Annotated in this window: 99 protein-coding genes, 1 tRNA gene and 1 pseudogene (1 of these 101 running past the window's edge); 58 read left to right on the top strand and 43 right to left on the bottom strand. The window is 41.1% G+C overall.

Annotated elements, in window-relative coordinates; translation table 11 throughout:
* Window positions 1-69 (top strand): annotated as a pseudogene (locus ACNOGP_RS00505) (DNA adenine methylase); it begins 678 nt to the left of the window's first position.
* Window positions 70-231, top strand: a complete 162-nt coding sequence (locus ACNOGP_RS00500; RefSeq protein WP_162832120.1) for a hypothetical protein — start codon at window positions 70-72, stop codon at window positions 229-231.
* A 112-nt stretch (window positions 232-343) separates the two neighbouring features.
* Here ACNOGP_RS00500 and ACNOGP_RS00495 read toward each other — a convergent pair whose 3' ends face one another.
* From ACNOGP_RS00495 to ACNOGP_RS00485, 3 genes are all read right to left on the bottom strand, one after another.
* The gene (locus ACNOGP_RS00495) at window positions 344-1069 is read right to left on the bottom strand and encodes a toprim domain-containing protein (protein WP_418213797.1); all 726 of its coding nucleotides are present in this window, start codon (window positions 1067-1069) and stop codon (window positions 344-346) included.
* A gap of 220 nt (window positions 1070-1289) precedes the next feature.
* A complete protein-coding gene (locus ACNOGP_RS00490; protein WP_418213796.1) occupies window positions 1290-1742 on the bottom strand; it encodes a M23 family metallopeptidase in 453 nt (150 codons plus the stop codon).
* Between the two features lie 24 nt (window positions 1743-1766).
* Window positions 1767-1898: a hypothetical protein gene (locus tag ACNOGP_RS00485; RefSeq protein ID WP_418213795.1), complete on the bottom strand. Its 132-nt coding sequence runs from the start codon at window positions 1896-1898 to the stop codon at window positions 1767-1769.
* Window positions 1899-1972: 74 nt separating this feature from the next.
* Here ACNOGP_RS00485 and ACNOGP_RS00480 point away from each other — a divergent pair, with 74 nt between their 5' ends.
* The 10 genes from ACNOGP_RS00480 (at window position 1973) to ACNOGP_RS00435 (ending at window position 14252) form a co-directional block, all read left to right on the top strand.
* On the top strand, window positions 1973-3115 hold the full coding sequence (locus tag ACNOGP_RS00480) for a DUF4099 domain-containing protein (RefSeq protein ID WP_418213794.1): 1143 nt from the start codon (window positions 1973-1975) through the stop codon (window positions 3113-3115).
* A gap of 4 nt (window positions 3116-3119) precedes the next feature.
* Window positions 3120-4544 carry a DUF6047 family protein gene (locus ACNOGP_RS00475; RefSeq protein ID WP_418213793.1) on the top strand — a complete coding sequence of 475 codons (1425 nt, stop codon included), beginning with the start codon at window positions 3120-3122 and terminating at the stop codon, window positions 4542-4544.
* A gap of 4 nt (window positions 4545-4548) precedes the next feature.
* Window positions 4549-5364, top strand: coding sequence for a DUF6047 family protein (locus ACNOGP_RS00470; protein ID WP_418213792.1), 816 nt, complete (start codon window positions 4549-4551; stop codon window positions 5362-5364).
* A 4-nt stretch (window positions 5365-5368) separates the two neighbouring features.
* A complete protein-coding gene (locus tag ACNOGP_RS00465; RefSeq protein WP_418213791.1) occupies window positions 5369-6832 on the top strand; it encodes a DUF6047 family protein in 1464 nt (487 codons plus the stop codon).
* A gap of 11 nt (window positions 6833-6843) precedes the next feature.
* On the top strand, window positions 6844-7062 hold the full coding sequence (locus tag ACNOGP_RS00460; RefSeq protein ID WP_418213790.1) for a hypothetical protein: 219 nt from the start codon (window positions 6844-6846) through the stop codon (window positions 7060-7062).
* 116 nt (window positions 7063-7178) lie between these two features.
* The gene (locus ACNOGP_RS00455) at window positions 7179-8273 is read left to right on the top strand and encodes a DUF6047 family protein (RefSeq protein WP_211737716.1); all 1095 of its coding nucleotides are present in this window, start codon (window positions 7179-7181) and stop codon (window positions 8271-8273) included.
* Between the two features lie 21 nt (window positions 8274-8294).
* Window positions 8295-10061 (top strand): DUF6047 family protein, encoded by a 1767-nt coding sequence (locus tag ACNOGP_RS00450; protein WP_418213789.1) that lies wholly within the window; start codon window positions 8295-8297, stop codon window positions 10059-10061.
* 11 nt (window positions 10062-10072) lie between these two features.
* Entirely contained in the window at window positions 10073-11278 is a 1206-nt protein-coding gene (locus ACNOGP_RS00445) for a DUF6047 family protein (RefSeq protein WP_418213788.1), read from the top strand.
* On the top strand, window positions 11278-12150 hold the full coding sequence (locus ACNOGP_RS00440) for a hypothetical protein (RefSeq protein ID WP_418213787.1): 873 nt from the start codon (window positions 11278-11280) through the stop codon (window positions 12148-12150). The genes ACNOGP_RS00445 and ACNOGP_RS00440 overlap by 1 nt, the downstream gene beginning before the upstream one ends.
* 209 nt (window positions 12151-12359) lie before the next feature.
* Window positions 12360-14252: a DNA topoisomerase gene (locus ACNOGP_RS00435; RefSeq protein WP_418214791.1), complete on the top strand. Its 1893-nt coding sequence runs from the start codon at window positions 12360-12362 to the stop codon at window positions 14250-14252.
* A gap of 146 nt (window positions 14253-14398) precedes the next feature.
* Here the strand turns inward: ACNOGP_RS00435 and ACNOGP_RS00430 are convergent, their stop codons facing one another.
* The 4 genes from ACNOGP_RS00430 to ACNOGP_RS00415 all read right to left on the bottom strand — a co-directional run bounded on the left by ACNOGP_RS00430 (window position 14399) and on the right by ACNOGP_RS00415 (window position 17783).
* Window positions 14399-15619: a site-specific integrase gene (locus tag ACNOGP_RS00430; RefSeq protein WP_211737711.1), complete on the bottom strand. Its 1221-nt coding sequence runs from the start codon at window positions 15617-15619 to the stop codon at window positions 14399-14401.
* Window positions 15620-15861: 242 nt separating this feature from the next.
* Window positions 15862-15934, bottom strand: a tRNA-Lys gene (locus ACNOGP_RS00425).
* 93 nt (window positions 15935-16027) lie between these two features.
* Window positions 16028-17161, bottom strand: coding sequence for an AI-2E family transporter (locus tag ACNOGP_RS00420; RefSeq protein WP_418213786.1), 1134 nt, complete (start codon window positions 17159-17161; stop codon window positions 16028-16030).
* Between the two features lie 22 nt (window positions 17162-17183).
* The gene (locus ACNOGP_RS00415) at window positions 17184-17783 is read right to left on the bottom strand and encodes a thymidine kinase (RefSeq protein WP_143865256.1); all 600 of its coding nucleotides are present in this window, start codon (window positions 17781-17783) and stop codon (window positions 17184-17186) included.
* Window positions 17784-17922: 139 nt separating this feature from the next.
* Between ACNOGP_RS00415 and ACNOGP_RS00410 the strand changes: the two genes are divergently transcribed.
* The 4 genes from ACNOGP_RS00410 to ACNOGP_RS00395 all read left to right on the top strand — a co-directional run bounded on the left by ACNOGP_RS00410 (window position 17923) and on the right by ACNOGP_RS00395 (window position 20827).
* Window positions 17923-18459, top strand: a complete 537-nt coding sequence (locus ACNOGP_RS00410; protein ID WP_007767219.1) for a hypothetical protein — start codon at window positions 17923-17925, stop codon at window positions 18457-18459.
* Between the two features lie 7 nt (window positions 18460-18466).
* Entirely contained in the window at window positions 18467-19141 is a 675-nt protein-coding gene (rsmI, locus tag ACNOGP_RS00405; protein ID WP_007757915.1) for a 16S rRNA (cytidine(1402)-2'-O)-methyltransferase, read from the top strand.
* A 36-nt stretch (window positions 19142-19177) separates the two neighbouring features.
* The gene (locus tag ACNOGP_RS00400) at window positions 19178-20035 is read left to right on the top strand and encodes a hypothetical protein (RefSeq protein WP_007767213.1); all 858 of its coding nucleotides are present in this window, start codon (window positions 19178-19180) and stop codon (window positions 20033-20035) included.
* A gap of 99 nt (window positions 20036-20134) precedes the next feature.
* Complete coding sequence (locus ACNOGP_RS00395; protein ID WP_418213785.1) at window positions 20135-20827, top strand: YjjG family noncanonical pyrimidine nucleotidase; 693 nt, start codon at window positions 20135-20137, stop codon at window positions 20825-20827.
* Window positions 20828-21002: 175 nt separating this feature from the next.
* Here ACNOGP_RS00395 and ACNOGP_RS00390 read toward each other — a convergent pair whose 3' ends face one another.
* Window positions 21003-22178, bottom strand: a complete 1176-nt coding sequence (locus ACNOGP_RS00390) for a site-specific integrase (RefSeq protein ID WP_418213784.1) — start codon at window positions 22176-22178, stop codon at window positions 21003-21005.
* Window positions 22179-22315: 137 nt separating this feature from the next.
* Between ACNOGP_RS00390 and hflX the strand changes: the two genes are divergently transcribed.
* The 4 genes from hflX to ACNOGP_RS00370 all read left to right on the top strand — a co-directional run bounded on the left by hflX (window position 22316) and on the right by ACNOGP_RS00370 (window position 28595).
* Window positions 22316-23572 (top strand): GTPase HflX, encoded by a 1257-nt coding sequence (gene hflX, locus ACNOGP_RS00385; protein ID WP_143865250.1) that lies wholly within the window; start codon window positions 22316-22318, stop codon window positions 23570-23572.
* 16 nt (window positions 23573-23588) lie between these two features.
* The gene (locus tag ACNOGP_RS00380; RefSeq protein WP_007767198.1) at window positions 23589-25580 is read left to right on the top strand and encodes a DUF4954 family protein; all 1992 of its coding nucleotides are present in this window, start codon (window positions 23589-23591) and stop codon (window positions 25578-25580) included.
* 114 nt (window positions 25581-25694) lie between these two features.
* Window positions 25695-27332, top strand: a complete 1638-nt coding sequence (locus ACNOGP_RS00375; RefSeq protein ID WP_418213783.1) for a fumarate hydratase — start codon at window positions 25695-25697, stop codon at window positions 27330-27332.
* A gap of 102 nt (window positions 27333-27434) precedes the next feature.
* Complete coding sequence (locus ACNOGP_RS00370; protein ID WP_418213782.1) at window positions 27435-28595, top strand: acyltransferase; 1161 nt, start codon at window positions 27435-27437, stop codon at window positions 28593-28595.
* Window positions 28596-28604: 9 nt separating this feature from the next.
* On the opposite strand, the gene ACNOGP_RS00365 is transcribed toward ACNOGP_RS00370, so the two are convergent.
* From ACNOGP_RS00365 to ACNOGP_RS00330, 8 genes are all read right to left on the bottom strand, one after another.
* The gene (locus tag ACNOGP_RS00365) at window positions 28605-29948 is read right to left on the bottom strand and encodes a TolC family protein (protein WP_186967487.1); all 1344 of its coding nucleotides are present in this window, start codon (window positions 29946-29948) and stop codon (window positions 28605-28607) included.
* A complete protein-coding gene (locus tag ACNOGP_RS00360) occupies window positions 29945-32977 on the bottom strand; it encodes an efflux RND transporter permease subunit (protein WP_418213781.1) in 3033 nt (1010 codons plus the stop codon). Before ACNOGP_RS00360 ends, ACNOGP_RS00365 begins: the two co-directional genes overlap by 4 nt.
* A 12-nt stretch (window positions 32978-32989) precedes the next feature.
* Window positions 32990-34075: an efflux RND transporter periplasmic adaptor subunit gene (locus ACNOGP_RS00355; protein WP_007767191.1), complete on the bottom strand. Its 1086-nt coding sequence runs from the start codon at window positions 34073-34075 to the stop codon at window positions 32990-32992.
* 137 nt (window positions 34076-34212) lie between these two features.
* Window positions 34213-35145, bottom strand: a complete 933-nt coding sequence (gene rsgA / locus ACNOGP_RS00350) for a ribosome small subunit-dependent GTPase A (protein ID WP_418213780.1) — start codon at window positions 35143-35145, stop codon at window positions 34213-34215.
* 91 nt (window positions 35146-35236) lie between these two features.
* Complete coding sequence (frr, locus tag ACNOGP_RS00345; protein ID WP_007757891.1) at window positions 35237-35797, bottom strand: ribosome recycling factor; 561 nt, start codon at window positions 35795-35797, stop codon at window positions 35237-35239.
* Between the two features lie 51 nt (window positions 35798-35848).
* Window positions 35849-36760, bottom strand: a complete 912-nt coding sequence (locus ACNOGP_RS00340) for an EamA family transporter (protein ID WP_418213779.1) — start codon at window positions 36758-36760, stop codon at window positions 35849-35851.
* Between the two features lie 264 nt (window positions 36761-37024).
* On the bottom strand, window positions 37025-37735 hold the full coding sequence (pyrH, locus tag ACNOGP_RS00335) for a UMP kinase (RefSeq protein WP_007767185.1): 711 nt from the start codon (window positions 37733-37735) through the stop codon (window positions 37025-37027).
* Between the two features lie 57 nt (window positions 37736-37792).
* Window positions 37793-39118, bottom strand: coding sequence for an MATE family efflux transporter (locus ACNOGP_RS00330; RefSeq protein ID WP_418213778.1), 1326 nt, complete (start codon window positions 39116-39118; stop codon window positions 37793-37795).
* Between the two features lie 111 nt (window positions 39119-39229).
* On the opposite strand from ACNOGP_RS00330, the gene ACNOGP_RS00325 reads away from it, so the two are divergent.
* A complete protein-coding gene (locus ACNOGP_RS00325) occupies window positions 39230-39913 on the top strand; it encodes a tetratricopeptide repeat protein (RefSeq protein WP_272720400.1) in 684 nt (227 codons plus the stop codon).
* Window positions 39914-39947: 34 nt separating this feature from the next.
* On the opposite strand, the gene ACNOGP_RS00320 is transcribed toward ACNOGP_RS00325, so the two are convergent.
* The 4 genes from ACNOGP_RS00320 to ACNOGP_RS00305 form a co-directional block, all read right to left on the bottom strand.
* Complete coding sequence (locus ACNOGP_RS00320; RefSeq protein ID WP_418213777.1) at window positions 39948-41243, bottom strand: zinc-dependent metalloproteinase lipoprotein; 1296 nt, start codon at window positions 41241-41243, stop codon at window positions 39948-39950.
* 69 nt (window positions 41244-41312) lie between these two features.
* Window positions 41313-42071, bottom strand: a complete 759-nt coding sequence (locus ACNOGP_RS00315) for a biotin--[acetyl-CoA-carboxylase] ligase (RefSeq protein ID WP_143865239.1) — start codon at window positions 42069-42071, stop codon at window positions 41313-41315.
* Window positions 42055-42411, bottom strand: a complete 357-nt coding sequence (locus ACNOGP_RS00310) for an MmcQ/YjbR family DNA-binding protein (RefSeq protein ID WP_272720397.1) — start codon at window positions 42409-42411, stop codon at window positions 42055-42057. Before ACNOGP_RS00310 ends, ACNOGP_RS00315 begins: the two co-directional genes overlap by 17 nt.
* Before the next feature lie 45 nt (window positions 42412-42456).
* Window positions 42457-42822 (bottom strand): YraN family protein, encoded by a 366-nt coding sequence (locus ACNOGP_RS00305; RefSeq protein ID WP_272720396.1) that lies wholly within the window; start codon window positions 42820-42822, stop codon window positions 42457-42459.
* Between the two features lie 67 nt (window positions 42823-42889).
* Here ACNOGP_RS00305 and ACNOGP_RS00300 point away from each other — a divergent pair, with 67 nt between their 5' ends.
* Window positions 42890-43123: a hypothetical protein gene (locus tag ACNOGP_RS00300; protein ID WP_004299215.1), complete on the top strand. Its 234-nt coding sequence runs from the start codon at window positions 42890-42892 to the stop codon at window positions 43121-43123.
* 41 nt (window positions 43124-43164) lie between these two features.
* The gene (locus ACNOGP_RS00295; RefSeq protein ID WP_418213776.1) at window positions 43165-43602 is read left to right on the top strand and encodes a nucleoside deaminase; all 438 of its coding nucleotides are present in this window, start codon (window positions 43165-43167) and stop codon (window positions 43600-43602) included.
* Between the two features lie 47 nt (window positions 43603-43649).
* Here ACNOGP_RS00295 and ACNOGP_RS00290 read toward each other — a convergent pair whose 3' ends face one another.
* From ACNOGP_RS00290 to ACNOGP_RS00280, 3 genes are all read right to left on the bottom strand, one after another.
* Window positions 43650-43949 carry a DUF4834 family protein gene (locus ACNOGP_RS00290; RefSeq protein ID WP_143865236.1) on the bottom strand — a complete coding sequence of 100 codons (300 nt, stop codon included), beginning with the start codon at window positions 43947-43949 and terminating at the stop codon, window positions 43650-43652.
* Between the two features lie 67 nt (window positions 43950-44016).
* The gene (pssA, locus tag ACNOGP_RS00285; protein WP_143865235.1) at window positions 44017-44724 is read right to left on the bottom strand and encodes a CDP-diacylglycerol--serine O-phosphatidyltransferase; all 708 of its coding nucleotides are present in this window, start codon (window positions 44722-44724) and stop codon (window positions 44017-44019) included.
* Window positions 44725-44734: 10 nt separating this feature from the next.
* Window positions 44735-45421, bottom strand: coding sequence for a phosphatidylserine decarboxylase family protein (locus ACNOGP_RS00280; protein ID WP_007767159.1), 687 nt, complete (start codon window positions 45419-45421; stop codon window positions 44735-44737).
* A gap of 161 nt (window positions 45422-45582) precedes the next feature.
* Here ACNOGP_RS00280 and dnaE point away from each other — a divergent pair, with 161 nt between their 5' ends.
* From dnaE to ACNOGP_RS00265, 3 genes are read left to right on the top strand one after another with little or no spacing between them, the layout of a single operon-like run.
* Complete coding sequence (gene dnaE / locus ACNOGP_RS00275; protein WP_272720395.1) at window positions 45583-49389, top strand: DNA polymerase III subunit alpha; 3807 nt, start codon at window positions 45583-45585, stop codon at window positions 49387-49389.
* Between the two features lie 55 nt (window positions 49390-49444).
* A complete protein-coding gene (gene trxA, locus ACNOGP_RS00270; protein WP_394368267.1) occupies window positions 49445-49771 on the top strand; it encodes a thioredoxin in 327 nt (108 codons plus the stop codon).
* Between the two features lie 40 nt (window positions 49772-49811).
* Window positions 49812-50147 carry a hypothetical protein gene (locus tag ACNOGP_RS00265; RefSeq protein WP_007767155.1) on the top strand — a complete coding sequence of 112 codons (336 nt, stop codon included), beginning with the start codon at window positions 49812-49814 and terminating at the stop codon, window positions 50145-50147.
* A gap of 446 nt (window positions 50148-50593) precedes the next feature.
* Here the strand turns inward: ACNOGP_RS00265 and ACNOGP_RS00260 are convergent, their stop codons facing one another.
* Complete coding sequence (locus ACNOGP_RS00260) at window positions 50594-51319, bottom strand: RDD family protein (protein ID WP_186967478.1); 726 nt, start codon at window positions 51317-51319, stop codon at window positions 50594-50596.
* Between the two features lie 101 nt (window positions 51320-51420).
* Here ACNOGP_RS00260 and ACNOGP_RS00255 point away from each other — a divergent pair, with 101 nt between their 5' ends.
* Genes ACNOGP_RS00255 through ACNOGP_RS00230 form a run of 6 tightly spaced genes read left to right on the top strand, consistent with a single transcriptional unit; the run spans window position 51421 to window position 57505 of the window.
* Window positions 51421-52383, top strand: a complete 963-nt coding sequence (locus ACNOGP_RS00255; RefSeq protein WP_007767105.1) for a stage II sporulation protein M — start codon at window positions 51421-51423, stop codon at window positions 52381-52383.
* Window positions 52364-53302, top strand: a complete 939-nt coding sequence (locus tag ACNOGP_RS00250) for a hypothetical protein (protein WP_418213775.1) — start codon at window positions 52364-52366, stop codon at window positions 53300-53302. The genes ACNOGP_RS00255 and ACNOGP_RS00250 overlap by 20 nt, the downstream gene beginning before the upstream one ends.
* A 17-nt stretch (window positions 53303-53319) precedes the next feature.
* Window positions 53320-53937: a DUF4129 domain-containing protein gene (locus tag ACNOGP_RS00245; RefSeq protein ID WP_418213774.1), complete on the top strand. Its 618-nt coding sequence runs from the start codon at window positions 53320-53322 to the stop codon at window positions 53935-53937.
* Window positions 53934-55208 carry a DUF4350 domain-containing protein gene (locus ACNOGP_RS00240; protein ID WP_143865230.1) on the top strand — a complete coding sequence of 425 codons (1275 nt, stop codon included), beginning with the start codon at window positions 53934-53936 and terminating at the stop codon, window positions 55206-55208. Before ACNOGP_RS00245 ends, ACNOGP_RS00240 begins: the two co-directional genes overlap by 4 nt.
* A gap of 11 nt (window positions 55209-55219) precedes the next feature.
* A complete protein-coding gene (locus ACNOGP_RS00235) occupies window positions 55220-56194 on the top strand; it encodes an AAA family ATPase (protein WP_418213773.1) in 975 nt (324 codons plus the stop codon).
* Entirely contained in the window at window positions 56195-57505 is a 1311-nt protein-coding gene (locus ACNOGP_RS00230) for a DUF58 domain-containing protein (RefSeq protein ID WP_418213772.1), read from the top strand.
* Window positions 57506-57551: 46 nt separating this feature from the next.
* Here the strand turns inward: ACNOGP_RS00230 and ACNOGP_RS00225 are convergent, their stop codons facing one another.
* From ACNOGP_RS00225 to ACNOGP_RS00210, 4 genes are all read right to left on the bottom strand, one after another.
* Window positions 57552-57779 carry an immunity 17 family protein gene (locus ACNOGP_RS00225; RefSeq protein ID WP_195630115.1) on the bottom strand — a complete coding sequence of 76 codons (228 nt, stop codon included), beginning with the start codon at window positions 57777-57779 and terminating at the stop codon, window positions 57552-57554.
* Window positions 57776-58189: a tRNA (adenosine(37)-N6)-threonylcarbamoyltransferase complex ATPase subunit type 1 TsaE gene (tsaE, locus tag ACNOGP_RS00220; protein ID WP_418213771.1), complete on the bottom strand. Its 414-nt coding sequence runs from the start codon at window positions 58187-58189 to the stop codon at window positions 57776-57778. Before tsaE ends, ACNOGP_RS00225 begins: the two co-directional genes overlap by 4 nt.
* Window positions 58190-58201: 12 nt before the next feature.
* On the bottom strand, window positions 58202-59014 hold the full coding sequence (locus tag ACNOGP_RS00215) for a metal ABC transporter permease (protein WP_007757858.1): 813 nt from the start codon (window positions 59012-59014) through the stop codon (window positions 58202-58204).
* Between the two features lie 81 nt (window positions 59015-59095).
* Complete coding sequence (locus ACNOGP_RS00210) at window positions 59096-59521, bottom strand: phospholipase (RefSeq protein ID WP_418213770.1); 426 nt, start codon at window positions 59519-59521, stop codon at window positions 59096-59098.
* A 114-nt stretch (window positions 59522-59635) separates the two neighbouring features.
* On the opposite strand from ACNOGP_RS00210, the gene ACNOGP_RS00205 reads away from it, so the two are divergent.
* On the top strand, window positions 59636-60763 hold the full coding sequence (locus ACNOGP_RS00205; RefSeq protein ID WP_418213769.1) for a leucine-rich repeat domain-containing protein: 1128 nt from the start codon (window positions 59636-59638) through the stop codon (window positions 60761-60763).
* A gap of 94 nt (window positions 60764-60857) precedes the next feature.
* Here the strand turns inward: ACNOGP_RS00205 and ACNOGP_RS00200 are convergent, their stop codons facing one another.
* Window positions 60858-62087, bottom strand: a complete 1230-nt coding sequence (locus ACNOGP_RS00200; protein ID WP_418213768.1) for a 3-phosphoshikimate 1-carboxyvinyltransferase — start codon at window positions 62085-62087, stop codon at window positions 60858-60860.
* A gap of 293 nt (window positions 62088-62380) precedes the next feature.
* On the opposite strand from ACNOGP_RS00200, the gene ACNOGP_RS00195 reads away from it, so the two are divergent.
* The 13 genes from ACNOGP_RS00195 to ACNOGP_RS00135 all read left to right on the top strand — a co-directional run bounded on the left by ACNOGP_RS00195 (window position 62381) and on the right by ACNOGP_RS00135 (window position 88129).
* Window positions 62381-65422, top strand: coding sequence for a SusC/RagA family TonB-linked outer membrane protein (locus tag ACNOGP_RS00195; RefSeq protein WP_418213767.1), 3042 nt, complete (start codon window positions 62381-62383; stop codon window positions 65420-65422).
* A 21-nt stretch (window positions 65423-65443) separates the two neighbouring features.
* A complete protein-coding gene (locus tag ACNOGP_RS00190) occupies window positions 65444-66952 on the top strand; it encodes a RagB/SusD family nutrient uptake outer membrane protein (protein WP_418213766.1) in 1509 nt (502 codons plus the stop codon).
* A 112-nt stretch (window positions 66953-67064) separates the two neighbouring features.
* The gene (locus ACNOGP_RS00185; protein ID WP_418213765.1) at window positions 67065-69464 is read left to right on the top strand and encodes a sugar-binding domain-containing protein; all 2400 of its coding nucleotides are present in this window, start codon (window positions 67065-67067) and stop codon (window positions 69462-69464) included.
* Window positions 69465-69501: 37 nt separating this feature from the next.
* A complete protein-coding gene (locus tag ACNOGP_RS00180; RefSeq protein WP_418213764.1) occupies window positions 69502-71892 on the top strand; it encodes a glycoside hydrolase family 2 TIM barrel-domain containing protein in 2391 nt (796 codons plus the stop codon).
* A 98-nt stretch (window positions 71893-71990) separates the two neighbouring features.
* Window positions 71991-73388: a glycoside hydrolase family 28 protein gene (locus ACNOGP_RS00175; protein WP_418213763.1), complete on the top strand. Its 1398-nt coding sequence runs from the start codon at window positions 71991-71993 to the stop codon at window positions 73386-73388.
* A gap of 21 nt (window positions 73389-73409) precedes the next feature.
* Window positions 73410-74441 carry a glycoside hydrolase family 43 protein gene (locus ACNOGP_RS00170; protein ID WP_418213762.1) on the top strand — a complete coding sequence of 344 codons (1032 nt, stop codon included), beginning with the start codon at window positions 73410-73412 and terminating at the stop codon, window positions 74439-74441.
* A gap of 13 nt (window positions 74442-74454) precedes the next feature.
* Entirely contained in the window at window positions 74455-76236 is a 1782-nt protein-coding gene (locus ACNOGP_RS00165; RefSeq protein ID WP_418213761.1) for a hypothetical protein, read from the top strand.
* A gap of 10 nt (window positions 76237-76246) precedes the next feature.
* Window positions 76247-77686, top strand: a complete 1440-nt coding sequence (locus tag ACNOGP_RS00160) for a sialate O-acetylesterase (protein ID WP_418213760.1) — start codon at window positions 76247-76249, stop codon at window positions 77684-77686.
* A 31-nt stretch (window positions 77687-77717) separates the two neighbouring features.
* Window positions 77718-79265 carry a right-handed parallel beta-helix repeat-containing protein gene (locus ACNOGP_RS00155; protein ID WP_418213759.1) on the top strand — a complete coding sequence of 516 codons (1548 nt, stop codon included), beginning with the start codon at window positions 77718-77720 and terminating at the stop codon, window positions 79263-79265.
* Between the two features lie 8 nt (window positions 79266-79273).
* Complete coding sequence (locus ACNOGP_RS00150; RefSeq protein ID WP_418213758.1) at window positions 79274-80722, top strand: hypothetical protein; 1449 nt, start codon at window positions 79274-79276, stop codon at window positions 80720-80722.
* An 85-nt stretch (window positions 80723-80807) separates the two neighbouring features.
* Window positions 80808-84719, top strand: a complete 3912-nt coding sequence (locus ACNOGP_RS00145; RefSeq protein ID WP_418213757.1) for a two-component regulator propeller domain-containing protein — start codon at window positions 80808-80810, stop codon at window positions 84717-84719.
* A 22-nt stretch (window positions 84720-84741) separates the two neighbouring features.
* Window positions 84742-86997, top strand: a complete 2256-nt coding sequence (gene bglX, locus ACNOGP_RS00140; protein WP_418213756.1) for a beta-glucosidase BglX — start codon at window positions 84742-84744, stop codon at window positions 86995-86997.
* Window positions 86998-87073: 76 nt separating this feature from the next.
* A complete protein-coding gene (locus ACNOGP_RS00135) occupies window positions 87074-88129 on the top strand; it encodes a winged helix DNA-binding domain-containing protein (protein WP_418213755.1) in 1056 nt (351 codons plus the stop codon).
* Here the strand turns inward: ACNOGP_RS00135 and ACNOGP_RS00130 are convergent.
* A complete protein-coding gene (locus tag ACNOGP_RS00130; RefSeq protein WP_418213754.1) occupies window positions 88126-88842 on the bottom strand; it encodes an HAD family hydrolase in 717 nt (238 codons plus the stop codon). The genes ACNOGP_RS00135 and ACNOGP_RS00130 overlap by 4 nt on opposite strands.
* Window positions 88843-89007: 165 nt before the next feature.
* On the opposite strand from ACNOGP_RS00130, the gene ACNOGP_RS00125 reads away from it, so the two are divergent.
* A complete protein-coding gene (locus tag ACNOGP_RS00125; RefSeq protein WP_418213753.1) occupies window positions 89008-90066 on the top strand; it encodes a DUF2027 domain-containing protein in 1059 nt (352 codons plus the stop codon).
* 69 nt (window positions 90067-90135) lie between these two features.
* On the opposite strand, the gene ACNOGP_RS00120 is transcribed toward ACNOGP_RS00125, so the two are convergent.
* The 4 genes from ACNOGP_RS00120 to hemW all read right to left on the bottom strand — a co-directional run bounded on the left by ACNOGP_RS00120 (window position 90136) and on the right by hemW (window position 92847).
* Window positions 90136-90492, bottom strand: coding sequence for a hypothetical protein (locus ACNOGP_RS00120; RefSeq protein ID WP_418213752.1), 357 nt, complete (start codon window positions 90490-90492; stop codon window positions 90136-90138).
* 292 nt (window positions 90493-90784) lie between these two features.
* Window positions 90785-91393: a lysine exporter LysO family protein gene (locus tag ACNOGP_RS00115; RefSeq protein WP_287663839.1), complete on the bottom strand. Its 609-nt coding sequence runs from the start codon at window positions 91391-91393 to the stop codon at window positions 90785-90787.
* A complete protein-coding gene (locus ACNOGP_RS00110) occupies window positions 91390-91677 on the bottom strand; it encodes a LysO family transporter (RefSeq protein ID WP_287663840.1) in 288 nt (95 codons plus the stop codon). Before ACNOGP_RS00110 ends, ACNOGP_RS00115 begins: the two co-directional genes overlap by 4 nt.
* Window positions 91678-91713: 36 nt before the next feature.
* Window positions 91714-92847, bottom strand: a complete 1134-nt coding sequence (hemW, locus tag ACNOGP_RS00105) for a radical SAM family heme chaperone HemW (protein WP_418213751.1) — start codon at window positions 92845-92847, stop codon at window positions 91714-91716.
* Window positions 92848-93107: 260 nt separating this feature from the next.
* On the opposite strand from hemW, the gene ACNOGP_RS00100 reads away from it, so the two are divergent.
* From ACNOGP_RS00100 to ACNOGP_RS00090, 3 genes are all read left to right on the top strand, one after another.
* A complete protein-coding gene (locus ACNOGP_RS00100; protein ID WP_143865210.1) occupies window positions 93108-95264 on the top strand; it encodes an elongation factor G in 2157 nt (718 codons plus the stop codon).
* 265 nt (window positions 95265-95529) lie between these two features.
* Window positions 95530-97086 carry a sensor histidine kinase gene (locus tag ACNOGP_RS00095; RefSeq protein WP_418213750.1) on the top strand — a complete coding sequence of 519 codons (1557 nt, stop codon included), beginning with the start codon at window positions 95530-95532 and terminating at the stop codon, window positions 97084-97086.
* 1 nt (window position 97087) lies between these two features.
* Window positions 97088-97789: a response regulator transcription factor gene (locus ACNOGP_RS00090; protein WP_007757824.1), complete on the top strand. Its 702-nt coding sequence runs from the start codon at window positions 97088-97090 to the stop codon at window positions 97787-97789.
* Window positions 97790-97868: 79 nt separating this feature from the next.
* Here the strand turns inward: ACNOGP_RS00090 and ACNOGP_RS00085 are convergent, their stop codons facing one another.
* Together ACNOGP_RS00085 and ACNOGP_RS00080 are read right to left on the bottom strand one after the other, a co-directional pair.
* Complete coding sequence (locus tag ACNOGP_RS00085; protein WP_007767078.1) at window positions 97869-98045, bottom strand: hypothetical protein; 177 nt, start codon at window positions 98043-98045, stop codon at window positions 97869-97871.
* A 140-nt stretch (window positions 98046-98185) separates the two neighbouring features.
* Entirely contained in the window at window positions 98186-98632 is a 447-nt protein-coding gene (locus tag ACNOGP_RS00080) for a MarR family winged helix-turn-helix transcriptional regulator (protein WP_007751940.1), read from the bottom strand.
* A gap of 157 nt (window positions 98633-98789) precedes the next feature.
* Here ACNOGP_RS00080 and rpsF point away from each other — a divergent pair, with 157 nt between their 5' ends.
* Genes rpsF through rplI form a run of 3 tightly spaced genes read left to right on the top strand, consistent with a single transcriptional unit; the run spans window position 98790 to window position 99867 of the window.
* Window positions 98790-99134 carry a 30S ribosomal protein S6 gene (rpsF, locus tag ACNOGP_RS00075; RefSeq protein ID WP_005678718.1) on the top strand — a complete coding sequence of 115 codons (345 nt, stop codon included), beginning with the start codon at window positions 98790-98792 and terminating at the stop codon, window positions 99132-99134.
* Between the two features lie 2 nt (window positions 99135-99136).
* Window positions 99137-99409 (top strand): 30S ribosomal protein S18, encoded by a 273-nt coding sequence (gene rpsR, locus ACNOGP_RS00070; protein WP_004307964.1) that lies wholly within the window; start codon window positions 99137-99139, stop codon window positions 99407-99409.
* A gap of 14 nt (window positions 99410-99423) precedes the next feature.
* Entirely contained in the window at window positions 99424-99867 is a 444-nt protein-coding gene (gene rplI, locus ACNOGP_RS00065; RefSeq protein WP_186967456.1) for a 50S ribosomal protein L9, read from the top strand.
* Window positions 99868-100028: 161 nt separating this feature from the next.
* On the opposite strand, the gene ACNOGP_RS00060 is transcribed toward rplI, so the two are convergent.
* Window positions 100029-100250 carry a hypothetical protein gene (locus ACNOGP_RS00060; RefSeq protein ID WP_007767056.1) on the bottom strand — a complete coding sequence of 74 codons (222 nt, stop codon included), beginning with the start codon at window positions 100248-100250 and terminating at the stop codon, window positions 100029-100031.
* Window positions 100251-100409: 159 nt separating this feature from the next.
* Window positions 100410-102083 carry a long-chain fatty acid--CoA ligase gene (locus ACNOGP_RS00055; protein WP_186967455.1) on the bottom strand — a complete coding sequence of 558 codons (1674 nt, stop codon included), beginning with the start codon at window positions 102081-102083 and terminating at the stop codon, window positions 100410-100412.
* Window positions 102084-102193: 110 nt separating this feature from the next.
* On the opposite strand from ACNOGP_RS00055, the gene mtaB reads away from it, so the two are divergent.
* From mtaB to ACNOGP_RS00035, 4 genes are read left to right on the top strand one after another with little or no spacing between them, the layout of a single operon-like run.
* Window positions 102194-103513 carry a tRNA (N(6)-L-threonylcarbamoyladenosine(37)-C(2))-methylthiotransferase MtaB gene (gene mtaB, locus ACNOGP_RS00050; RefSeq protein WP_143864937.1) on the top strand — a complete coding sequence of 440 codons (1320 nt, stop codon included), beginning with the start codon at window positions 102194-102196 and terminating at the stop codon, window positions 103511-103513.
* 2 nt (window positions 103514-103515) lie between these two features.
* On the top strand, window positions 103516-104442 hold the full coding sequence (locus ACNOGP_RS00045) for a lysophospholipid acyltransferase family protein (RefSeq protein WP_418213749.1): 927 nt from the start codon (window positions 103516-103518) through the stop codon (window positions 104440-104442).
* Window positions 104439-105467: a glycosyltransferase family 2 protein gene (locus tag ACNOGP_RS00040; RefSeq protein WP_418213748.1), complete on the top strand. Its 1029-nt coding sequence runs from the start codon at window positions 104439-104441 to the stop codon at window positions 105465-105467. Before ACNOGP_RS00045 ends, ACNOGP_RS00040 begins: the two co-directional genes overlap by 4 nt.
* A 4-nt stretch (window positions 105468-105471) precedes the next feature.
* On the top strand, window positions 105472-105996 hold the full coding sequence (locus ACNOGP_RS00035) for a methylglyoxal synthase (protein ID WP_143864940.1): 525 nt from the start codon (window positions 105472-105474) through the stop codon (window positions 105994-105996).
* 79 nt (window positions 105997-106075) lie between these two features.
* On the opposite strand, the gene folB is transcribed toward ACNOGP_RS00035, so the two are convergent.
* From folB to ACNOGP_RS00015, 4 genes are all read right to left on the bottom strand, one after another.
* On the bottom strand, window positions 106076-106447 hold the full coding sequence (folB, locus tag ACNOGP_RS00030) for a dihydroneopterin aldolase (RefSeq protein ID WP_007767047.1): 372 nt from the start codon (window positions 106445-106447) through the stop codon (window positions 106076-106078).
* Between the two features lie 10 nt (window positions 106448-106457).
* A complete protein-coding gene (locus ACNOGP_RS00025; protein WP_418213747.1) occupies window positions 106458-107486 on the bottom strand; it encodes an acyltransferase family protein in 1029 nt (342 codons plus the stop codon).
* A gap of 83 nt (window positions 107487-107569) precedes the next feature.
* Window positions 107570-110251 (bottom strand): 4-alpha-glucanotransferase, encoded by a 2682-nt coding sequence (locus ACNOGP_RS00020; RefSeq protein WP_418213746.1) that lies wholly within the window; start codon window positions 110249-110251, stop codon window positions 107570-107572.
* A gap of 14 nt (window positions 110252-110265) precedes the next feature.
* Entirely contained in the window at window positions 110266-112809 is a 2544-nt protein-coding gene (locus ACNOGP_RS00015; RefSeq protein ID WP_007767037.1) for an adenosylcobalamin-dependent ribonucleoside-diphosphate reductase, read from the bottom strand.
* A 285-nt stretch (window positions 112810-113094) separates the two neighbouring features.
* On the opposite strand from ACNOGP_RS00015, the gene ACNOGP_RS00010 reads away from it, so the two are divergent.
* Window positions 113095-113838 (top strand): NADPH-dependent oxidoreductase, encoded by a 744-nt coding sequence (locus tag ACNOGP_RS00010; RefSeq protein ID WP_418213745.1) that lies wholly within the window; start codon window positions 113095-113097, stop codon window positions 113836-113838.
* Between the two features lie 80 nt (window positions 113839-113918).
* Here the strand turns inward: ACNOGP_RS00010 and dnaA are convergent, their stop codons facing one another.
* Window positions 113919-115343, bottom strand: coding sequence for a chromosomal replication initiator protein DnaA (dnaA, locus tag ACNOGP_RS00005; RefSeq protein ID WP_186967447.1), 1425 nt, complete (start codon window positions 115341-115343; stop codon window positions 113919-113921).

The raw sequence follows: 115343 nt of genomic DNA, 5'->3' as shown, positions 1-115343 counted from the left end.
TTCGGGGACGAAGAGCAGGTCGCCCTGGCAGATTTCTGTAAGGAAATAGACGAAGCGGGTGGCAAATGAATGCTTTCCAACTCCGATCCCCGGCAGAAGAATCCGGAGAATACCTTCTTCGACGACCTCTATGCCGGTTTCCATATCCAGCGGATCAGTATCTTCCGTTCCATTTGCTCCATTGCCGAGAAGAGGGAAACGGTCAACGAGCTGCTGATTAGAAATTACTAAAAACAGCTATCCGGAAGTTAACCGGAGGCTGAAATAATAAAGAGAGCCAAATCTGTCTAACCGGATTTGGCCCTCTTTTTATGCTTAAGCGGTGACAGCTTTGTTATAATTTTCAACCGTGCTGTTTCGTTTGCGACCTTTCCTTGGTGGAAGTGTTTCCGGCATGGCGTTGCCGGTTCTCCGGAACCATCTTCTTTCCCAGCAGGTAATCATTCAGGTCATTATATTCCGCATAACAGTCCGACTTGTCCTTAACCGGACATCCGGCTTCTGTCATTTGGCAGAATGCTTGCTTTCCTGCAGGATCATTATCCAGCAGACAGAAAGCACTCTTATATTCTTTTAATATCGGGATAGCCTTGCCTACATTGCTGACCGAATTTAATACGATATAATCGGCAGGCTGCCCGCTGCCGGGTCGCATTGATTTGAGTGTGAGGTATGACAGGTAGTCCATGAAACCTTCGACTACGATACAATGGTCGCCGCCGTTTTTAATATGTGTAATCTCCTTGGGAGAGATGCTCCCTTTCAGGTATTTGTTGCGGATCTCATACCCGCCGCTCCGGTTGGCAAAGGCCACGGCGAAATACCATTTGCCCTTGTTCTCGAAATGCACTTCCTTGCAAGTCTTCCGGGCAATTTCGGCTAAGATACCTCTTTCCTTGAGATAATCCAGCAAGACCGGGTTCGTCAGCGGATCAACGCGTACCTGCCGGTAACCGGCAGCCTGCGGCTCCGGCTTCCTGACAGAGGCGGCAGGCCGGAAAGCAGCCGGGAAATGTCCCTCTATCGCTTTTAACGCATAAGAGATATCCTTCGTCTTTTGCAGCTCCATCGCCAGGGTGATGATGTCCCCTCCCTGTCCGATACCGAAATCATATCATAGGTTGCGGGATGTGCTCACCTTGAAAGAAGGTGTCTTCTCCTCACGGAAAGGAGAACAATACCAGATACTGTCCCCGTGTTGTCTGACCGGGGAAAATCCCATGCGCCGGAGATAATCCTCCAACGGAATGCGTTTAGCTTCTTCAATATTCATTGTATAACGGATTGGATTAATGGCTCTTTTTATAACGTGAATCCCTTAGTATCACCCATTGCAGGGGATTCTGCGGCTTCCCGTTTTTTCTCAGTTCAAAATGCAAGTGGTTGCCGGTCGCGATACCGGTATGCCCGACATTGCCGATACGCCGGCCCATGCGGACAACGTTTCCCTTTTTCACGTACAATTTACTTAAGTGCGCATACAGCGTGGAAAAGCCACCCGCATGCCGGATTTCGACGTACCAGCCGTAACTGCTGCTGTACCGGGCTTCAACGACCTTCCCGTTTCCTGAAGCATAGACCGACGTGCCATAAGGTGCGGCTATATCCACTCCGGCATGGAGTACCCTTTTCTTTCTCACCGGATGCATCCTTATTCCGAAACCGGAAGAGAGGGCAAACCTCCTCCGGCTCTCATTCAAGGGGAATATAATAGGATAATCAGCCAGTACGGTTACCGGCAACCGGCTGTTTCATACGAAAGATTTTCACTGCCGGGCGGAATGGATACGGCCGATGATTGAACTGAGTCCGCTTCTGAACTCCTTTGACGGGGATTGTGTAAAAGCCGGACATGACAATAAGTGACAGAACATGACAATCAATGACAACTTCTTCATAATCAATTTATTTAATGGCAAAGATAGTAATTTTACCCTTGCAAATGATTCATTAATCTTTAAAATTAACGTATATGGACAATGTAAACTTAGCCCCTGAAAACAACGGGGCAACCCAGGAACACGGGTATCTGATGGCGTATGACAAGAAAGAGCAGAAAGCCAAAGGAGTAAAAGGAATCGCGGCAAACGGCGAGCTGGAAACGCTCGAAGCTGGTGAAGCGGACAAAGGCCAGTTCATCAAGGTGGACCAGAGAGGTAACTTCTTCACCAACTTCGGAAAGAACTTTCTCTACCATTACAACAATCCGGGACGTTACTCCTTGTACAACATCCCGAAAGAAACACCTGTAGAGCAGGCCAAAGAAAAAATAGAGGCAGCGCAGCTACCACAGAACGAAGCAGTAAGAAAAGAGCTGGCTTCGACCAGGGTGTATAACAACCACCGTTTCAATGAACGGGAAGTGAATTGGGAACAGGCAGCCCGCTACGGCATTACCCCGGACGGTCTGAAGAACGCAAAGGACAGCCTCGAAAGGATGCTGCAAGGAAAAACCTCCGCCGTGGCTTTCCGCGTGGCAAAAGACTCCGAACTGGGACGTGAGAACGGCGATGCCAAACTCTCCCTGTTCCGTGATGAGAACGGTGCTGTCAAGTTTGACATCCACTATATCCGCCAGGCCCCCAAAGTAGGTGAAGATTACAGGGGACATACGCTGACGGAGGATGACCTCAAGACACTGGACCGTACCGGCAACCTGGGCCGAACGGTCGACATGGTCATCGATTACCGTACCAAGGAAACCAAACCCTGCTACCTTTCCAAAGACCCGGTGACGAATGAATTGTTTCATATGCCCGTAGAACAGGTACGCGTTCCCCGCAAGGTAAAAGATTATACGCTTTCCCCATCAGAATATGAAGCCGCCTTACGTGGAGAGGAAGTGCCTATCCGTTTCAAATCCAATAACGGGAACTATTATACCACATCCATTCAGATGAGCGCCGCCGAGCGGGGTGTTGAATTCCTTTGGGAAAGAAGCACCAAAAAGATGGAAGAGGGGCAGAAACAGGAGCAGCAGCAAAACAGTAACGGAGAACAGCAGGTTAACGGGCCGGTACAAACAGCCGGAAAGTCTTTGAAAAAGGAAGAGGCCTCTCGGCAAGCGGAAAAGAAAACGCGCACCCGCAAGCCGTCCATAACCCCTAAAATGTAATAATATGGCAGCCTATCTTTCTGATGACCCCAAGTCATTGGACGAGCTTTTCAGGAAAGAGGGTGAAGGCTATCTTCTTGTCGGTTATGAAACCGGCAAGGAGAAACCCCATGCGGAATCCTCCTATATACTCTATTCTGCCGATCCCGACAGGCAAGACCCTGTTTATACGTTCATGGCTCTGTTCAGCCGGGAAACGATAAAAGCCAAATATGCCGCTTTTGTACCGGATACCCGTCTGGAAATCTATTCATTCCCGAAAATGACGGATGTGCCTGTCCTTACAGGGGATATTGCCAAGAAAGAATATATCAACCGGTTCTTTCTGCCCTATGTCCGGGAGAAGGGACTGGTTCCCCTGATAAGCACCAATCTGAGGAATGTACTGTTTGCACAGTCACGCAGCGACATCCTCATGGAATCCGGCGAGCTACCCAAGTTGACGGCAGAGCAATTGGACGGACTGCTCCATTTTCACAGGAAACAGGACGAACTGGCTGTCCGATATGACTATAACCCGGTTTATAAATTACCCTTGCATGCGGTGGAGACTTCCAAAGGAATCCTGTTCTTCAGTGATACCCAAATTGGACGGGACGGATTAAAATGTTTTTACCAGCAACTATCCGGCAACTATTTCCGGGTTCATGGCGAACCCGGTCCCGTCAGGCAATACCAGGTCAACAGGCTGTCCGACGATATCTGTCCCTTGGTGGATGCCTGTTACCGGAAGAACCCTCAAAACGGGAAAGGGAAATATGACTTTGATGAAACCATCTTCTCAAAAGATACGTTCCGTGACCGGAACCTGTGGAAGCAGACGTTTGAAACGAATATGGAGCCGACCGCTTCTGAATTCCTTCGCCTGACAGAATTTTCAGGATGCCCTGCAAACCGTAACAATGCGGATATCAGCAAACTGCTGTATTTGATAGAAAACGGATTCAAGCGTGACCTTGTGGTTGATCCGGCTTTCGGATACCGGAATGTATTTCAAGAGTATGTCACCCGGATAGACAACTGCATCAACGGACAATCCTCCGGTCTGAATTTGGTCGATGTGCTGGATGAAATGCGCCAAAAAGCGGAGAATATTCTCCAAACGGAATTCGATGTAAGGGGACACCGTACATTGGAAAGAGCACTGAATGACAAAAGCGTTCCGTTTCTCATTGGGGGAGCCGATGCCAGCCAGGCCATGAGACAAGCCCTTCTGGAAGGCAAATGGATCTACTCTTCCAAAATCTCCGAATCAATGCCCGGTTTGCACTTTCTCCATGCCGACAAGAAATGTAACAGGGTAATGGCATACTCCAAATCTCCGGCAGGTAAAGCTGTGTATCAAGAGAAAAACGGCAGAATCATCCCATATACCGCCGCTTTGAAAAAAGAAACAAAAACGAAAAAGAACAATTCCCCTAAATTATAAAATTATGAAGCAACCCGAACAATCCTATACAGCCATAGAAACCGCTGACGGCTTTTTGTTCTTCACCCATACGGCGGAAGGGCAGGCAAATATGCAGAAATTCCTGCAGCTTGTGGCGGATCATTACTTTGATCCCCATTTCAACCTCGGTCCCGTCCATGTTTACAGGGCGGAAGGCATCCTCCGACAGGGGCCGTCTGTCAATCCGGGCGGGAACCTGTTCACTGAATATCCTTACCTGAAGATGGACAGACTCCCAAAGATGGAGCTGGCATACCGTAATGAGATGAAGCCTACCCCGGAAGATTTCCGCAGTTTCTGCCACAATGCGCACTGTGACATCAGCCACCGCAACTGTAATATTATTGATGCGTTGGATGCGATGGCGGACAAGGAACGCACAGTTACCGAACTCTCCCGTCGACCCGCGACACCGGAAATACGTGAACAGATAGAGGAAAACAGCCGTGATAAGGACGAGCTGGATAAACTCCTCAAGCGGTTCTACGACGTACGCGGACACCGGACGGTCGAAAGGATTCTCAGTGACCCGATGGACAGTGTCATGGTAGACGGTGTTCGCCTCTTTACCCCTCACCGGCAGGTATTGCAGGCGGGACATGTGCTCTTTCTGCCCGCAGAGGCAAGGGACAACCCGTCCCATTCCTATGCATGGGTGAACGGGGATTTCTCCCGGATCGTATTCTCTAAAGAACCGCCTGCAAACAAGCAGGTATTCAAGGTGAAAGCGGTTATCGAAAAGGCTTTGGATAAAAAGCGGGACGTGAAAAAGAAAAAACACACCCATCCTAAACTGTAGAAACATGGACAAGAGAGACCAAATGGAAAATTCATTTTTCGACCCCGAAAGACCGGGCTGTATATTCATTGCGATAGACCGGTATCACCATTATACACCGTTACCGGGCAACTCACTCAGGTTCGTCGAAGGAAACCAAAGGGAGATAACGGATGCCGCCTTTCATAAGTTCCTGTCGGACAATGTCAACGAAGTCAAAAGCTGTACGTATGTGCCGGATGTGGAGATGGTACGGTATGACCTGAATTGGATGAGGGATGTGCCGTCACCGGATACACACATGCCTTTGGACAAGTATATCCGGCAGGAGCTGTTGCCTTACTTGCAGCGGAGCTTTCAGTACCCTTCCCGTCAGATCTCACTCTCGGACGCTGTCTACTGCTCCAGATATAAAGGAGATACCGATTGCAGCATCCTGAAAAAGTATTTCGTGCAGGAAGCCGATTATATGAGTTTCCGCAGATCCCAGGACGAAAGGCAGAAAATCTACCGGGGAGAGGCGAATTTCCGGACACCGCTGAAAGTGGTGGAGAATGACTTCGGGTATCTGATATTCTCCGGCAATGAAATCGGAAAAGAAGGATTCAGGGAATGTTTGCAGCATATCATCGACCATTACTTCGATCCGCATTACGACATCGGCCATCTGGGTGTCTATGAATATCCGTATGTAACGGAAGAGCTGGCAGCCCATATTGACGCATCCTACCGGATCGACCATGCCCGGCAGCTGAATAATTCTTTTGAATTCCAGCGTGAGAACCACGTGCCCCAATCCAAATTGCCGGACAAGTTTATTAATGGGCTGACTCCTCTATTTTACAGCCCGATGGAAACGACGGCTGACGGATTTATGGAACTGGCTGACAAATTCCATTTCGATCCGGACGTACGCGCGCAAATCATCCCTTCCAACCGGGACATTTACCGGCTGCTGACCGTGATGAAGAACGGTTATATGAATATTCATGAGCAGTCGTTTACCTACTTTAAGGAGTTATTGCCAGTTGCCCGGAAACTCGAAAGAATAACGCAGGTACGATCAGCGGCTGATTTCGATAGGAAGGAATTCAAACAAGCCTCCATGGAAATCCGGGAGGCCGCCGACAGTATTCTGAAAAGGGATTTCGATGTGAGGGGGCACCGTTCCCTCAAGAACATGCTGGATGATCCGATGGTAGAATTTACCGTGGGGAACCGGAGACTGAATGACGTGCAGAAATCAGTATTGTCTTCCGGTTATGCGCTTTATATCCCGGAGAACAACCGGGAAGCGGTCAGACACCTGCAATACTGCATGGCGGACTTCGAACGGAACCGGATGAAGAACTCATCCGAGCCTTTCCCCGTCAAGACCTATACCTTGAAAGAGGGACTTCTCCATCCGCTACCCACGGATATAAATAAAAAGCCGAGGGCCGTCAAAAAGCCGGAGAACCAAAAACGAAAGACCAACCGTTTAAAATAATAACAGGAAATATGATACCCAAAAGTCAGATTTATATCGGGGCATGGATTGTAGAGAACGATCCGGAAGAACAGGCCCCCGTTCCCTATAAAGGGAAAGGCATCGCCATCAAGGAAACCGGAAAAGGGGAGATGGATTACTTTGTCCGCATCCGGCTGGATGGCGAATCCATGAAGCAAAAAAGAATCTCCCTTTGCTGTCCGGACAAGATAATGGTCTGTTTTCCATGAGCCATAGACTTGGAGAAAAAGCAGAATGTGGAGCATAAGATGAAAAATGAAAAAGCTCCCGGCCCGTCGAAAGGGCGTAAACTCTCTTAATCATTCACTTTATAAATCAGAAGAATATGAATACAAACGATACCATTCTTTTTAATGTAAACGACGAGCTGGGTAAAGTGGTTGATTACAGCCATATATCCGGAGAGAACCAGGATATGCTGTGCGGCAATTACCTGAGGGAGCAGGCGGAACTCGCACTGGGCGGGACCTATATCCCGGAAGAAACCATCTATTGTCTCCAAATGGACAAAGACATCGATATGGATACTCCTTCCGTCATACATGAAGTCATGTATAACGGGGAATTGGAGGAACTCCCTTCCATTTCGCTCAGAAGTCTTGTTTTCGCCCATGAAATCTCTGCAAGGGGATTACCCATACACATGTTTGATACGGTTGCTCTGCTGGAAAGGATAAATGACAGTGCCGACACGGCAAAAGTACTGGAGGCATACATACACTATCATTCGGAAAAGATGGACAATACCCGGGAGAGAACGGTTACCGCCATACAAAGCGGGAACGGTGTGCTTTTATTCGATGATACCGGAAGGGGAATCCACTGCATGGAACGGTATCTGCAATATCTGGCAGACAATTATTTCTCATCAGCATTGAGAGGTGTTGACTCCCTTGAGATCTATTATTTCAGCACCGCCAACAATATCATAGTGGAAGATTCCAGACAATGCGCTGCCATGTTCACACCGGAGATGCCACACTGTTTCATCCCCTCGGAAGCTGTCTATTATCCAAAGGATCTCATGAAAGACCATTCTCCATCCGTCCGGTGTTCCATGAAACCCGACAAAAGCGATTATGATAATTTCTTAAGCAGGTTCAATCTGGATAGAAGCGAACTCATGACAGATATTGCCCGTCTGGATGAAATCTACAAGAATGGCATTGACATCTCCAAACCCGGCTACGGGTTTATCCATGAAAATAGCTTTGAGAAGATACTGGAGAAACTGACGCACTCCTACTTGAAAAAATCAGAGCATTCGCCACTTTCCGAAGCCCTCCAAAAAACAGCAAAGGATGTGGCCGGAAGAATCCTGCAAACAGAATACAATGTCCGGGGATACGAACCTTCCAAACCGGAAAAGAAGGAGGCGAAAAAAGAAGCAAGAAAGAAATCCGGATTAATCAAATTATAATCATTAATAAAAAGAAAAAACATGAAACAGAAAAATCCCGAACTTATCCTTCATTTTTTTGTTGCTCAGGACTCCAAAGGAAAACCCCGGCAACTGGAAATACACCTGATACCGGAGAAAGAAGTATCGATGGCAAATCAAAGATTTACCGAATATTTACGGCGGCAAAGGGAAATGTACAAACTATCCCTCGTTCAAAGCCACCTGCCTGATCTTGATTTGTGTCGTTACCAGTTTCCCTCAGGAGTAACCTGCCCGGATATCCGTCCCTTTGACAAGGATAACAGCCTGGTACCTAAATTTATCAGTGAGAACGGAGGAAGCATGCAAAACAATGTCCCACTCAGAGGATTGGAATACCTTTATTCACGCGATGCAGAAAAAAGCCTGCCCATGCTGGTATCCAGCGGGCTTGCGGACTACCTGCTTGTACAGCCGGAAGCCAAACGTTTCGCATTGGCACAGAATACCCTCCATGATGATCCGTCAGAAACCCTGACCGCTGTAGAAACCGCAAAAGGAGTGCTTTTGTTTGAATATTCCGGTTACGGAAAGATGTGCTGCCATTCCTATATGCAACATCTGGCCGACCATTTTTTTATTACGGACGAAGATAAACCGGAGTTTGTCAACCAGTACAAACTGGCTAATCCGAATGTAGAGGCTATAAAGGCGTTTCAGACATCCACCAATCCCTTCTCATTATATACAAACGATTTTATACCGGATAAAGCGCAATATCTGGATGCGGCTATCCTGAGAAATGCACGACTGGACAGGAGCCATCGCATAGAACCGACGTTTGACGCTTATGACAAATTCGCGTCCTCCTATGGAACAGTTACAAGTATCGCAAATGCCCAGATACTCCGGCTGCTGTCTTTACAAGAAACAGCCGGAATTTATAGAATAGATTATATAACCGGACAAATTCCGTTCATGCATAAGAACTCTTTTAACTCACAGTTTAATGCGTTACAGAATATTCCGGCAGAAAACAAGGGTGAACAGGAGAAGGTAAAAGCATTGATCCGTGATCAGGCAGCCTACATTTTAAAACGTGATTATGGAATTTCACCGGATAACCGGCAGAATAGAGAGATAGAGCCCGTCATCTCCATACAGACTCCCAAAGGTGCCGTTTACCTGCCTGCCACGGATGAAGGAGCTGTCTACAAACAATGCTATTTGCAATATCTGGCTGACCGGTTCTTCACTCTGGAAGTACAGGCTCTGGAACGGATCAGGGAATTCTACATTTCCAATCCGAACCATAGCACGGAACATTATATGCAGAAGCATCTGAGCTTTTTCCAATCCAATCCTTTCTATGGGGAATTGGCGAAAATGCCATTGTATCCCATAGAGCAATCCGAACTGCTGAAAAAAGGCGGCTATCCCATAGAACCGACTTATCATGCCTTCAAACAGTTCACGGAAGATTACCATTTATCGATAACGCCGAAGAATGCAGAGATATTCAATCTGCTCTTCATACGGGAATACGGTCTGCCGGCAGATTTCAATTCCAATGAGAGTTATAGAGAATTCGCCTACAAAGGTGATTTCAAACCACTGGATCAGGAAATGTCCGAACTGCAATCCCAAAAAGGATATAGTGAGAAAGCATTCTATAATATCCAAAACAGACAGCAGCAACTTGCCGACAGGATACTTGGTCTGGCATATAAACTGACCTGTCCGCCATTGCAGCTGACCGGATCGGCGGCATCGGAAAAGCAAAAGGCTGTTCTCCGCCGTAACAAGTCACATAATCCCCGTATCTAAAACTGATTGTCATGCCTGCATGGATGGAAAAAATAAAAGACAGACTAACCGAAAAAAAAGATTTGAAAAGCCTGTTTATAGAGTTGCTGCCCGATAAGCGGGTATCGACTGTCATGGTCGTAGCATATGTCCCGACGGATAAAGACTCTTTTCCGGTATTTATGGATCTTGTCGCCCGGATAGCCATGGAACAGAAAACGGTGCCGGATAACCTTTTGCTGCATTTTGAGGGAATACCCGCCAAGGACATTCCTTTCACCAGCAAACTGCCGGTAAAAGACAGTGAGAAAGCCCTTCGTTTCATCGTTTCTCACGGAGGTATCACAGAAAACAATTCTGTTCCTCTACGGAAAGCGGCCTACCTGAGAGCATGCCAAAAGGAACTGGCGGCAGAGAATTTTCAGGCACTGGACCACTCACCTGGCTATAAGCGTTTTGTTACTTATGAGGATGCAATGGAAAAGGTCGCATCAGGGAAACAGGCCAAACAATTCTATACCATCGTTGAAACGGAACAAGGTATCCGGGTATTCAATGACGGATTATCCGGAACGAGGAAGTTTCGGGATTACCTGCAATCAACGGCGGATAATTTCTACTCAGGCTCTCTACAGGATGTGGAATCGTTGAATATCTACCGGATAGAAACCGTATCACGCCGGATGCTGGAACTCTCCAACGGGAATCAAACCTCCATGCCGCAAGCGGCAATGGAAATTCTGGCGAATTACAAGCCGTCCGTCACTTTCGACATGCATCCTACAGGGGAAAACCTCGACCGGTTTATTACGGCTAACGCACTGGAACTCTCCGCCCGAAACTGGAATATCATGACTCTTCAGGATATAGCTGACAGAGGATATGCCCATTTACCGGCGGACGAATCGTTTGCCTATAAAAAGGATTTCTTACCCGTGGAGAAAAGTATCCGTGAGATTATCCGGCAAAAGGATCTGCGCCGGGATTATCCTTTTCAACAGAAGATGGGTGAACTGCAAAACGCAGCCAAGTCATTGGCCGGGACACTGTTAAACCGGGGTGGGGTGCGGAAGGATTATCAACGGACAATCCAGTCTGTTGGAGTCTCGAAGGATACTATACAGGTCCGGGCAGCCGTGAAACTGCATAACAAACCCGAATCTCCACGTGACAATGAAAAGAAAAAAGTCAAGACAAAAAACGCTTCTCCCCAAAAGCAGGCGAAGCCAAAATTATAGTGCTTATGGAATTGATAAATAACACATTCATTCCCGAAAACGAGATACCACGCAGCCGTAGGGATGCCGGAAGAAAAGCATTCCTGCAGACTTTCAGGAACCTGTTCACAAACCGGAACCCTTTCAGGAAATTCATGGACGCCTATCGTTTCAATACGATCCGCTGGAGCGCATCCAACCTTCACGAACCCTCATGGGGAAAACGGATCGGATTGTTCCTCCAGACGAGGAATTTGGTTGCCATCCTCCGGGATGAGTACCTGAACAACCGCAGTAGCCTGTTGAATAAATGGGAAGTATCCAACCTGAACCGCATCCAGACGGAGCTGGTTCGGATTGGCAGGATGCCTCTTCAGGATAGGGACAGGAATGCTTTCAAGAGCCTTGGCAGTATTGCAAAAAAGATAAGGCAACTGCAGGGATACGAAGGATGCCCCGATATGAGCCACGAAAAACAGCTCCTGGTGACATACAGATATATCCTATCTTCTCCCTTTGACCGGAAGTTCGGGGGATTGCCGCCCGATGAGATTTGTGGGATGCTCCGTCAGAACGGCCTGTCCGAATCGAACCTCCCTTACCAGAATTATGAAGGAATCCTGCAAGGGCGTGAAACGGTCATGTATGAGCTGGCAGCCAGAAAGAACGGGGAGAAATACCTCCAACCGTCAGACCTGGTAAAACTGGATGCCGGGATGACCGGATTCTCAATGGATTTAATCAGCCGTTTCCCAGCAAAGAAGACTTCCGTACCGAATCTGGCGGAAGGCATACAGGCATCGGAGAAAAAAGAGAAACTCTCCGTACCCAAAGAACCAAAGAAGAAGGTGAGGAAGGGAAAGACAAAAGCCAAGAGTGTAAAAATAAAATAGTCATTCAACATTAAAAGATAACTAAGATGAAAACGATTTGCATCTGTGAAAAGCCGTCCGTGGCACGCAGTATCGCCCGGGTTTTGGGCGCAACGGAGAAACAGGAAGGGTATTTGAGTGGAAACGGTTATGCCGTTACATGAACTTACGGCCACCTGCTGGCATTGGCCCTGCCTCAAGACTACGGTATCGTCCGTGCAGAAAAGGAGATGTTGCCGATTATTCCCCATCCGTTCAAACTGGTTGTCCGCCAAGTAAAGACGGAAGATGGTTATAGGGCTGATCCGTCGGCATTGAAACAATTGGACGTGATCCGTAAACTGTTGAATCAGGCGGGTAGTGTGATCATTTGTACGGATGCGGCCCGCGAAGGGGAACTTATAGCCAGGTACGTCCTTGACTATCTGGGGTACACCAAAGAAACCAAACGCCTGTGGATATCCTCGCTCACGGAAAAATCAATACGGGAAGGGTTCAATAACCTTAAATCAAGCAGGGAGTTTGACAACCTGTACCGTGCTGCCAAAGCCCGGAGAGAAGCAGATTGGGTAGTCGGTATGAATGCCAGTTTGTCTTTGAGCATGGCTGCCGGAAAGAGCAATTATTCTTTGGGCAGGGTACAGACACCGACGCTTGCCATGATTTGCCGCCGCTATCTGGATAACAGGGATTTTGTAGCCAAACTCTATTACCTGTTACAACTACGGACAACGAAGGCAGGAGAAGAACTCATTATGACCTGCGCCGAAAAGTATGATACACCGCAAAGCCTCGACATAGCCCGTAAAAAAGTCTATGAAGAGAAAACTGCCAAAGTAGTGCAGGTGAGAAAAAAAGAAGTTTCAGAAGAAGCTCCGTTACTATATGACCTGACCGCCCTGCAACGAAGTGCCAACACCAAACTGGGACTGACCGCAGAGCAGACGCTGAACATTGCCCAAAAGTTGTATGAATCGGGTTACATCTCGTATCCACGTACCGGATGTAACTATATTACAGAGGACATCTTCGAGCAGGTTCCTTCCCTCATCGCCTTGCTGAAGCAGCATCCCCGTTTTGCACGCCATGCGGAGAATCTCTGTAGCCGGATTTTGAACCGCCACTGTGTGAACGATAGCAAGATGACAGACCACCACGGATTAATCATTACGGAGAACTTTCCTCAGAACCTTTCCCTTGACGAGCAGAATATCTACTCTATGATTGCAGGACGTATGCTGGAGGCTTTCTCCGGCAAATGCCTGAAAGAAACGTTATTTGTACAGGCTGATTGTAACGGAGCCTCTTTCGGAATTAAAGGGTGCCAAATCAAGGTTCCGGGATGGAGAGGCATTTATAATGAACCGGATGAAAAAGAAGAAGGAAGCCTCCTGCTCGAATTTAAGGAGGGTGAAACTTTGCCCGTTCTTGGCATTGATATGTTAGCTAGGAAAACCAAGCCACAGCCGATATTCACCGAGGCAAGTCTGCTTGCGGCAATGGAAGGGTGTGGTCGGAATTTGAGCGATGAAAAAGAGAAAGAAGCGATGAAAGACTCCGGACTAGGGACACCGGCTACACGGGCTGGAATTATCGAACTGCTTATCACCAGACACTATGTGGAAAGAAGTGGACGATCACTAATACCCACTCCTAAAGGACTGGAAGTATATGGTATTGTAAAAGAGAAGATGATTGCCAATGTGAGCATGACCGGAAGATGGGAATGTGAGTTACATGAGATAGAAACCGGAGAAGTTTCCACCGAAACATTCACGGAAAATATCAACTCCTACGCTCGGCAAATCACGTCTGAACTGCTTACTCTTAAACTCGACCATCTGGACTTGCTGCACTGTAAATGCCCTAAGTGCGGGGCAGAAACAATTACTGTTTTCAATAAGGTGGCCAAATGCGGCGATCCCGATTGCGCTTTTCTTTTGTTCCGGACCTTCAACGGCAGGGAACTGACGGATAACCAGATGCTCCTGCTGTTACAGGGAAAGCGCACTGGATATCTCAAGTTCACCAGTAAGAAAGGGAAAAAGTATGAAGCTTCGCTGGAATTGGATGACAACTACAAGATTGATATTACATTCAAGGATAATAAACCTAGGAAATAGTCCATTGGCTTATGAAAAAAGAAATAGATGAGATACTACTAGGAGCTAACACTCAATAAAGAGACGTGTGTTTGTTTAGATTCAGAGAGATATAACTTTCGAACAAAGGGGATGTCGTTTTTTGCGACATCCCCTTTGTTCGAAAGTTATATGGCAAATTTATGCTTCATCACTTCCATTTCTTTGGAAACAGTAGTGTCTAAAACTTTTGCATAAATTTTCGTGGTTCGTATGTCTGAGTGTCCTAACATTCTAGCGATTGTTTCCATTGACACTTTATTTGCTAGAGCTATGCATGCAAACGTATGGCGGCCGACATGGGTCGTTAACTTTTTAGTAATTCCACACATATCGGCAATTTCTTTCAAATAACTGTTCATCAGTTGATTACAAGGTACAGGAAGCACCATGTTCTTTTGTACACAGATCGGATTGTTCTTATATTTTTCAACTATTAATGCGGGAATGTCAAGAAGCGGTATGTGACACATGTTATTTGTCTTTTCACGAGGCTTTCGAATCCAATTTTCCCCATTAGGACCTTTTGTAATATGCTCGGGACGTAAATGTTTTATATCTGTGAATGCTAATCCGGACAGGCAGCAAAAAACAAATATGTCGCGTACTATTTCTAAACGAGGTATCTTAAATTTTTTTTCCATAATAATATGTAGTTCCTCTTCGCTGAGAAACTCCCGGTTAGATTGGGTTTGTTTGAACCTGATTCCGGAGAATGGATTATCCGTCATCCATTTATTTGTAAGTGCCAATATGATAATTTTCTTTAGATTCTTTAAATATTTAACAGTTGCATTCTGTGCGCAATTTTTTTCTGTTTTGATAAAGAATTCGAAATTGGATATGAACTCATGGTTGATATTGTAAAGAGGAATATCGTTTAATTGATATTCTTTTTTCAAGAACTCCTCAAGATATCGTACGGTTCTCTCATAACGGAGCACTGTAGCTTTCACCACATCTTTCCCTATTAACTCACGATACTTTGTGTTGTGTTCTTTGAAAACTTCCAATAACATCTTGGGAGTTTGGCTCTCACCATAGAATAAATTCTTCAGAATTTCAGCAGTGATAGGTTTATCATCCTGCTCTAACTCACGATGAATACGAAGTACGCGGGTACGTACTGTTTCCAGATAGTGATTAAGTTCCAGATGCTTTCTGTCCTTACCAATCGCACATTCCCTTTGGGCATTCCACTTACCAATCTCCACACTACGCTTGATTTGAATTTCCGCGCGTTTCCCATTTACAGTTATTCTCAGACAGATAGGAGCCTCTCCGTTTTTCAATAATTTGGCCTTCTTGATGTAGAAAAGGACCGAAAAATAATTTCTTTTCATACTCATACACTTTAAAAGTTTAATGGTTCAAAGTTACTTTTAGAAGCGATGAATAGTATCACGTAAAATGCAGACAATCAGCGAATAAAACACCAATTCGGAGGACTAAAATTTGGAGGAATTTAAGTCCTCCGATTTCACCTGTATTAGGTGTTCCAATTTGCGGTAAAATGCAGGTTTGATATAAAAGAAAAAGCTCTGATAAGTTTGATTATCAGAGCTTTATGCATTTTTGCTGCTTTAAAAAGTGATCCGCCTGGGGCTCGAACCCAGGACCCCAACATTAAAAGTGTTGTGCTCTACCTGCTGAGCTAGCGAATCAATCCTTATTGCAAATCAGTTATTTCCTGATTGCGGGTGCAAAGGTAGCTACTTTTATTTAATTTGCAAGCGTTCTGTAGAAAAAAGTTTTAATTATTTTATCTCTTTATGGTTTGTTTCTTGATTATCAGTTATTTCTGCTTCGTCATATTTTATCTTTTCTTTATTGATAATAAAACGTTGGTAATAGGAAAGCATTAAAGTCGTTAACGGCAGAGCGATAATCATGCCGAGCATTCCCATCAATGAACCCCAGATAGAGAGAGACAAGAGAATGATGGCAGGGTTTAGGCCGGTGATCTTTCCCATGATTTTGGGGACGAGGAAAGTATCTTGTATGATTTGAACAACAGCGAAGACAGCCAATGCACATGCGATGATGATCCAGAAATTCTCTCCGGTATCTGCAGCTTTGAGAATAGCTAGTAGGACGGTAGGAAAGAAACCGATGATCTGCAAGTAGGGAACCATATTCAGAGCGCCGATGAAGAGTCCCAAAGCGATAGCCATCGGGAAGTCGATAATCAAGAAACCTATGCTAAAAAGAATACCTACGCAAAAAGCAACTAGCGCCTGACCACGGAAATACTTATTCATGCCATCCTGTACGTCACGTACCAGATTGGATGCAAATGTACGGTACTTATTCGGTAACAGATGCAACCATCCTTCGGCTATTGCTTCATAATCCAACAATATAAAGACTACATATAATAATATGATAAAGGAGGTAAAGATACTGAATAAGATATTGAGGGATTCTGCAAGCAATGTCCACAGTCTGGGTACGGTATCCTTGATTGCCGCTAGGATATTCTCCTCACTTAATATACGGTTCAATGCTTGAAGATCAACATATTCGTGAATGAACTCGGAGAGATTCTTAGGTACATTATTTCCGGCTCCATTGCTGAGATAAGTCACTAATAAATCGTTCATTCTGCTCATTTCGGAAATCATAGGCGGTACTAGCAAATAAAATACGGTGATTCCGATAGCGCTAATCAGAAACAAAGCACAGAAAATGGAAAGGATACGGCTTTTCAACCGTAGCTTATATTGGAAGAGCTTGACTAGCGGATAAATCATATAAGCAATCAGCCAGGCAATGAAGAAAGGCAATAACACTCCGCTGAGACGTTCTACAAGCATCAATATTCCTACTACTAATACACATCCGATAGAGCCGCGTATGAAACTGTCGAATGTTATCTTCTTTCTTTCCATAATCTGTTTTTATTTATAGAGTTTATATTTGCTTTTCGTCTTCTTCGCGCGCACGGAGATAACATTCCCTGCACAAAGGCTCGTATTCGGACGTTTCGCCCAAAAGAACCTGTTTTTCATTCTTCACTGTACGATGAGAGAAAGAAGCCAACTGTCCGCATTTTACACAGATTGCATGAACTTTGGAAACTTCGTCGGCTATGGCACATAATTGAGGCATAGGTCCGAACGGATTACCTTTGAAGTCCATATCCAGTCCGGCTACAATGACGCGTATACCGTTATTGGCAAGCTGATTGCATACGTCGACCAGCCCACTGTCGAAAAATTGTGCTTCATCGATACCTACTACATCTATCTCGGAAGTAAACAGCAGGATACTGGCTGATGAATCAATAGGAGTGGAGGCGATGGAATGACTGTCGTGAGAGACTACGTCTTCTTCCGAGTAACGTGTATCGATGGCCGGTTTGAATATCTCTACACGTTGTTTGGCAAACTTTGCCCTTTTCATTCTGCGGATTAACTCCTCTGTCTTTCCGGAGAACATGGAGCCGCAGATAACTTCGATTCTACCTCTTCTTCTTGTCTCCTGTATGTGGTCTTCTGAAAATAATACCATGTGATTTTGTGTTTTCTTGATTAAATAATATGCGGACAAAGGTAAGCAATTCAATGTGCAAGAACTGTTAAATTATCCATTATTTTAAGTTATTGCATAATTTATTCCTACATTCGCATCATATTAACAATAGACTAGTATGAAACAGAAGTTGTTAACAGATATTGAGTTGGATGTTCATGGGTTGAAGTATCTGATGGATTTATATTCTAAAGAACCGACTAAGGCTGTGTTTGAACTGTTGAAACAGAATATTCTTCATATGCAGGGATGTTTGGATGAGGTATTGCAGGAACTGGAACCTGTTCGGGAAAATGCTTCTGTTCCTTGCGAGAATGCTTCTGAACCTGTGGCGGAAGAGGTGATAGTAGAGACAAAAGTGTCGGCCGATACTGAGACGGAGGAAGTCAAGCCTTCTTCTGTATTGGGCGAAAGTATAAAGACCTCTGCCGGTTTGCGTCATTCTATCAGTCTGAATGACTCTTTTCGTTTCTCACGTGAATTATTCGGAGGGGATGTTGAGTTGATGAATCGTGTTGTGGAGCAACTATCGGCTATGAGCTCTTATAAAACAGCCGTTGCGTTCCTTTCTTCAAAAGTTAATTTCAACGAGGAAAACGAAACATTAAGTGACTTCCTTGAGTTATTAAAGAAGTATTTTAACCAATCAGCATGAGAGAAGAATGGGAAAGCTATATGTAGTGCCAACGCCGGTAGGGAATCTGGAAGACATGACATTTCGGGCTGTCAAAGTCTTGAAAGAAGTCGATCTGATTTTGGCGGAAGACACACGCACTTCTGGAATCTTGCTGAAACATTTTGAAATAAAGAACGCAATGCAATCCCACCATAAATTTAATGAACATAAAACGGTGGAAAGTGTTGTTAATAGAATAAAGGCAGGTGAAACGGTGGCATTAATTTCGGACGCCGGAACACCCGGAATCTCAGATCCCGGATTTTTGGTTGTTCGTGAATGCGTGCGCAACGGCATTGAAGTGCAGTGCCTGCCGGGAGCGACCGCTTTTGTTCCGGCGCTTGTTGCATCGGGATTGCCAAATGAGAAGTTCTGTTTTGAGGGATTTCTTCCTCAGAAGAAAGGACGGCAGACACGATTGAAGGCATTGGCGGAAGAACGCCGTACTATGGTGTTTTATGAATCGCCCCACCGTCTGTTGAAGACGTTGACGCAGTTTGCCGAATATTTCGGTATGGAGCGTCAGGCAACCGTGTCGCGAGAAATATCCAAACTCCATGAAGAAACAGTTCGGGGTAGTTTGGCTGAATTGATAGAACACTTTACCGCTACCGAACCGCGTGGCGAGATTGTGATAGTATTAGCAGGAATAGACGATTAAAATAACTTCATTTTAAAAAACGTAAAACGTAGACGTATGAAAAAGTTAGCAGTTTTATTTGTGTGCGCAGCCATGTTGGCTTCGTGTGATAGCTTTAAAGGTGGGAATAAAGACTTGAAGGCTGAAAATGATTCTCTTTTGATGGAACTTACCCAGCGCAATGCTGAACTGGATGATATGATGGGGACTTTCAATGAAGTACAGGAAGGTTTCCGTAAGATCAACGCTGCCGAAAGCCGTGTGGACTTACAACGCGGAACGATCACTGAGAATTCAGCCAGTGCGAAACAACAGATTGCTTCCGACATTGAGTTTATATCTAAACAGATGGAAGAGAACAAGGCACAGATTGCCAAGTTGCAGGCTCAACTGAAGAATAGTAAGTATAACTCTACTCAACTGAAGAAAGCGGTTGAGGCTTTGACAGCTGAGTTAAATGCAAAACAACAGCGTATTGAAGAACTCCAGACTGAATTGGCTTCTAAGAATATACGTATTCAGGAATTGGATGCTGCCGTTAGCGATCTTTCCGCAGAAAAAGAAACATTGACTGCCGAAAACGAGGCAAAAGCTAAAACCGTTGCCGAGCAGGAAAAGAGCCTGAACGCAGCATGGTTTGTATTTGGTACAAAATCAGAGTTAAAAGCTCAGAAGATTCTTCAAAGCGGAGATGTGCTGAAAAGTGCTGATTTCAACAAAGATTATTTCACTCAAATCGATATCCGTACAACTAAAGAAATCAAGTTGTACTCTAAGCGTGCCGAACTGTTGACTACTCATCCGGCAGGTTCATACGAATTGGTGAAAGACGATAAAGGTCAGTTGACATTGAAAATTACTAATCCTACTGAATTCTGGAGTGTATCCAAATACTTGGTCATCCAGGTAAAATAGAGTAGATATCACTTTTGAATGGCCGATGTGCTGATTCCTGAATTTAAGAAATCGGCACATTGGCTTTTTTGTTTCTTATTATATACCCACTAACTACTGATGAAATATAAAAATCTTTTTTTTGATCTTGACGATACTATTTGGGCCTTTTCTCAAAATGCCCGTGACACTTTTGAAGAAGTGTACCAGAAATATTCATACGAACGCTATTTTGATTCGTTCGATCATTTTTATGCAATTTATCAAAAGAGAAATACTGAACTCTGGGTTGAATATGGTGAAGGAAAGATCACGAAAGATGAATTGAACCGCCAACGTTTCTTTTATCCTTTGATGTCGGTAGGGGTGGAGGATGAAGCATTGGCGGAACAGTTTTCGAAAGATTTCTTTTCTATTATTCCTACCAAAAGAGGCTTAATGCCATACGCAAAAGAGGTGTTGGAATATCTTGCTCCGAAGTATAATCTTTATATACTTTCCAACGGTTTTCGTGAATTGCAATCACGCAAGATGCGTTCGGCAGGTGTGGATGGTTATTTTAAGAAGGTGATTCTTTCGGAAGATCTCGGGGTGTTGAAGCCTTACCCTGAAATATTTAATTTTGCTCTGTCGGCCACTCAGTCTGAGTTGAGGGAATCATTAATGATTGGTGACAGCTGGGAAGCTGATATTACCGGAGCTTATGGAGTTGGAATGCATCAGGTTTTCTACAATGTGACGGAGCGGACTACTTTCCCTTTTCTTCCTACTTACCAGATCCACTCTTTGAAGGAATTAATGAATTTGCTATAGGCTTGCTAGTGTGAACTGTACTTCATGATTTGTGCCAGAACTCGTTTTTCACCACAGATTACACGGATTAACACAGAGATAAATGCGGATTATCAATGCACGGATTTTAATCTGTGTTAATCCGTGTAATCTGTGGTGATGTGGTGAATTATGCTATGTTTGTGTGTGGGTAGTGTTACTCATTCTTTCGTGAAGCAGCTTTTTCGAGGTCACGTACGATTGTGATGTCCATTATATTGGCATATACCTGAGTGGTTTTTACACTTTTGTGTCCCAACAATTTTTGTACGGTAGTTATATTTGCACCGTTATATATTAATAAGGTAGCATTCGTGTGGCGGGCAACATGGAAAGAAATGTGTTTGCTGATTCCTGCCAATTTGGCTAGTACATTCAGTTCCTTGTTAAGATTGGAATTATCTTTTAACTTGAAAAAACTATCGAGGTCATTCTTGTAGCGGTGGAGTATATGAACACCTTTGCCCTCGAACAACAGGTATAATGGAAGGCGTACCTCAGTGCCTGTTTTGACAGATTTATAGATAAGCCAAAATTCCCTATGAAACTCAATGATATTCTCGGAGGTCAGGTGAGTGAAATCAGAATATCGTAACCCTGCGTAACAACAAAATAAAAAGGCATCTTTGGGCTTTTGTAATTTTGCAAACTTTTCTGTGAGTTGAACTTCTTCCAGTTTATGCAATTCTTCAGGAGACAAATGGGTATGTCTGCCTTCTACACTTTTGATTTTATATTTTCTGAAGGCATATTTCTGTATATCCATATATTCTTTATTAATAGCAATATTGACATAACGTTTTAGATGTTTCATGTGCTTGGCAACCGTATTAAGATGATATCCCCGAGATTGCAAATAAGAATCGAATGAGGAAACAAATTCAAATGTGAGGTCTGTAAAAAAGATCTCTTTTTTGAACGCTTGAAGTAATTCGAGGGTGGAAAGATGGTTGTGCTTGGTACTTTCTTTCAAAGAAGAGGTTGCTAGTTCTTCTTTATAGAAATCTAAAAAAGACTTTTCGTTGCGTACAGGTTTCTCAAGTAAGTCCTTTAATAAACTCAATGAAATCTCTTTTCCCTGTTGCCACAATCCGAGTTCTGTTTGCTCTATTGTAGATATATATTCGTATAACATACAGTTTAGGATGTCTGCGTTAGGATGGTTCTTTACCATTTTCCGTTTGTCGTCCCATTGGTTTGGTTTAATATAGATTTTAGTGGAGAGATACATCTTTTTCTTATTAAGGTAAGCTTCCACTTGTATTAACGCCATTCCTCTCTTATTCAAATTCTTTTTTCTGTTAAACACAAGGTTGTAACTAATCTTTTCCATACTTCTGTTTTTTTATTGATGTTAGAACAATTTAGATGTAGTTCTGTGCTACATCGGTGATGAATATGCATTAATATCTCTAAAAAGATTATCTTTTTTTGCTATATTTGCACCCATATTATTATTAAAAATAAAGAATGAAAGAATTTGTAATATCCGAAGCCAAAGTAGAGACAGCAGTACTGGTCGGACTCATCACTCAGACGCAGGATGAGCGCAAAACGAATGAGTATCTGGATGAATTGGCATTCCTTGCCGAGACGGCTGGGGCGGAAGTAGTGAAACGATTTACACAGAAGTTGCCGACGGCTAACTCGGTGACTTATGTAGGAAAAGGAAAACTGGAAGAGATAAGAACATATATCCGTAACGAAGAGGAGGAAGAACGTGAAGTGGGAATGGTTATCTTTGATGATGAGCTTTCCGCGAAACAAATCCGTAATATCGAAGCCGAATTGAAGGTGAAGATACTTGACCGTACTTCGCTGATTCTTGATATATTTGCCATGCGTGCCCAGACTGCCAATGCTAAAACACAGGTGGAATTGGCGCAATATAAATATATGCTGCCACGCTTGCAACGCCTTTGGACTCACTTGGAACGCCAGGGAGGTGGCTCCGGTGCAGGTGGCGGTAAAGGCTCGGTGGGACTTCGTGGTCCGGGTGAAACACAGCTTGAAATGGACCGTCGTATCATCCTGAACCGTATGTCGTTGCTGAAAGAACGTCTGGCAGACATTGATAAGCAGAAGGCTACCCAGCGTAAAAATCGCGGACGCATGATTCGTGTTGCTTTAGTGGGGTATACCAATGTTGGTAAATCGACCATTATGAACCTCCTGTCCAAGAGCGAGGTATTTGCGGAGAATAAGCTGTTTGCAACGCTGGATACCACTGTCCGTAAGGTAATTATCGAGAATCTACCGTTCCTTTTGTCAGATACGGTCGGATTTATCCGTAAGTTGCCTACCGATTTGGTGGACTCTTTCAAATCAACATTGGATGAGGTGCGCGAAGCCGACCTGCTGGTGCACGTAGTGGATATTTCCCATCCCGGATTTGAAGAACAGATTGAAGTGGTAAATAAGACACTGGCCGAGATTGGCGGCGGTGGCAAACCCATGATACTTGTATTTAATAAAATAGATGCTTACACTTACATAGAGAAAGCATCGGACGACCTTACCCCCCGAACAAAAGAAAACTTGACACTCGAAGAGCTGATGAAGACGTGGATGGCAAAGATGGAGGATAATTGCCTCTTTATTTCCGCCCGCGAGCGAATCAATATGGACGAACTGAAAAATGTAGTTTATCAACGAGTGAAAGAATTGCACGTTCAGAAATACCCTTATAACGATTTTCTTTATCAGACCTACGAAGAGGAAGAATAAATAACACTTTATTTATATGAAAGACTATCGTAGATTGACTGAAGATGAGGTACTTCAGTTGAAGAGCCAATCGTGTTTGGCTGATGATTGGGGAAATGTTTTGGTTGCCGAAGGCTTTAATTGTGAGTTCGTTCACCATACCCGCTTTTCGGGAGAAGTGAAGTTGGGCGTATTCGAGTCTGAGTTTACATTGCCGGGAGGTATCAAAAAACATTCGGGATTGCGCCATGTGACACTGCACAATGTAACAGTGGGGGATAACTGCTGCATTGAAAATATCCAGAATTATATAGCTAATTACGAAATTGGCAGTGATACCTTCATCGAAAATGTAGATATCATTCTGGTAGACAAGTTGACGACTTTCGGCAACGGGGTAGAAGTAGCGGTTCTTAATGAAACAGGGGGACGTGAGGTGCTGATTAATGATAAATTGTCTGCGCATCAGGCTTATATACTGGCATTGTACCGCCATCGTCCTGAGTTGATAAACCGTATGAAGTCGATTGCGGATTATTATTCCAACAAGCATGCTTCCGCTACCGGGAGTATCGGAGAGCATGTTATGATTCTCAATACAGGGTCTATTAAAAATGTCCGGATTGGCGACTATTGTCATATTTGCGGAACGTGCCGTTTGTCCAATGGTAGCATAAACAGCAATGTGACAGCTCCCGTACATATCGGACACGGAGTGATTTGTGATGATTTCATTATTTCCTCCGGCTCTAAAGTGGATGACGGCACTATGTTGAGCCGTTGCTTTGTAGGGCAGTCCTGTAAATTGGGACATAACTATTCTGCTTCCGATTCTTTGTTCTTTAGTAATTGCCAAGGAGAGAACGGCGAGGCCTGTGCCATTTTTGCAGGTCCTTTCACGGTGACACATCACAAATCTACCTTGCTGATTGCCGGAATGTTCTCATTTATGAATGCAGGCTCGGGTTCCAATCAGAGCAATCATATGTATAAACTCGGTCCGATTCATCAAGGAACGATGGAGAGAGGAGCCAAAACGACTTCTGATTCCTATATCTTGTGGCCGGCTCGTGTCGGAGCTTTTTCTTTGGTGATGGGACGCCATGTCAATCATGCCGATACCTCCAATCTTCCCTTCTCTTATCTGATAGAGCAGAGAAATACGACCTATCTGGTTCCGGGTGTCAATTTGAGAAGTGTCGGTACTATCCGCGATGCACAGAAATGGCCGAGACGCGATAAACGACAAGACCCGAACCGTCTGGATTATATCAATTATAACCTTTTGAGCCCTTATACCATCCAAAAGATGTTCAAGGGACGTTCCATTTTGAAAGAATTGCGACGGGTATCCGGTGAAACTTCAGAGATTTATTCTTATCAGAGTGCCAAGATCAAAAACACTTCTTTGAATAACGGTATTCGTTTTTATGAGATAGCCATTCATAAGTTCTTGGGTAATTCGATTATTAAACGATTGGAGGGTATCAATTTCCAAAGCAATGAGGAAATTCGTCAACGTTTGAAGCCCGACACGGAAATCGGAGTGGGAGAATGGGTGGACGTTTCCGGACTCATTGCTCCGAAGAGTGAGATAGACCGTCTGTTGGATGGAATTGAGAATGGTACTGTCAACCGTTTGAAATCCATCAATGCCTGCTTTGCGGAGATGCACGAGAATTATTACACCTACGAATGGACATGGGCTTATCATAAGATTCAGGAATTTTATGGTATAAATCCGGAAACCATCACAGCTCAGGATGTGATTCGTATTGTAAAATCCTGGCAGGAATCCGTAGTGGGACTGGATAAAATGGTGTATGAAGATGCAAAGAAGGAATTCTCGCTCTCTTCTATGACCGGATTTGGTGCGGATGGCTCGCACGACGAGATGCGACAAGATTTCGAACAGGTGCGCGGGGATTTTGAAAGCAATACATTTGTGACGGCTGTGTTGAAACATATTGAGGAGAAGACAGCCTTGGGGAATGAGCTTATCAAGCGAATTGAGACTATCGTAGAATAATCGAAATATTCTCCGTTATTCATTCTTAATTCTTTATTCATCATTCGCCATTCTTCATTCTTAATTGCTACCTTTGCGACACTAACTAACATTACGTAATAAAATAAGAAACTTATGGCAACACCTCCGTTTAAGTATCAGCCCATGTTTGAAAAGGGAAAAGATACAACTGAGTATTATCTGCTTACCAAAGATTATGTGTCGGTAGGCGAGTTTGAAGGACATCCTATCCTGAAAATTGAGAAAGAAGGTTTGACTGCGATGGCTAATGCGGCTTTTCGTGATGTATCATTCATGCTTCGTCGTTCGCACAACGAACAAGTTGCTAAGATTCTGAGTGATCCGGAAGCAAGTGAGAATGATAAGTATGTGGCATTGACTTTCCTGCGCAATGCGGAAGTTGCTTCAAAGGGAGTTCTTCCATTCTGCCAGGATACCGGTACTGCCATCATTCATGGTGAAAAAGGACAACAGGTGTGGACGGGCTATTCTGACGAAGAAGCTCTGTCATTGGGAGTCTATAAAACATATACCGAAGAGAATCTGCGTTATTCTCAGAATGCGCCTCTGAATATGTATGATGAGGTGAATACGAAATGTAACCTGCCTGCACAGATTGATATCGAAGCTACCGAAGGTATGGAATATGAATTCCTTTGTGTGACCAAAGGTGGTGGATCAGCCAATAAAACTTATCTCTATCAAGAGACTAAAGCTATCTTGAATCCCGGCACACTGGTTCCGTTTTTGGTTGAAAAGATGAAAACATTGGGGACAGCCGCTTGTCCTCCTTATCATATCGCTTTTGTAATTGGCGGTACTTCTGCTGAGAAGAATCTGCAGACTGTGAAATTGGCTTCTACTCATTTTTATGATAACTTGCCGACAACAGGAAACGAATATGGTCGTGCGTTCCGTGATATTGAACTGGAAAAAGAAGTATTGGCAGAAGCGCATAAGATTGGTCTGGGTGCGCAGTTTGGCGGTAAGTATTTGGCTCACGATGTGCGTATCATCCGTCTGCCCCGTCACGGTGCTTCTTGTCCGGTAGGTTTGGGCGTTTCTTGTTCAGCCGACCGTAATATCAAGTGTAAAATCAATAAAGATGGCATTTGGATTGAGAAACTGGATTCAAATCCGGGAGAACTGATTCCGGCGGAATTGCGTAAGGCGGGAGAAGGTGATGTAGTTAAAATCGACCTGAACCGTCCGATGCCTGAAATCTTGAAGGAACTGACTAAGTATCCGGTGGCTACCCGTCTGTCATTGAATGGGACTATTATTGTGGGCCGTGATATCGCTCACGCCAAACTGAAAGAGCGTTTGGATCGTGGAGAAGATTTGCCTCAGTATATCAAAGATCATCCTATTTACTATGCCGGTCCGGCAAAAACACCGGAAGGTATGGCATGTGGTTCTATGGGACCGACTACTGCCGGACGTATGGACCCGTATGTTGACTTGTTCCAAAGTCATGGCGGCAGTATGATTATGCTGGCAAAAGGTAACCGTAGCCAGCAGGTGACAGATGCTTGTAAGAAGTACGGTGGTTTCTATCTTGGTTCTATCGGAGGTCCTGCGGCTATTCTCGCTCAGAATAATATCAAGAGCATTGAGTGCGTGGAATATCCTGAATTGGGAATGGAAGCGATCTGGAAAATTGAAGTGGAAGATTTCCCGGCATTCATTCTGGTAGATGATAAGGGGAATGACTTCTTCAAGCAACTGAAACCTTGGAATTGTACTAAATAATTAGCCTATAATTCTTTTATATAAACCATTATTGGAGGGATACCTGTCTGTTTCGTATAGGTATCCCTTTTTTACTAATTTCCCTTTCTATTACTAGCTATAATGAAAACATCGACAATTGAACTACCTAATCAGAAGAACCGGCATATTGTATGGCTGGATGTTGTACGTTTTATCGCAATGTTTACAGTCGTTTGCTGCCATTGCGCCGATCCTTTTAATTTTTATCCGGGCACTGCTCCCAATATCGGAGAGATTAAATTATGGGGGGCTATATACGGATCTGTCCTTCGTCCATGTGTGCCGTTGTTTGTGATGATAACAGGAGCTTTGCTTTTACCTGTGCGAGGTGATACTTCCGCTTTTTACAAGAAACGGATTACCCGTGTCCTGTATCCGTTCTTAATCTGGTCTGTAATTTATAATCTTTTTCCCTGGATAACGGGTTTGTTAGGATTCAGTCCCCAGATTATTCTTGATTTCTTTCCTTATGCCGGTGAAGAAGTAATGAGGCAATCTTTCTCGGTTGCTGTCAAATATATCTTGAATATCCCATTCAACTTTTCTATATTGGCAGTACATATGTGGTATATTTATCTGCTTATCGGACTTTATCTTTATTTACCTATATTTTCGGCATGGGTAGAGAAGGCTTCGGAACGTGCCAAGCAGATGTTTCTGCTAGCTTGGGGAGTTACCTTGCTGTTGCCTTACTATTATCAGTTTGTTGACGGTTATTTATGGGGCACTTGCTCATGGAACTCATTTGGAATGTTATATGCCTTTGCCGGATTCAACGGGTATCTGCTGTTAGGTCACTATTTGAAGAATCTTGATTGGAGCATGAAAAAGACATTGGCAACCGGTATTCCGATGTTTGTGATCGGGTACGTTGTGACGTTCTTCGGCTTCCGCCATATGACAGCTTTACCGGATTATACGGATGAGATGTTAGAGCTGTTCTTTACCTATTGCTCCCTTAATGTGGTAATGATGACCATTCCTGTATTTATGCTGGCAAAAAAAGTCAATATCCGTTCAGAAAGAATACGGAAGGCATTAGGAAACCTTACCGTATGTGGTTTCGGAGTTTATATGATTCATTATTTCTTTACCGGACCGGCTGTAATGTTGACGCGGGCTATTGGTATACCCATTCCTTTGCAAATACCGGTAGCGGCAGTAATGGCATTTGCTGTCTCCTGGTTGATTGTGAATCTGGTACACCGTATTGGTAAACCGGCAAAATACATAATGGGATAAATCTCTCTCTTATTCCTCCAAATATTTTGTTATCTTTCCGCTGATTTGTAACAATGAGATCTCGCAGATTTTGGTGTTATATTCAGCGGAAAGGATACGTTCTTCCGCATCCAACAAACTTTTTTGTGCTTCACGTACCTCAAAACCGGAAAGGTCTCCCTGTATATAACGATCCATTGCAATATCGTGATTGTCTTTAGCTGTTATAAGATTCTGTCGTTCCAGATTCAATAACTGAAGATTGTTACGATAAGCTTGCCATAAATTGCTGAGGTCGGAACGTAGTGCTAATTCAAGATTCTGTCGTTCCAGTTGACGGTTCTTAAAAGTAAGAGTTGCATTCCGCTTTTCGCGGCGGCGGTTACCGTCGAATATGTTGAAACCGACAGTTACTCCTGCGTTAAATCCCAGATTTCCTCTTCTACTAGTGGCATTGATGTCATACTTATTGAAAGTATAGCCATATCCGGTATTTAATTTGAGATATGGATAGTTGCGTGAATTCACTTTCTTGTAGTCCAATTGGGCTAAAGTCGTATTCTGGTCAGCTTTCAATAAAGAAGCATTGGTTGCCAACGTAGAACTCCATAGATCTTCAAACTTCAGGTCGCTATGCACTTCGATAGTGGAATCTTTGATAATAACAATTTGATTGACATCGTTATTAGCCATTAACTCATTCAATTGGATACGTGATGAGTGCAGTAATTCCTGTTGTTTGATGTATTGAGCGCTATCCGCATTGAAGTCCACTTTCGCTTGCTGGTAATCCAACCCTGAAAACTTACCGACAAGATGGCTCGCTTCTGCTATACGCAGGCGTTCTTTTGAGAGCGACATTGCATAATGGAAGTTTTTCAGACGAATCTTTTGTTGGATAAAGTTATAGTACTCGGCTGTCAAGTCGGCTATAAAGTCCTCGATGGCAATACGGGTATTCGTTTCCCCTTGTCGTTCCAACTCTTTAAGTTGTTTGTAAGTCGTGCTGATATTGAATCCGTCGAAAATAGTCCAATTCAGGTTGAGGCCTACGTTGACAGTCTGATCGTAGACACCCTTGTTTTTGGTTATTTCTCCGGTTTCACGTGCTTTGCTTTCAATATTGTCCAGATTCCCTACATAACCGGCAGAGAAGTCCAAAGTAGGTAAGTAGCCTGCATTACCCGGCGTCGCATTATTTTTGCTGATCTGTTCCTCGTTGTGGACAATACGCAAAGAGTAATTGTTCTGCAATCCTTCCTCCAGACACTCCTTTAAAGTAAGTACTTGCTGTGCCTTGACTGTAGAAACGGAAAAGGCACATGCAGTGATTATATATACGATACGTTTCATACAAATATCTTTCGGTTTCATTCTTCTAGTTTTTTGATTCGGTTAGTCGAAATATAACTGTAAATGGCCGGTACGATGTACATCGTGAGAAGAGTAGAGACTACCATACCTCCTACTACTGCCGTACCCATGGCAATACGTTGGTTACAACCTTCTCCGGTGGCGAAGGCAAGCGGGATAAGTCCCAAAACCGTAGAAGCGCTTGTCATTAGGATCGGACGGAGACGTTGTAAGGCCGCATCCTTGATTGCAGTCATTTTATCTTCTCCGGTTTCCTGTTTCTGATTGGCAAATTCTACAATGAGGATACCGTTTTTAGCCACTAGACCAATCAACATGATGATACCGATCTGACTAAATATATTCATTGTGATACCACTGAAATACATGAATACTAATGCTCCGGCAATGGCTAAAGGCACTGTCAGCATGATAACCAACGGGTCTTTGAAACTTTCGAACTGTGCTGCCAGAATCAGGTAAATTAGGAGAATAGCCAGGATAAAGGCAAACATCAGACTGGAAGAACTTTCACGGTATTCCTTTGAGTCTCCGGACAGAGCTGTACGGAAAGTATCATCCAATGTTTCTTTTGCTATCTTGTCCATTTCGTCCAAACCTTGACCGATTGTCTTTCCATCGGCTAAACCTGCAGAAATGGTAGCCGACACAAAACGATTGTAACGGTACAATTTAGGAGGAGCAATACCATCTTCCAATTCGATCAGGTTGTCTAGCTGTATCATGTCTCCATTATTGCTGCGGATATAGATCGCTTTCAGATCGGCCGGCTTATTTCGTTGTTGCCGGTTGATTTCTCCCAAGATCTCGTATTGTTTTCCATTCATATAGAAATACCCCATACGTTGTCCGCTTAATCCATACTGCAAAGTCTGAGCAATGTTTTTAGTACTTACTCCCATAATGCTGGCTTTATCACGGTTGATTTGAATACGGGCTTCCGGTTTACTGAACTTCAAGTCAACGTCTGCCATCTGAAAGACCGGATTTTCATACACTTTCGCCATGAATTTGGGCAATACCTCTTCCAGTTTTTCCAGATTGGTAGCTTGAAGAACGTATTGAACCGGCATACTTCCGCGACGACCGCCGAAAGAAGACTGTTGCTGCACGAACGAACGTGCCATCGTCTTTTTCTGTACCGCTTTCGATATTTTCTCGGCTACTTCCATCTGGGTGTAGTTACGGTCCTGCATATCTTTCAAAGTAATACGCACGTTACCGCTACCACTGGAAACACGTGCAGTCACGGCTTCAGCGTCAGGAAGAATGGAATCGACAAGTTGGTTGATATCTTCTGTGTAATCCCGGATATATTCATAAGTCACACCTTCTGCACCACGAGTGTTGATGCTGATTTGTGAACGGTCCTCCAAAGGAGCCATTTCGGCCGGTACTATATTCCACAGAATTCCGATGAGACATATAGTGATGACCGTGAAAGGAAGGGCAATCCAACGTTTACGCAGGAAAGCAGCCAATGAACGGCTATACAGATGGTTCATACCTTCAAAGAAAGGTTCTGTTTTCGCATAGAACCAACTCTGTTTCTCCCGTTTTATCAGTAATTTGGTTGCCAGCATAGGCGTGAAAGTCAGTGCGGCAAATGAAGAAATGATAACCGAACCGGAAATCACAATACTGAATTCACGGAATAATCGTCCGGTCATACCATCCATAAAGACGATGGGGAAGAATACGGCAACCAGTGTAATGGTTGTCGAGATGACAGCAAAGAAAATTTCTTTAGCTCCTTCTATTCCCGCCTCTTTCGGGCTCATTCCTTTTTCTATCCGGATATAGATGTTTTCCGTCATTACGATAGCGTCATCCACCACCAATCCCACAGACAATACGATAGCAAGCATAGAAAGTACGTTGATGGAGAAACCGGCCAGGTACATGACGAAGAATGCACCGATAAGGGAGACGGGAATCACAATACAAGGTACCAGCGTAACACGCCAATCGCGCAGGAAGAGGAAAATAATGATGATAACGAGTACAAAAGCTTCATATACGGTGGACTTTACTTCATTGATAGATGCACGGATAAATTTAGTGTTGTCGAATCCGTAATTATAATGTACATCTTCCGGCAAATCCTTTTTCATTTGCTCCATACGCTGATATACTGCATCGGCAATTTCGATATGGTTGGCACCCGGTTGCGGAATGACTACGACACCTACCATTGGTACGCCATTCATCTTCATGTAACTTTTGATGTCGGCAGGACCTAGTTCAGCCCGACCGATGTCGCTGAAACGTACGATGCGGTTATCCGATTCCTTGATAATCAAATCGTTAAATTCATCAGCTGTATGCATCAATCCAAGTGTTCGGATTGTCAGTTCGGTGGTATTTCCCTCGATACTACCTGACGGAAGTTCCACGTTCTCATTGTCTACCGCATTTTTTACGTCAATGGGGCTGATACCATAGCCGGCCATTTTTACCGGATCCAGCCAAAGGCGCATGGAATAACGCTTCTCTCCCCAGATAGAAACGCTACTTACATCGGAGATGGTCTGCAACTGCTCCTTGACTGTCAGGTCTGCGATTTCGCTTAACTCCAATAGCGAGCGTTTGTCGCTCTGTAAAGCAACCATTAAGATAGGTTGTGCATCCGCATCAGCTTTCGATACGGTAGGGGGGTCACAGTCACGCGGCAAATACCGTTGTGCACGTGATACCTTATCACGCACGTCGTTTGCAGCGGTTTCCAGATCGACGGACAATTCAAATTCTACAGTGATACGGCTCTGTCCTTGTTGGCTGACACTGGATAAAGAGCGGATACCCGGAATACCGTTAATATTCTGTTCCAACGGCTCGGTAATCTGGTTCTCGATAACGTCGGCGTTTGCTCCCGGATAAGAACAACTGACAGAGATGATCGGATTATCCACTGACGGATATTCACGGACACCCAGATAGTTGTATCCGATAAATCCGAAAAGTAAGATAATGATGGTTAGTACGGTGGCTAATACCGGGCGGCGTATGCTTAATTCGGATATGTTCATAGGGCGCAGGTATTAATCAATTTTGTCAAGCGTTACGGCAAGTCCGGTACGGAGTTGCAGTGTTCCTGAGGTGATGATGGTATCTCCCATGTGCAACCCCCTTATTACTTGTACTTCGGATGCGGTACGGATGCCGGTTATGATATCCACCGGTTCGGCTTTTCCCGATTTATATAAATAGACCTTATCTTTACCCATTTCCGGTACAATTGCTTCTGTGGGGATAGCGATTGCGTTTTCAATCTCGTCTTTCTTCAATAATACACTCGCATAGCGACCGGGTAGTAAAATATGCTTCACATTCGGATAGAGTGCACGTGCTGTAAATTGGTGCAGATTAGGGTCAATAGCTGATTCAACGGCATATACCTGCGCACCGAAAGCGTCCAGATTGCCTTCAACACTGAAATTCAGGTTTGTTCCTTTCTTTATTTGCTTGGCGTAACGTTCCGGTACGGAAAATTCGACTTTTAGCGGAGCGATTTTGGTTAGTTTGGCAACCACTGTTGTCGGTGAAGCATAAGTACCGATACTGACTTGGCGAAGTCCGATAACTCCGTCGAACGGAGCGCGCAGTTCGGTCAGTTCAATATTTGCTTTTATAATTTCGATATCGGCATTCAAGGTTGCCAAATCTGTTTTTACTTGTTCATACGCTTCTTTACTGACAGCATCTCGCTTCAGCAATGCGTCTTGACGGAATACACGGTCTTCTGCCAGTTTCAACTGTGAGACGAGGCGTTGTAGTTGTGCCTGCAACTGTCGGTCGTTTACTTTGGCAAGCAACTGTCCTTTTTTCACCGATGTTCCTTCTTCAAAATTGATTTCAACAATCTTTCCGGAAGTTTCAAAAGATAAATCTACTTCTTCATCGGGCAGCAATACACCGGTAGTTGTAAATTCGTCTGTCAGGGATTGCGGTTTTATAATTTTGGCGTTTACATTTAAAACTTGTCTCCCTTTTTTAGATTTGCCGCTCATTATTTTGTCGGCAGCTGTTAGTTCGTCGTTCTTTTTGGGTAATTGTGAATAAATTCCTCCACCGATAATTCCGGCACCAACAAGGATGATAATCCCCCATTTAGTCTTCTTATTCATGGTTTAGTATAGTATATAGCATATTACATTGTATCTTTAGTAGGTTAGATTGTTTTTGATAGAAAAGGTTTAATTTATGGTCTAAATTCTCTAGTATTCTTATCGTGATGAGAAAAATAAGATGTTGTAGTTAGGATCTAGTAAGCTGCCCTGTATTTTCCTTCCTCTTTATCTTCCAGCATATTTAGGTAGGAAGTATAGCGTGATTCGCTGATTAAATGTTCCTCTACCGCTTTGCGCACAGCACATCCCGGTTCGTGACGGTGCGTGCAGTTGCCGTATTTACATTCTGCGGAGACTTTGAATATTTCGGGAAAGTAATGTCCGATTTCTTCTTCTTCCATATCGAATGTACCGAATCCTTTGATACCGGGAGTATCGATGATATATCCGTCTTCGTCCACAGGGAACATTTCGGAGAAAGTGGTAGTATGCATTCCTTTGTTGTGATATGAAGAAATTTCACCCGTTTTTGTTTCTATTCCCGGCAGTATGGCATTAATAAGGGTGGATTTTCCTACTCCCGAATGTCCGGAGAACAGTGTAATCTTACCTTCCAGTGCCTTTCTGATTGCCTCTACTCCATGACCGTTTTTGGCAGAAACTTTGAAGGAGGGATAACCGATATGTGTGTATAGATTGATTAGTGCGTCCAAATATCGGAGCTCATCTTCATCGTAGGCATCTATTTTGTTAAATACCAAATTGACAGGAACCCGATAGGCTTCTGCAGATGCGAGAAAACGGTCAATAAAGATTGTTGAAGTTTCGGGATAATTGACAGTAACCACCAACATACATTGATCGAGGTTGGCGGCAAGGATGTGAGATTGTTTGGAAAGATTGGAAGAACGACGGATAATGTAGTTTTTTCTATCTTCTATTTCGTTGATAAAAGCAGTGCCTTCTTGGTTAAGGATAATCTGGACACGGTCGCCTACCGCTACCGGGTTGGTACTTCGGATTCCTTTGAGTCGGAAATTACCTTTGATTTTACATTCGATAAACTGTCCGTCATCGGTCTTTACCTGATACCAGCTACCAGTGTTTTTGATTACTAATCCTTTCATAAGTTGAGAATTGAGAGTTGAGAATTGAGAGTTGGTCGCGTTGTTGGTATACTACATAGTAACTTTCAACTCTCAACTCTCCATGCTCAACTTATACAGTCATAATTTCTTTATCCTTTTCAGCAAGCATATCATCAATTTGTTTGATATACTTATCGTGGATCTTTTGCAGTTTCGCTTCCGCGTTCTTTTGCTCGTCCTCTGCCAATCCGTCTTTTACAGCTTTCTTCAGTGCATCGATACCGTCTCGGCGGGCGTTGCGTACGCTGACTTTTGCAGTTTCGCCTTCGCCTTTACACTGTTTTGCCAATTGCTTACGACGTTCTTCCGTCAGAGGAGGAATACCGATACGGATCACTTCGCCGTTATTTTCGGGCATGATACCGAGGTCGGAGTCGATAATCGCTTTTTCGATGACACGGAACATACTCTTATCCCACGGTTTGATGGTGATACTACGTGCATCGGGAGTAGTTACGGCTGCTACATTGCTGATAGGAACCATACTTCCGTAAGAGTCTACACGGATACCGTCCAACAGTCGGGTACTCGCTTTTCCGGCGCGGATATGTGCCAGTGCTTCTTCCAGATACATAACGGCCATATCCATTTTTTCTTGTGCATTGTCAAGGCAAGTCTTTACGTCTACCATATTTTTTGATAATTAAAGTTGCTATTTGATTGATTAAGTAGCAAAAGTATATTATTTTTTGTTCATCTGCAACAGCATTCCCATCTTTTTTATGAGTGATTTGCCGATGATAATCAAGGTCACGGCGGTGATAATCATTAAAATACCAACCATTAAGCGAGGAGTTAGTTTCTCATGGAACAGCATAACACCGAAAAATAAGGCTGTCACAGGTTCCAAAGCACCTAGAATGGCGGTTGGTGTGGAGCCTATATAATGGATAGCTAAGGCGGTGCAGACCAATGATATGGCAGTTGGCAGAATAGCCAAAGCCAATGTATCTGCCCATAACCAGACGGATGGTATAACCTGCAGCTCCATACAGAAGTTCAGACGGACGATGTAAACCGATAGTCCGAACAGGATGGCGTAAAATGTAAGTTTGGTGGTTGGCAGGTTTTTCAATGTTGAGCGGTTCACACCTACTATGTATATAGCATATGAGAGTGAAGACAGCAGTACGAAGATGATCCCCAACGTGGATAGCGGTTTGTTACCATCTCCTTGATAGAGCAAAGCGATACCCGAAAGTGCCAGCAGAATAGAGAAAACGGTAATTGCGGATATTTTTTCCTTGAAGAACACCCCCATAATAACAGCTACCATTACCGGATAAACAAACAGGATGGTTGAAGCGATTCCGGCATCCATGTAATTATAGCTCATAAACAGGAGCAACGATGAGAAAGAGAACAACAATCCCATAATGACTAAGGGCAAGACGTCTGCCTTGTGAAGCGCAAAGGATTGATGCTGCATTTTCATCAGAATACCCAGCACGATTACGGCAAAGAAATAACGGTAGAATAAAACGGTATCGACACTCATTCCGGCTGCATAGAGCGGAAGTGCAAAAAGAGGATTCATACCGTAGCTGGCAGCGGCAATGGCTCCATAGATAAAACCTTTGGTCTTGTTATTCATTGTTCTTAGTCCTTTTTTTTATGGCGTGCAAAAGTACGCAGTTCGTCAATGATAAACAAGCGTTTAGGCGGTTGATAGTATAATTTAATCTTTCGTATGCTAAAAACTATTTCTAAGTAAAGAGGGAACTAATCTTGTTCATGCATAAAATTAATCGTCTGACTATAGTTAAACTTGCGTCTGACTACTGTTGAACTTTCGTCTGACTATAGCCAGACGAAAAAGAATCAACTGTCAGACGATTAATTTTATTCGATCGGGAGATTAGTTGTGTACTAATGTACCTATTTCTTCTCCGCTGATTACCTTCTTTAAGTTGCCTACCGTATCCATATCAAATACAACGATAGGCAGATTATTTTCCTTGCACATACAAGTAGCGGTTAAATCCATAACTTTCAGACCACGTTTCAGAACTTCGTCATAAGTGATGTCATCAAACTTGGTTGCGGTAGGATCTTTTTCGGGATCAGCTGTATAGATACCGTCTACACGAGTACCTTTCAGCATAACGTCTGCTTCGATTTCAATTCCTCTCAGTGAAGAACCGGTATCTGTGGTGAAGAAGGGATTTCCCGTTCCTGCGGACATGATAACCACTTCACCGTTTTCCATACATTCGATGGCTTTCCATTTGCTGTAAAATTCACCGATAGGTTCCATCCGTACTGCTGTCAATACGCGGGCTTTCACTCCGGTGGCGACAAGTGCCGAACTGAGGGCAAGGCTGTTGATGACCGTAGCCAACATTCCCATTTGATCACCTTTCACACGGTCGAAACCTTTACTGGCTCCGCTTAGGCCACGAAAAATATTTCCGCCTCCGATGACAATACCGATTTGCACCCCTTGTTCGTGGATTTCTTTGATTTGTTCCGCATATTCTGCCAATCTTTTTTCGTCAATGCCGTATTGCTTTTCGCCCATCAGGCTCTCTCCGCTTAATTTTAGTAGAATTCTTTTATACTTTGCCATATCTTTTACTTTTAATGTTTTCCGCAAATATAGAGATAATTTGTCGGATACTCCTCATCAGGGAACGATTACTTTTCGCATGATTTGTCTCCCTAAAAAGGTTTGCACGATTCCTCTTAGTGAAAGATAAACAAGGAAAGCCAACCATAAGGCATGATTTCCCAACAAGGAATGGAATCCGTAATATATTCCGAAAAAGCTGGCAGAAGCTACCAACATGGAGTAAAGCATTTGGCGGGTAGCGGTAGCGCCGATAAAGATACCATCCCAAAGAAAGGCGGAAAAACCGGCTAATGGAATGATAAGTGCCCAATAAAAGTAGGAGTCGGAAGCAGCGATTACTGAAATATCATTGGTTAACAGACCTAGAAAGCTTTTCCCGCCAACTGAATATAAGAGGGTGAATAGAAACGAAAGACCCAATCCCCAATAAAAGAGATGATGTACGGTACTGCGGAGGCCTGTTTGATTTTTTGCGCCGATATAACGTCCAGCCAACGCCTCACCGGCATAAGCAAAGCCATCCATGATATAGGAGAATAAGGTGAATAATTGCATAAGCAAAGTGTTGACGGCTAAAACGACTTCTCCTTGTGCTGCTCCGGCAGAGGTGAAAAACATAGTGACCATGACAAGACAGAGTGTACGGAAGAATATGTCGCGGTTGACTTGAAAGAAGCGATACATGGCTTGTCTTTGTATTATTTCTTTCCAGACGATTCGTTTGTGGAGCGTATGGTAGTAACGCATATAGAGCCAAAGAGCCATGAAGAAGCCTGCATATTGGGCAATAAGAGTTCCTGCGGCTACGCCTGCCACTTTCATATCCAATAGGTAAACAAAACATAGGCTGGCAATAATATTAACTATATTCTGGGTAATGGCGATATACATCGGAAAACGTGAGTTCTGCATACCGATGAACCAGCCTGCAAATCCATAAAGCCCTAAGGTGGCGGGAGCTCCCCAAATACAGATGTAGAAGTAAGTGGTTGCCAGTTGTTCTACCTCCGGTGTGGTCTTTATAAATGTAAATGCCAAGTGCAGAATGGGATACTGAAGCAGCAGCAGACAGAAAGCGATGAGTAATCCTACTCCGACGGAACGTAGCAATAGTCGGGTGATTTCGTTAAGGTCGTGCTGTCCGTAAGCTTGCGAAGTCATTCCACTGGTCCCCATACGAAGGAATCCGAAAATCCAATAGATGATATTGAACAGCATTCCCCCTACGGCGATGGCCCCGATATAGGCCGGAGAACCGAGATGGCCTACAATGGTGACATCGATGAGTCCCAATAATGGAACGGTGATATTCGATATGATTGATGGGATGGCAATCTGTAATATTCGTCTGTTTTCAGTGACCTGTTTTTTATCTGTCATTGTATAAAAACACTTTTATCAAATTGATTGTTCTTTTCGTCCGCAAAGGTACATCTTTTATTTTTTTATTGTATCTTTGTGTGTCACGAACTAAATAACAAAAGTGGGATTATGAGAGCCTTAACTATCTTCTTTTTATCATTGTTTTCATTGCCGCTGGTGCTGAATGCGCAGTCGGTCGATGAGATGTTGCAGAAAGTGTCTGCTGCCATTGAATCGGGGCAGCATGGACAGGCTGTGAGCTATTTCCGCCAAACAATCGGTTTGAATATAGACCGTACCGAGATGTTCTATTGGACGAGCATTGATAAGAGTAGTGAGATTAGTTCAAAATTAGCTGTAGAACTGGCTTCTGCTTATAGGAGGAACCGGAGTTATGACAAGGCTTATCTGTTTTACAAGGAATTGCTTCAAAAGACTCCTGATAATGTAGATTATCTGGAGGCATGTGCTGAGATGCAAGTGTGCCGTGGGCAGGAAAAGGAGGCTCTGCGTATGTATGAAAAGGTTTTGCAGCTGGATGCGGATAATCTGGCTGCTAATATATTCTTAGGTAATTACTATTATCTGATGGCTGAAAAGGAGAAGAAAAGGTTGGATACTGATTTTAAAAAACTCGCATCGCCTACTAAGATGCAATATGCGCGTTATCGGGATGGATTATCAAAAGTCTTTTCGACCGGTTATCAGAAGGCCCGGAATTCGTTGAGAAAAGTTATTTCACAATTTCCGTCAACAGAGGCTCAAAAGACACTGGATAAGATATTGAGAATAGAAAAAGAGGTGAATCGCTGAAAATGGTTCACCTCTTTTTCTATTGCCTTCTCTTTTATTTCATGATTAAAATAGGGAGGTCTAGTGGTCCGTTTGCTACAGCACGAGTACTTGTGTCTCCTTTCTTAGGACCGGGTATCAATGGGCTATATGATAAGACATGTCTGATACGTTTACGTTGATCTGGGGTAAATGAATTTGAAAAGCTGTAAGCGTAGTCCATTATATTATAGGAGATAAATGATGGTGTAGCAGCATTACAACTTTCTCTTTGTGCCAATACTGATAAAGGGTAGCTTCCTTTGGGTAACTCTCTGAGCCATTTATCATAACGTACTTTATTATAAGAAGGGGTATCTTTGCAGTAATCGGAGTCTATGCAGTCATCTATTATTCCGGACTCTCCTTCTGAAAAGACGTGATGCAAGCCTAGATAATGTCCAAGTTCATGAGCTAAGGTGACACGGATATCTGCTTTCGAATAACCTGCGTCGGATGGCTCATTTATAAACAGACTATTGATGGATACGCAATATGGAAATTGTAGATTCTTCTTTTCCATATAAGCATATTGAGTTGTATTGAGTCCTTCTAAGAAATTTTTGCCTGATGTAGTAAATGGAAGATGGGAAATTCCCAGTATTGTTGAATTAGAGTTAGGATCTGATACAAAATTGTATACCATGATATTGATGTACTTGTTAGGATCCCATAAATAGTCAACATATTTGTGCGAATTGTCTTTCATGAAAGCCTCACAGTCAATGGGGTAATTCTCCGGCCATTCTTTATATTCTACGCCTGGAGTAGATAGTGCTTTATTATTCGGATCTTCAGTTGCGAGTGTAAAGGTTAGATTCATGTCTACACTTTTGGTCGCATCTTTATAGAGTTGATTTACTGTGTTAAGTATATCTTTCAAACGATTGTGGTTAACGTATTGGAGTGGCTCGTTTTTATCTTTATATAACACATGAAAGATGACCGGAAGGTTGTAATGGTACTCTTCTGCAGTATTTGTAGAACCTTTTTGGGTTATCTGAATCGTTTTACTAATCTTATGGCTGATAATAGTTATAATTGCACTTCTGGGTGTAGATTCTAAATTGGCATTAACCGATATAATTGGTTCTCCATTGCCTTCTCCTTTGGAATTATTAAAGATACACCACTGTTTATTGCTTGTGGCAGTCCACGAAGCATCACAGGTGATCTCTATTTTTAATGTTTCTCCACTTGCACTAATATCATTAAATGTAGAATTGGATATATTGAGTGTAGCCGAATCTGAATCACTGCAACCTATCAATATCCATAATAATGGAAGGAATAAAATTAGTTTTGTTCTCATAAATGAAACAGTTTTTATATAGGAAACATACAGTTCAAAGATAATGTTTTTGAGTTGAAACAGAATTGTTTATCTCAATAAATATTCCACTTCCTTAAACATATAAGCCCTTCGGACCTGTTTTTCGTCTTCTAAGATTAACTTACCTTCCGGCTCAACACAAATAATTCGTGCCAGAAATTCACCGTCAACATCTTTATATCGGTGCATTCCTTCTTTTCTGAAAAGCGATTTTTCATATTGGTTGGTTATCCGTGTTATATCTCCCTTTTGAAGTTTGGCATAATAAGACTGAACGCGGATCATGATATTCTTTAATATCTCAAAGACATCATGGCGTTTTCCGGTGATTTGATATAGTGAAACGGGATTAGGAGCCGGGCTGTAGAATTTTTCTTGGTTAATATTGATTCCGATTCCTGCAATGCTTTGACAGATGTTCCGTCCCATCAAATCGTTTTCGATTAATATTCCACAAATCTTTTTCTCTTTCCAATAAATATCGTTCGGCCATTTGATAGAAATGTCCTCAGTATAAGTACTTAACTCTTCCTTAATAGCCAAAGATATAATCTGCGAAATAAGAAACTGGCAGCGCGCTTCCAAAAAATCAGGGAAAAGCACAAAACTGAAAAGGAGGTTCTTGAGCGGTTCCGATTCCCAAGAGTTCCCACGTTGCCCTCGTCCGGATGTCTGAAAGTCGGCAACTACGGTCGTCAACTCCTCTACTTTTTGTTGGGCACAAAGAGTTTGCAGGTAGTTATTAGTCGAATTCGTTTCACTGATATGAATCAATGGAACGGGGAATATTTCAGGGGAGGGCGTCATATTCTGCACGTAGTTTTTTAGGGAACTTCTTGATGACTTCATCATAGGAGTGGTCGATCAATTGTTTTATCAGTTTATCATCTAGGTCGCGGTCAAGGAATACTTGGTTCCAATATTTCTTGTTAAAATGCCAAGCACCTTCTACGCCATTGTAATGGTCCCGCAATTCGATGGCGTAGTCTGGATCGCATTTCATCGTAATCCTGTCAGGTGTATTGAAACTAATACATAAAAACATTTTTCCCATGACTCTGATTGTCAGGAAATCATCACCGAAAGGCATATCTTCCGTAGTGGCTTTTTTGCTGAGGCTGTATTCTCTGGCTGTTTCAACATTCATAATTAATCAATTTATAATAATTTTGTATCTTCTATGTCTTGAATTTTAAAATAAAGGAGGATAAAACGCCTCTTTGATATGCTCGATCTTGAAGTTTCCGTCTTCACCCACTACTGTAATGATATCGAATCTTACAGGTATATCGATTTGAAATAGCCTCATATAGGTATCCGTAGCGCGTACGGTACGTTTTATTTTAGGGATGTCAACGGCGTCCTCCGGTTCGGCAAATTGAGTATTGCTGCGGGTCTTTACCTCCACTACAATTAATTCCTGCTCTTTGGTAGCCACAATATCCAGTTCAAAATGTCCTTTTCTCCAGTTCCGGTCACGAATAATGTAACCTTGTTGCTCCAGATAGGTTACTGCGGCATTTTCTCCGGCTTTTCCTAATTCATTATGTTTAGCCATCTTTTTTTGCAAATTTACTGCTTTTATTCTTTGTATTTACAGAAGTAAAAGTAATTTTGCAGAAGATATGAGAAAAAGAAGTAAAAAGTGCCTGAAAATGCACGTCGAGTGTACGAAACGCGAACGACGTATGAGCATTTTGTTGAGCGACGAAGAACAGCTGATTGTTGATCGTTATCTTGAGAAATACAAGATAACCAATAAGTCACGTTGGCTTCGTGAAACGATTCTCATGTTTATCCATAAGAATATGGAAGAAGATTATCCCACCCTTTTTGGTGAGCACGATATGAGACGATAGGGGATAATCTTAAAAAAATGTAGATTAAAAACTAGAGGGGGATGCTGGACGATACTTACTTTATGAAACAGGCTTTGATAGAAGCCGGTAAAGCTGCCGAACGGGGTGAAGTACCCGTAGGGGCGGTTGTCGTTTGTAAAGAACGGATTATTGCACGTGCCCACAATCTCACAGAAACATTGAATGACGTAACGGCTCATGCCGAGATGCAGGTCATTACTGCTGCCGCCAATGTCCTTGGTGGTAAGTATCTGAATGAATGTACATTGTATGTCACGGTTGAACCTTGCGTGATGTGTGCGGGAGCCATTGCCTGGGCACAAACGGGGAAACTCGTATTCGGTGCCGAAGATGAAAAACGTGGCTATCAGAAATATGCCGGTTCGGCACTGCATCCCAAAACAGTGGTTGTCAAAGGACTGCTGGCAGACGAATGTGCCGCACTTATGAAAAACTTCTTTGCGGCAAAACGTAGATAGCGATTGATGGAGTGGTGATTAATAACCGAGCTGTGTAGAGCTTATCATTATTCTTTAATTTCCTCGAAGTCTACATATTCTCCTTCATCCTGTGTGAATATCTTTTTATGCTTTTTCCTTGGAACGTCATCGGAGAATATTTCCTCTTCATGATCCGTCGGACGATGTGTCCCCTGACTGTAGCTTTGCTGGCCTGCGCTACGTCCGGATTCGTTTTGCCTCGGTCGTGATGAAGACGAAGAACGCCGGCCTATTCCGAAGATGGCTTTGAGTATGAGTCCGACAACCGAAAGACCAAATACGACAATGGCGATGATAAAGAGAAGTATAAATAAAAGTATATGCATTGGGCTATGATTTTTATATTGTAACTCTGATAAAACTCATAGTACAACAAACGTGCCAAGAGATTGTTTATTTACTTTTTCTTGTAAAAAGTGAAAGTAAAATATACCATACAACGATGGCTGCAAAGCTGCTGATTCCAAGAAATACAAGGAAAGGAATGCATACAATCAAAAATGTAAAACTGGTTTTGTTGTCATTCCATGACAGATTCTTGAATTTCAAAGAGAACATGGGTATTTCTGCTACCAATAACCACGAGAACAGACAAACAAGTATAAAAAGATAGACAGGATGACAGCTTTCGGAAATCAGTATGTCATGTGCGCCTGCTACTAAAGAAGCCCAGAATAGAGCATTGGCAGGAACAGGAAGACCGACGAAAGAAGTGGTCTGTCGGGTATCATTATTGAACTTTGCCAGTCGCAAAGCAGAGAATACAGAGATTAAGAATGCGGCGTATGGCAGATAAGGAGCGATAAATTCCATACTTGCCGGATAGTACATTTCTTTGAACAGAGAGAACACAATCGCTGAGGGAGCAAAACCGAAGCTGACATCATCCGCCAATGAATCCAAGTCTTTTCCAATGATGGAATGTGCATTAAGTGCACGTGCCAACATTCCGTCGAAAAAATCGAATACGGAGCTTAGAATAATGAATAGTAATGCCAGTTCATAACGGGCTTCAAAAGCCATGACACAAGCAATACAACCGGAGAAAAGGTTCAGGCAGGTTACGGTATTCGGAATATTTTTTTTAATAACGTTCGTCATTGTGACAGGATTATTTGAGTTTGGCGATAACTGTTTGGTTACCGGTTGTTAATTGTCCCATAGTGACACAGACTTCCGTGCCGATGGGTAAATATACGTCCACGCGGGAACCGAACTTGATGAATCCCATATGTTCGTCAATATAACATTCTTCGCCTACTTCTGCATAAGTGACGATACGGCGTGCCACAGCTCCGGCGATTTGGCGGGTAAGCACTTCCACTCCTTCCGGAGTTTCGATTACCACCGTAGAACGCTCGTTCTCCGTACTGGCTTTCGGCAGCCAGGCTTTCATGAAGTTTCCATTGTGATGTGCCACCTTTTTAATAGTACCGTCCACCGGATACCAATTGGCATGTACGTTGACAATACTCATAAAGATGGAGATCATTAATCTCCGGTCATGAAAATACTCGTTTTCATCAACCTCTTCGATAACAACGATTTTTCCGTCGGCAGGTGCTACGACTATTTTTTCAGTGTCCTGTCCGAAGAGACGGATCGGACAACGAAAGAAATTCACCATCAACAGATAAACTGTTATGCTCGCTACTGCTACCACATAGAATGGTATCTTACAATCTATTCCCCAATAAAGAGCGGCATTAATCAATAGTAGTAGCAAGAAGCTAGCCCATAATATATGTGTTCCTTCGCGGTGAATACGTATTTTCTTTAATTTCTTTAGTCGGCCCATGAATGCTGTTTAATGATATTGCCTGCAAAAATATACTTAATTTAAAAAATCAGCAAGTAATTAGGCATAGAAATGTGAATGTTGATAACTTTTTGAGGATTATTTTTGTTTATCTCTCGGGAGATAGTAATTTTATGCCTTCAAATTAACTACTTATCATTATGCAGGATTTCGTTCATTTACATGTCCATACCCAATATTCTCTTTTGGACGGTCAGGCTAGCGTGGCTCGTCTGGTTGACAAAGCGATGAAGAATGGAATGAAGGGTATTGCCGTGACCGATCATGGAAATATGTTCGGTATTAAAGAATTTACGAACTACGTTAATAAAAAGAATAGCGGTCCCAAAGGAGAGGTCAAAGACCTGAAAAAACGAATTGCGGGTATAGAAGCCGGAACCATAGAGTGTGAGGACAAAGAAGCTGAGATTGCCGATTGTAAAGCCAAAATAGTAGAAGCGGAAAACAAACTGTTCAAACCCATCATCGGTTGTGAGATGTATGTGGCACGCCGTACGATGGACTTAAGAGAAGGTAAACTCGACCAGAGCGGTTATCACCTGATTGTATTGGCTAAAAATGAAAAGGGATACCATAACCTTATTAAATTAGTATCGCACGCATGGACGCGCGGATACTATATGCGTCCGCGTACCGACCGCAGCGAATTGGAAAAGTATCATGAAGGTCTGATTGTCTGTTCGGCTTGCCTCGGTGGAGAGATACCGAAACGGATTACCAATGATCAGTTTGCGGAAGCGGAGGAAGCCATACAGTGGTATAAGAACTTATTCGGAGATGACTTTTATCTGGAGATGCAACGCCATAAAGCGACTGTTCCCCGTGCCAATCACGAGTGTTATCCGATGCAGGTAAAAGTGAATAAATACCTGATGGAGTATGCCCAAAAGTACAACATAAAATTGATTTGTACGAACGACGTTCATTTTGTGGACGAGGAAAATGCGGAAGCGCACGACCGTCTGATCTGTTTGAGTACCGGCAAGGATTTGGATGACCCTACCCGTATGCTTTATACCAAACAAGAGTGGATGAAAACACGTGAAGAGATGAATGAACTCTTTGCGGACGTACCCGAAGCTTTGAGCAATACATTGGAAATTCTCGATAAAGTAGAATATTATTCCATCGACCATGCCCCTATTATGCCTACTTTCGCTATTCCTGAGGACTTTGGAACGGAAGAGGAATACAGAGCGAAATTTACGGAGAAAGACTTGTTCGACGAGTTTACGCAAGATGAGCATGGCAATGTGGTGTTGAGTGAAGAGGATGCGAAGGCTAAAATAAAGCGTCTGGGTGGTTATGATAAACTCTATCGTATCAAGCTCGAAGGAGACTATTTGGCTAAGTTGGCTTTCGACGGTGCGAAACGGATATATGGCGAGCCTTTGTCGGAAGAAGTGAAGGAACGCATGAATTTTGAGCTATATATCATGAAGACTATGGGTTTCCCCGGATACTTCTTGATTGTGCAAGACTTTATCAATGCTGCCCGCAAGGAGCTGGGTGTATCCGTAGGTCCGGGACGTGGATCGGCTGCCGGTTCGGCTGTGGCGTACTGTCTGGGAATTACGAAAATCGACCCTATCCAATACGATTTGCTGTTTGAACGTTTCCTGAATCCGGACCGTATCTCTTTGCCTGATATTGATGTGGACTTTGATGATGACGGTCGTGGTGAGGTACTTCGCTGGGTGACGAATAAATATGGTCAGGAAAAGGTGGCGCACATCATTACCTATGGTACGATGGCTACAAAGCTGGCTATCAAGGACGTTGCCCGTGTGCAGAAACTTCCTCTTTCGGAATCCGACCGCTTGGCTAAACTGGTGCCGGATAAAATTCCGGATAAGAAATTGAACTTGCCGAATGCGATTGCATACGTGCCCGAATTACAAGCTGCCGAAGCTTCATCGGATCCGTTGGTGCGTGATACGCTGAAATATGCCAAAATGCTTGAAGGCAATGTACGTGGTACGGGTGTGCACGCTTGCGGTACGATTATCTGCCGTGATGATATCACCGATTGGGTGCCTGTCAGTACTGCCGATGATAAAGAAACGGGTGAGAAAATGCTTGTCACCCAGTATGAAGGTTCGGTGATTGAAGATACCGGACTGATTAAGATGGACTTTCTTGGCTTGAAGACATTGTCTATCATTAAAGAAGCCGTTGAGAATATCCGTCTGAGCCGTGCCATTGAAGTGGATGTGGATCAGATTGATATTAACGATCCGGCTACTTATAAATTATACAGTGACGGCCGTACGATCGGTACATTCCAGTTTGAATCTGCCGGTATGCAGAAGTATCTGCGTGAATTGCAGCCTTCTACATTCGAAGATTTGATTGCCATGAACGCCCTCTACCGTCCGGGACCGATGGATTATATCCCCGATTTTATCGATCGTAAACATGGACGTAAGCCGATTGAGTATGATATTCCGGTAATGGAAAAGTACTTGAAGGATACATACGGGATTACGGTTTATCAGGAACAGGTGATGCTCCTGTCACGTTTGTTGGCGGACTTTACACGTGGCGAGTCCGATGCTCTTCGTAAGGCAATGGGTAAGAAGCTGCGTGACAAGCTGGATCACATGAAGCCTAAATTTATCGAGGGTGGACGTAAGAACGGACACGACCCGAAAGTTCTCGAAAAGATTTGGACGGACTGGGAAAAGTTTGCATCGTATGCTTTCAACAAGTCTCATGCTACTTGTTATTCATGGGTGGCTTATCAGACTGCCTATCTGAAAGCGAATTATCCTTCCGAATATATGGCGGCTGTGATGAGCCGAAGTTTGTCGAACATTACGGATATCACGAAGCTGATGGATGAATGTAAGGCGATGGGTATTCAGACTTTGGGACCGGATGTCAATGAGAGTAACTTGAAGTTTACTGTAAATCGTGACGGTAATATCCGTTTCGGGCTTGGAGCCGTAAAAGGAGTAGGCGAGGCTGCCGTGCAGAGTATCATGGAGGAACGTGAAAAGAACGGTCCTTTTACCGGAATTTTCGACTTTGTGCAACGTGTCAATCTGAATGCCTGCAATAAGAAGAACATGGAATGCCTCGCATTGGCCGGTGGCTTTGACAGTTTTCCGGAATTGAAACGTGAACAGTACTTTGCTGTCAACTCCAAAGGAGAAGTTTTCCTGGAAACTTTGATGCGTTATGGTAACCGTTATCAGGCTGATAAAGCTGCTGCTGTCAATTCTCTGTTTGGTGGCGAAAACGTAATTGATGTGGCAACTCCTGAGATTCCTCAGGGAGTAGAGCGTTGGAGTGATCTCGACCGTTTGAACCGTGAGCGTGATTTGGTCGGTATCTACCTTTCCGCTCATCCGTTGGATGAATTCTCCATTGTATTGGAACACGTCTGCAACACACGTATGGCTGATTTGGAAGATAAAGCAGCCCTTGCCGGTCGCGAAATAACGATGGGAGGTATTGTGACCAGTGTCCGTCGTGGAATCAGCAAGAACGGAAATCCGTATGGTATCGCCAAGATAGAAGATTATTCCGGTTCTACCGAAATACCATTCTGGGGAAATGACTGGGTGACTTATCAAGGATACCTCAACGAGGGTACTTTTTTGTTTATCAAAGCCCGTTGCCAACCCAAGCAATGGCGGCAGGATGAACTGGAAGTGAAGATTACTTCTATGGAACTGCTGCCGGATGTAAAAGAAGAGTTGGTGCAGAAGATAACCATTATTATCCCGTTGTCCGTGTTGAACTCCGCTTTAATCACGGAACTTGCAACATTGACAAAAGAACATCCGGGAAATACGGAACTCTATTTTAGGGTGACGGATGATATTGATGTAAACCGTATGGCGGTCGACTTAATTTCCCGTCCGGTCAAGCTTTCGGTGGGCCGTGAATTAATAACCTATTTAAAAGACCGTCCGGAATTGGGGTTCCGTATAAATTGATTATATTTGTGGCGGTAATAGCAAGTGAAATACTATTTAATAATTAATACTTAATATTTTAAAGAAAATGGCTTTAGAAATTACAGACAGCAACTATAAGGAGATCCTTGCAGAAGGAAAACCGGTTGTGGTAGATTTTTGGGCTCCTTGGTGTGGCCCTTGCAAAATGGTAGCTCCTATTATTGAAGAATTGGCGGCAGAGTTTGAAGGACAGGTAATCATCGGCAAGTGTGATGTGGATGAAAATAGCGATTTGCCTGCTGAATATGGTATCCGTAATATCCCTACCGTATTGTTTTTCAAGAATGGTGAGATTGTAGACAAGCAAGTAGGCGCTGTCGGCAAACCTGTATTTGTAGAGAAAGTAAAGAAGCTGTTATAAGCAGCCTACTTAATATCTATCACTTAATACTTAAATTATCATGGGACTGGAAGAAGATTTTTTATTAGCAGATGCCGATGACGAAAAGACCATCGAGTTTATCAAAAACTATCTGCCTCAAGAACTGAAGGAGAAATTCTCGGATGACGAGTTGTATTATTTCCTCGATTTGATTGACGAGTATTACTCTGAAAGTGGAATCCTTGATGCTCAGCCCGATGCGGATGGATATGTTGATATTGATCTGGAAGAGGTTGTGGCTTACATTGTGAAAGAAGCCAAAAAGGATGAAATGGGAGAATACGATCCGGAAGAAGTTCTCTTTGTGGTTCAAGGAGAAATGGAATACGGAAATTCTCTGGGACAGGTGGACTAAACGGTGTCCGGTCTCACTGTAAGATAAACCCCTCTTTTAATTGTCACTTGTCACTTTTCTGGCTTAATCTATTGATAGCCAGGTGAAATTAGGTGACAATAGCGGGTGATAATAAGGTGATAATAGAAGAAAACGTATTTTCTATTATCACCTTAATTATTACTGATTTATAGGTTATTTTCTTGATTATCAGCCTTTAAGTATACTATCCGATTCCCGGTTCCCCGTGTCTTAAGAATGCCATTTTCGACCATGAGATTGAGCTCACGCAGTGCTTTTCCTTTCAATAACCCCGTTATTTGACTGTATTCTCTGCGGGTGATGAAGAAGTTCTTCTTCAAAAAGGTATCCAATCGTGCGAAACGTGTCTCTTCTTGGTATACGAACAAAGGAACTGTATATCTGGTTGTTAAGCTGTAAATATGTAGGGGCGTCGGACAAACTTCCTATATTTCTTCTAACGCATAATATTGATAATCTCTTAATACCGTCTGGAGAAATTTTTCCTGATTACCATCCTGCGGAGTGATGGAAAGAAGTGACTGTACCTTTTTGGCAAGCGCTGAGATGCGCCGTATGCGGTCTTTTTCTCCGGACTCCAGTGTACGGGTAATCACATTTACCTGTTCCAATGATAAGTCGGCGGATTGAGGGTAGACCGGACGGTAATTCTTCATCAGATAGTCAAATTCGTCAAGACTGACGTGTATTTTGCGATAGTTCTTTTCTTTAATCACCATTGTTCCGGCAGCGAGATCACCTAGACGCTGACTATTCTTGGTCAGCAGGATGACAAAGATGCCTAAACCGCTTGTCAATGGTCCGTCAACTATGAAAAGAAGCCAGCGTAGCAGGTAAGAACCAATGCTGGGAGTAGAACCGTCCAACTTTACCACACGGATATTCATCAATCTTTTTCCGAAACTCTGTCCGTGATTGAACATTTCGCAGAGAAAGGAGTAGCCGAGTATGGGCAGATAAACGATAAACAGAAAAAAGAACAGGTTGAATCCCGATGGCAAGTGTAACTTTGCAATAAGGGCAATTGTAGAATAGAGATAAAGCCCGATCAGAAAATAATCAATGATCAAAGCGATCAGACGTTCACCGATACTGGCGGGTGTTTGGCTGATACGAACAAATTGTCCGGTTATTATCGTGGATTCTGCCATTTATGGTTAAACATTTTTAGGATTCCGTTGCAAATATATTATAATTCTCTTACTTTTGCTTCCGGTTTCGGACAAAACTTATCCGGAATTTACTGAAAAGCATGAAAGAGGTTACGTTTATCCGTCGGAACATTGAAAAATGGAAAGAGACAGAGAAGATTGTGGAGCAGGCTGTCGGCTTGTCTCCCGACCGACTTGCGGATGCGTATACAGACCTGACTGCTGACCTGGCATTCGCCCAGACACATTTCCCGACTTCCCGCATCACTATTTATCTGAATAATCTGGCTTCGGCGTTGCACAACGAAATCTATCGGAACAAACGCGAGAAGTGGACACGGATTATCACTTTTTGGACGCAGGAAGTGCCGCAAACGATGTATGATGCACGTCGCGAGTTACTGGTTTCTTTTATTATTTTCGTTGCCAGCGCACTGATTGGAGTATTGTCTGCTGCGAACGATCCGGATTTCGTCCGCTTGATTCTAGGAAACGGCTATGTGGACATGACATTGGACAATATAGCCAATGGGGAGCCGATGGCGGTTTATAACGGTTCGGATGAAGTTCCGATGTTTCTGGGGATTACGCTCAACAACGTTATGGTATCTTTCAACTGCTTTGCAATGGGACTGCTGACCAGTTTCGGTACAGGCTATATGCTTCTCTCCAATGGGATTATGATAGGAGCCTTTCAGACTTTCTTTTATCAGCACGGTTTGCTTTGGGAGTCTACCCTTGCCGTCTGGCTGCATGGTACGCTCGAAATCTGGGCAATTATTGTGGCAGGTGCCGCCGGGCTGGCTTTAGGTAACGGATGGCTGTTTCCCGGGACTTATTCGAGGATTGAATCTTTCCGTCGGGGAGCAAAGCGCGGGCTGAAAATAGTTATAGGCACTGTCCCCGTATTTATAATGGCAGGATTTATAGAAGGGTTTATAACCCGCCATACGGAACTTCCGGATATGTTGAGGCTTGGTGTAATTCTCACTTCACTGGCATTTATTATTTTCTACTATATTTATTTACCAAATAAGAAAAAACATGGAATCACAGAAACCTAAGATTGCGATGTATGTGAAACGTCCTTTCGGTGAGAAGCTGAATGCTTCTTTTGATTTTATAAAGGAAAATTGGAAGCAGTTGCTGAAGTATGCAACGTATCTGATACTTCCGGTCTGTTTGCTTCAAGCGGCAAATTTTAGCGGGTTGATGGGCGGTATGACGGATCTTACCGCTATGCAGGCGGCAGGTGGAATGGGAGATGATCCGTTATCCGTTTTCGGACCTTCGTTCGCATTCAATTATGCAGGACTTGTCTTTTTTTCATTTTTGGGAGCCTTGTTGTTGACCTCTTTAATTTATGCCATGATCCGGTTGTACATTGAACGGGAAGAACGTCTGAATGGAATTCTCTTTAACGATATAAAACCGTTATTACTTCGTAATATCAAAAGATTATTCATTATAGGGGTGTTCTGTAGCTTTTTGTTTCTGCTTGCCGTTATCATTATAGTGCTGTTGGCAGTGTTGACCCCATTTACGTTACTGCTCACTCTTCCGTTATTGTTTGCATTTGCCATACCTCTTGCCTTGATGGCTCCGATTTATTTGTTTGAGGATATTTCGTTAATGGAGGCATTCAGGAAGACCTTCCGGTTGGGATTTGCCACTTGGGGAGGGGTTTTCCTGATTCTTATTGTGATGGGACTTATTGCCAGCGTGTTGCAGGGAATCGTTTCCATACCGTGGTATATAATCTATATCGTGAAAATGGTATTTACCATGAGTGACGGTGGTGAAGCAGGGGCTTCTGTCGGACTGAACTTTGCACAATATCTGTTCTCTGTCCTGATGTTGTATGGCTCTTACTTGTCAGCCATATTTACGGTTGTCGGTCTGGTCTATCAGTACGGTCACGCATCTGAGGTGGTGGACAGCATAACGGTGGAAAGTGACATAGATAACTTTGATAAACTCTAACACCGGACGCAGGAGAAATGAATCTGACTTCCCCGACTGATACGTTGGTCTGTGATACGGCGCAGCTTGCCCGATGGCAATCTGATCCGGCGTATAACTATAACCGTGAGTTGATTGCTCCGGAGATTAATCTCTTCGAATGGATCAATAGACAGTTTGGGGAATTTCTGCGTGAAATATTCGGCAGTCGTTTTGCTGATGAGTATTCGGAACTTATTCTGGTTTGTTTCGCTGTCGTTATCCTGCTTTTGGTTAGTTGGTTTGTCTATAAGAAACGTCCCGAACTGTTCATGCGCTCCGGTAAGAGAACATTGCCTTATACGGTGGAAGAAGATACGATTTACGGAGTCGACTTTCCGGAAGGGATTAACGAGGCTCTTTCTCAAAGGAACTACCGGGAGGCTGTGCGGTTGCTTTATTTGCAGACATTGAAGCAGTTGAGTGATGCAGGTCGTATAGAATGGCAACCTTATAAAACTCCTACGCAATATCTGTATGAAGTGCGACTTCCTGCTTTCCGGCAACTGACAAACCATTTTTTGCAGGTGCGCTATGGAAATTTTGAAGCGACGGAAGAACTTTTCCGTACAATGCGGGCTTTACAGGAAGAAATAGAGGAAGGAGGCGTCTCGTGAAAGGAAGCCGTTGGTTTATTATCTTTATCGTAGTCTTTTTGTTGGTCATGTTTGCGGTAGAATATCATTTGCCGAAGAAATTTGTGTGGAAACCGACTTTCGGTCATTACGACAAACAGCCTTTCGGTTGTGAGGTGTTCGATAGCCTGTTGTCGTCTTCCTTGCCGCATGGATATGCGCTGTCGAAGAAAAGTTTCTATCAGTTGGAACAAGAGGATACGGTAGGGCAGTGTAAAGGTATATTGGCCATAGCTGATGACTTGATATTGTCGAGTGTGGACGTGAAGGCTTTGCTGCGGATGGCTGATCGGGGCAATAAAATAATGTTAGTGAGTACCTTATTTGGTACAAATTTGGAAGATACGTTGGATTTCAGAACTTACTATTCTTATTTCAGTCCGATGGCTTTAAAGAAATATGCCGCTTCTCTGTTGGCAAAAGACAGTATATGCTGGGTGGGAGATTCTACAGTGTATTCACGCCGGACTTTTTATTTTTATCCTCAATTCTGCTCGTCCTACTTTTGGATGGATTCGCTCCGGAGTGAGGTCCTGGCACAAAGGGTGATTGACTCGAACGAGTTTCGCTATGAGACCGAAGCGGATTCTTTGGTGACGGATAGTCTTTCGTGTATACCTGTCGCGATGTCCTACCGGCATGGTAAAGGAGAGATTATTTTAGTTTCCACTCCTTTGCTTTTTACAAACTATGGGATGTTGGATGGAGGAAATGGAGCCTATCTCTTCCGTTTGCTGTCGCACATGGGAGATCTTCCTGTTCTTCGCACGGAAGGATATATGAAAGAAACGGTACAAGTGCAGAAGTCCCCTTTCCGCTATTTCCTTTCGCAGCCACCGCTTCGCTGGGCTTTGTATCTGACGATGATTGCCATTCTTCTCTTTATGATATTTACGGCAAAGAGGCGGCAGCGGGTTATCCCTGTCATACGTGAACCGGCAAATAGATCTCTCGAATTTACCGAACTGATAGGTACACTGTATTTTCAAAAGAAGGACCATGACGACTTGGTGCGGAAGAAGTTTACTTATTTTGCCGAAGAGTTGAGAAGGGAGATTCAGGTAGACATTGAAGAGGTAGCGGATGATGAACGCTCTTTTCACCGGATTGCCCGGAAAACGGGGATGGAGGTTGAAGAGATTGCGAAGTTTATTCGTGAAGTGCGGCCGGTGATTTACGGAGGACGCAGGATTAATGCGGAGCAAATGAAAGTGTTTATTGATAAAATGAATGAAATAATCAATCATATCTAAAGAAGAAATTTATGGAAGAGAATGCAGAACAACGGTTAGATTTAACTCTTTTTTCCGAGAGGATACAGGAGTTGAAAGAGCGGATTGCGTCCGTCGTTGTGGGACAGGAGCAGACTGTCGATTTGGTGTTGACGGCTGTTCTGGCGAATGGACACGTATTGATAGAAGGTGTTCCGGGCGTTGCAAAGACACTATTGGCTCGTTTGACTGCCCGTCTGATTGATGCTGACTTCAGTCGTATCCAGTTTACTCCGGATTTAATGCCGAGTGATGTGCTGGGTACAACTGTGTTTAATATGAAAACCAATGGTTTTGACTTTCATCAGGGACCGATTTTTGCAGATATCGTATTGGTAGATGAAATCAACCGTGCTCCTGCGAAGACACAGGCTGCCTTGTTTGAAGTAATGGAAGAACGCCAGGTCAGTATCGACGGGACCACTCACCGGATGGGAGAACTTTATACGATTCTGGCTACTCAGAACCCGGTGGAGCAGGAGGGGACATACAAACTTCCCGAAGCGCAGCTCGACCGTTTTCTGATGAAGATAACGATGGATTATCCTTCGCTGGAAGAGGAAGTGAACATTCTGGAACGCCACCATACGAATGCGGCATTGGTAAAACTGGAAGATGTGTCCCCCGTACTTACTAAAGAAGAACTTCTTTCTCTTCGTGCCTTGATGAGCCGGGTGTTTGTAGACCGTACGCTACTTCAATATATTGCGTTGATTGTGCAGCAGACTCGTACTAGCAAGGCAGTGTATCTGGGAGCTTCTCCGCGTGCTTCCGTAGCGATGTTGCAATCTTCAAAGGCCTATGCTCTTTTGCAAGGACGTGATTTTGTGACGCCGGAAGATATCAAGTTTGTAGCTCCCTATGTACTTCAGCATCGCCTGATCCTGACTGCGGAAGCTGAAATGGAGGGATACTCTCCGGTGAAAGTGACACAACGTTTGATTGATAAAGTGGAAGTCCCGAAATAGATGTTTTTAACTCGTCGCTTCTATATTGTCCTGATCGTAGTTATCCTGTTGCTGGGTAGCGGATACGTTCTTGCTCCGTTCTTTGTCATCGGGCAGTGGACACTTTTTGTCTTGCTTCTGGTGGTATCGGCAGATGTGTATTCTCTTTATCGTATTCGGGGAATACAGGTTTTCCGCCAGTGTGCCGACCGCTTCTCCAATGGTGATGAGAATGAGGTAAGTATTCGTGTGGAAAGCAGCTATCCGTATCCTGTTTCTTTAGAGGTTATTGATGAGATTCCTGTCGTTTTTCAGAAACGTGATGTTGACTTTCGTACGAAGTTACAGGCGAATGAAGGAAAGACGATAACTTACCGTCTGCGCCCTACCCGTCGCGGTGTTTATTCGTTCGGGTATGTCAGAGTTTTTGTGACCGGAAGGATTGGGCTGGTTTCCCGTCGTTATACCTGTGCGGAACCTTTGGATATCAAGGTGTATCCGTCTTATCTGATGCTTCATCAATATGAATTGTTGGCGATGAGCGATAATCTGACCGAGTTGGGAATAAAGCGTGTTCGCAGGGTGGGACATCATACGGAGTTTGAACAAATCAAAGAGTATGTAAAGGGAGACGATTATCGTACGATTAACTGGAAAGCGAGTGCACGCAGGCATGAGCTTATGGTGAATGTATATCAGGATGAACGTTCGCAGCAGATTTACAATGTGATAGATAAAGGACGGGTGATGCAGCAGGCTTTTCGTGGGATGACTTTGTTGGATTATGCGATTAATGCTTCGTTGGTGCTTTCGTATGTTGCCATGCGGAAAGAAGACAAAGCCGGATTGGTGACCTTTGATGAACACTTCGATACTTTTGTCCCTGCTTCCAGGCAGCCGGGATATATGCAAACGTTGTTGGAGAATCTGTATAGCCAGCAGACTACTTTCGGGGAGACGGATTTCTCGGCTCTTTGTGTGCATCTGAACAAACACGTCAGTAAACGAAGCTTGTTAGTGCTCTATACCAACTTTTCGAGTATAGGCAGCATGAATCGCCAGTTGGCTTATCTGAAACAGCTGAATCACCGTCACCGTTTGCTCGTGGTCTTTTTCGAGGATGCCGATCTGAAGGAATACATTGCACAACCGGCAAAAGATACGGAAGGCTATTATCGCCATGTGATTGCAGAGAAGTTTGCTTACGAGAAACGGCTCATCGTATCTACTTTGAAGCAGCACGGGATCTATTCTTTGTTGACCACACCGGAAAATCTTTCAATTGATGTGATTAATAAATATTTGGAGATGAAAGCACGGCAATTATTGTAATATGAATATCAATAATGGTCTGACTTTTCTTTATTTCTTATAAAGCTTATAATCCCATGGCTTTTCGTGTTTCTACAAAAAAGAATATAGCCATGCCGATAATGATAATCCCTAATATCCCATAGAAGAGTCGTGCCCGGTTGCGTCCTACGTTTCTGACAATGGTTTGCGCATTACGTGTTGTAAAGAACCAGTCCCAGTTAAGCAATGACGCCAGCAGGGAGACAGTTCCTGCCAGCGCAAAGATTCCTTGTACGATATATTGTCCGGTCATAATTTAATCACTCTACTTCCGTCTTCCAGTTCTTCAATCGTTACTTTTACGGCGTCACCCGGCAGTAATTCTTCCACCAGTTCCGGCCATTCGATAAAGCAGAGAGCACCACTGTAGAAATAATCTTCGTATCCCATGTCATACACTTCACTTAGTTTCTTGATGCGGTAGAAATCGAAGTGATAGATTAACTCCCCGGTTTCGTCCGAGCGGTATTCGTTGACAATGGCAAAAGTAGGAGAACTGATAACATCGGCTACACCCAATTCTTCGCAGAGTGCTTTCACAAATGTGGTTTTACCGGCACCCATCTTTCCGTATAAAGCAAATACAGTGTTGTCGCCCATAGCAGCGATGAATTCCCGGGCTGCTTCATGGATACTTTTCAGTGATTGAATTTTGATTTCCATATACTATATCTATTATGATGACTTTTTCCTGCAACAACTCTTTCCGATTTTGCAGACAGCATAAATCAGGATAGAGAAGAATATGATTGAAGCTCCCGAGGGGACTTTCCAATGATAAGAAATAAATAATCCGCCCAAGCATCCCAAGAAACCGATGCCGATGGATAACCAGATAATTTTCTTGAAACTATAAGTGAAGAGGTTAGCCGTCATTTGTGGAATGGTGAGAAGAGATATGGCTAACACAATACCTACCATCCGCAGGCAGGCCACAATAGTCAATGCGATGAACATCATCAACACGTATTCGAATATTTCTACCGGAATCTTCTGCGAACGTGCAAATTCACGGTCAAAGGCAATATATACGATAGGGCGGATAAACAGATAAAAGAATCCGGTCAGTATGAGTGCCAATATGCCGAGCATCCATAAGTCAATTTGATTAATGGTCAGGATATTCCCGAAAAGATAAGCTGATAAGTCGGGTGCAAATCCGGGTGACAAAAAGCTGAACATGATTCCGAGTGCCATTCCCAACGTCCAGAACACTGCAATGGCAGAGTCCTCGCGCATATCTTTCCGTCTGCTAAGCCACTCCACACCGAAGGCTGATAAAACCGAGAATACAGCCGCCGAGAGTATCGGGGAAATTCCGGCAAACAATCCTAACCCAATACCGCCAAAAGAAGCATGAGTGATTCCTCCACTGATAAATACCAGGCGGCGGGTAACGATGTATGTACCGATAATCCCACAGGCAATGCTTGCCAGCAGACTACCCAACAAGGCGTGTTGAAAGAATGTATATTGTAGTAAATCCAAGTAAATTAAAAATTAAAGATTAAAAATTAAAGACCGTAATCAGACCACAGCAACGAACTATCGTCTATCAACTCTCAACTCTCAATTGTTTCCATTTCTTCTTTCTCCGATAATCAGAAAGACTTCGTCTTTGAGGTCATCCGGCAGTTCGATGCCACGGAGTTGAAGACTACGTACCCATCCGGCCACTTCTATATCCAATGTTGTATACAGTACATCCCGAAACATATCTGTCTCTTCTTCCGTATATGCATTTCCAGGTCTGCCGATGAATTGGTCCAACTCTTCATCATCGTAGTATTCTATCTTTTTGCTGACGGCAGCCAACAGACTGTCCCGTTCGCATACTTCGTGTTGTCCGCAGCATTCCGCATCTACTTCTTTCACTTCCGGCATACGATCCAGTTCGCCTTTTTCTATTTTCTTCTGTAGTCTTTTGTTGCGGATGATTCCGGCTATCAGCGCGATAACCCCCAGCAGTACCAGACTTATAATGAGTATCCACATACCAATATAACAATTACGAATCAAATTTGTGCAAAGTTACTTATAAATTTCATTCTATTGAGTATGGTATCTATTTCTTTTCTTACTTTTGTATGTTACTAACTTAAATATAACATGAAAAGACAGAGTATATTATTCGTTCGGAGTATGTGTGTGGTTATCTTATTCATTACTCTTGCCGCCTGTAAAGATACAGACAACAGAGTGTTTGGAGATGATTTTGATTTTCCGGCGTTGACAGATGAAAACACGATTCGCTTTACAGTAAATGTTGTAGGAGACTGGCGGCAATTGGACATTGTAGCAAGTGGGGGACGAATGGTGATAGATTGGGGAAACGGTCGTATACAGAAAATAGAAGACCCTTCTTCAATGACTGGCGGAATGGTATATAGATATGGAAATAAGGGATCATACGAAGTGAAGATTTGGGCTGAAGAGCTGCAGTTTATCGATATAAGTGGTTTGCTTCTTCCTTTGAGTAATCTTTATTTGGGAAATATGCCGCGAATGAAATCTCTGGCTTTGAATAGTATTTCTGATACCCGAGAATTGGACTTGAATACCTTTTGTCCTAATGTGGAAAGTATTAATATCGGTAGCTTCGCAGATTTGGAGCGTCTGGAGATTAAGGATTGCTCCCGATTGCGATCTATACAAGTTTATTCTAATCCAAAATTAACTTCAATAGAGTTTGGCAGTCATCCGGAAACGGAAAGTTTATACTGTTCTTATAATGATCTTTCTTCCCTTTCCCTTAAAAGCTTACCGGCATTGCGCAATATTGATTTGAGTTCTAATGAACGATTGTCATATCTGGAATTGAACGAGGAGACTTCAATTTCTGCGATATTAATACAAGGATGTGCTTTCCAATCAATTACTGATATATTGAAATGTTGTCCTTCTTTAAGGGAATTAAGTTGTTCATATAATAAATTGACTGAACTTGATCTATCCGGTTGCTCTAATATCAGTGAGTTGCGTTGTGAACATAATCAGCTAACTCGTTTAGTGGTGCCGCAAGGAAGTTTGTTAGAACATCTTTATTGTCACTCGAATCAATTGGATGAGGATGCCCTGAATACGCTGTTTGATTCCTTGGGGCAAGTGGTAAACCCTGCCATTTATTATCCGACTCCTCCCCGCCAATATAGGATTTCTTTTAATGATAATCCGGGAGCAGATGATTGTAATAGAAGTATCTTGAATGATAAGAACTGGATAGTTGAAAATAAGTAAAGTATTGACGACAAACCAATTTGGATAGTATCAATCACTAGTGGGGTAATTATAATCCTTTATTAGCCTGCTGACAGACTATAATGTCCGAAGATTACCCTTCGCTTATCACCTGAAATCCGGCCTGCTTCAAATCTTTCCAATATCCGGGATATGATTTGGTGACCACCTGCGGATCGGCAATAAGCAAATTAGGATGACAGATAACTGCCGGAGCAAATGCCATTGCCATACGATGATCTTCGTAAGTGTCAATCACCGGAATTTCCTCCGGTTCACATCGTTCACCATTCCACATTAATATGCTGTCATTTTCTTCTTCGATAACATATCCCAGCTTTTTAAGCTCTGTGCGCAATGCGGCAATACGGTCAGTCTCTTTTATTTTCAGACTTTGTAATCCTGTGAAACGGAAAGGAATATTCAGCAAGGCACAAGTAACGACAAACGTCTGTGCCAAGTCCGGAATATCGACAAAGCCCTCTTCCAGCCTTTCCGGTGCTTTGCCTGTTTTTTTCAGTTTCACACCTTGCGATGTAAATTCGGTAGTTATACCTAGGCGTGAGAAAACTTCTGCTCCCCGACTATCACCCTGATAACTGTTACGGAACAATCCTAACAATTCTATTTCTGCTTTGGGAGACAAGGCAGCAATCTGATACCAATAGGAAGCCGCACTCCAGTCACTTTCCACTTTGAAAGGAATACTCTGGTAGAGTTGTGGAGCGACGGAAATACTGCTTGGAGAAGTCCATGCGGCTTTGGCTCCAAAGTCCTGCATCAGTTGCAATGTAAGATTAATATATGGACAGGAAATAATCTCCCCGCTCAAATGCAACGTCAAACCGTCTTTGAGTACCGGACCTATCATCAGTAAAGCAGATATATATTGGGAACTGACATTTCCTTTCAGTGTTATTTCGTTTCCTTTCAGCTCTGCCCCTTTGATACATAGAGGAGGATACCCTTCATTGTTGGTATACGCTATTTCAGCTCCTAACTCCCGAAGAGCATTGACTAATATCTGTATCGGACGTTGCTGCATACGTGCTGTTCCTGTGATGGTCCGCTCTCCCGGAGTCACACTTAAATAGGCGGTAAGGAAACGCATGGCAGTGCCCGCAGCCATGATGTCAATCGTCTCTTTCCCTTCGGTGAGAGCCTTTATCATCACCTGTGTATCGTCACAATCAGACAGGTTTTCAGGAGCATACGTTCCTTTACCCAATGCATTGATGATTAATGCACGATTACTGATACTTTTAGAAGCCGGCAACTGGATAGCTGCCTTAATTACGGAGGGGGCAATGAATTTATAACGCATTACTTTTATTATCTTAGGTTTCAGGTGACAAAAATAGGCATTTTTTTTGATTCTTTTTTTGGGGAGCTTTATATTAGCGCAATAAAACTATAATAGTGATACTGTGGATATAAAATATTTAAGTATATATTGCAGTATTTACTATTTATCCATTGCTTGTATAGCTTTGATTATTAACTAGTTAATTATGTTGTTATAAAACGACATTTTTGTGCTATACTATAATATTCATAAAACCTACCTTTGTGCATATCAAAATTGATAGATTTATTATCAACTTAAAATTAGTTACTATGAACAAGAAAAAGACACAATGGAAGAGGCTATATTTACCTCTTATTCTTCTTTTGTTTGGAATCCTTCCTATAGTTGCTCAGACTGTCAAAGTAGAAGGAAAAGTTACCGATGCTAATGGAGAAGTCCTTCCAGGCGTCACAGTTTCATTAAAAGGAACTACGAATGGAACTGTAACAGACCTTAGTGGTTTATATCAATTGAATATACCTCAAACTAAACAGGCTATACTTGTTTTTTCTTATGTAGGATATAAAACTACGGAAATAACACTTAGTAATTATCAAAAAAGATACGATGTGACAATGTATGAAACATCAGAAGCTTTAGATGAAGTAGTAGTGGTAGCTTATGGAGTACAGAAAAAAGCGAATTTAACAGGTGCGGTAGCTTCGGTGCATGTGGATGATATAAAAGATATTCCTGTATCGAATACATCTAGTTTACTTCAAGGACGCTTAAGCGGAGTAACTGTGAGCAGTTTTTCTGCTCAACCGGGAAAGGAGGATGATGTTGAGATTCGTATTCGAGGTATCGGTACCTTCGGTAACAGTAATCCGCTCGTTTTGATTGATGGAGTAGAAGGAAACCTTAGTAGTGTGTCTCCAAATGATATTGATAATATTTCAGTGTTGAAGGATGCAGCTTCTGCTGCAATTTATGGTGTAAGAGCTGCGAATGGAGTAATTCTAATTACTACCAAACGTGGAACGGAGGCTAATAATAAGCTTTCTTATAGCGGTTCATTTGGTGTACAGAAGGCTACTGTTCTGCCATCTTATATAGACTCTTGGAAATGGGCTACTTTGTTTAATGAAGAAAATAATGCGTTAGGTGGAGATGCTCCCCAGCGTAATTATACAGCTGACATGATTGAGAAGATGAAGAATGGCTCTGATCCTGAACATTTCGCTAATACAAATTGGATGAAAGAAATCTTTAGATCGGCTCTGATACAGAATCATTATTTGTCAATGACAGGGGGCGGACAGAATTCAAAATACATGGCTTCTATCGGATATATGAATCAACAAGGGATTATGAAAGGGACAGATACGGAAAGAGTGAATTTCCGATTGAATGCAGATACCAAATATCTGAATATAATAACCTTGGGAATGAATGCAGCTGGTAGTTATCAAACAGTGACAGAACCTTTGGGGGGTACTTGGAATATTTTTAATCAAGTTGTAGATCATACCCGTCCTACTATTCCTGTAAAATATGATAATGGCTATTGGGGGCAATATGATGGAAATCCACAATTTCCCAGTTATCAGACTAACCCGTTGGAACAAACTACGTTCCCTACCGATCAGAATATATACAAATTTGATGGTAAGGTATTTTTAGATATTGAACCAATCAAAAATCTGCATATAAAGTCAAGTTTTGCATATCAATATAGTTCTTCTAATTATTCGGCTTTTGAACCTACACATAATCATTATAAGTCTGATGGTACTTTTACTACAACAGGTATCGCGGCATTGGAAGAACAACGTATTTTGCAACAGCAATGGATTAATGAGAATGTTATCACTTATAATTTTAGTATTGCCGATGACCATTCGTTTGGCCTGCTTGTCGGCGAATCTACTCAGTTTAATGGAAATAAATATTCGGAAGCTAAAGGTGAAAACTTTTTAACGAATACCGTACATGCCATGGATGTGGCACAAAATACATCTGCTTATGGACGCGAGGAGAAAGCTACACTACGTTCTTTCTTCGGGAGAATAAATTATGCTTATAAGAGTCGTTATTTATTGGAGGCTAATCTTCGTCGGGACGAATCGTCAAGGATACCGAAGAAAAACCGCGTAGGTTATTTCCCTTCTGTATCTGCCGGATGGAATATTGCAGAAGAAGCCTTCTTGCAGGATCAGCATATTCTGAATACTTTGAAATTACGTGCAAGTTGGGGTAAATTAGGAAATCAGGATATTGGCTATTATCCGTATGCTCAAACATATACATTAGGAAAGAATAATTATGTGTGGGGAGATGATAAAATTTTAGGGGCAGCTCTTGCCAGCGCAGCTAATCCTGATATAAAATGGGAGACCACGACTACCACAAATGTCGGATTGGATGTAGCACTATTGAATAATAAATTTAATTTGACTTTTGACTATTTTAATAAAGTCTCTTCAGATATATTACTCCAGTTACCTATAAGTGCAATCATCGGTGTTGATGAAGCACCCTATGTCAATGCTGCGAAAGTAAAAAACAGAGGATGGGAACTTAGTCTAGGTTATAATGACCGTTGGAATGATTTTACATTTGGTGCTAACTTTAACATAAGTCAGGTAAAAAATGAAATAGTTAGTGTCAGCGGACGTGAAGATTGGATTGATGAATGGACAATTAATCTGGCAGGACATCCTATTGGTGCATATTATGGTTATGTAACAGATGGATTATATACATCGCAAGAACAAATAGATAGTGCCCCGGTAGGTTTTGGCAATCCTCGTATTGGTGATGTTCGTTTTTTGGATATTAGCGGTCCGGATGGAAAACCTGATGGTGAAATTACAGATCTTGACCGTACAGTTATAGGAAATCCATTTCCCAAAATTACCTATGGTTTGAATCTTACTGCCGGATATAAGAACTTTGATTTTTCTGTATTTTTGCAAGGAGTAGGTAAAGTAGATCGTATTATGATGGATTATCCGACAGTGGGCGGTGGAGCTACGGAAGCTATGTGGAATAGATTCCATGAAACGGAAAATCCGTCCGGTACTTATCCTAAACTGGGTAATGTGGCATATAATTCTTTGCCTTCTTCTTTTTGGATTGAGGATGCTTCTTATCTTAGAATGAAGAATATTGAGTTAGGGTATTCTTTCCCGAAAAATTGGTTAAGTAAGGCAAGGGTACAAGGATTGAGAATCTATATTTCTGCTCAAAATCTGTTTACTATTACTGGTGTTGATAATTATGATCCGGAAAAATATGCGACAGACAGCCGTAACTCCACGTATCCGAATGCAAAAACATTCTCTGTGGGATTAAATATCAATTTATAAATCTTAATACAGCATTTCATTATGAAAAGGATAAAAACACAGTTAGCAATACTCATGTTGGGCTTGAGTGCTTTTTTGCTTTCTTGCTCAGACTTTTTAGATCAGGAGAATCCATCCGTTGTTTCTGTAGATACATATTGGAATAACAAGGAAGAAGCGGAAGCAATGTTGGCAGGCTGTTATAATGTGCTTCAGCAACAAGGATTGTATTATAATTATTATAATAGTTGTGATCCGCGAGCTTTGGACGGGTTTGGAACTACAGACGGAAATAGTGGATGGTGGTTTTGGTCACCGGCAGAAATGGCATTAAGTTGGGGAAATCAATCACCTTCTCATGAGTTGGTAGATGTAGTTTGGAAAGCATGTTATAAGGGTATAGCCAGATGTAATGAGGTAATTTACTATGTCCCCCAGATGGGAGAAGAAAAGATTGCACAAGCAGATGCGGATCGAATTTTAGGAGAAGCAAAGTTTTTGCGTGCATTTTATTATAACTATCTGACTTCATTATTCCGGGATGTGCCTCTTTCTAAAGAACCTACTTTAACAGGATATATACCTATAAGTTCAAAAGCCGATATTGTAGATTTTATAACGCAAGAGCTGAAAAGGGTTGCAGAGTCGGATGTTCTTCCGGTCACAGTGGCAGCAGAGGAGCGTGGAAGGGCAACCAAAGGAGCTGCGTGGGCTTTGTTATGCCGCATTTATTTATATAATGAAAAATGGACAGAAGCGGCAGAAGCTGCAAAAGAGGTAATGACTTTAGGGTATGAGTTAGAAAATGATTACCTAACTTTATTCAGTGAGGCAGGTAACACAAGTAAAGAAGTGATTTTTTCGGTGAGATTTAGTGCAACTGCAGATGGAACAGATAATCAAATGAGAGGTTTTCTTTCTACTCGTAATAATGAGGATTTCTTTACTCCTATTGTTGTTAACCAAAATTTGATGGATGAATATTATGATATAAATGGAAACTCGATAGCAGAATCGTCATATTCAACGGATGAATTGAAGGAAGCGGAAAACAGAGATCCAAGATGGAGATATAATTTTGTTTTTAAGAAAGCTGATGATGGCGGAATAACAGGATATATTAATAAATATCAGGATTATACAGTGACAGAGAAGAATGCCGATAATCAAGATTATTATGTGATACGTTATGCGGATGTACTTTTAATGCGTGCTGAAGCATTGGCAATGGTAAATAGTAGTGGAAATAAGACTGAAATAGAAGGATTAATTAATCAGATTCGTGATCGTGTAAGTGTTGGAATGCCCCATGTAACGGATGCGGAAATAACGAATGCAGGAGGACTTCTTAATGTTATTAAGCACGAACGTAGAGTGGAATTGGCATTTGAAGGACATCGTTATTTTGATTTGAGACGTTGGGGAGAGTATAACAAACTTACCGAATACAACTATATAGGTGAGACAAAATCTCATGTATGGCCTATTCCTCAAGGGGAGCTGGATAATAATAAATCTTTGGTTCAAGCCGCCGAATGGGGTGGTAAATGATAAATGAAAAGAGGATGTGTTAAAAGCTTGTCATCTTCCATTTTTGCTAATAATACATCCTCCAATTTACATTGAATAGATTTAAATAAACTCTTCTTTAAAAGCGACAAAGATGAAATATAAATATGTCATATTATTCCTTTTACTGACTGTAGGACTGGCAGGGTGTAATAAGAAAATTGAAATCTCTCGTATGGTATCATTTGATGAACAATGGTTGTTTCATTATGGTGATGTGGAAGATGGAGAAAAGAAGATGTTGGATGACTCTCAATGGAGAAAATTGGATATACCTCATGATTGGACTATTGAGGATATTCCAGGTACTACTTCTCCTTTTGATTCTACAGTAGTCAATGGCGTATCTTCCGGCTTTACACGAGGAGGAATAGGATGGTATAGAAAACATTTTGTTGTAGATGAATCCCAACTCGGAAAAAGATTTTATATCCGTTTTGATGGTGTTTATATGAATGTTGATGTTTGGGTCAACGAACAGTATGTTGGTAATCAGTACTATGGATATTCTACATTTGGATATGATATTACAGATTTTATAAAGCCGGGTGAAACCAATTTGGTGGCGGTGCAGGTAAAGACAGAGGCTGTGACTTCTCGTTGGTATTCAGGATCTGGTATTTATCGCCATGTATGGTTGGTTGCCACTTCTCCTTTGTGTATTGATAATTATGGTACGGTTATTACGACTCCGCTTGTTTCGGATCAAAAAGCTGATGTGGTTATAACTTCAACTTTGGTGAATTATACAGGTAAAGATACTAAAGCAGTTGTCAGGCAAAAAATAGTAGATAAGGATAAAAAGATTGTTGCCCAAGGAGAAAAAGAGTGTAAAATAAGAAAAAGAGAGAAAGTTGCTGTAACACAGAATTTAACGGTTGTGCATCCGTTATTGTGGTCAGTAGATTCTCCGAACTTGTATTCTCTTGTTACGGAAGTGATACAAGACGGTGATAGGATGGATTGTACGGAGGAAACTTTTGGAATACGCTCCATACAGTTTGATGCGCAAAGAGGGTTTCTACTAAATGGGAAGGTATTGAAATTAAAGGGAGGTTGTATTCATCACGATAATGGACCTTTAGGAGCAATGGCGTTTGATCGGGCAGAGGAACGAAAAGTGGAACTGCATAAAGCTGCAGGATTCAATGCTCTCCGTATGGCACATAATCCTCCATCACCGGCATTACTGGATGCATGTGATCGCTTGGGAATATTGGTTATTGACGAAGCTTTTGATGTTTGGAGATATGGACATTTTAAAGAAGATTATTCAAAACATTTTGATACTTTATGGAGGGAAGACTTAAAGAAAATGATTTTACGGGACCGCAATCATCCTTCTGTTATCATGTGGAGTATCGGTAATGAAATTAAGCATAATGAGACAGAAGAAATGGCATTACTATCCGGAAAGTTGGCGGACTATGTGCGCTCTATAGATAATACACGCCCTGTAACTGCAGGGGTAAACGCTGTATCAGAAAAGAAAGATGCGTATCTGAACACTTTGGATGTTGCGGGTTATAACTATTCTCCGAATGAATATGTGTCAGGACATCAACGCCATCCTGAACAATTGATCTATGCATCAGAATCATACTCAAGTGAAGCGTATGATTATTGGAAAGCTGTAGAAAAATATAATTGGATGATCGGTGATTTCGTATGGACTTCATTTGATTATATCGGGGAAGCAAGCATTGGCTGGAATGGATATTATCTGAAACAAAGTTTTTATCCATGGTATATGGCTTATTGCGGGGATATTGATATGTGTGGTATAAGACGTCCGCAATCATACTATAGAGAGACTTTGTGGAGCGGTAAACCTATTACTTATATTAGTGTAACTCCGCCTGTTCCTTCATTTCCATTGAATCCGAGAAAAGAACTTTGGAGTGTATGGGATTGGCCGGATGAAATTGATTCCTGGAATTTTGAGGGATATGAAGGTAAAGTGCTATCAGTGTGGGTATATACCCAATGTGAAGAAGTGGAACTTTTTTTTAATGGCGAATCACTCGGATGTAAAAACAATACTGCCATAACAAAAAATAAGTTAGGCTGGAAAGTTCCTTATCAGAAGGGAGTATTAGAAGCTAAAGGGTATGTCGATGGTAAAGAAGTGACTACTTCTATATTAAAAACAGCAGGTTCTCCTGTAGATATACAATTGACTGCTGATAAATCAGTACTATCGCCTAATGGTCAAGACTTGAGTTATATATCTGTGGCATTGGTTGATGCTGAAGGTTCTATCAGTCCTGTTGCAGATGATCTTGTGCACTTTGATGTTTCGGGTGAAGGTACATTGATAGCTGTTGCCAACTCAAATCCGATGAGTACGGAAAGTTTTCGTACAACATACCGTAAGGCATGGAGAGGGAATTGTCTCGCTATATTAAAATCAGGGAAAAAGGCTGGTAACATTCATTTGAAAGTGCGGGTGGATGGCTTGCCTCAAAAAGAGATAATTATCAAAGTCAAATAGAGGAACGATGAAATTAGGAAGGTATTTTATAACATCTATGATATGTGGGATTTTTCTTGTTGCGTGTTCAGCACAACGGGATGATGAGATACGTAAGTTGAGGTTTGATGATGATTGGTGTTTTCATTATGGAGATATACCGGTTTCTGTCGTGTTCCATTCAGATACGGTGCAATGGAGAGCTGTTGATATACCGCATGACTGGAGTATAGAAATGCCTTTTGTAAAAAGTGAAGGAGGGATAGCGGTTGGGCAAACACAAGGTGGAACTGGCTGGTATCGCAAAATATTTAAAATATCCGAAACAGAGCCATCCGAGCGTAAATTGCTCTATTTTGAGGGGGTGTACATGGAGTCGGAGATCTGGTTAAATGGGAAAAAGGTCTTTTATCACCCGTACGGGTATACTTCATTCTATTGTGATATTACAGAATTTTGCAATCCTTCCGGACAGGAAAATGTTCTGGCAGTGAAGGTTAAGAATGAAGGTGAGAATAGCCGTTGGTATTCGGGGAGCGGCATATATCGCCATGTATGGTTGGTGACTACCGGGCGGTTACATTTGCATGAGTGGGGAATATTTGTTACGACTGAAATCCTTTCGGGAAACAGGGCGAAAGTGAATGTTGCCGTTGACGTTTCTAATCAGTCTGATAAAAATACAGATGCAGTTCTTCATGTGATTGTTAGAAATGATAAAGGGGAAGTTGTTGGTGAAGACACCTCAATATGTACATTGAAAGAAAATAGAACAGCAACGGTATATCATTCAATTTTAGTGGATAAACCACAATTATGGTCAGTGGATACTCCTGTTCTTTACACTGCTGATATAAAATTGCTTTCAGATGGAATATATAAAGATATATTATCTATCCCTTTCGGAATTCGCAGTATTTCTTTTTCTGCAAAAGAAGGTTTGCTGTTGAATGGTGTTCCGGTTAAATTGAAAGGAGGATGTGTACACCACGATAATGGATTATTAGGGGCGGTAGCTATTGATCGGGCGGAAGAAAGAAAAGTAGAATTGTTGAAAGCAAATGGATTTAACGCTGTGCGGTGTGCTCATAATCCGCCTTCAGAAAAGTTTTTGGAGGCTTGTGACCGTTTGGGACTTTTAGTAATCGATGAGGCTTTTGACCAATGGCAGAAACCTAAAAACAAGAATGATTATCATCGTTTTTTCAATGAATGGAGTGAAATAGATTTAGCGTCTATGATACTTCGTGACCGTAATCATCCGTCTGTTATTATGTGGAGTATTGGTAATGAAATACAGGAACGATCGGATTCAGTCGGAGTGGAAATTGCTCAGAAACTGAAAAGTATAGTGAAGAAATATGATGCTACACGTCCTGTTACAGCAGCAATAAATGATTATTGGGATAACCCGACTTTAAAATGGGAGGCTTCTTTCAACGCTTTTGCTCCTCTTGACGTCTGTGGCTACAACTACATGTGGTGGGAATATGAAAATGATTCCAAAAGTTATCCTGAACGAATAATATACGGGAGTGAAACCACTGCAATGGAGCGGGCGGTGAATTGGGATTTGGTGGAGAAATATCCTAATATCATTGGTGATTTTATATGGACTGCTATTGATTATTTGGGTGAATCCGGTATCGGACATGCTATAAATGTGAATAAGGGAAGTAAGAATCCACCACAATTCTTGGACTGGCCATGGTTTAATGCATGGTGTGGTGATATTGATATTTGTGGTTATCGGAAACCACAGACGGCTTTACGCGATGTTTTGTGGGGAAATAAAAAAATAGCCATGCTTGTACATCTTCCTGTTCCGAAAGGACAAGAGGAAAGAGTTAGCTATTGGGGATGGCCGGATGAAGAATCTAGTTGGAACTGGAAAGGAAATGAAGGAAAGGAAATGAATGTGAAAGTATATTCCCGATATTCCTCGGTGCGATTATATTTAAATGATATGTTATTAGGGGAAAAGAGTATCGTTGATGAAGGACTTGATAAATATTCAGCACAATTCAAAGTGAAATATATTCCGGGAACCTTAAATGCTGTTGGGGTAGATGCCGGTATTGAAAGAGAAGAGTGTACTTTGACAACATCTGGAATTCCGGTAGAAATAGATGTAAAAGCGGATCGGCCTATTTTACAGGATACGAAGAATGATCTTTCTTATGTCCGGATTGAATTGGTTGATAAAGAAGGAAATATTGTTTCCGATCAGGATTGTAAAGTTGAATTGAGTATAAGTGGAAAAGGACGAATCTTGTCTGCCGGCAATGCTTGTCCTACGGATATGGAAAGTTTTCGTTCATTAAGTCCTATGACTTACAAAGGAAGGGCTTTGGCGATTCTTCAACCGAAAGGAGGGAAAGGATGCATAAGGCTGACTGTCAAGACAGAGAAATACGGCAAAAAGACCATTACCATAAATGTAGAATGAGTGATATATTTTTGAGAGTAAGCTTGCTTTTTCTTCTGTATAGTGCTCTTAACACAGAGACTTACGGAATAAACGTAACGGAGACTTCTTCCTATGAGGTGAGTATTAACGGAGTAAATAAACCTGTTAAGACTTATTGGCAATTTGATATTCCGCTACATGCTGTTCATGCTGTTTTAGATGTACGGTCAGCCTGTATAAAAATAAAAATCAAGGAAGAAATCCGTAGTTATCAGATAAGTCCGTTAAGTCGTGGACTGAAAGGAGAAGTCACAGGAAAAGAACTTGTTTTCTGCGTAGATAAACCGGAGTATCTAATTATAAAGATTAATGAATTAGCATATTTATTCTTGATGATAGATAATCCGTTGGAGGATATACGACAAAATAAGGAAATGCACATTCGGAACGTATTGGACTATGGTGTCGATGGGACTGGTAAGAATTTATCTACTTTTTTACTTCAGAAAGCCATTAATGAGACTGCACAAAAAGGTGAGGTACTTTATATTCCGGAGGGGGTATATGTGACAGGACAATTGAATCTGGTAAGGGATGCTGTCATATATTTGGCTGACGGAGCGTGTATTAAGGCTAGTATTAATGCGGATGATTTTCCTGATAAGGCATTACTGTATATAAATCATGCCAGAAATATAAAAATAATAGGATATGGAACAATTGACGGATCCGGATATACCGGATTGCGTAAGAATGGCGGACAAGGGTGCCATCTGATATATATGTATGAATGTCAAAATGTTGAAATTGATGGTCCTTTATTGCTTGATCCCTGTTTTTGGAATGTAAGGGCATTTAAATCAAAGGAAGTACATTTGAGAAATATAAAAATATTGAATAATAGACCTTATGAAAATTGGAATAATACAGATGGTATTGATTTCGACTCTTCTATTGATTGTTCTGTTAATAATGCTATTCTTCATTGTGGAGATGATAATTTGGTTGTGAAAGGATTAGATAGTGAGCGGGTGTTTAATACGGAAAATATATTGTTTGAGAAAGTGGTTACTTTAAGTAATTCTGCTGCAACAAAGATTGGAACGGAAACTTGTGTAGAGTATTTTAAGAACATAGTATTTAAAAATATTGATATAGTAAAGTGTAAACGTGCTATGGTGATTAATGCCTATGATTCGGCGTATGTAAAAAATATCGTTTTTGAAAATATAAATGTGGAGGCTTTTGATTATAAAGGTGTGGAAGTACCACGGATTATCGACTTTGAGATAACAGATACTTCATGGCGCCCATGTCTCGGAAATTGCAGGATTGATGGGGTGAAAATCAGGGATATTCATATTTATCCTGATGTTCAGAAAGTGTGTTCACAACTTCTTGGAAAATCGAAACCGTATTCAATAAGAGGCGTTTCTATAGAGAATTTACGAATTGGAAGGCATTTAGTTCATCGTCTGGAAGATATGAATCTAAAGATAAATGAATATGTTTTTGATTGCGAGATAAAGCCATGAGATTGATAATATTAAAAAAGAATGAGTATGCATAAAAAGAATTTATTGTTTTACAGTTTATTTGCTTGTTTGTTTGTTTTCTATATTAGTGCATGTACGCGAACACACCATTCTGGAATTGTTCCGGGTGCTGTTTGGTATGATACGGAAGGCAATCCTATCAATGCCCATGGTGGAGGAATCATGTATCATGACGGAGTATATTATTGGTATGGCGAATATAAAGGAGATTCTACCTATCTTCTTGATTGGGTGAAAACTTGGGAGTGTTGGCGTGCTGATGCTGGAGGAATATCCTGTTATTCTTCTAAAGATCTTGTGAATTGGAGTTTTGAAGGGATTGTTTTGCCAACTGTACCACAGGATACCCAGTCTGATCTGCATCCTTCACAAGTGATCGAACGTCCTAAAGTTATTTTTAATGATAAAACGAAAAAATTTGTGATGTGGATGCATATTGAAAGTCCGGATTATGAAAAAGCACATGCTGGTGTGGCTATTAGCGATTCTCCAACTGGTTTGTTTACATATCTTGGCTCTTTTAAACCGAATGGGGGAGATAGTCGTGATCAGACTATTTTCAAAGATGACGACGGACGAGCTTATCAGATTTATGCATCAGAATGGAATAACACATTATATATTGGTTTGTTGAATGATGAGTATACACAACATACAGGTGTGTATACCCGTAATTTCATCAATCAATCTCGTGAAGCTCCGGCAGTATTCAAACATCGAGGAAGATATTATTTGATTAGCTCCGGTTGTACAGGTTGGGACCCGAATATTGCTGAATGTGCTGTAGCTGATTCTATGTTGGGTGAGTGGCGAGTTATAGGGAATCCCTGTATAGGAGAAGGAGCTGATAGTACTTATAATGCACAAAGTACCTTTGTGTTTCCAATAGCTGGACGTGACGGACAATTTGTAGCAATGTTTGATCGTTGGAATAAAACGAATCTGATTGATTCGCGTTATGTTTGGTTGCCTCTCATATTCGAGAAGGATAAGCCTGTAATAGAATGGAACAAGGAGTGGACTTTAAATTAGAAGGGTATTAACGATGAAGAGAATAAGAAATTGGGTATGTATATTGTTTCTGTTTGGAAGTTTCTATACAAATTTGATGGCAATAGAATTACCTGAGTTTAGATGCCCTTTAGCAACGGGGCTCAAACGACCATTGACTGTTTATAATAATTGGTCGGCCTACGATGAGTTATCTGATAACATTCCACAAACGGAAGAACTGTGTATGAGGATGCTGGATGAGATGATTCGTTTGAAAAAACAGGGAGTACAATTAGATTGTTATTTAATGGATGCTTTCTGGTTTGATGTAGATGGAGGATATCGGAGTTGGCATAAAAAAAATTGGCCTGAGGGACCGGGTAATTGGTTGAAGAAGTGTAAGGAAAATGGGATAATCCCCGGACTATGGTTTTCTACTAATCTGATTCAAAGTGGCGGTAAGCCCATGTTGAATTTAATATCGGAGTGGGCGGGTTCTCAAACTTCGGATAAGGCAGTATTAAGCCTTTTCGAGGGAGGTTATCTTGAACATCTGATGGAAACATTGCGGATATATACGGATATGGGATTTAGAGTATTCAAATTCGATTTTGCGTATTTTGATGCTGCCTCCGATTGTGCAAAAGCAACAATGCTTCCGACAAAAATCATAGAGGCTAATAAGCAAGCTTTTATTAAAGCTATAAAGAAATTCAGAATTAAAAATCCTGAGGTGATTTTTATTGCTTATAATGGATTTGGTGGTGATATGGAAAATACGGTTGCTCCCTTTCGCAAGACGGTTGATTCCCGTTGGTTAGAAATATTTGATACGTTATATTCAGGAGATCCGAGATTTTCGGATGTACCTATGATGAATATTTGGCGTTCACAAGATTTATATAGTGATCACATGGTTTGGCAGTTTGCTTTTAATGGATTGCCTTTATCTCGTATTGATAATTGTTCTTTTATGATAGGAGAGACAGGAACTTGTTACAAAAGAGGTATTGCAGCCTGGAAGAGTTCGTTAATTCTGAATCTAGCTCGTGGAGGTTGGCTGAATGTGTATCATGGAAATATTAATTTGCTGAATGACACGGATGCTCGATGGTTTGCCAAGGTACAAAAGATATATTTGGAATTACAACAGTTTGGACGAATCTCACTTATGGGAGGAATTCCCGGTAAAGCACAAGTCTATGGATATAAAGCTACTTCTGTTGATGGTTGTTTATTTACTATTGTTAATCCAGCGCAATCCGAGTGTGAAATTGAGTTGTTGTCTGATGTTGATGGGGAAGGACGAATACTTTTTACGGATAAGGGATTTACTCCCAAACTAAAAGGTAGAAAACTAACATTAGGGGCGGAACAGATGGTAGTTGTTGGATTAGGGCGGTATGCGGCCAAACAATATGATTTAGGTATTGAAGAAGGTGTATTGATACCTCGCCGGATAAAACAGTTGGTCATGACTTCTCGAATTAAAGACAAACATACTGTTGAAGGACAAGTAGCAGATGTTTCGGATAATATACGTATCGTCTTTAGTCAACTTGACGGAACTGGAAATCCGTTTCGTTCGTGGGGGGGAGGATTACCTGACGGAGTAACAATGGGTGAGTATTTTAAGATAAATGCAAAGCAAGGTGAACTAAATATCCCAGTGAAGATCATTTATGATAAGGTGATTTGGAGTGGTTTGTCATGGGCTGTTGGAGAAATTGATAAAAAAGATTTAAAATTAGACTGTCCTTTGAAAATAATTTGTTGGTCGAAAGAGGGAGAAAGTAAAAATTTTAAGATTGATATTTATAATGTAGTCTATTAAAAAATAGGATATGAGAATACTAAATTTACTAATTGTATTACTTGCGTTTACACATATTTCAGCTGTCGCGCAAGATTTGAGAATTGCTGCTATTTTCTCTGATAATATGGTATTACAGCAACAAACTTATGTACCGCTATGGGGGTGGGCTAGGAAAGGTAGTAAGGTTAGCATAACGACTTCATGGGATGATAAAACTTATGAAACGGTAGCTGATAAAGTAGGGAAATGGAGGCTGAGCGTTGAAACTCCAGCTGCAGGTGGTCCTTACTCAATTAATGTCAGTGCTTCCGAAACAATAAATTTGCAAAATGTATATATTGGTGAAGTTTGGTTTGCTAGCGGACAGTCTAATATGAGTATGAAATTGAAAGGGTATAAACATCAACCAGTGATTGGCTCGACAGATGCAATTCTTCAATCAAAGGGAAAGAAAATTCATTTTATAAATATTCCTGAACTAGCTGCTTATAAGCCTTTGGAGGATGTGAAGAACACTAAATGGGAAGTGGCTTCATTGGCTACTACAGGTGAATGTAGTGCTGTTTGTTGGTTCTTTGCAGATTTGCTGAATCGGCAACTAGATGTACCAATCGGTATTATTAATGCTAGTTATGGAGGTTCTAATGTTGAAGCTTGGATGTCAGAAGTTGCATGTAACGAATTTGCGGATATTGTGGTGCCTCCGAAGAGTGATGAAACTTCTCCTTGGATAGGAAATGTGGCGACTTTATTGTATAATGGTATGATACATCCGGTAGAAGGATATGGAATAAAGGGATTGTTATGGTATCAAGGAGAATCCAATATTTTTAATGTACCTAGATATGCTCCTTCAGTAGCTGCAATGGTGAAAGATTGGAGAACAAAATGGAATCGGGGAGATTTACCTTTTTATTTTGTTCAAATTGCTCCCTATGATTATAAAGAGTGGAACTTCTTTACTCCTCAATGGCCGGAGATTTCTGCCTATCAGCGGGAGGCGCAAATGAAGATACAGACTCTTATTTCTAATTGTGCAATGGCGGTGACTTTGGATATTGGAACAGAATTCCAGATTCACTCTCCTCATAAGAAAGAAGTGGGAGAACGTTTGGCACTATTGGCTTTAACTAAAACTTATGGGATGAATGGCTTTGAGTGCGAAAGTCCTGAATATGAACGAATGGAAATAAAAGGGGATAAGGTAATTCTTTATTTCTCTAAGCAGTTTATGGGATTAACTAGCTATGGGAGAGAATTAACTCTTTTCGAAATTGCAGGGGAGAATAAAGTATTTGTGAAAGCTGATGCTTATATTGATGAAGGAAAAGGAACGGTAGTAGTATCTAGCAGATTGGTAAAAGAACCGAGAGCGGTACGTTATGCATTCAAAAATTATGTATCTGCCGAACTTTTTGGTACAGGAGGATTACCTGTTTCTTCGTTTAGAACAGATGACTGGGAATAAATAATTAATTGAACGACAAATTTGGATAATTATGAAACTTATTTTAAAAACTTTGCTATTATCGGTAATAATTAGTCTGCTAGCATGTACCCAACAGACTACTACTACGAATTATTATTTTGACTCAGAAAATGGCAATGATGCTAATAAAGGGACAACTTGCGAACAAGCATTTAAAAGTCTGAGTAAGTTAGATGATCTCTCCATTAATGCGGGAGATAGTATTTTGTTGAAGTCTGGAAGTGTATTTACTGAAAAATTGTATTTCTCGGGTAAAGGGGAGATGAATAAACCTATTGTCATAGGCAAATATGGAGGTGAGGCAATGCCCCATATCAAGGGAGATGCAACAGAACTGGCGATGGTTCATATTTATAACTCAGAACATCTTGTTATCCGGGACTTGGAGATTTCTAATAAAGGGGAAAAAATACGTCCTCGTTTAAGCGGATTGTTTGTGGAAGTTTATAATTATGGGAAAGCGGAGGACATAACTATTGATAATCTTTTTATTCATGATGTTTACGGCTCTCTTATAAAAGGTGAAGGACATGAACATGAAGATGCAGGAGGTGGACAAGCTATGATGTTAAGAAACTTCAGGGATGACGGAACTGATTCTATTCCTTCATATTTTGATGGATTACTCATACAAAACTGTTTATTGAAAGATTCGCAACGCAATGGTATCATAATGTGGGGTAATTGGATTAGAAAACAATGGTTACCGAATTTGAATGTAATTATTCGTAATAATGTACTGGATGGTATACCCGGTGATGGGATTGTTCCTACGGCATGTGATGGAGCGATTGTAGAATATAATATAATGAAGAATTGTCCTTCGACTTTACCAGCTACAGAAGCATGTGACGGGATATGGCCCTTTTCTAGTGATAATACGGTGGTACAGTATAATATAGTAAGTGGGCATAAGTCACAAACAGATGGTTATGGTTTCGATTCAGACTATAATTGTAGAAATTCATTGTTTCAATTCAATTTGAGTGACAATAATGAAGGAGGCTTTTTGTTACTCTGTAATTCAGGGGGATGGCCAGAAGATTGGAGTGCAGGAAATACAGGTACAGTAGTAAAATATAATGTTAGTATAAATGATGGCATCAGAAAACACATTGTGCGTGAGAAAAAGACAGAACATTATTCTCCAGTGATTCATATTACAGGTCCTACTCGAAATAGTATTATTGAGAAGAATCTATTCTATATATGTGAAAAGGAATCTCAGCAGATGGACAAACGTATTGTACATTCGGATGACTGGCGGGGATATGCAGACAGCACTTATTTTCAGAATAACTATATTTGGGTGGAAGAGCCGAATATAGCTTTTGATGCTACTCACTCAACTAATAATTTTATAAAAGATAATTTATATGTAGGCCCATTACAATATACTGGTAGGGGGTTTAGAAAATATGATGGTAAGTTCGATAAAAAGATGTGGTATGATGCAGAAGATGAGAATTGGAATAAGTTGATTGAGTTTGTGAAAGATAAGAAGGTTATGATCAGAGGGAAAGAAATTTCTGTATTAGAAATAATCGGCTATAATTAAAGAGTATAATGAGAGTAGTAGGTAATTTGTTTTTAATCTTAATTTTTATAACAGGAAGCTATTCTTGTGATTATGAACCAACGGATATTGTTACTTTGGCTGTCTATCCGGATAGTGTCATTAATGATATAGCTGATCATCCTTTAGGGATAAATTTGAATTTCTTTATGGATGGTGGACGTTTCACGAATCCGGAACATACTGTTATAGAGGCCTTATCGGATATGAAAGTGAGATATTTACGCTATCCGGGGGGTGAAAAATCCGATTTGTATATGTTTAGTATTCCTCCTTATGAACAATCGTACCCGACAGTCAGTCGTACGATAGGCCTAGACGATTATCCGGGAATGTTTATGTCAGATGGGTCTTATATATTTGATCCATTAGATTTTGATGAATTTATGCAGATATGTGATACATTGGGGGCTGAGCCGGTAATTGTAGTTGCTGCTGATCGCTATCTGCTTCCTATAGAAAAAGGGAAGCGACCAGCTCAACGTAGTGAACTTATCAATCATGCGGCAGAGTGGGTGCGCTATGCTAATATAAAAAAGAAATATGGTATTCGTTATTGGATGATCGGTAATGAAAGCTGGAATAATAACAATCTTAATTCTACTGCAGATATTTACGCACAGGATGTGATAGATTTTTCTAAGGCAATGAAGGCTGTAGATCCTTCTATTTTGATTATACCTAACGGAAATAATGAGGCGTTTTTCAGAACAGTAATAACTAAGGCTGGTGATTATATAGATCGGTTATGTGTAAGTAATTATGGTGTTTTCGATTTTGACAAAGGCTATCAAACATATAGTGACTCGACAAAATGTTTGATATGGCCAGTGCAAACAGCATTGAATGCAATGAATAAATACGGAACGGAAGAACAATTGAAACGTTGGAAAATGATTGTTGCAGAATATGGAACGATTGACTGGGCCGGTTTATGGAAAGGAGTTAATGATATGGGGCATGCTATTGTGACATTTGATATGACAGGACAATTGTTGATGGAACCTCAAATAGAATTTTCTTGTTTCTGGAATACACGTTGGATAGAAAATGAAAATTCAAATACCGATTATGATGCTTTGGATAAGGATGGAAATTTGAATCCGACAGGGGTCGCTTTGAAAATCTGGAATACTTTTCTCGGTACCCAAATGATACAAAGTGAGTCGTGTGATTCTGTTATTACTTATTCAAGTATAGATCGGAAACAAAATAAATTATTTGTGTATGCTATCAATAAGCGGGGAAATGTATCTAAGGTAAAATTTAAGACGGCTTCATGTAAGTTGGGAACATTAGTACAAATGTGGGAGTATTTCGGAACTTCTTCGAATGATTGTTCACCGGTTTGGCAAAAAGTTACGGGTATTAATGAAAAATACATTGGATTGAAAGGATATTCAATAACGGTTTTAGAATACAAACTTGATTATAATTAACTTTATCATTATATAGTAGTTTAAAAAAGATAATTATATTGCACTGGATTGATTAATATTCTCTTTTATTCTTATTCAGAACTATATGAAGCGTTGTGTTTTTATACTATTTGTCATTGTAATGTCACTTTTGTCTTTTGCACAGGAATCTATTCATTATACTACAATGAATGGATTATCTGGCATTGATGTAACTGCTATTTGCGAAAATGAAAATTTTTTATGGATAGCAACTAATGATGGTTTGAATCGTTTTGATGGAAAATCGTTCAAAGTGTATAGGAGTGATAACACAACTAAGAATAGTCTGACAGAAAATAATATAGAAACTTTGATGTTTGATTCAAACGGACTTTTATGGATCGGGTTAAAGACAGGAGGAGTGGATATTTTTAATCCTCGAAAAAACAAATTTACTCATATCAGTGAAATTGTGAAAGAGTATCCTCAACGTGTAATTTCTATTTACGAAGATTCACGGAGAAATATCTGGCTAGGAAGTTGGGAAGAAGGATTATATCAGTTGACTCCGACTGAGTCAGGAGAATTATCATATCATGTTGCCAAGCATTATCCGCGTAACATCGTTTCGAGCATTTTAGAAAAGCCGACTGGTAAATTGTGGATAGGAACTTATTATGGCTATTTTTTGTATGATATAGAGCGTAAGAAAGATATAAAACTTGATGAAAATCATTATGCTGTTACTCAATTTTTGGATACTGGTGAAAAAAATGCTCTATGGTTTTCTACTTGGGAAGATGGATTATGTAAGGTCGAATGGAATGAAATATTTTCTGTAACAACTAGGAAGGAATTGACTAAAGAACCGGGTGATATTTACCGGATTTTTCCATCAACGGATAATAGACTTTATTTAGGAACATGGGGAAATGGGGTTAAACTTGCTGACATGCAATCTCGTATTTTATCTCAGTCGTTGCCGATAAATGCCCCTGTTATATTATCATTTTTTCGAGATAAATATAATAAACTTTGGATTGGAACTTACGGTACCGGTCTGTATTGCTTAGATGACAGACATCGAGGGATAGATAATTTGTCACCTATAAATAATAAAAAAGCCGCTGCTTATGTTCTACGAGGATTTGATAATCATCATCTGCTTTTAGGAACTCAAGGAGATGGGCTCTATTTGTATGATCTTAAAAGTCGTAGATTTTATTCTCAATCGATGAAAAATACAAGTAGTTTTTTTCATCAATATATATTGTCCTTATACAAGGATGATGAAGTCTTGATTATAGGTAATGATGATACTGGAATTCAATATGTTCCGTTGAATAAAGGAAATTTTGATAAATTTCATTTACGAACATATTATATAGATAAAAATTTTGGAAAAGTAACCTCTATATTTAGGAGTAGTGATTCTATTTTTTGGATTGGAACTAAACAATTTGGATTATATTCGATGAAGTATGATTCTGTAAATAAAACTTTTACAGAACGTATTCATTATGATTCGTTTGGAATGGATGAAATAACAGGGTTTGCAGAAACAGCTGATAACCAGATATGGGTTTCATCACATCGTGGAATTTATCTGTTCAATCCGATAACTAAAAAGGCACAGAAAATAGAGAAGAATCTATCAGAGATGGTGTATAGTCTGGCAGATGATTATAAAAATAAATGTTTGTGGTTAGGAACTTCTGGAGGTTTGAGAAAGTTGGATTATTCAGGGGAAGCTCGGGTGGAGAATCCTTTTTTTACGGAAATGTTACCAGAGGGAGCTATTCGTGATGTGATAATGGATACAGAAAATAATCTTTGGTTTTCAGTTTCTAACCGTATCTTTTGTTATACAAACAATACTGAGGAATTGAAAGAGATAAATCTTGGAGCTATAAATACACAGATTTTATATTCTTCAGCTCGTTGTCAGATAGGAAATAAACAGTTTATTGTATTTGGAGGAACTGATAATTTATTGTTTATCGATTCACAAAAGGTTTTAAATCAGCCTAATCATACAAAGATACTATTAACAGAACTGGAAATAGATCATCAGGTGGTAACAGTTGGGCAGAAGATTTATGGTAAGGTAGTGTTGGACGAGGCTACCGAGTATACACATTCCATTACTCTATCTCATCTTTGTAAATGGATAAGTCTGTCATTTACGGAAATAGGTTGGGATAATTATCATAATAGTTATCAATATCGGATAAAGGGGTTTACTGAAGATTGGCAATATTTGGATTTGGCAAAACCTATAACATTTTCTCAGTTGCCTCCGGGAAATTATACCTTGTTAATCCGTCCTACTACGACGCCTTTTGATACCCAAGATGAAACGTTTTGGAATTTGGATATTATTATTACTCCTCCGTGGTGGAAAACGAATATCTTTTATTTTGTTTTAGTTATAACTATCTTGTTGTTATTGACAGGCTTGTTCTTTATTATTAGAAATCATTATAAGAAACGCCAATTGCATCGGTTTCGTGAGATGGAAAAAAGAAAGAAGGAAGAGGTATTGCAAGAAAAGGAGAGCTTTTTTACTGGATTATCACATGATTTGTTGACTTCTTTTTCTTTAATATTAGCTCCTGTTAGTGACTTATTGAGAGATCGAAGTATGAATGAAGAACAAAAAGAGAAATTGAATATTATATCGAAAAATGCTGATTTTCTTTCAGATATATTTAGTACAATTCTTGATTTTAAGCGTGCTGAATTAATAGATAAAGAGGTGAAAGAGAAACCTGTTGAATTAGTGGCTTTTGTTCGGATTATTGTAAATGCTTTTGACTATTTAGCCAAGTCTAGTGGTATAGGTTTATCATATCGTTCGGATGTTCCTAATTTGGTTGTAGTTATTGATACAATCAAGCTAGAACGGATTCTCTATAATTTGATTAGCAATGCGCTTAAATTTACTAAGCAAGGGGGAATGGTAGATATTATTTTATCTTATACGGAATCGTCACAATATTTTTCGATACAGATAAAAGATACTGGCATTGGAATTGGATATGAAAATCAGAGTAAAATTTTTGAAAAGTTTTATCGGGAAAATGAAGGAAATAATTCGCGGGGACTAGGACTCGGATTGTACACTACACGTAAGTTCTTACAAGTGATGGGTGGCGATGTTGCGATTCAATCTGTACCTCAAAAAGGGACTACAATTACAGTGACTTTTCTAGCTAATCGCATAGAAATAGCACCTGATAGAGAAGAATTGGGAGCGGATAATAATGTTTTTACTGTATTACTTGTGGAAGATAATATGCAGATGCAGGAATATTTGAGAAAAAAGTTGTCTGCCCATTTTGATGTTGCCGTAGCTGCTAATGGAATAGAGGCGTTAGAATATATAAAAAATAATTTGCCAGAACTTGTTATTTCGGATGTGATGATGCCTGAAATGGATGGATTGGCTCTTTGTTCGACTATAAAAAACTCTTCTATGTATTCTGATATATTTGTGATTTTATTGTCTGCAAAATCTTCGTTAGAGGATGAGATTCTAGGGTATAAGGCTGGAGCGGATTTTTATTTGAAAAAGCCATTTGACCCAGATATACTAATCAATCAAATGAAGAATGTGTATGCAACTCGTCAACAACGTAGAAAACAAATTATTTCAGACTTGTTATTACCACAGGAAGAAAATACAGGGTTTCATCCAAAGAATGATTTTTTGAATAAGGCTATTAAAATTATAGAGGAGCATATTATGGATGAGGATTTCAAAATTGATGAGTTTGCTGCGGAAATGAACCTTAGTAAAACTATTTTGCATCGTAAGTTTAAATTAATGATTGGAGAAACTCCTAATGTGTTCATTAGGAACATCCGTTTAAGGAAAGCTGCCAATATGCTTAAAACGACCAATCTTTCTATTTCAGAAATTGCTTATATGACGGGATTTAGTCAAGCCCATTATTTTATAAAATGTTTTAAGGAATTGTATCAGGATACTCCAAAGAGTTTTAGAATACATAGTCAATCAGAGGAAAAATAATTAAGTTTTTAATGAGGTGTATATGAAAGAGAAAAATAAAAAAATGAAATTTAGATGTTTTGGTTTAGTTTGTTTGTCATTATGTATGGTACTATGTCATGATATATATGCCCGACAACATGATTATAAGAAAGTAGTTGAAAAATTATTAGAACAAATGACATTGGAAGAAAAAATCGGTCAAATGAATCAAGTGAGCTTTGATGGTTTGAGTGATGAACTGCTCCAAAGAGTTGAAAGAGGAGAGATTGGTTCTTTGCTGAACGTTACTGATCCTAAAGCGATTAATGTTCTGCAAAAGGCTGCGGAAAAAAGTAAACATAAGATTCCATTAATTATTGCACGTGATGTTATTCATGGTTATAAGACAATTTTCCCTATTCCTTTAGGGCAAGCAGCTTCTTTCGATCCGGTAGTGGCAGAGATTGGTGCTCGTATAGCTGCAATAGAAGCTTCGGAACATGGTATAAAATGGACTTTTGCACCGATGATAGATATTGCCCGTGATGCTCGTTGGGGAAGGATTGCCGAGAGTTTGGGAGAAGATCCTTATTTATCTTCTCTGATGGGAGAAGCCATGGTGAAAGGATTTCAAGGAAATGATTTGATAGAATCGAATTCTATCGCAGCTTGTGCAAAACATTTTGTCGGATATGGAGCTGTAGAAGGGGGAAGAGATTATAACAGCACAAGTGTTACTCCGTATGCTTTGAGAAATACCTATTTGGTACCCTTCCAAAAAGCGATAGACGCAGGAGTACTTACTGTAATGACTTCTTTCAATGATAATGATGGAATACCTTCATCTGGTAATGAATATCTTTTAAAGCAAGTTTTACGGAAAGAGTTGGGCTTCAACGGACTGATTGTTTCAGACTGGAATTCTGTGGGAGAAATGATAACACATGGATTTGCTGTTGACGGAAAAGATGCAGCTAGGCTTGCTGCTAATGCCGGATTGGATATGGAGATGAATACTGAACTATATGTCAAATATTTGAAGCAGTTAGTTGAAGGAGGCAAAGTAAGCGTTGCTGATATTGATACTTCTGTACGTTATATTCTGAATATAAAATTTCGTCTGGGACTATTTGATAATCGTTATTTGACTGTATCCGACAAAAGTACGATTTACTCGGAGGAACATTTGAGGGCAGCTAAAGAAGCAGCATTGAAATCTGCTGTGCTTTTGAAGAATAGTAATTCTACTTTACCGCTTAAAGAAACACAAAGGATTGCTATTATAGGGCCTATGGCCGATGCCCCTTATGATCAGTTAGGAACATGGGTTTTTGATGGAGAGGCTGATCATACGATAACTCCGGTTAGAGCTTTAAAAAATATTATGGAGTATCAAGATATTCAATATATTTATGAGCCTATTTTACAAAAAACAACAGATAATGATACGGTTGATTTTAAAAAGATTAAGCAAACGGTTGAGAATGCTGATGTTGTAGTTGTATTTGTAGGAGAAGAATCAAGGCTTTCCGGAGAGGCCCATTCTTTGTCTGATATAAATTTAATAGGTCGACAGTCTGAGCTACTGAAGAAAGTAAAGAATATTGGGAAACCGGTAGTGGCTATTGTTATGGCAGGACGACCTTTGACTATTGAACGTGATTTACCTTATGTGGATGCATTGTTATATTGTTTCCATCCGGGAACAATGGGAGGCCCTGCTATTTGGGATTTGTTATTTGGATGGGTTAATCCTAGTGGAAAGTTGCCGGTTACATTTGTCAGAGAGGTAGGGCAAATTCCTTTATATTATAATCATAATAATACAGGGCGTCCTGCTCCTAACTATGTGAGAACGCTTTATGACAAGTCGGATGAGAAGCAAAGTTCGGTAGGAGATGTCTCTTGTTATTTGGATTCGGGGAGAGCTCCCTTATTTCCATTTGGTTATGGACTATCATATAGTAAATTTGATTACTCCGATTTGACCCTTTCCAAGAATAAGATTGGAATGCAGGATTCTCTTACGGTGAGTGTTACATTAAAAAATAATAGTAATATTGATGGAGTAGAAGTTGTTCAGCTATATGTAAGGGATCTTGTTGGTTCTATAATTCGTCCGATAAAGGAGTTAAAAGGATTTCAACGTGTTAGTATAAAAGCAGGTGAGAGTAGGGTTGTACGGTTTACTTTATGTCCTGATGATTTAGCTTTTTATGGTATAAATATGCTTTGTAAACCTGAACCCGGGCAATATACAGTTTGGGTAGGGGGAAGTAGTGATGCTGATTTACAGGAAAACTTTTTATTGGAGTAACACATTTGTTAACTTTTACGGCTGTTTTTAATGAATAAACTCTATATTTGTCCTGTAATATAGAATTATTAATAATATGAATATACCTCGTATTCGTCTACTGAACCAGCAGCTATTGAACCCGCTTTTTCGTAATCCAAAAGAATTGGTTTCTTGGATGGGAGCCATGCAGGCGCAGAATTATTCCATGGTAAAGTGGGCAGTAGGAATGCGTTTGAAGTCGGCAACGATTCAGACTGTGGAGAAAGCGTTATGCGAGGGTGAGATTTTGAGGACTCATGTAATGCGTCCGACATGGCATCTGGTAGCGGCAGAGGATATCCGATGGATGTTGAAACTTTCTGCCGAGCGTGTGATAGCTGCCAATGAATCTTATGCGAAAGGGCATAATCTGGATATCTCCGAAGAACTTTATGCGAAAAGCTATCGGTTATTGGAAAAGATTCTTAGTGGGAAAAAGAGTCTGACAAGGCAGGAGATTGCTGAACATTTTAGCCGTTTGGGAATTGTGGCGGATAATCATCGTATGACCCGCTTTATGACACGTGCGGAGCAGGTGGGGATTGTATGTAGTGGGGAAGATAAAGGAAGTAAATGTACGTATGCGCTTTTGGAAGAACGTGTTCCGCCAATGCCCGAACTGACAAAAGATGAATCTTTGGTTCGTTTGGGCAGAAGCTATTTTCAGAGTCATGCTCCCGCTGTTTTACAAGATTTTGTCTGGTGGTCGGGACTGCCTGTTACTGAAGCACGGCAAGCTATCTATCTGATTGATTCAGAATTGACTGCGGAAGAATGGAATGGACAGACATGGTATATTCATGAAGATTGCCGGACTCGCGGAAAAGTCTTCGGAAGTTTACATCTTCTTCCTTCTTATGATGAGTATTTGCTTGGGTATAAAGACCGGACAGACGTTTTGCCTAAAGAGCATTATGCAAAAGCATTTACGAATAATGGTCTGTTTTATCCGGTTGTTCTTCATGAGGGGCAGGTGATAGGAAACTGGAACAAGGGCCCTCAGAAGAAAAGTATATCTATCGAACATACATGGTTTCAGCCGGAAACTTTTGTAGATGAGGTTCTATTAAGTTGGGCAAAGGAAAGGTATAAACAGTTCATTATGGGTTAAAAATGAACTGTTGCTGTATCCGTAAGCAAAGGCAATAAATCGTCGAATCTTTTAATTTGTTTCATACGTTCGTGTGTAAATGTGTCTACTACCTCATGTTTCCACATTACTTCAAAAGGAATATGTATTCCGTATCCGCCGAGTGTAAGCACAGGTTGAATATCCGATTTTAACGAATTTCCCACCATTAAAAGTTCGGAAGGGGTAATTTGTAGAATGTTCAACATGCGGATATACTCTTTTTCTGTTTTGTCGGACATCACTTCGATGTGATCAAAGTAAGGTGATAATCCGGAACGTTCCAATTTGTTTTCTTGATCCAGTAAGTCTCCTTTAGTGGCAACTACAAGCTTGTATTTTCCACTCTCCTTCAGCGTTTTAAGCGTATCTTTTACTCCGGGCAAAAGATCGATTGGCAGTTGGAGCAACGATTTGCCCAGATGAACAATCTTCTGAATGTCATTGGCGGTGATTTTTTGTTCGCTTATACGTAATGCGGTTTCAACCATAGAGATGGTAAAGGCTTTAGCTCCATAACCGAGTAATTTCAGATTTCCCATTTCTGTTTGAAAAAGTGCGGCCGAAATTTCTTTCGGAGTCCCATAAGACTTTAATAGGTCTGTATATTGCTTTTCAACTTCCTGAAAAAAAGGTTCGTTGCTCCAAAGTGTATCATCTGCGTCGAAAGCTATGACTTTAATAGACTGATTCATCTTCTGTGATTGTAAAAGAGAGTTATTTGATTTATGAGGCAAAGTTAGAACAAAATATAAATAAGGAGATATCTTTTGTTTTTAAAAGTGAATTCTCCTGTAATCTCATAGAAATATCTATCTTTGTTACTTGTTTTTAGTTTGAACTTAAATTGAATTGAAATAATGAAAATAGGAGATAAAGTACGCTTTCTTAGTGAGGTAGGCGGTGGAATCGTAACCGGATTCCAGGGAAAGGATTTTGTGTTGGTGGAAGATGCGGATGGATTTGATATTCCGATGCCGATACGTGAGTGTGTAGTAATTGAAACGGATGACTATAATTTGAAGCGTAAGCCGACTTCTTCTGCTCCAAAACAAGAGGAACCTGCTAAACCGGTAAAACCGGAGATGCCCGTCATTCAACGCCAGCCGGAAGTGAAGGGAGGAGATACGCTGAATGTATTTCTGGCTTATGTGCCTGAAGATGCAAAGGCTATGATGACTACTCCTTTCGAAACTTATTTGGTAAATGATAGCAATTATTATTTGTATTACACTTATTTGAGTGCAGAAGGAAAAGCTTGGAAGAATCGTTCGCACGGGTTGGTAGAACCTAATACGAAATTGTTGTTGGAGGAATTCACAAAAGATGTACTGAATGATATGGAGCGGGTGGCCGTTCAGTTGATTGCTTTCAAGGATGGTAGGCCTGCGGCTATCAAACCGGCTGTTAGCGTGGAATTACGGATTGATACCGTGAAGTTCTATAAACTTCATACCTTTAGCGATTCTGATTTTTTTGAAGAACCGGCTCTGATTTATAATATTGTGAAAGATGATATACCTGCCAAGCAGGTTTATGTTTCAGCGGAGGAACTTCAGGTAGCTTTATTGCAGAAAAAATCTGTAGATAAACCCAAGTCGCAACCTATTGTGAAGCCTAATCATGGCAGTAAGAATGATATTGTTGAAATAGACCTTCATATCGATTCTCTATTGGATGATACTCGGGGAATGAGTAATAGCGAAATTCTGAATTATCAATTGGATAAGTTTCGCGAAGTAATGGAAAACTATAAGAATAAACGCGAACAGAAAATTGTATTTATTCATGGCAAGGGCGATGGTGTACTCCGGAAAGCTGTTCTTGATGAATTAAAACGGAAATATAACACTTGCCGCTATCAGGATGCCTCTTTTCAGGAATATGGATTTGGGGCAACAATGGTAACCATCAAATGATATAAAAAAGAAGAGAGTGCGGTTCAATAAAGAACCTACACTCTCTCTCTTATGCGTACTAATCAATATTTACTTATTCAGTTCAATACCTTTGTTCATCAAGGTGATGTTCATCAGTGCAGCATATTTTGCATATTGCTCGGCACTAAGTGTTTGCTTCATCAGTTTCAAATTGCCGTAAACAGCATTGCGCAATTTTGCTTCTTTATCTTTCTTTGCTGTTGTGGCTTTTGACATCTGTGTAGAGAAATAATCGCAGATGTATCCTACTTCTTCACTCTGCGCAGAGTTCAAATTTAAATATTTACCTAGTTTATTTACATTGATGTTACCTTCCCATCTTGTAGTTGTAGGTTGATTTTCTCCTGCAAATGTTGTAACAGCAAGGCAGAATACTGCCACTAATGTTAATCCTATACGTTTCATAATACCTACTTTTTTAATTGTTATACCTAAAAACTATTCTTAAAAATAAATCTAATACCTATTGAAAATATTGTCTAAGCGCTTAGTTTTTCTTTTTACCTATGCAAATGTAGGAATATGTTTTATAACACAAAAATAAAGGAGGGGAAAAGATACTTTTTAGGTTGATTTCTTGATGTAAATCAAGAAATCAACTGCTTTTTTGATACGAAAATACTATTTATACTATGTAATTGCTGTGCGTGTGCGAAAACGAAGATGAAATATTTCTGTATTTTAGATGATATTGCTGTTAAAATGATATTGAACAAAGGAAGGTGACTAGAAAAGGAACACTGAAATCTACCACAAAACCATGAAAGATGGAGATGATGACGAATTCTTTTCCGGAACATCGTGTTATGATAGGAAGGGTGGTGTCCATTGTGGTAGCCCCACCTACGGAAATAGGGGCTAGTTTGCCGAAGTATTTTACCAGTAAAGGTGCTCCGAGTAATGCGATGATTTCTCGCATAATGTTAGATAGTAACGCAATTGTTCCTAATTCCGGCCCTTTGTATTCGGTGATAAATATGCTGGAAAGTGAATAGTAGCCGAAACCGGCTCCCACAGCCATGCAATCAAGAGGCGTTCTTTGACTCATGAAAGCGCCTGCTACGGCACAACCGGCCAATGTTCCCGCTATTGTCATAAGGGGTAGAAAGAGGAGACGGGGATTCAGTGAACGGAAGCTTTTCAGTGTGTTCGGGTCGTTGCCGATACTGATACCTACGCAGAACATTAATCCGCAGAGGGCGTAGAAACTGAGTTTGCTGTCGGTGAAGTCATACGGAATGAGATGATAAACTCCGCAGAGGGTACCGATAATGAAGAAAGAGATGATAATCAGACTGCCTTTCATGCTTCTGTCTCCTTTCTTTTATTCCTTATATATAATAGGTTCCATAGCCCCCATGCGCATAAAATGCTTCCTATGACGGCTGCAAGAGTAATGATTGCAGCTTCAATTCCAAGTGTGTGTAATCCTTTAACAATGGCTTCATTTCCGCCGACATCTATTCCAAGCAGGAATAGTAGTACCCATATAAGGAGCGTAATAATTTTGTGTATCCATGTCAACCGTTTGCTGCGTAGAAGGTAGCCGATAAGCATTCCTGTCAGCATGATTCCGATGATAATAAACATAGTTCGTACGTATTTTTGGTTGCAAAGATAAATCTTTTAATTATCTACCCAAAGCAAATCGCTCATGATGCTGTCGGAAATGAATATCCCTTTACGGGTCAGTCGCAGTGCTCCATTATGTTCTTCCAATTTCCCATTATCCAAATAAGGTGCAGCCATTTTTCGGCAATATTCCCACATCTCGTTACCGAACATCTGTTTCAGCTTTTCTATCGGAGCTCCCCATGTGGTACGTATTGTAGTGATAATAAATTCATTGTAGCGGGTTGTTTGGTCCAGATATTCGATTTCAAAGGCACGGTTGTTTTCCTCTATACCTTTTATATATGCATCAATAGAAGAAACATTCCATTCCCGTGTCATCCCGTCAAAAGAATGCGCCGACGGTCCGCACCCTAGATAAGGTATTCCTTTCCAGTAAGAACTGTTGTGGCGGGAGTACTTGCCCGGACGGCAGAAATTCGAAATTTCATAATGTTCAAATCCCGCTTTCTGCAGATGCTCTATCAGTAACGTGAAAAAGTCCAAACTGGAATCTTCGTCCACCTCCGATATCTGATGTTGTTTTAACATATTATATATAGGTGTGTCTTCTTCGTAAATCAAGTGGTAGGCAGAGATGTGTTCCACATCTAGGGCGATAGCCTGTCGGAGATCATTTTCCCAACGTTCTTCTGTTTCGCCCGGCAGTCCGTATATAAGGTCAATGCTGATATTACGGAATCCTGCCTCCCGGCATCTGCTGACGGCTTCAATGGCAGCACGGGCATTGTGGCGTCGTTTTAGTAATTTGAGCGTATTGTCATCGAAAGTCTGTATCCCCATGCTTAGACGGTTGAACGGGAGAGAAGAAAGCATCCCTAGATATTCGGATGTCAGGTCGTCGGGATTGGCTTCCAAAGTGATTTCCTGGCAATGGTTCAGTCCATAATGTGTCCGGATGGTTTCAAATATCAGTTCAAAATCTTCCTTTCCCAGTTGCGACGGAGTTCCACCGCCGAAATAAACGGTTTCTATATCTTCTCTTTTCAGATATTCTTTCCGCATTTCCAACTCCCGGCAGAGTGCTTGTACGTAGCGTGATTTCAGTTCATTGCGTGTAGTTGAGTAAAAATCGCAATAGATGCAACGAGTCTTGCAGAAAGGGATGTGGAGATAAATACCTGCCATAGCTATGCCGTTTGGATTTTGTGGCTGTAAAAGTAAGATTATTATCTGATATATCAAAAGACTGTTTGCCAAATAACTGAATAGCGTTAGAATTCCATTTATATTCAAGTAAAAAGGTTCATGATAAAGATGTGTTACATAACATTGTTTAGTAACACCACCGTAAGTGTTGCTTTTCCCCTAATTAATCCCTAATTTGCGCATCACAAATTAATGGTATGTGAGAAACATACTGAGTAATTACTAAAATCTTATATATTATGAAAGTATATCAGACTAATGAAATCAAGAACATTGCCTTGTTAGGAAGTTCTGGCTCTGGGAAAACCACTCTCGTGGAAGCGATGCTTTTCGAGAGTGGTGTTATAAAACGTCGCGGATCTGTTGCCGCTAAAAACACTGTTAGTGATTATTTCCCTGTTGAACAAGAGTATGGTTACTCCGTTTTCTCCACCGTTCTCCATGTAGAATGGAATAATAAAAAACTTAATATTATTGACTGTCCGGGTTCGGACGACTTTGTAGGCAGTACAGTAACTGCATTAAATGTGACCGACACTGCAATTATTCTTCTCAATGGCCAATACGGCGTTGAAGTCGGTACACAAAATCACTTCCGATATACAGAAAAGCTGAATAAACCTGTTATTTTTCTAGTCAACCAGCTTGATAATGAAAAATGCGACTATGATAATATCCTCGAACAATTGAAAGAGGCTTATGGCTCTAAGGTTGTTCCCATTCAATACCCTATCAGCACAGGACCGGGCTTTAATGCTTTGATTGATGTGCTGTTGATGAAGAAATATTCGTGGAAGCCTGAAGGAGGCGCCCCGACGATTGAAGATATTCCGGCAGAAGAAATGGATAAGGCTATGGAAATGCACAAAGCATTGGTCGAGGCTGCTGCTGAAAATGATGAAGGACTGATGGAAAAATTCTTTGAACAGGAATCTCTTTCGGAGGATGAAATGCGCGAAGGTATCCGTAAGGGATTGATAGCCAGAGGTATGTTCCCTGTGTTTTGTGTCTGTGGAGGTAAGGATATGGGCGTTCGCCGCTTGATGGAGTTCTTGGGCAACGTTGTTCCTTTTGTCTCTGAAATGCCGAAAGTTCAGAACACGGAAGGCAAGGAGGTAGCTCCGGATGCCAACGGACCGGAATCTCTTTATTTCTTCAAGACCAGTGTGGAGCCGCATATCGGTGAGGTTTCTTATTTTAAAGTAATGAGCGGTAAGGTTCATGAAGGAGACGATCTTCTGAATGCCGATCGTGGCTCGAAAGAACGTATTGCGCAGATTTATGTGGTAGCCGGTGGTAACCGCATAAAAGTGGAGGAACTTCAGGCGGGTGATATCGGTGCCGCTGTGAAACTGAAAGATGTGAAAACCGGTAATACATTGAATGGTAAAGATTGCGATTATAAATTTAACTTTATCAAATATCCGAACTCAAAATATTCTCGTGCCATCAGACCGGTGAATGAAGCGGATGTGGAAAAGATGATGACTATCTTGAACCGTATGCGTGAGGAAGATCCGACTTGGGTTATCGAACAGTCTAAAGAGCTGAAACAGACCTTAGTGCATGGGCAAGGCGAGTTCCATCTCCGTACGTTGAAATGGCGCCTGGAAAACAATGAAAAACTCCAGGTGAAATATGAGGAACCGAAGATTCCGTATCGTGAAACTATCACGAAAGCTGCGCGTGCCGACTATCGTCACAAGAAACAATCGGGTGGTGCCGGTCAGTTTGGTGAGGTTCATCTGATTGTAGAACCCTATAAAGAAGGTATGCCTGTGCCCGATACGTATAAATTCAACGGACAGGAGTTCAAGATTAATGTGAAAGGTACGGAAGAAGTTCCATTGGAATGGGGAGGTAAACTGGTGTTTATCAACAGTATCGTCGGTGGTTCTATCGATGCACGTTTCTTGCCTGCCATAATGAAGGGAATCATGTCTCGTATGGAACAAGGACCGTTGACAGGTTCGTATGCTCGTGATGTACGTGTGATTGTATATGATGGAAAGATGCACCCGGTGGACTCTAATGAAATTTCTTTCATGCTTGCCGGACGTAATGCCTTTAGTGAAGCCTTTAAGAATGCAGGTCCGAAGATTCTGGAACCCATTTATGATGTGGAAGTATTTGTGCCGTCTGACAGAATGGGCGATGTGATGGGGGACCTTCAGGGACGTCGTGCCATGATTATGGGTATGAGTAGCGAGAAGGGCTTTGAGAAACTGGTTGCAAAAGTACCTCTGAAAGAAATGTCGTCTTACTCTACAGCTCTTAGCTCGCTGACCGGCGGACGTGCTTCGTTTATCATGAAGTTCTCTAGTTATGAGCTTGTTCCGACGGATGTTCAGGATAAGTTGATTAAGGATTTTGAAGCTAAGCAGACAGAAGAATAACGTGTAATTCTCTTAATACTGTTAAAACCGTCATCTTTTTTAAGTAAAAGGTGGCGGTTTTTGTTTAACTATGATTAATAAAGATGGAAAAACGCAAGGAAAAGATTTAATTTTTTATTAAATTTGCAAACCAAAGTAGGGGTTTTATTGTTGTAGTAATCAAAACACAACCTAAATGGCTCTATACGGTTAATTTCCGGGAAGTTCCGGTTAAATCAAGTTAATGCATTAGGAGTGTTAATTAGGGAGTGTTAATTTTGTTGCTATGAAGAAGTCAACAATTTGGATATTAGGTGTTGTAATGGGGCTTTCATTCCTCAGTTTACTGTATTTACAGGTCAGTTATATTGAGGAAATGATGAAAACCCGGAAGGAACAGTTCGATATGGCTGTGCGCAATAGTCTGGATCAGGTTTCTAAGGATGTGGAATATGCGGAAACGCAACGTTGGTTGATTGAGGATATTTCTGAAGCGGAAAGAAAAGCGTTGATTGAGAACAATCCTTCGCTGCAACAGAATAATATGGTTCAGCAGACGCAACGTTTTACGATGAAGTCTAAAGATGGAAAGGTTTATACGGATTTTGAATTGAAGGTGATGACTACCAAACCATCCGAACTTCCGAAAGCTATGATCTCTCCTTATAGAGGATCAAAAACGATTCCGGAGACTTCGCGTTCACTGATTGAGGCTATCAAGAACCGATATATGTATCAACGTGAGCTACTTAATGAAGTGGTCTGGCAGATGATTTATCGGGCAAGTGACAAGTCGATCGGAGATAGAGTACGGTTTGGTGATTTAAACGGTTACTTGAAATCGAATCTGTATAATAATAATATAGACCTGCCTTTTCACTTTACGGTGATTGACAAGGATGGAAAGGAAGTCTATCGTTGTGCGGATTATGATCCGAAGGGAAATGATGAAGTGTACCAGCAGGCTTTGTTTAAAAATGATCCGCCTGCGAAGATGAGTGTACTGAACGTACATTTTCCGGGAAGAAGAGACTATCTTTTTGATTCGATCAGTTTCATGATTCCGTCGTTGATATTTACAATGGTGTTGTTGGTGACATTCATTTTTACGATTTATATCGTGTTCCGTCAGAAGAAATTGACGGAGATGAAGAACGACTTTATCAATAATATGACGCATGAGTTTAAGACTCCGATCTCCACCATTTCGCTGGCGGCGCAGATGTTGAAAGATCCGGCGGTCGGAAAATCTCCGCAGATGTTCCAGCATATATCGGGGGTTATAAATGATGAAACCAAACGCCTGCGTTTTCAAGTGGAAAAGGTGCTCCAAATGTCGATGTTCGACCGGCAGAAGGCAACTTTGAAGATGAAGGAAATCGATGCGAACGAACTGATAACGGGAGTTGTCAATACCTTTGCCTTGAAAGTGGAACGGTATAATGGAAAGATAACATCGAACCTTGAGGCGACCGATCCTGTTATATTTGCAGACGAGATGCATATTACGAATGTCATCTTTAATCTGATGGATAATGCGGTGAAGTATAAAAAGCCGGACGAGGATTTGGAATTGAACGTGAGAACATGGAATGAATCGGGTAAACTGATGATTTCGATACAGGATAATGGTATCGGTATCAAGAAGGAAAACCTGAAAAAGATATTTGAAAAGTTCTATCGTGTGCATACGGGTAATCTGCACGATGTGAAGGGCTTTGGACTGGGATTGGCTTATGTGAAGAAAATTATTGTCGATCATAAAGGAACCATCCGGGCTGAAAGTGACCTGAATGTAGGAACTAAATTTATTATTGCATTACCTTTATTAAAAAATAATTGATATGGACGAGAAACTGCGTATTTTATTATGCGAGGATGACGAAAATCTTGGCATGCTTTTAAGAGAATATTTACAGGCAAAAGGTTATTCTGCTGAGTTATATCCTGATGGAGACGCCGGTTATAAGGCTTTCTTGAAGAATAAATATGACTTGTGCGTGTTTGACGTAATGATGCCTAAGAAAGATGGCTTCACATTGGCACAGGATGTCCGTGCAGCGAACGCTGAAATTCCTATTATTTTCCTGACAGCAAAAACGCTGAAAGAAGATATTCTGGAAGGATTTAAGATTGGTGCGGATGATTATATCACCAAGCCGTTTAGTATGGAAGAGCTGACATTCAGGATTGAAGCGATCTTAAGACGTGTTCGTGGAAAGAAGAACAAAGAAAGTAACATCTATAAGATTGGTAAGTTTACTTTTGATACCCAGAAGCAGATTCTGGCAACGGAGGGTAAACAGACTAAGTTGACTACAAAAGAATCTGAGTTACTCGGCTTGCTTTGCGCACATGCAAATGAAATCTTGCAGCGTGACTTTGCTTTGAAGACTATCTGGATTGATGATAATTATTTCAATGCCCGCAGTATGGATGTGTATATTACGAAACTGCGTAAACATTTGAAAGAAGATGATTCTATCGAGATTATCAATATTCACGGAAAAGGCTACAAGCTGATTACGCCGGAAGTTGAATCTTAATGCGATTTACTTCTTGATAACTGAAATAAAAAATCCCGGAAACATTCGTTTCCGGGATTTTTTATTGATTTTTGTGAGATTAATCAGCGATCTTCTTATTGATAACAATATAAGAAATGAGTCCCAGTACTACTAATACTACTGAGCTGCCCAATATGGCATTGTTGTTTACATTGCCTGTAAAGGAACAAGCCAGCAGGATGACTACTCCGACCAAGATTAAAATCAATCCCAAGTTCTTTAATAAGCCTTTCATGTGTGTGTATTTTAATAGATTATTATATTCCAATCACAAATTAAAGCATAATTCTTTAACGAGCGAAATTATTTAAATAAAAAATCCATTATAAAGATAGGATTTAGTGGATTTTATGATTTAAACGGTTGTTTCTCTGTTTAATCTTTCGTGTTGAAGAATACCTTTTTCAATACTTCCTGTCCGATACTCAATTCGTCGAGAGTAATGCCGTGAAGCGCTTCTTTCAAAGTCTGTCCGGCAATAATGCGCGCTTTTTCTTCCAGTTCTTTGCCGTCTTTGGTCAGATGAATCAGATTGGTGCGGCGGTCTCTCTTGTCCGAGATACGGACAACAAGGTGCTGCCGTTCCATATTATCTATCAAACGGGTCATACTGGGCTTGTCTTTAAAAGTTGCATTGCACAACTCTTGTTGTGTAACACCGTCTTTTTCCCATAGGAAAATGAGTACCGTCCATTGCTCCGGGCTGATTTCTAAACCGTTCTGGCGGAAGTTACGGTATAGTTTCCGGTTAATTGCCGCAGAAACTTTACCATTTAATATGGCAAATATAAGCCGGATGTCGAAGTTAAATTGCTCTATCATGAAATTATTGTTTAAACAACTTTGCAAAGTTAGTTACTTCCGGGATAAATCCTATCTTCTTGATACAAAAAAAGATTAAATGTTTGCAGTTCAAAATAAATTGCCTAACTTTGCACCCGCATTTTTAAATCAAATAATTTATTTAATTAAACGAAGTATGAATCAATACGAAACCGTTTTCATTTTAACTCCCGTTTTATCTGATGTTCAGATGAAGGAAGCGGTAGAGAAATTCAAAGGTATTCTTCAAGCTGAAGGTGCTGAGATTATCAATGAAGAAAACTGGGGACTGAAGAAATTGGCTTATCCAATTCAGAAGAAGTCTACAGGTTTCTATCAGCTGATTGAGTTCAATGCAGATCCTACTGTAATTGACAAGTTGGAAGTAAACTTCCGTCGTGATGAACGCGTTATCCGTTTCTTGACTTTCAAGATGGATAAGTATGCTGCTGAATATGCTGCAAAAAGAAGAAGTGTTAAATCAAACAAAAAGGAGGATTAATCATGGCACAACAAGTTCAATCAGAAATCAGATACTTAACTCCGCCGTCAGTAGACGTTAAGAAGAAAAAATATTGCCGTTTCAAAAAAAGCGGTATTAAGTACATCGACTACAAAGATCCTGAATTCTTGAAGAAATTCTTGAATGAACAAGGTAAAATCCTTCCGCGTCGTATCACAGGTACTTCTTTGAAGTTCCAACGTCGTATCGCGCAGGCTGTGAAGAGAGCTCGTCACTTGGCATTACTGCCTTATGTAACTGACATGATGAAATAAGAAGGAGGAAAAGTATGGAAATTATTTTAAAAGAAGACGTAGTAAACTTGGGTTATAAGAACGATATCGTAAACGTGAAATCCGGATACGGTCGTAATTATCTGATCCCGACTGGAAAAGCTGTCATCGCTTCTCCTTCTGCAAAGAAAATGTTGGCTGAAGAACTGAAACAACGTGCTCACAAGCTTGAGAAAATCAGAAAAGATGCTGAAGCTGTTGCTGCTAAGTTGGAAGGCGTTACTTTGACTATTGCAACTAAAGTTAGCTCAACAGGTACTATCTTTGGTTCTGTTGGCAACATTCAGATTGCTGAAGCATTGGCTAAATTGGGTCACGAAATCGACAGAAAGATCATCGTTGTGAAAGACGCTGTGAAAGAAGTTGGTAACTATAAAGCTATTGTTAAGCTTCACAAGGAAGTTTCTGTAGAAATTCCTTTCGAAGTAGTTGCTGAATAAATAATAGCTATTACGTTATAGTGAAGGCGGTTTATCTTGAATAGATAAACCGCCTTTATTCTTTGTTGTAATCTGAAATTATTTGTAATATAAGAACATAAAAAAAGTCTGTGCATGCTTTCGCATGTCAGACTTTCAATTCTCTCTAGCTTGTAACTGAATTATTCAGCTACTACAGTTTCAGTTGCTTCTACTGCTACGCTATCAACAGTTGTTGTGTCGGCTGCTGCTGCTTCTTCAGCTGCTGCTGCTTCTACTGCTGCGATTGAATCAGCGATACGGATAGAATCTGCTGTTGCTTTTGCTGCGTCAGCTGCTTTGTTACCACAAGATGCGAATGATACTGCTACGATAGCTACTGCCATCAAAACTAATTTTTTCATTTTCTTTGCTTTTTAAAAACGTAATACAATCAATTGCTTTATTAAAACGCTGCAAAGGTATGTACTTTTTCGATATGTTGTTCTCGAAAAGCCAACTTTTTTTATATATTTTTTTGTAACTGCCCGCTTTCCCTTTCTTTCCCTATGTTTTAGAACATGTTAATCGACAGCTATACTGTTATATAGGTATCTTTTAATGCTCCTTTTCGGTGTTTTTTCAAATTCAGTAGGATAGAGTTGTATCTTGCTGATCTTTTCGTAAGCGGCTACATTGTTGTTCAAGTTCTTAAGGTTCTCATCCATGATGGTTTTCAGATTATCCGGATTGTTCAGTCCGAGAGAATCCAATGCTTCATAGTCAGCATAGACGAGTGCTACCAATTTCTTGTTACGTTCGATAACGATACTTTCCAAAATAAAAGGAAGGTTATTTAGTTTCGTTTCCAGCTCTTCCGGGAAAATGTTCTGCCCACTTGAACTTAAAATCATTGTTTTAAGTCGTCCGCGAATGAAAATGTTACCGTTGGCATCCATTGTTCCGAGGTCACCGGTACGTAACCAGCCGTCTTCAGTGAATACTTCCCGTGTCGCTTCCGGATTCTTGTAGTATCCTGTCATTGTATTTTCTCCGCGTACCTGTATTTCCCCTATTTCGGCTTCCGGGTTTTCTTTGTAGATACGAGCTTCCATAATGTCCAGAATCTTTCCGGAGGAACCTAGTACAAATTCATTCCAAGGTGCATAGCTGATAAGAGGTCCACACTCGGTCATTCCATAACCAATGGTAAAGGGGAACTTAATCTTGTAGAAGAACTCTTCCACCTCTTTATCCATAGCTGCTCCACCTATAATGATTTCCTTGAACCGTCCACCCAATGCGTCAATCAGTCTTTTGCGGATTTGATTGTAAATCTGATTATCGAGCAGAGGAATGTTCAGTGCCCACTTCATACCTTTTTTATTGATAAGAGGCTGAATAATATTTTTATATATCTTTTCGATGACTAGGGGAACAGTGATAATCAGATTAGGTTTCACTTCCTCAAAAGCCTTCATGATAATTTTGGGAGAAGGAGTTTTTCCGAGTAAGGTGACATGAGTACCAACTGCTGTTGCTGTCAGAAAGTCGAATGCGCAACCATACGCATGAGCAAGCGGAAGAAATGAGAGCACTTTGTCTCCTTTTTTAAGTAACTCAGTCCGAATACCGAAAGTGACATTTCCGGCAAGGTTATTGCCTGTCAGCATTACGCCTTTGCTGAAGCCGGTAGTACCTGAGGTGTAATTCAGCAACATAATCTTGTCATTAGAGAGGGTAGTGTACTGAATATCCTCGCGGGTAAATCCCTTAGGATAAGCAGAATGCATTTCTTTGTCGAGGTTCTTTAGGAACTTTTGTATGGTTTCTCCGTCGCGCTGATACAGACAACGAAAATCAGTCAATGAGAACACTCCCCGCAGCCCCATAAGTTTTTCCTCTTCCAGATTTTCCCAGATATTGTCACTGGTAAACAGAAAGACAGATTCGGAGTGATTGACGATATGATGGACATCATTGGGGGTAAAGTCTTGCAGGATAGGGACAATAATTGCTCCATAAGTGATTGTAGCCATATAAGCAATGCACCAATGAGCATTATTTTTGCCGATAACCGATATTTTATCTCCTCTGCGAAGACTACAATGCTTGAATAACAGATGTAAACGGGCGATTTCTTCGGCTACTTGGCCATAAGTATATTGGGTATTTTCTCCATAATCTGTATAGCAAGGCAGATCCCAATTCTCACGAAAACTATTTTCGTACAGTTTAATGAAATTCTCTTTAATCATTGCACGTTTTTTAGTGAATTGTGCAAAAATAGGAATAAACTTTCGTATCCAAAAGTGTTTTACTAATAATAATGTGTAACTTTGCAAAGTTAATGTGTTTATAACAGCTTATGATAGATACCACTGTGTTCCAAGATAAGACAGCCGTTTATTATACATTGGGCTGCAAATTAAATTTTTCAGAGACTTCAACTATCGGTAAAATTCTGCGTGAGGCGGGAGTTCGTACTGCACGCAAGGGAGAGAAAGCGGATATCTGTGTGGTAAATACTTGTTCGGTGACGGAAATGGCGGACAAGAAATGTCGGCAGGCTATTCATCGATTGGTGAAACAACATCCTGGTGCTTTTGTGGTAGTGACCGGGTGTTATGCCCAATTGAAGCCCGGTGATGTGGCAAAAATTGATGGAGTAGATGTTGTATTGGGGGCGGAACAGAAAGGCGAACTGCTGCAGTATCTGGGTAATTTGCAGAAGCATGAAAAAGGAGAGGCCATAACTACTGCAACGAAAGATATTCGTTCGTTTTCTCCTTCGTGTTCACGGGGAGACCGTACTCGTTTTTTTCTGAAAGTACAGGATGGCTGCGATTACTTCTGTTCATATTGTACCATTCCGTTTGCAAGGGGGAGGAGTCGTAACGGAACTATTGCTTCTATGGTCGAACAGGCTCGGCAAGCTGCAGCGGAAGGTGGTAAAGAGATAGTCTTGACTGGGGTGAATATCGGTGATTTTGGCAAGACGACGGGAGAGACTTTCTTTGATTTGGTGCAAGCGTTGGATCAGATAGAAGGAATCGAGCGTTATCGTATATCTTCCATTGAACCGAATCTGCTGACGGATGAAATTATTGAGTTTGTATCCCATTCCCGTAGTTTTATGCCACATTTTCATATTCCTTTGCAGTCTGGGTGTGATGAAGTTTTAAAATTGATGCGTCGTCGTTATGATACGGCTCTTTTTGCATCGAAGGTGAAGAAAATCAAAGAGGTTATGCCGGATGCTTTCATTGGTGTGGATGTGATTGTGGGTACTCGTGGCGAGACTGCGGAGTTTTTTGAGCAAGCTTATCGGTTTATTTCCGGATTGGACGTGACCCAATTGCACGTGTTCAGTTATTCCGAGCGTCCCGGAACGCAAGCCTTGAAAATAGATCATGTGGTGTCTCCGGAAGAAAAGCATCAACGCAGTCAACGGCTGTTGGCACTTTCGGATGAAAAAACACAGGCCTTTTATGCGCGCCATATCGGACAGACGATGTCGGTGTTGCTGGAAAAGTCGAAGGGGAGTACTCCGATGCACGGATTTACGAAGAATTATATTCGTGTAGAAGTGGAAAGTGATAACTCATTGGATAATCAAGTGGTTAACGTGCGTTTGGGAGATTTTAATGAGGACAAGACAGCGCTTAAAGGCACAATTCTGATATAAGTATGAAATCTAAACTTATCTATTGGCTGGTATATGGTGGGATGTGGCTGTTTTCAGCTCTTCCGTTCCGGATATTGTATATGCTTTCGGATTTCAATTATCTGTTGATGTATCATGTGGGGAGATATCGCCGGAAGGTAGTTCGGGAAAATCTGAAAAAGTCGTTTCCGGAGAAGACTGAGGCGGAAAGATTGCAGATAGAACGTAAATTTTATCGCTATCTTTCGGATTATATGCTGGAGGACCTGAAACTGTTGCATATGTCTGCTGAAGATCTTTGCCAAAGGATGATTTATAAGAATACAGAACAATATTTGGAATTGACGGAAAAATATGGAGGTATTATTGTGATGATTCCCCATTATGCCAACTATGAATGGCTGATTGGAATGGGATCGGTTATGAAGCCCGGCGATGTACCTGTACAAGTTTACAAACCATTGAAGGATAAATATCTGAATGAACTGTTTAAACAGATTCGTTCCCGTTTCGGTGGATATAATATTCCTAAACATTCTACTGCACGTGAAATTATCAAATTGAAGCGTGAAGGAAAAAATATGGTAGTAGGTCTGATTACAGACCAATGGCCTAGTGGTGATCGGTATTGGACTACTTTTATGGGGCAGGAGACTGCTTTCTTGAATGGAGCTGAACGTATTGCAAAAATGATGAACTTCCCTGTCTTTTATTGTGAACTGACGAAGACACGTAGGGGATATTGTGAGGCTGAGTTTAAATTGATGACTGAAGCTCCCAAAGAGACAGTCGAAGGAGAAATTACGGATATGTTTGCCCATGAACTGGAACAGACCATTCGTAGAGAACCTGCTTATTGGTTGTGGTCGCATAAGCGCTGGAAATTTACGAAGAAGGAATGCGAGCAAAAAGAACAGGAAGAACTTATTAAGAGAAAAGATAAGAGATGAAAGTATCAGTCGTCATTCTGAATTGGAACGGATGTGATATGCTTCGTACTTTTCTTCCATCTGTTATTCAGTATTCGGAGGGGAAAGAAATAGAAATCTGTGTGGCTGATAATGGTTCTACGGACGATTCGGTAGCTATGATTCAGCGGGAGTTTCCATCCGTCCGGATGATTTTACTCGAACAGAATCATGGCTTTGCGGACGGATATAATTTGGCTTTGCGACAAGTAGATGCAGAGTATGTCGTTCTTCTGAATTCGGATGTTGAAGTGACGGAACATTGGTTGGAACCGATGATTGCTTATCTTGATAAGCATCCCGAAGTGGCTGCTTGCCAACCGAAGATACGAAGTCAGCGCCAAAAGGATTTTTTTGAATATGCCGGAGCGGCAGGCGGATTCATAGATAAGTATGGTTATCCTTTTTGTCGGGGACGTATCATGGGAGCAGTCGAAAAAGATGAAGGGCAATACGATACGGTGATTCCGGTTTTCTGGGCAACAGGAGCTGCTTTGTTTATTCGTCGTATGGATTATCTGGATGTTGGAGGATTGGATGGACGCTTTTTTGCACACATGGAAGAAATAGATCTGTGTTGGCGACTCCGTTCTCGAGGACGTGGGATTGTCTGCATTCCGCAAAGTGTAGTCTATCATGTTGGAGGAGCCACGCTTAAAAAAGAGAATCCTCGTAAGACTTTTCTTAATTTCCGTAATAATCTTGTCATGCTTTATAAGAATCTTCCTCAGGAGGAGTTAAATAAAGTGATGCGTATTCGGACTTGTTTGGATTATGTGGCGGCACTTACTTTCTTTCTGAAAGGGGATTGGGACAATGCTCGCGCAGTGATTCGTGCACGGGACGAATATAAACGGATTTGTCCGTCATTTTCTTCATTAAGAGAAGAGAACCTAAGAAAAAAAACTTTGAATTTAATACCTGAACAGATAAAAAGTAGTATCTTGTGGCAGTTTTATGCGAGAGGATGCAAACGATTCTCTCAATTGTCGGACTTAAAAGGATAACGAAATGGAATCAAAGGTTAGAAGGGGCATCGGGCTGGTGGCACATGATGCGATGAAGAAAGATCTTATCGAGTGGGTGTTGTGGAATTCAGAACTGTTGATGGGAAATAAATTCTATTGTACAGGTACTACTGGGACACTAATACTGGAAGCATTGAAAGAAAAACATCCTGATGTAGAATGGGATTTTACAATACTGAAATCCGGTCCATTAGGCGGTGATCAGCAGATGGGATCACGTATTGTCGATGGGCAGATTGATTATCTTTTCTTTTTTACTGATCCTATGACTTTGCAACCTCATGATACAGATGTAAAAGCTTTGACTCGTTTGGCCGGTGTGGAAAATATCGTATTTTGCTGTAACCGTTCAACAGCGGATCATATTATTTCCAGCCCGTTGTTTATGGATCCTGACTACGAACGTATCCATCCTGACTATTCCAGTTATACAAAACGTTTCCAGAATAAGCCTGTGGTAACGGAAGCTGTGGAATCTGTGAATAGAAGGAAAAAGAAAAGATTATAAGCTACCAATAGAACTTTTACCATAATTTATTGTCACGTCTGCTATTCTTGATTGGTTCGGAATGGCAGACGTGCCCGTTTTATTTTCTGCTACAATGAAGTTCTATTCCTGTCGATTCTATGTCTGCTCCCATCGGTGGGTTTCGTTTGGATAGAAGCAGATCGATGTCTTCAATAGTAGCGAATTGTTCGAATAGTTTCTTCACAATTCGTTTTCCTACATGTTCCAGTAATTTGGATGAAATATCCATTTCTGTTTTTATAACGTTATATACCTCAGCATAGTTTACAGTATCTGTCACTTCGTCTGTCTGCATTGCCTTGCTGATGTCAACACCTAGTTTTAGGTCGATAATATACTCATTGCCAATCAAATTTTCTTGTGGGGCTACTCCATGGTAGGCGTAAAATCGAATTCCTTTCAAAAAGATATAGCTTTTATTTATTTTCATATACTATTTATTATTTAGTATGAATCTGTTTGATTTTTAACAAGTCCTTCTGTGCAACCATTTGCGGGATTACTTTCAGAAAGAGGGGGGTGAGTAGAATACATATACTTAATGTTATGAACAAAAGCATTGTTGCTTGTGCCCAACTATTATGAATGTAGCGTGCTACCAATGGCTCTAGAAAATGGAGTATGGGACCGTGTATGCTTAGGGTGATGATAGAGTACCTTCCTAGATAAGAAATAATCTTTACTCTTTTCACTTTTTTGCAAAGTAGCATAATCATAAATATTCCGGCGAATGCAGCGATGTATACTTGAAAGATATTCCCGGAGTAGTTGTTTGTTCTCATCCCCAATGTAGTAGCAGTAAAATGCATGACTAACAATGCCGACAAAACGAAAAGCGGAATTAACTTATCAAAACGGTGATGTGGAAATAAGAAGAAGTTATATCTGCGAATCCAGAATCCTGCTACATAGAAAGGGAGAGCCGTCATGGCAACATCGAGATAGAGAGGGAGTGTTATTTGTGCTTTACCTAGATAAAATCCTGTGCACCCGATCAATAAGGTAAGAGCAAACATGGCAGGCAGATATTTATTTCTTAGGAAATGGACTAGATAAAACAGGATATTACAGTTGAATAAGGCTACTAGAAACCAGATCGGCGGATTGAATTTGATGAGGTCATGTCCATGAAATACTGTCAAAAGTTCTTTCCATGATACAGGTAAATGGAATACTCCCGGTGCTATTTTCCAAATGATGTATTTGAGGAGGAATGCACTTAGATAGAAGAAAAGAAAAGGGATAATCAACTTGTTTATTTTCCGAAGAATGAATCCTGATAAAGCTTCGTATGGTTTAAAGAAAACTCCTGATATAAAAAAATACAGTGGCATACGGAAACAGGATAACATAGAACCCCTGTCGAGTAGCTCAAAAGCTCCACCAATATGTGTCATGACTACGAGAATGATGCAGACTCCTTTAGTTAAGTCTACAAAATCAATACGTTTACTCGGGGTCTCTTTCATTCCTTTAATAAGCTGTTTACACGGATTATACAGATTTAAAAAGGAATTTGTATAATCCGTGTTTAATATAGATAGAAGTCAAATTATTTTTCCGGGTTTCTTCCTGTGTATTGTATTAATTCACTTATCTTGCTATTCAGTTCTTTGGCTTTCATCAGTTGCTCTAATGTGATATGCATCCGATATCGCCAATAATTTCGTGGATTGGATGGAACATTAATTCGTTCTTCTTCCACATTAGGATTTCTCCATTTTCCATCAATTGACAACCAATCTTGAAAAGACAGTATGCAGAGAATAGAATTACTGTTGAGGTGATTGCGTACAATCTCTTCACAAAGTTCCGGAGTTGCAACGGCAGGAGCTGTGCCATAATGTCCCAACATTGTATTGTAATAACGTTGGGTCTGTTGATAATCCTCTTCCCACCAGCCACGTAGAGTAGACATATCATGAGTGGAAATGGTGCACACAGATCGGTATGGATATTCATTTAAATGTCCGAACTCATACGATGGATCCTTTGGCATTCGTTGAATTTCCAAACTAAGAATACGTAACTCGTTCATTACGGAGGACACACAAGCGGGAATCATGCCTAAATCTTCGCCACATACCAACATACGGGTAGATTGTGTCAATTGAGGTAACTTTTTCATGGCCTGTTGATACCAAAAGTCGTTGTGGCGATGATAATAATACTGGTTGTATAATTTGTTGAAAGCATTCTTATCTTCTTCGCTCAACGAACGGAAAATGAAATCACGTTGCGCTCCGATACGGGGATGATACTTCCCTTGTTCCTTATTGTCCGGAATAAACAGTACATTACTGATTAAAGAATATAATCCATCACGGACCCAGATACTGTTTTCATCATTTTTACCGGCAAAGAATTGTTTGACTTCTTGCTGTGTCTCAAAGCCTGGTCTCATACGGTAAATACCGGATTCGTCCACTAACTGGAGAAAGTCTTGTTTTACGAGATTGGCATAAGGTCCAAATACCTGTCCGAGAAATGATTCATGAATGAATGGAGACAGGTATTCTTCTCGGAATGTGAAACCATAATTTTCTATCTCTTCTCTACTCATCGGTAGGGAGGGAACGAATTGTCCTAACAATCCATGTACGGCATTCATCGGTATTTCCCAAATACGGAAGAAACCGAGAATATGGTCAATTCGGTAAGCATCGAAATATTCGGCCATTTTCTGGAATCTTTTCATCCACCAGCGATATCCGTCCTTTTCCATTACATCCCAATTGTAGGTAGGGAATCCCCAATTTTGTCCGTTGACCGAGAAGTCATCGGGAGGAGCGCCTGCTTGTCCGTTGAGATTGAAGTAATGAGGTTCTGTCCAAGCTTCCACACTGTTGCGGCTAATGCCAATAGGTATGTCTCCCTTTAGTACGACCCCATTTTCACGAGCATATTTTGTCGCAGCCAATAATTGCAGATGCAGATGATATTGGATATAGTAGTATAATGCGATGTGGGGATAATCTACCGTTTCCGGTTGACACATCTTTTCTATCTCCTGTGCATCGTATACAGAATGTCTCGGCCATTCACGGAAGTCAGGGGTTCGGTAAGCATCACGCAGATAGCTGAAGACAGCGTAAGGTCGCAACCATTCTTTGTTAGCTTCGAAGAATTCATTGAATTTCTCGGAAGCCAATACTTTTTTCCCTTCTTGCTGGAATATCAGATGGAAGAATTCCCATTTAATCCGGTTAACAGCCTCATAATCAATAGTTGTAAGATTATTCAGTTCTTGCTGTTTCTGATTGAACCTAGAGGCTGCTTCTTTGTCTTTCAGTGTTCCCATTTGCTTTATATCCGCATACATCGGATGAAAAGCATAGATGGAAATACTGTTGTAGGGATAAGAGTCCGTCCATGTATGGGTCATGGTCGTGTCATTAATCGGTAGAATTTGGATGACCTTCTGATGGGTGTTTACCGCCCAATCGATCATGAGTTTCAGATCACCGAAATCACCTACTCCAAAACTTTTTTCTGATTTCAGAGAAAATACGGGGATGGCAATTCCTGCACCTTTCCACATTGGAATATCAAAATAGGCATATCGGTCGGAAATCACGAGTGTCTCGTTCGTCTTTATTTCCGGGTCTGCCAGATAGCGATTAGGGTTTCTCTCCCAGCAATCAATTTTTCTTTCCTGTTTATGGCAAAGGATAAATTTGTATTCCAAAGGATATTTGAGCTTGCTTGCATCTAGTTCCACCTGCCATTCGGGGAAATTGGAGTCACTCATTAAAACGGCTTTTTCCGGATTCCAGTTACCTAATGCTTTCTGATTGCCGCAAATGGCCAGACAATAATCTTTGTTGATGCGCGGGGCATAAGCTTTTATTGTTAGCCCTTTCTTGTACCCTTGCGGAATGTCTTCTCTTTCGGGATGTGATAATAATGCTTCTGTAAAGGCAGAACTGTAAAGGTATAGTTGCTCCGGGATATTTTTCCAGCAATCATTGATTCTATACTTTTTTCTAGGAGTACCGGATAGGAAAAGGCATCGTGGAAAATTGTTCCATTCTTTGCGGATGACAATTCCGTTTTGTTCTATCTGGTAGCTATAATGGATAGTCAACCCTTCTTGAGGAACTTCCAGTTCCACTTCTGCCGTCCAATATATACCGTCTGTAGTGTACATTGGGGTGGATTCCGTCGATAAGCCTGCAAGCTTGACTTCCTCCCCCCAATTGGTACGGTATTCGATATTAAATGATAAGATCATATATTATAGAATGTTTATCCACATCTGGAAGCCCCGCAAGTGGTACAAATCAGACATCCTTCCTGATAAACGAGAGTTTCATTGCCACAGTTCGGACATTTCTTGCCTTTTGCTTCGGTTCCATCCTGGATGTACTTCTTCAGAGCGCGTTCTACACCGTTTTTCCAAGTATTGATATTTTCACTGTTCAGTTGCAAAGAACCTACCAGTTTAATAACTTGTTCTATTGGCATTCGGTAACGGAGTACTCCGGAAATCAATTTGGCGTAGTTCCAATATTCTTTATTGAACTTCTCAGACAATCCTTCAATAGTCGTCTTATATCCGCGTTTGTTTTCAAATTGGAAGTCGTAACGCTTCGTTCCGTCTTCATCTATATTTTTGATGATACGTCCGCTAGTCACGCTCTTAGGTAATAAAATACCTTCATCATCATCTTGCAGACCGGTGAAGATTTCATAAGGATGTCCATCTAGCAGGCCAACGAAAGCCACCCATTTTTCTTTGTTATTCTGGAAACGTACAACATCTGCTTCTAATATTCGTGGACGCACTTCTACGACCGTAGGCGGTTTGCAAGGAGGAAGTTCCTCTTTCTTGTTTTTGTCGGATTTGGCTGAGATAAGTACACCGGAACGGGAGCCGTCACGGTATACGGTACAACCCTTACAACCGGATTTCCATGCTTCCACATATAAACGGTTTACCAGATCCTCGTCTACGTCATTCGGCAGATTAATGGTTACGCTGATGGAATGGTCTACCCATTTTTGGATTCTTCCCTGCATCTTTACTTTCATCAACCAGTCGACATCGTTGGAGGTAGCTTTATAATAAGGAGACTTGGCTACTAATTCGTCAATCTCTTCCTGAGAATAGCGTTTGGACGGATCGTATCCATTGGCTTCCATCCATGTGACAAACTTGTGATGGAATACAATATACTCTTCGAACGCATCCCCTGTTTCATCAACAAAGTCGACATGAACATTTGTGTCATTCGGATTCACTTTTCTTCTACGCTTGTAAACAGGCAAGAATACCGGTTCAATACCAGAAGTTGTCTGAGTCATCAGGCTGGTTGTTCCGGTGGGAGCGATAGTCAGGCAGGCAATGTTGCGTCGTCCGTATTTCTTCATTTCTTCATACAGCTCAGGATCGGCTTCTGCCAAACGTTGGATGAACGGATTGTTCTGCTCGCGTTTGTTGTCGTATATTTCGAAAGCACCGCGCTCTTTCGCCATTTCTACAGAAGAACGATAAGCGCCAAGAGCTACTGTCTTATGTACTTTTTCTGAAAACTCGGTAGCCTCTTCTGTTCCGTAGCGTAATCCCAGCGCTGCGAGCATATCACCTTCTGCAGTGATACCTACACCTGTACGTCGTCCTTGTCCGCTTTTCTTATATATCTTTTCCCAAAGTACACGTTCTGCCCGCTTCACTTCGTCGTTTTCCGGATCCTCATCAATCTTGTGCATGATGCGTTCGATTTTCTCCAGTTCGAGGTCGATGATGTCATCCATGATACGTTGAGCTAATGCCACATGTTTCTTAAACAGATCAAAATCGAAATAAGCATTCGGTTTAAACGGATTTACTACATATGAATACAAATTGATTGCCAAGAGACGGCATGAGTCGTAAGGACATAGAGGTATCTCGCCACATGGATTCGTGGAAACGGTTCGGTAACCTAAATCTGCGTAACAATCCGGTACGGATTCGCGAATTATTGTATCCCAGAACAGAACACCCGGTTCTGCTGATTTCCATGCATTGTGAACGATCTTCTTCCATAAAGTAGAAGCATCTATTTCTTTTGTAAATGTAGGGTCGGAAGAATCAATAGGATATTGTTGTAAGTATGGTTTTCCGTCAACAGCAGCCTGCATGAAAGCATCATCTAATTTCACGGAAACATTTGCTCCGGTTACTTTTCCTTCTGTCATTTTTGCATCGATGAAAGCTTCTGAGTCCGGATGTTTGATAGATACACTTAGCATGAGTGCTCCGCGACGTCCGTCTTGAGCTACTTCACGGGTCGAATTGGAATAACGTTCCATGAATGGCACAAGACCTGTTGAAGTTAATGCTGAATTTTTAACGGGAGAACCTTTCGGACGGATATGGGATAGGTCATGGCCCACTCCTCCACGTCTTTTCATCAGTTGTACTTGTTCTTCGTCAATTTTAATGATAGCACCATAAGAGTCGGCGGCACCATCTACGCCGATAACAAAACAATTGGATAGGGAAGCAACTTGATAGTCGTTACCGATTCCTGTCATCGGGCTACCTTGCGGAACAATGTATTTGAAGTGATCCAATAGATCGTACAGTTCTTTTGCTGTTAGAGCATTCGGATACTTCGATTCGATGCGTGCCACTTCATTAGCAATTCTCCAATGCATATCTTCCGGAGACTTCTCATAAATGTTTCCGAAAGAATCTTTTACTGCATATTTGTTTACCCAAACTCTTGCAGCAAGTTCGTCACCTTGAAAATATCGTAAAGATTCTTCGTAGGCTTCGTCATAAGAATAAATTTGTTTTTCCACGATGCAATATGCGTTAAATCTGATTTTTAATAAGTAATGTGTAGAAGTTTACTTATCGTTAACAAATGTGGATGCAAATCTAAGAATGTTTTTTCATCTATCAAAATAAAAATGAAATAATTTATTAACAGGCTGTAAGTTTTCTATTTACTAATGATAAGTATTTGATAAACAGGGGAATTTGCTTTTCTCTTAAAGGTTAAAGTTTTCCAAAAAGAAAACTATTCTGTTCTGTAGATATAGCAAAATAGATTTTTCTTTTTATATCTTTGCAATAAAAAAGAAATGTTTGAAACCGTAAAGAACAGAAGGACTATCAGGAAATATCTATCGAAGGATATTACTCCTAATTTGTTAAATGATTTGCTTGAAACTTCATTCCGAGCTTCTACGATGGGAGGTATGCAGCTTTATAGTGTGGTTGTGACTCGTGACGCTGAAATGAAAGAGAAACTTTCACCGGCTCATTTTAATCAGCCTATGGTGAAGAGTGCCCCTGTTGTACTTACTTTTTGTGCTGATTTTCGTCGCTTTTCAAAATGGTGTGAGCAAAGAAAAGCTGTACCTGGCTATGACAATTTAATGTCTTTTATGAATGCGTCTATGGATACTCTGCTTGTCGCACAGACTTTTTGTACGTTGGCAGAGGAAGTAGGGCTCGGAATTTGCTATTTGGGGACCACTACTTATAATCCTCAAATGATTATCGATATACTCCGATTGCCCGAATTGGTGTTTCCCTTGACGACAATTACAGTCGGTTACCCGGATGGAATTCCTGCACAGGTTGATCGCTTGCCTTTGGAAGCTGCTGTACACGAGGAAATGTATCATGATTATACACCGAAAAAAATAGATAAACTCTATGCTTATAAAGAATCATTGCCTGAAAGCAAACAATTTATAGAGGAGAATAAGAAAGAAACTCTAGCCCAGGTCTTTACAGATGTTCGTTATACAAAGAAAGATAATGAGTTTATGTCTGAAAATCTATTAAAGGTGCTTCGTCGGCAGGGATTCTTGAAATAATGGTGAACTGAAATAATGGTTAGTGGAGTAGTGATTAGTGAATATGGCTTGTGAAACATGAATCATGAGCCTGCTAATCACTAATCATTAATTCCTTTTCTTTTTAGTAACGCTTCAATTTCCTGCACTTCTGCATTAAAACTCTTATCTACTTCCAGTTGCCCTTTCACGGTTTTGCAAGCGTGAAGTACGGTTGCGTGGTCTTTGTTGCCAATGAATTTGCCGATCTTAGAAGTTGAAAAGTCTGTGTGATTTTTAGCTAGATACATGGCAATCTGACGTGCTTGCACCACTTCTCTCTTTCTGGATTTAGTGTGTATAGCTGCAGGTTCCAAGTCGAAATGTTTACATACTACCTTAAGGATATCATCTATGGTGACGGCTTTCGTTTCGTTGTGAACAACACCGTGCACGATATGTTGAGCCAGATCCATATCTATTTCCTTATTGAAAATAGTAGAACGTGCCATGATAGCAATAACGATACCTTCCAAATCACGTACGCTTTCATTCACATTTTCGGCAATATAATCGATTACCTCCTCTGGAAATTGGAGTCCATCGCGATGTATTTTATTGCGCAGAATATTTTTGCGAAGTTCTACGGTCGGTTTTTCCAATTCAGCTACCATACCCCATTTGAAACGGGTAAGCAGACGTTCTTCAATACCTTGCAACAATACAGGAGCACGGTCGGAAGTCAGTATAAGCTGTTTGCCGTTCTGATGTAGATGATTGAAGATGTGGAAGAAATTGTTTTGTGTTTTGGTAACACCGGCAAATTCCTGGATATCATCAATGATTAATACATCGATATTTTGATAATATCTGATAAAATCATTAGTTGTATTGGTACGTACTGACTCCGTATATTGTACTTGGAATAAATGTGCCGATACGTACAATACACTTTTTTGAGGGTATAATTCTTTAATTTTGGTACCGATAGCATTGGCTAAGTGTGTTTTCCCTACTCCGGAAGCTCCATAGAGGAATAACGGGTTGAAAGCCGTTCCTCCCGGTTTCTCGGCGACGGCTTCAGCTACACTTCTTGAAAGTTTATTACTGTAACCTTCAATGAAGTTTTCAAAATTATAATTGGGATTTAAATGCGAATCTATATCTTGAATGACATGGTTCTCTAAGAAAGTGGGTATTTTCCGACCATCTGTCGATGTGCTTTTAGGAGTTACAGCCGTAGAACGATTGCTTGCTTCGAGATTCACGGTTTGGTTCGGAATCGAAGTTTTGTCTACCATGACGTTGTACATCAACTTGGTTCCTTCGCCAATGACCTTATACAAAGTCTTGCGTATTAAATCTACAAATCTTTCCTCCAGAATCTCATAGAAAAACTGGCTGGGAATCTGTAAATACAAAGTCTTGTCCTCATATTTTAATGGAACAATAGGGGCAAACCAAGTGTTATATGTCGTATCGGGAACATTGTCTTTTATGATATCAAGACAGCGGTTCCAAAGTACGACATGATTTGATTCTATCAT

Origin of the sequence: Bacteroides difficilis (assembly GCF_048319815.1) — a bacterium.
GTDB lineage: Bacteria > Bacteroidota > Bacteroidia > Bacteroidales > Bacteroidaceae > Bacteroides > Bacteroides zhangwenhongii.
Note: the sequence above shows the minus strand (reverse complement) of the source record. Positions and strands in the feature narration are given on the sequence as shown.

Coding starts and splice junctions, on each gene's coding strand:
- ACNOGP_RS00500 (WP_162832120.1), top strand. CDS start 70: ATGCTTTCCAACTCCGATCCCCGGCAGAAGAATCCGGAGAATACCTTC.
- ACNOGP_RS00495 (WP_418213797.1), bottom strand. CDS start 1,069: ATGGAGCTGCAAAAGACGAAGGATATCTCTTATGCGTTAAAAGCGATA.
- ACNOGP_RS00485 (WP_418213795.1), bottom strand. CDS start 1,898: ATGAAGAAGTTGTCATTGATTGTCATGTTCTGTCACTTATTGTCATGT.
- ACNOGP_RS00480 (WP_418213794.1), top strand. CDS start 1,973: ATGGACAATGTAAACTTAGCCCCTGAAAACAACGGGGCAACCCAGGAA.
- ACNOGP_RS00475 (WP_418213793.1), top strand. CDS start 3,120: ATGGCAGCCTATCTTTCTGATGACCCCAAGTCATTGGACGAGCTTTTC.
- ACNOGP_RS00470 (WP_418213792.1), top strand. CDS start 4,549: ATGAAGCAACCCGAACAATCCTATACAGCCATAGAAACCGCTGACGGC.
- ACNOGP_RS00465 (WP_418213791.1), top strand. CDS start 5,369: ATGGACAAGAGAGACCAAATGGAAAATTCATTTTTCGACCCCGAAAGA.
- ACNOGP_RS00460 (WP_418213790.1), top strand. CDS start 6,844: ATGATACCCAAAAGTCAGATTTATATCGGGGCATGGATTGTAGAGAAC.
- ACNOGP_RS00455 (WP_211737716.1), top strand. CDS start 7,179: ATGAATACAAACGATACCATTCTTTTTAATGTAAACGACGAGCTGGGT.
- ACNOGP_RS00450 (WP_418213789.1), top strand. CDS start 8,295: ATGAAACAGAAAAATCCCGAACTTATCCTTCATTTTTTTGTTGCTCAG.
- ACNOGP_RS00445 (WP_418213788.1), top strand. CDS start 10,073: ATGCCTGCATGGATGGAAAAAATAAAAGACAGACTAACCGAAAAAAAA.
- ACNOGP_RS00435 (WP_418214791.1), top strand. CDS start 12,360: ATGTTGCCGATTATTCCCCATCCGTTCAAACTGGTTGTCCGCCAAGTA.
- ACNOGP_RS00430 (WP_211737711.1), bottom strand. CDS start 15,619: ATGAGTATGAAAAGAAATTATTTTTCGGTCCTTTTCTACATCAAGAAG.
- ACNOGP_RS00420 (WP_418213786.1), bottom strand. CDS start 17,161: ATGGAAAGAAAGAAGATAACATTCGACAGTTTCATACGCGGCTCTATC.
- ACNOGP_RS00415 (WP_143865256.1), bottom strand. CDS start 17,783: ATGGTATTATTTTCAGAAGACCACATACAGGAGACAAGAAGAAGAGGT.
- ACNOGP_RS00410 (WP_007767219.1), top strand. CDS start 17,923: ATGAAACAGAAGTTGTTAACAGATATTGAGTTGGATGTTCATGGGTTG.
- rsmI (WP_007757915.1), top strand. CDS start 18,467: ATGGGAAAGCTATATGTAGTGCCAACGCCGGTAGGGAATCTGGAAGAC.
- ACNOGP_RS00400 (WP_007767213.1), top strand. CDS start 19,178: ATGAAAAAGTTAGCAGTTTTATTTGTGTGCGCAGCCATGTTGGCTTCG.
- ACNOGP_RS00395 (WP_418213785.1), top strand. CDS start 20,135: ATGAAATATAAAAATCTTTTTTTTGATCTTGACGATACTATTTGGGCC.
- ACNOGP_RS00390 (WP_418213784.1), bottom strand. CDS start 22,178: ATGGAAAAGATTAGTTACAACCTTGTGTTTAACAGAAAAAAGAATTTG.
- hflX (WP_143865250.1), top strand. CDS start 22,316: ATGAAAGAATTTGTAATATCCGAAGCCAAAGTAGAGACAGCAGTACTG.
- ACNOGP_RS00380 (WP_007767198.1), top strand. CDS start 23,589: ATGAAAGACTATCGTAGATTGACTGAAGATGAGGTACTTCAGTTGAAG.
- ACNOGP_RS00375 (WP_418213783.1), top strand. CDS start 25,695: ATGGCAACACCTCCGTTTAAGTATCAGCCCATGTTTGAAAAGGGAAAA.
- ACNOGP_RS00370 (WP_418213782.1), top strand. CDS start 27,435: ATGAAAACATCGACAATTGAACTACCTAATCAGAAGAACCGGCATATT.
- ACNOGP_RS00365 (WP_186967487.1), bottom strand. CDS start 29,948: ATGAAACCGAAAGATATTTGTATGAAACGTATCGTATATATAATCACT.
- ACNOGP_RS00360 (WP_418213781.1), bottom strand. CDS start 32,977: ATGAACATATCCGAATTAAGCATACGCCGCCCGGTATTAGCCACCGTA.
- ACNOGP_RS00355 (WP_007767191.1), bottom strand. CDS start 34,075: ATGAATAAGAAGACTAAATGGGGGATTATCATCCTTGTTGGTGCCGGA.
- rsgA (WP_418213780.1), bottom strand. CDS start 35,145: ATGAAAGGATTAGTAATCAAAAACACTGGTAGCTGGTATCAGGTAAAG.
- frr (WP_007757891.1), bottom strand. CDS start 35,797: ATGGTAGACGTAAAGACTTGCCTTGACAATGCACAAGAAAAAATGGAT.
- ACNOGP_RS00340 (WP_418213779.1), bottom strand. CDS start 36,760: ATGAATAACAAGACCAAAGGTTTTATCTATGGAGCCATTGCCGCTGCC.
- pyrH (WP_007767185.1), bottom strand. CDS start 37,735: ATGGCAAAGTATAAAAGAATTCTACTAAAATTAAGCGGAGAGAGCCTG.
- ACNOGP_RS00330 (WP_418213778.1), bottom strand. CDS start 39,118: ATGACAGATAAAAAACAGGTCACTGAAAACAGACGAATATTACAGATT.
- ACNOGP_RS00325 (WP_272720400.1), top strand. CDS start 39,230: ATGAGAGCCTTAACTATCTTCTTTTTATCATTGTTTTCATTGCCGCTG.
- ACNOGP_RS00320 (WP_418213777.1), bottom strand. CDS start 41,243: ATGAGAACAAAACTAATTTTATTCCTTCCATTATTATGGATATTGATA.
- ACNOGP_RS00315 (WP_143865239.1), bottom strand. CDS start 42,071: ATGACGCCCTCCCCTGAAATATTCCCCGTTCCATTGATTCATATCAGT.
- ACNOGP_RS00310 (WP_272720397.1), bottom strand. CDS start 42,411: ATGAATGTTGAAACAGCCAGAGAATACAGCCTCAGCAAAAAAGCCACT.
- ACNOGP_RS00305 (WP_272720396.1), bottom strand. CDS start 42,822: ATGGCTAAACATAATGAATTAGGAAAAGCCGGAGAAAATGCCGCAGTA.
- ACNOGP_RS00300 (WP_004299215.1), top strand. CDS start 42,890: ATGAGAAAAAGAAGTAAAAAGTGCCTGAAAATGCACGTCGAGTGTACG.
- ACNOGP_RS00295 (WP_418213776.1), top strand. CDS start 43,165: ATGCTGGACGATACTTACTTTATGAAACAGGCTTTGATAGAAGCCGGT.
- ACNOGP_RS00290 (WP_143865236.1), bottom strand. CDS start 43,949: ATGCATATACTTTTATTTATACTTCTCTTTATCATCGCCATTGTCGTA.
- pssA (WP_143865235.1), bottom strand. CDS start 44,724: ATGACGAACGTTATTAAAAAAAATATTCCGAATACCGTAACCTGCCTG.
- ACNOGP_RS00280 (WP_007767159.1), bottom strand. CDS start 45,421: ATGGGCCGACTAAAGAAATTAAAGAAAATACGTATTCACCGCGAAGGA.
- dnaE (WP_272720395.1), top strand. CDS start 45,583: ATGCAGGATTTCGTTCATTTACATGTCCATACCCAATATTCTCTTTTG.
- ACNOGP_RS00265 (WP_007767155.1), top strand. CDS start 49,812: ATGGGACTGGAAGAAGATTTTTTATTAGCAGATGCCGATGACGAAAAG.
- ACNOGP_RS00260 (WP_186967478.1), bottom strand. CDS start 51,319: ATGGCAGAATCCACGATAATAACCGGACAATTTGTTCGTATCAGCCAA.
- ACNOGP_RS00255 (WP_007767105.1), top strand. CDS start 51,421: ATGAAAGAGGTTACGTTTATCCGTCGGAACATTGAAAAATGGAAAGAG.
- ACNOGP_RS00250 (WP_418213775.1), top strand. CDS start 52,364: ATGGAATCACAGAAACCTAAGATTGCGATGTATGTGAAACGTCCTTTC.
- ACNOGP_RS00245 (WP_418213774.1), top strand. CDS start 53,320: ATGAATCTGACTTCCCCGACTGATACGTTGGTCTGTGATACGGCGCAG.
- ACNOGP_RS00235 (WP_418213773.1), top strand. CDS start 55,220: ATGGAAGAGAATGCAGAACAACGGTTAGATTTAACTCTTTTTTCCGAG.
- ACNOGP_RS00230 (WP_418213772.1), top strand. CDS start 56,195: ATGTTTTTAACTCGTCGCTTCTATATTGTCCTGATCGTAGTTATCCTG.
- ACNOGP_RS00225 (WP_195630115.1), bottom strand. CDS start 57,779: ATGACCGGACAATATATCGTACAAGGAATCTTTGCGCTGGCAGGAACT.
- tsaE (WP_418213771.1), bottom strand. CDS start 58,189: ATGGAAATCAAAATTCAATCACTGAAAAGTATCCATGAAGCAGCCCGG.
- ACNOGP_RS00210 (WP_418213770.1), bottom strand. CDS start 59,521: ATGTGGATACTCATTATAAGTCTGGTACTGCTGGGGGTTATCGCGCTG.
- ACNOGP_RS00205 (WP_418213769.1), top strand. CDS start 59,636: ATGAAAAGACAGAGTATATTATTCGTTCGGAGTATGTGTGTGGTTATC.
- ACNOGP_RS00200 (WP_418213768.1), bottom strand. CDS start 62,087: ATGCGTTATAAATTCATTGCCCCCTCCGTAATTAAGGCAGCTATCCAG.
- ACNOGP_RS00195 (WP_418213767.1), top strand. CDS start 62,381: ATGAACAAGAAAAAGACACAATGGAAGAGGCTATATTTACCTCTTATT.
- ACNOGP_RS00190 (WP_418213766.1), top strand. CDS start 65,444: ATGAAAAGGATAAAAACACAGTTAGCAATACTCATGTTGGGCTTGAGT.
- ACNOGP_RS00185 (WP_418213765.1), top strand. CDS start 67,065: ATGAAATATAAATATGTCATATTATTCCTTTTACTGACTGTAGGACTG.
- ACNOGP_RS00180 (WP_418213764.1), top strand. CDS start 69,502: ATGATATGTGGGATTTTTCTTGTTGCGTGTTCAGCACAACGGGATGAT.
- ACNOGP_RS00170 (WP_418213762.1), top strand. CDS start 73,410: ATGAGTATGCATAAAAAGAATTTATTGTTTTACAGTTTATTTGCTTGT.
- ACNOGP_RS00165 (WP_418213761.1), top strand. CDS start 74,455: ATGAAGAGAATAAGAAATTGGGTATGTATATTGTTTCTGTTTGGAAGT.
- ACNOGP_RS00160 (WP_418213760.1), top strand. CDS start 76,247: ATGAGAATACTAAATTTACTAATTGTATTACTTGCGTTTACACATATT.
- ACNOGP_RS00155 (WP_418213759.1), top strand. CDS start 77,718: ATGAAACTTATTTTAAAAACTTTGCTATTATCGGTAATAATTAGTCTG.
- ACNOGP_RS00150 (WP_418213758.1), top strand. CDS start 79,274: ATGAGAGTAGTAGGTAATTTGTTTTTAATCTTAATTTTTATAACAGGA.
- ACNOGP_RS00145 (WP_418213757.1), top strand. CDS start 80,808: ATGAAGCGTTGTGTTTTTATACTATTTGTCATTGTAATGTCACTTTTG.
- bglX (WP_418213756.1), top strand. CDS start 84,742: ATGAAAGAGAAAAATAAAAAAATGAAATTTAGATGTTTTGGTTTAGTT.
- ACNOGP_RS00135 (WP_418213755.1), top strand. CDS start 87,074: ATGAATATACCTCGTATTCGTCTACTGAACCAGCAGCTATTGAACCCG.
- ACNOGP_RS00130 (WP_418213754.1), bottom strand. CDS start 88,842: ATGAATCAGTCTATTAAAGTCATAGCTTTCGACGCAGATGATACACTT.
- ACNOGP_RS00125 (WP_418213753.1), top strand. CDS start 89,008: ATGAAAATAGGAGATAAAGTACGCTTTCTTAGTGAGGTAGGCGGTGGA.
- ACNOGP_RS00120 (WP_418213752.1), bottom strand. CDS start 90,492: ATGAAACGTATAGGATTAACATTAGTGGCAGTATTCTGCCTTGCTGTT.
- ACNOGP_RS00115 (WP_287663839.1), bottom strand. CDS start 91,393: ATGAAAGGCAGTCTGATTATCATCTCTTTCTTCATTATCGGTACCCTC.
- ACNOGP_RS00110 (WP_287663840.1), bottom strand. CDS start 91,677: ATGTTTATTATCATCGGAATCATGCTGACAGGAATGCTTATCGGCTAC.
- hemW (WP_418213751.1), bottom strand. CDS start 92,847: ATGGCAGGTATTTATCTCCACATCCCTTTCTGCAAGACTCGTTGCATC.
- ACNOGP_RS00100 (WP_143865210.1), top strand. CDS start 93,108: ATGAAAGTATATCAGACTAATGAAATCAAGAACATTGCCTTGTTAGGA.
- ACNOGP_RS00095 (WP_418213750.1), top strand. CDS start 95,530: ATGAAGAAGTCAACAATTTGGATATTAGGTGTTGTAATGGGGCTTTCA.
- ACNOGP_RS00090 (WP_007757824.1), top strand. CDS start 97,088: ATGGACGAGAAACTGCGTATTTTATTATGCGAGGATGACGAAAATCTT.
- ACNOGP_RS00085 (WP_007767078.1), bottom strand. CDS start 98,045: ATGAAAGGCTTATTAAAGAACTTGGGATTGATTTTAATCTTGGTCGGA.
- ACNOGP_RS00080 (WP_007751940.1), bottom strand. CDS start 98,632: ATGATAGAGCAATTTAACTTCGACATCCGGCTTATATTTGCCATATTA.
- rpsF (WP_005678718.1), top strand. CDS start 98,790: ATGAATCAATACGAAACCGTTTTCATTTTAACTCCCGTTTTATCTGAT.
- rpsR (WP_004307964.1), top strand. CDS start 99,137: ATGGCACAACAAGTTCAATCAGAAATCAGATACTTAACTCCGCCGTCA.
- rplI (WP_186967456.1), top strand. CDS start 99,424: ATGGAAATTATTTTAAAAGAAGACGTAGTAAACTTGGGTTATAAGAAC.
- ACNOGP_RS00060 (WP_007767056.1), bottom strand. CDS start 100,250: ATGAAAAAATTAGTTTTGATGGCAGTAGCTATCGTAGCAGTATCATTC.
- ACNOGP_RS00055 (WP_186967455.1), bottom strand. CDS start 102,083: ATGATTAAAGAGAATTTCATTAAACTGTACGAAAATAGTTTTCGTGAG.
- mtaB (WP_143864937.1), top strand. CDS start 102,194: ATGATAGATACCACTGTGTTCCAAGATAAGACAGCCGTTTATTATACA.
- ACNOGP_RS00045 (WP_418213749.1), top strand. CDS start 103,516: ATGAAATCTAAACTTATCTATTGGCTGGTATATGGTGGGATGTGGCTG.
- ACNOGP_RS00040 (WP_418213748.1), top strand. CDS start 104,439: ATGAAAGTATCAGTCGTCATTCTGAATTGGAACGGATGTGATATGCTT.
- ACNOGP_RS00035 (WP_143864940.1), top strand. CDS start 105,472: ATGGAATCAAAGGTTAGAAGGGGCATCGGGCTGGTGGCACATGATGCG.
- folB (WP_007767047.1), bottom strand. CDS start 106,447: ATGAAAATAAATAAAAGCTATATCTTTTTGAAAGGAATTCGATTTTAC.
- ACNOGP_RS00025 (WP_418213747.1), bottom strand. CDS start 107,486: ATGAAAGAGACCCCGAGTAAACGTATTGATTTTGTAGACTTAACTAAA.
- ACNOGP_RS00020 (WP_418213746.1), bottom strand. CDS start 110,251: ATGATCTTATCATTTAATATCGAATACCGTACCAATTGGGGGGAGGAA.
- ACNOGP_RS00010 (WP_418213745.1), top strand. CDS start 113,095: ATGTTTGAAACCGTAAAGAACAGAAGGACTATCAGGAAATATCTATCG.
- dnaA (WP_186967447.1), bottom strand. CDS start 115,343: ATGATAGAATCAAATCATGTCGTACTTTGGAACCGCTGTCTTGATATC.